The 112320-nt window shown below is 70.8% G+C and carries 109 protein-coding genes and 1 riboswitch (2 of these 110 running past the window's edge); of the genes, 50 read left to right on the top strand and 59 right to left on the bottom strand.

Going from position 1 to position 112320, the window contains the following annotated elements:
• Positions 1-2451: the 3' portion of a bifunctional glycosyltransferase/CDP-glycerol:glycerophosphate glycerophosphotransferase gene (locus tag J4573_RS34220; RefSeq protein ID WP_208260071.1), read on the top strand. The gene continues 1041 nt to the left of window position 1, outside the view; only the last 2451 of its 3492 coding nucleotides appear in the window; its start codon lies beyond the left edge, outside the window; it ends in the stop codon at positions 2449-2451.
• On the opposite strand, the gene J4573_RS34215 is transcribed toward J4573_RS34220, so the two are convergent.
• Both J4573_RS34215 and J4573_RS34210 read right to left on the bottom strand, forming a co-directional pair.
• On the bottom strand, positions 2437-3495 hold the full coding sequence (locus J4573_RS34215) for a PseG/SpsG family protein (RefSeq protein WP_208260070.1): 1059 nt from the start codon (positions 3493-3495) through the stop codon (positions 2437-2439). The two genes, J4573_RS34220 and J4573_RS34215, sit on opposite strands and share 15 nt — an antisense overlap.
• A complete protein-coding gene (locus J4573_RS34210) occupies positions 3492-4229 on the bottom strand; it encodes a cytidylyltransferase domain-containing protein (RefSeq protein ID WP_307797117.1) in 738 nt (245 codons plus the stop codon). The genes J4573_RS34215 and J4573_RS34210 overlap by 4 nt, the downstream gene beginning before the upstream one ends.
• 96 nt (positions 4230-4325) lie before the next feature.
• On the opposite strand from J4573_RS34210, the gene pseB reads away from it, so the two are divergent.
• Together pseB and J4573_RS34200 are read left to right on the top strand one after the other, a co-directional pair.
• Positions 4326-5306 carry a UDP-N-acetylglucosamine 4,6-dehydratase (inverting) gene (gene pseB / locus J4573_RS34205; protein ID WP_307797116.1) on the top strand — a complete coding sequence of 327 codons (981 nt, stop codon included), beginning with the start codon at positions 4326-4328 and terminating at the stop codon, positions 5304-5306.
• Positions 5303-6436, top strand: coding sequence for a DegT/DnrJ/EryC1/StrS family aminotransferase (locus tag J4573_RS34200; protein ID WP_307797115.1), 1134 nt, complete (start codon positions 5303-5305; stop codon positions 6434-6436). The genes pseB and J4573_RS34200 overlap by 4 nt, the downstream gene beginning before the upstream one ends.
• Positions 6437-6507: 71 nt before the next feature.
• Here J4573_RS34200 and J4573_RS34195 read toward each other — a convergent pair whose 3' ends face one another.
• The 7 genes from J4573_RS34195 to J4573_RS34165 all read right to left on the bottom strand — a co-directional run bounded on the left by J4573_RS34195 (position 6508) and on the right by J4573_RS34165 (position 14144).
• Complete coding sequence (locus J4573_RS34195) at positions 6508-7611, bottom strand: hypothetical protein (protein WP_208260069.1); 1104 nt, start codon at positions 7609-7611, stop codon at positions 6508-6510.
• On the bottom strand, positions 7601-9343 hold the full coding sequence (locus J4573_RS34190) for a hypothetical protein (protein WP_208260068.1): 1743 nt from the start codon (positions 9341-9343) through the stop codon (positions 7601-7603). Before J4573_RS34190 ends, J4573_RS34195 begins: the two co-directional genes overlap by 11 nt.
• A 13-nt stretch (positions 9344-9356) precedes the next feature.
• Positions 9357-10664: an acyl-CoA reductase gene (locus J4573_RS34185; RefSeq protein ID WP_208260067.1), complete on the bottom strand. Its 1308-nt coding sequence runs from the start codon at positions 10662-10664 to the stop codon at positions 9357-9359.
• Positions 10661-11701 carry a LuxE/PaaK family acyltransferase gene (locus J4573_RS34180; protein ID WP_208260066.1) on the bottom strand — a complete coding sequence of 347 codons (1041 nt, stop codon included), beginning with the start codon at positions 11699-11701 and terminating at the stop codon, positions 10661-10663. The genes J4573_RS34185 and J4573_RS34180 overlap by 4 nt, the downstream gene beginning before the upstream one ends.
• 91 nt (positions 11702-11792) lie before the next feature.
• Entirely contained in the window at positions 11793-13154 is a 1362-nt protein-coding gene (locus J4573_RS34175) for an AMP-binding protein (protein ID WP_307797114.1), read from the bottom strand.
• Positions 13151-13918 (bottom strand): SDR family NAD(P)-dependent oxidoreductase, encoded by a 768-nt coding sequence (locus tag J4573_RS34170; RefSeq protein ID WP_208260065.1) that lies wholly within the window; start codon positions 13916-13918, stop codon positions 13151-13153. Before J4573_RS34170 ends, J4573_RS34175 begins: the two co-directional genes overlap by 4 nt.
• Positions 13911-14144: an acyl carrier protein gene (locus tag J4573_RS34165; protein ID WP_208260064.1), complete on the bottom strand. Its 234-nt coding sequence runs from the start codon at positions 14142-14144 to the stop codon at positions 13911-13913. Before J4573_RS34165 ends, J4573_RS34170 begins: the two co-directional genes overlap by 8 nt.
• A 90-nt stretch (positions 14145-14234) precedes the next feature.
• Between J4573_RS34165 and J4573_RS34160 the strand changes: the two genes are divergently transcribed.
• Both J4573_RS34160 and pseI read left to right on the top strand, forming a co-directional pair.
• Entirely contained in the window at positions 14235-14711 is a 477-nt protein-coding gene (locus tag J4573_RS34160; RefSeq protein ID WP_307797112.1) for a GNAT family N-acetyltransferase, read from the top strand.
• On the top strand, positions 14708-15760 hold the full coding sequence (gene pseI / locus J4573_RS34155) for a pseudaminic acid synthase (RefSeq protein ID WP_208260062.1): 1053 nt from the start codon (positions 14708-14710) through the stop codon (positions 15758-15760). The genes J4573_RS34160 and pseI overlap by 4 nt, the downstream gene beginning before the upstream one ends.
• Before the next feature lie 21 nt (positions 15761-15781).
• Here the strand turns inward: pseI and J4573_RS34150 are convergent, their stop codons facing one another.
• From J4573_RS34150 to J4573_RS34130, 5 genes are all read right to left on the bottom strand, one after another.
• Positions 15782-17203: an ArnT family glycosyltransferase gene (locus J4573_RS34150; protein ID WP_208260061.1), complete on the bottom strand. Its 1422-nt coding sequence runs from the start codon at positions 17201-17203 to the stop codon at positions 15782-15784.
• Positions 17204-17319: 116 nt separating this feature from the next.
• On the bottom strand, positions 17320-18387 hold the full coding sequence (locus J4573_RS34145; RefSeq protein ID WP_208260060.1) for an NAD-dependent epimerase/dehydratase family protein: 1068 nt from the start codon (positions 18385-18387) through the stop codon (positions 17320-17322).
• A 40-nt stretch (positions 18388-18427) separates the two neighbouring features.
• Entirely contained in the window at positions 18428-19480 is a 1053-nt protein-coding gene (locus tag J4573_RS34140; RefSeq protein ID WP_208260059.1) for an NAD-dependent epimerase/dehydratase family protein, read from the bottom strand.
• Between the two features lie 11 nt (positions 19481-19491).
• A complete protein-coding gene (locus tag J4573_RS34135; protein WP_208260058.1) occupies positions 19492-20913 on the bottom strand; it encodes a GMC family oxidoreductase N-terminal domain-containing protein in 1422 nt (473 codons plus the stop codon).
• Positions 20910-21326, bottom strand: a complete 417-nt coding sequence (locus tag J4573_RS34130) for a hypothetical protein (RefSeq protein WP_208260057.1) — start codon at positions 21324-21326, stop codon at positions 20910-20912. The genes J4573_RS34135 and J4573_RS34130 overlap by 4 nt, the downstream gene beginning before the upstream one ends.
• Before the next feature lie 387 nt (positions 21327-21713).
• On the opposite strand from J4573_RS34130, the gene J4573_RS34125 reads away from it, so the two are divergent.
• The 6 genes from J4573_RS34125 (at position 21714) to J4573_RS56770 (ending at position 28727) form a co-directional block, all read left to right on the top strand.
• Positions 21714-23954: a hypothetical protein gene (locus J4573_RS34125; RefSeq protein WP_208260056.1), complete on the top strand. Its 2241-nt coding sequence runs from the start codon at positions 21714-21716 to the stop codon at positions 23952-23954.
• Positions 23951-24382: a GtrA family protein gene (locus J4573_RS34120; RefSeq protein WP_208260055.1), complete on the top strand. Its 432-nt coding sequence runs from the start codon at positions 23951-23953 to the stop codon at positions 24380-24382. The genes J4573_RS34125 and J4573_RS34120 overlap by 4 nt, the downstream gene beginning before the upstream one ends.
• A 93-nt stretch (positions 24383-24475) precedes the next feature.
• Positions 24476-24994 carry a phosphatase PAP2 family protein gene (locus J4573_RS34115; RefSeq protein WP_208260054.1) on the top strand — a complete coding sequence of 173 codons (519 nt, stop codon included), beginning with the start codon at positions 24476-24478 and terminating at the stop codon, positions 24992-24994.
• Positions 24991-25902 (top strand): decaprenyl-phosphate phosphoribosyltransferase, encoded by a 912-nt coding sequence (locus tag J4573_RS34110; RefSeq protein ID WP_243773991.1) that lies wholly within the window; start codon positions 24991-24993, stop codon positions 25900-25902. Before J4573_RS34115 ends, J4573_RS34110 begins: the two co-directional genes overlap by 4 nt.
• A gap of 156 nt (positions 25903-26058) precedes the next feature.
• Positions 26059-28302: a hypothetical protein gene (locus J4573_RS34105; RefSeq protein ID WP_208260053.1), complete on the top strand. Its 2244-nt coding sequence runs from the start codon at positions 26059-26061 to the stop codon at positions 28300-28302.
• Between the two features lie 128 nt (positions 28303-28430).
• Positions 28431-28727, top strand: coding sequence for a peptidoglycan-binding protein (locus J4573_RS56770; RefSeq protein ID WP_208260052.1), 297 nt, complete (start codon positions 28431-28433; stop codon positions 28725-28727).
• On the opposite strand, the gene J4573_RS34095 is transcribed toward J4573_RS56770, so the two are convergent.
• Genes J4573_RS34095 through J4573_RS34085 form a run of 3 tightly spaced genes read right to left on the bottom strand, consistent with a single transcriptional unit; the run spans position 28684 to position 30526 of the window.
• Positions 28684-29130 carry a nitroreductase family deazaflavin-dependent oxidoreductase gene (locus J4573_RS34095; protein WP_208260051.1) on the bottom strand — a complete coding sequence of 149 codons (447 nt, stop codon included), beginning with the start codon at positions 29128-29130 and terminating at the stop codon, positions 28684-28686. The genes J4573_RS56770 and J4573_RS34095 overlap by 44 nt on opposite strands.
• Before the next feature lie 7 nt (positions 29131-29137).
• Entirely contained in the window at positions 29138-29668 is a 531-nt protein-coding gene (locus tag J4573_RS34090) for a TetR/AcrR family transcriptional regulator (protein WP_208260050.1), read from the bottom strand.
• A 15-nt stretch (positions 29669-29683) separates the two neighbouring features.
• Positions 29684-30526 carry an SDR family NAD(P)-dependent oxidoreductase gene (locus J4573_RS34085; RefSeq protein WP_208260049.1) on the bottom strand — a complete coding sequence of 281 codons (843 nt, stop codon included), beginning with the start codon at positions 30524-30526 and terminating at the stop codon, positions 29684-29686.
• A gap of 169 nt (positions 30527-30695) precedes the next feature.
• Here J4573_RS34085 and J4573_RS34080 point away from each other — a divergent pair, with 169 nt between their 5' ends.
• Positions 30696-31208, top strand: coding sequence for a hypothetical protein (locus J4573_RS34080; RefSeq protein ID WP_208260048.1), 513 nt, complete (start codon positions 30696-30698; stop codon positions 31206-31208).
• Positions 31209-31250: 42 nt separating this feature from the next.
• On the opposite strand, the gene J4573_RS34075 is transcribed toward J4573_RS34080, so the two are convergent.
• The 10 genes from J4573_RS34075 to J4573_RS34030 all read right to left on the bottom strand — a co-directional run bounded on the left by J4573_RS34075 (position 31251) and on the right by J4573_RS34030 (position 43956).
• Entirely contained in the window at positions 31251-32333 is a 1083-nt protein-coding gene (locus tag J4573_RS34075; RefSeq protein ID WP_208260047.1) for an ATP-binding protein, read from the bottom strand.
• 91 nt (positions 32334-32424) lie between these two features.
• A complete protein-coding gene (locus tag J4573_RS34070; protein ID WP_208260046.1) occupies positions 32425-34773 on the bottom strand; it encodes an ATP-binding protein in 2349 nt (782 codons plus the stop codon).
• 143 nt (positions 34774-34916) lie between these two features.
• The gene (locus tag J4573_RS34065) at positions 34917-35744 is read right to left on the bottom strand and encodes an exodeoxyribonuclease III (protein ID WP_208260045.1); all 828 of its coding nucleotides are present in this window, start codon (positions 35742-35744) and stop codon (positions 34917-34919) included.
• A gap of 141 nt (positions 35745-35885) precedes the next feature.
• Entirely contained in the window at positions 35886-36242 is a 357-nt protein-coding gene (locus tag J4573_RS34060; RefSeq protein WP_208260044.1) for a DUF488 domain-containing protein, read from the bottom strand.
• Between the two features lie 40 nt (positions 36243-36282).
• Positions 36283-36987: a class I SAM-dependent methyltransferase gene (locus J4573_RS34055; protein WP_208260043.1), complete on the bottom strand. Its 705-nt coding sequence runs from the start codon at positions 36985-36987 to the stop codon at positions 36283-36285.
• Between the two features lie 139 nt (positions 36988-37126).
• Entirely contained in the window at positions 37127-37966 is an 840-nt protein-coding gene (locus tag J4573_RS34050; RefSeq protein ID WP_208260042.1) for an SRPBCC family protein, read from the bottom strand.
• Between the two features lie 174 nt (positions 37967-38140).
• Complete coding sequence (locus tag J4573_RS34045; RefSeq protein WP_208260041.1) at positions 38141-39001, bottom strand: FAD binding domain-containing protein; 861 nt, start codon at positions 38999-39001, stop codon at positions 38141-38143.
• A complete protein-coding gene (locus J4573_RS34040) occupies positions 38998-41445 on the bottom strand; it encodes a xanthine dehydrogenase family protein molybdopterin-binding subunit (protein WP_208260040.1) in 2448 nt (815 codons plus the stop codon). The genes J4573_RS34045 and J4573_RS34040 overlap by 4 nt, the downstream gene beginning before the upstream one ends.
• A complete protein-coding gene (locus J4573_RS34035; protein ID WP_208260039.1) occupies positions 41442-41966 on the bottom strand; it encodes a (2Fe-2S)-binding protein in 525 nt (174 codons plus the stop codon). The genes J4573_RS34040 and J4573_RS34035 overlap by 4 nt, the downstream gene beginning before the upstream one ends.
• A gap of 412 nt (positions 41967-42378) precedes the next feature.
• Complete coding sequence (locus J4573_RS34030; protein WP_208260038.1) at positions 42379-43956, bottom strand: alkaline phosphatase D family protein; 1578 nt, start codon at positions 43954-43956, stop codon at positions 42379-42381.
• A 413-nt stretch (positions 43957-44369) separates the two neighbouring features.
• Here J4573_RS34030 and J4573_RS34025 point away from each other — a divergent pair, with 413 nt between their 5' ends.
• Entirely contained in the window at positions 44370-44750 is a 381-nt protein-coding gene (locus J4573_RS34025; protein WP_307797108.1) for a cupin domain-containing protein, read from the top strand.
• A gap of 53 nt (positions 44751-44803) precedes the next feature.
• Here J4573_RS34025 and J4573_RS34020 read toward each other — a convergent pair whose 3' ends face one another.
• The 8 genes from J4573_RS34020 to J4573_RS33990 form a co-directional block, all read right to left on the bottom strand.
• Positions 44804-45442, bottom strand: coding sequence for a class F sortase (locus J4573_RS34020; protein WP_208260037.1), 639 nt, complete (start codon positions 45440-45442; stop codon positions 44804-44806).
• Positions 45439-46122, bottom strand: coding sequence for a hypothetical protein (locus J4573_RS34015; RefSeq protein WP_208260036.1), 684 nt, complete (start codon positions 46120-46122; stop codon positions 45439-45441). The genes J4573_RS34020 and J4573_RS34015 overlap by 4 nt, the downstream gene beginning before the upstream one ends.
• A 186-nt stretch (positions 46123-46308) precedes the next feature.
• Positions 46309-46689, bottom strand: a complete 381-nt coding sequence (locus J4573_RS34010; RefSeq protein WP_208260035.1) for an STAS domain-containing protein — start codon at positions 46687-46689, stop codon at positions 46309-46311.
• A gap of 13 nt (positions 46690-46702) precedes the next feature.
• Positions 46703-47089 carry a helix-turn-helix transcriptional regulator gene (locus J4573_RS34005; RefSeq protein ID WP_208260034.1) on the bottom strand — a complete coding sequence of 129 codons (387 nt, stop codon included), beginning with the start codon at positions 47087-47089 and terminating at the stop codon, positions 46703-46705.
• 182 nt (positions 47090-47271) lie between these two features.
• Positions 47272-48609 (bottom strand): dicarboxylate/amino acid:cation symporter, encoded by a 1338-nt coding sequence (locus J4573_RS34000; RefSeq protein ID WP_208260033.1) that lies wholly within the window; start codon positions 48607-48609, stop codon positions 47272-47274.
• 116 nt (positions 48610-48725) lie between these two features.
• Positions 48726-48818 (bottom strand): putative leader peptide, encoded by a 93-nt coding sequence (locus J4573_RS56765; RefSeq protein ID WP_372442939.1) that lies wholly within the window; start codon positions 48816-48818, stop codon positions 48726-48728.
• A gap of 191 nt (positions 48819-49009) precedes the next feature.
• Positions 49010-49249, bottom strand: a complete 240-nt coding sequence (locus tag J4573_RS33995; RefSeq protein WP_243774066.1) for a hypothetical protein — start codon at positions 49247-49249, stop codon at positions 49010-49012.
• A complete protein-coding gene (locus tag J4573_RS33990) occupies positions 49242-50621 on the bottom strand; it encodes a PspC domain-containing protein (RefSeq protein ID WP_208260032.1) in 1380 nt (459 codons plus the stop codon). Before J4573_RS33990 ends, J4573_RS33995 begins: the two co-directional genes overlap by 8 nt.
• Before the next feature lie 160 nt (positions 50622-50781).
• On the opposite strand from J4573_RS33990, the gene J4573_RS33985 reads away from it, so the two are divergent.
• From J4573_RS33985 to J4573_RS33975, 3 genes are all read left to right on the top strand, one after another.
• Positions 50782-51990, top strand: coding sequence for an ATP-binding protein (locus J4573_RS33985; protein ID WP_208260031.1), 1209 nt, complete (start codon positions 50782-50784; stop codon positions 51988-51990).
• Complete coding sequence (locus J4573_RS33980; RefSeq protein WP_279575670.1) at positions 51987-52712, top strand: LuxR C-terminal-related transcriptional regulator; 726 nt, start codon at positions 51987-51989, stop codon at positions 52710-52712. Before J4573_RS33985 ends, J4573_RS33980 begins: the two co-directional genes overlap by 4 nt.
• A 117-nt stretch (positions 52713-52829) precedes the next feature.
• On the top strand, positions 52830-53573 hold the full coding sequence (locus J4573_RS33975; protein ID WP_208260030.1) for a DUF4190 domain-containing protein: 744 nt from the start codon (positions 52830-52832) through the stop codon (positions 53571-53573).
• Between the two features lie 30 nt (positions 53574-53603).
• Here J4573_RS33975 and J4573_RS33970 read toward each other — a convergent pair whose 3' ends face one another.
• On the bottom strand, positions 53604-54041 hold the full coding sequence (locus tag J4573_RS33970) for a winged helix-turn-helix transcriptional regulator (protein WP_208260029.1): 438 nt from the start codon (positions 54039-54041) through the stop codon (positions 53604-53606).
• Positions 54042-54140: 99 nt separating this feature from the next.
• Here J4573_RS33970 and J4573_RS33965 point away from each other — a divergent pair, with 99 nt between their 5' ends.
• On the top strand, positions 54141-54764 hold the full coding sequence (locus tag J4573_RS33965) for an NAD(P)-dependent oxidoreductase (protein ID WP_208260028.1): 624 nt from the start codon (positions 54141-54143) through the stop codon (positions 54762-54764).
• Here J4573_RS33965 and J4573_RS33960 read toward each other — a convergent pair.
• Positions 54736-55650 (bottom strand): LysR substrate-binding domain-containing protein, encoded by a 915-nt coding sequence (locus tag J4573_RS33960; protein ID WP_208260027.1) that lies wholly within the window; start codon positions 55648-55650, stop codon positions 54736-54738. The two genes, J4573_RS33965 and J4573_RS33960, sit on opposite strands and share 29 nt — an antisense overlap.
• Positions 55651-55731: 81 nt before the next feature.
• Here J4573_RS33960 and J4573_RS33955 point away from each other — a divergent pair, with 81 nt between their 5' ends.
• Positions 55732-56331 carry a short chain dehydrogenase gene (locus tag J4573_RS33955; RefSeq protein ID WP_208260026.1) on the top strand — a complete coding sequence of 200 codons (600 nt, stop codon included), beginning with the start codon at positions 55732-55734 and terminating at the stop codon, positions 56329-56331.
• Positions 56332-56347: 16 nt separating this feature from the next.
• Here the strand turns inward: J4573_RS33955 and J4573_RS33950 are convergent, their stop codons facing one another.
• From J4573_RS33950 to J4573_RS33930, 5 genes are all read right to left on the bottom strand, one after another.
• Positions 56348-56905 (bottom strand): EF-hand domain-containing protein, encoded by a 558-nt coding sequence (locus J4573_RS33950; RefSeq protein WP_208260025.1) that lies wholly within the window; start codon positions 56903-56905, stop codon positions 56348-56350.
• Positions 56906-57066: 161 nt separating this feature from the next.
• Complete coding sequence (locus tag J4573_RS33945) at positions 57067-58032, bottom strand: serine hydrolase (RefSeq protein ID WP_208260024.1); 966 nt, start codon at positions 58030-58032, stop codon at positions 57067-57069.
• A 97-nt stretch (positions 58033-58129) separates the two neighbouring features.
• Positions 58130-58588: an SRPBCC family protein gene (locus tag J4573_RS33940; RefSeq protein ID WP_208260023.1), complete on the bottom strand. Its 459-nt coding sequence runs from the start codon at positions 58586-58588 to the stop codon at positions 58130-58132.
• Between the two features lie 106 nt (positions 58589-58694).
• Positions 58695-59639, bottom strand: a complete 945-nt coding sequence (locus tag J4573_RS33935) for a nucleoside hydrolase (RefSeq protein WP_208260022.1) — start codon at positions 59637-59639, stop codon at positions 58695-58697.
• Between the two features lie 66 nt (positions 59640-59705).
• Entirely contained in the window at positions 59706-60425 is a 720-nt protein-coding gene (locus J4573_RS33930) for a PIG-L deacetylase family protein (protein ID WP_208260204.1), read from the bottom strand.
• Between the two features lie 130 nt (positions 60426-60555).
• Between J4573_RS33930 and dhaK the strand changes: the two genes are divergently transcribed.
• The 3 genes from dhaK to dhaM are packed head-to-tail and all read left to right on the top strand — an operon-like array spanning position 60556 to position 62578.
• Positions 60556-61551: a dihydroxyacetone kinase subunit DhaK gene (gene dhaK / locus J4573_RS33925; protein ID WP_208260021.1), complete on the top strand. Its 996-nt coding sequence runs from the start codon at positions 60556-60558 to the stop codon at positions 61549-61551.
• Positions 61552-61559: 8 nt separating this feature from the next.
• The gene (dhaL, locus tag J4573_RS33920) at positions 61560-62192 is read left to right on the top strand and encodes a dihydroxyacetone kinase subunit DhaL (protein WP_208260020.1); all 633 of its coding nucleotides are present in this window, start codon (positions 61560-61562) and stop codon (positions 62190-62192) included.
• Between the two features lie 2 nt (positions 62193-62194).
• Entirely contained in the window at positions 62195-62578 is a 384-nt protein-coding gene (dhaM, locus tag J4573_RS33915) for a dihydroxyacetone kinase phosphoryl donor subunit DhaM (protein WP_208260019.1), read from the top strand.
• On the opposite strand, the gene J4573_RS33910 is transcribed toward dhaM, so the two are convergent.
• Both J4573_RS33910 and J4573_RS33905 read right to left on the bottom strand, forming a co-directional pair.
• Positions 62575-62865, bottom strand: coding sequence for a protealysin inhibitor emfourin (locus tag J4573_RS33910; RefSeq protein ID WP_208260018.1), 291 nt, complete (start codon positions 62863-62865; stop codon positions 62575-62577). The genes dhaM and J4573_RS33910 overlap by 4 nt on opposite strands.
• Positions 62866-62975: 110 nt before the next feature.
• On the bottom strand, positions 62976-64451 hold the full coding sequence (locus J4573_RS33905; protein WP_208260017.1) for a gluzincin family metallopeptidase: 1476 nt from the start codon (positions 64449-64451) through the stop codon (positions 62976-62978).
• A 385-nt stretch (positions 64452-64836) separates the two neighbouring features.
• Here J4573_RS33905 and pcrA point away from each other — a divergent pair, with 385 nt between their 5' ends.
• Complete coding sequence (gene pcrA, locus J4573_RS33900; RefSeq protein ID WP_208260016.1) at positions 64837-67146, top strand: DNA helicase PcrA; 2310 nt, start codon at positions 64837-64839, stop codon at positions 67144-67146.
• 10 nt (positions 67147-67156) lie between these two features.
• Here the strand turns inward: pcrA and J4573_RS33895 are convergent, their stop codons facing one another.
• The 5 genes from J4573_RS33895 to J4573_RS33875 form a co-directional block, all read right to left on the bottom strand.
• Complete coding sequence (locus tag J4573_RS33895) at positions 67157-67609, bottom strand: nuclear transport factor 2 family protein (protein ID WP_307797107.1); 453 nt, start codon at positions 67607-67609, stop codon at positions 67157-67159.
• Positions 67606-68538 carry a TIGR03619 family F420-dependent LLM class oxidoreductase gene (locus J4573_RS33890; RefSeq protein ID WP_279575682.1) on the bottom strand — a complete coding sequence of 311 codons (933 nt, stop codon included), beginning with the start codon at positions 68536-68538 and terminating at the stop codon, positions 67606-67608. The genes J4573_RS33895 and J4573_RS33890 overlap by 4 nt, the downstream gene beginning before the upstream one ends.
• 102 nt (positions 68539-68640) lie before the next feature.
• Positions 68641-69015, bottom strand: a complete 375-nt coding sequence (locus tag J4573_RS33885; protein WP_208260014.1) for a peptidase inhibitor family I36 protein — start codon at positions 69013-69015, stop codon at positions 68641-68643.
• Positions 69016-69066: 51 nt separating this feature from the next.
• On the bottom strand, positions 69067-69564 hold the full coding sequence (locus J4573_RS33880) for a hypothetical protein (protein ID WP_208260013.1): 498 nt from the start codon (positions 69562-69564) through the stop codon (positions 69067-69069).
• A gap of 223 nt (positions 69565-69787) precedes the next feature.
• On the bottom strand, positions 69788-70387 hold the full coding sequence (locus J4573_RS33875; RefSeq protein ID WP_208260012.1) for a TetR/AcrR family transcriptional regulator: 600 nt from the start codon (positions 70385-70387) through the stop codon (positions 69788-69790).
• A 48-nt stretch (positions 70388-70435) separates the two neighbouring features.
• Between J4573_RS33875 and J4573_RS33870 the strand changes: the two genes are divergently transcribed.
• Positions 70436-70981, top strand: coding sequence for a GNAT family N-acetyltransferase (locus J4573_RS33870; RefSeq protein WP_208260011.1), 546 nt, complete (start codon positions 70436-70438; stop codon positions 70979-70981).
• Here the strand turns inward: J4573_RS33870 and J4573_RS54515 are convergent.
• Positions 70970-71335 (bottom strand): DUF4180 domain-containing protein, encoded by a 366-nt coding sequence (locus tag J4573_RS54515; protein ID WP_307797106.1) that lies wholly within the window; start codon positions 71333-71335, stop codon positions 70970-70972. The two genes, J4573_RS33870 and J4573_RS54515, sit on opposite strands and share 12 nt — an antisense overlap.
• Positions 71336-71459: 124 nt before the next feature.
• On the opposite strand from J4573_RS54515, the gene J4573_RS33860 reads away from it, so the two are divergent.
• Entirely contained in the window at positions 71460-71870 is a 411-nt protein-coding gene (locus tag J4573_RS33860) for a nuclear transport factor 2 family protein (RefSeq protein ID WP_208260009.1), read from the top strand.
• A 6-nt stretch (positions 71871-71876) separates the two neighbouring features.
• Here the strand turns inward: J4573_RS33860 and J4573_RS33855 are convergent, their stop codons facing one another.
• The gene (locus tag J4573_RS33855) at positions 71877-73103 is read right to left on the bottom strand and encodes a Tm-1-like ATP-binding domain-containing protein (protein WP_208260008.1); all 1227 of its coding nucleotides are present in this window, start codon (positions 73101-73103) and stop codon (positions 71877-71879) included.
• Between the two features lie 172 nt (positions 73104-73275).
• Here J4573_RS33855 and J4573_RS33850 point away from each other — a divergent pair, with 172 nt between their 5' ends.
• Positions 73276-74046: a TSUP family transporter gene (locus tag J4573_RS33850; RefSeq protein ID WP_208260007.1), complete on the top strand. Its 771-nt coding sequence runs from the start codon at positions 73276-73278 to the stop codon at positions 74044-74046.
• Between the two features lie 14 nt (positions 74047-74060).
• Here the strand turns inward: J4573_RS33850 and J4573_RS33845 are convergent, their stop codons facing one another.
• Complete coding sequence (locus J4573_RS33845) at positions 74061-75620, bottom strand: glycoside hydrolase family 15 protein (RefSeq protein WP_307797105.1); 1560 nt, start codon at positions 75618-75620, stop codon at positions 74061-74063.
• A gap of 337 nt (positions 75621-75957) precedes the next feature.
• Here J4573_RS33845 and sucC point away from each other — a divergent pair, with 337 nt between their 5' ends.
• The 3 genes from sucC (at position 75958) to J4573_RS33830 (ending at position 80234) form a co-directional block, all read left to right on the top strand.
• The gene (sucC, locus tag J4573_RS33840) at positions 75958-77136 is read left to right on the top strand and encodes an ADP-forming succinate--CoA ligase subunit beta (protein WP_208260006.1); all 1179 of its coding nucleotides are present in this window, start codon (positions 75958-75960) and stop codon (positions 77134-77136) included.
• A gap of 2 nt (positions 77137-77138) precedes the next feature.
• Positions 77139-78044, top strand: a complete 906-nt coding sequence (gene sucD / locus J4573_RS33835; protein ID WP_208260005.1) for a succinate--CoA ligase subunit alpha — start codon at positions 77139-77141, stop codon at positions 78042-78044.
• Between the two features lie 381 nt (positions 78045-78425).
• Positions 78426-80234 (top strand): cell division protein PerM, encoded by a 1809-nt coding sequence (locus tag J4573_RS33830; protein WP_208260004.1) that lies wholly within the window; start codon positions 78426-78428, stop codon positions 80232-80234.
• Positions 80235-80287: 53 nt separating this feature from the next.
• Here J4573_RS33830 and J4573_RS33825 read toward each other — a convergent pair whose 3' ends face one another.
• Positions 80288-80836: an ABC transporter permease subunit gene (locus J4573_RS33825; protein ID WP_208260003.1), complete on the bottom strand. Its 549-nt coding sequence runs from the start codon at positions 80834-80836 to the stop codon at positions 80288-80290.
• Between the two features lie 125 nt (positions 80837-80961).
• Between J4573_RS33825 and purN the strand changes: the two genes are divergently transcribed.
• The 3 genes from purN (at position 80962) to J4573_RS33810 (ending at position 83494) form a co-directional block, all read left to right on the top strand.
• Complete coding sequence (purN, locus tag J4573_RS33820; protein WP_208260002.1) at positions 80962-81636, top strand: phosphoribosylglycinamide formyltransferase; 675 nt, start codon at positions 80962-80964, stop codon at positions 81634-81636.
• Positions 81617-83182 carry a bifunctional phosphoribosylaminoimidazolecarboxamide formyltransferase/IMP cyclohydrolase gene (gene purH, locus J4573_RS33815; RefSeq protein WP_208260001.1) on the top strand — a complete coding sequence of 522 codons (1566 nt, stop codon included), beginning with the start codon at positions 81617-81619 and terminating at the stop codon, positions 83180-83182. Before purN ends, purH begins: the two co-directional genes overlap by 20 nt.
• 132 nt (positions 83183-83314) lie before the next feature.
• Positions 83315-83494 (top strand): hypothetical protein, encoded by a 180-nt coding sequence (locus J4573_RS33810; RefSeq protein WP_208260000.1) that lies wholly within the window; start codon positions 83315-83317, stop codon positions 83492-83494.
• 17 nt (positions 83495-83511) lie between these two features.
• On the opposite strand, the gene J4573_RS33805 is transcribed toward J4573_RS33810, so the two are convergent.
• Entirely contained in the window at positions 83512-84108 is a 597-nt protein-coding gene (locus J4573_RS33805; protein ID WP_208259999.1) for a GNAT family N-acetyltransferase, read from the bottom strand.
• A 201-nt stretch (positions 84109-84309) separates the two neighbouring features.
• Positions 84310-84397: riboswitch (ZMP/ZTP riboswitch) on the top strand.
• A gap of 32 nt (positions 84398-84429) precedes the next feature.
• On the opposite strand from J4573_RS33805, the gene J4573_RS33800 reads away from it, so the two are divergent.
• The gene (locus J4573_RS33800) at positions 84430-85284 is read left to right on the top strand and encodes a bifunctional methylenetetrahydrofolate dehydrogenase/methenyltetrahydrofolate cyclohydrolase (RefSeq protein WP_208259998.1); all 855 of its coding nucleotides are present in this window, start codon (positions 84430-84432) and stop codon (positions 85282-85284) included.
• A 166-nt stretch (positions 85285-85450) separates the two neighbouring features.
• On the opposite strand, the gene J4573_RS33795 is transcribed toward J4573_RS33800, so the two are convergent.
• Positions 85451-86161: an FHA domain-containing protein gene (locus J4573_RS33795; RefSeq protein ID WP_208259997.1), complete on the bottom strand. Its 711-nt coding sequence runs from the start codon at positions 86159-86161 to the stop codon at positions 85451-85453.
• A 341-nt stretch (positions 86162-86502) separates the two neighbouring features.
• On the opposite strand from J4573_RS33795, the gene J4573_RS33790 reads away from it, so the two are divergent.
• From J4573_RS33790 to J4573_RS33775, 4 genes are all read left to right on the top strand, one after another.
• The gene (locus J4573_RS33790) at positions 86503-86817 is read left to right on the top strand and encodes a DUF3017 domain-containing protein (protein ID WP_208259996.1); all 315 of its coding nucleotides are present in this window, start codon (positions 86503-86505) and stop codon (positions 86815-86817) included.
• Between the two features lie 192 nt (positions 86818-87009).
• Positions 87010-89229: an NADP-dependent isocitrate dehydrogenase gene (locus tag J4573_RS33785; protein ID WP_208259995.1), complete on the top strand. Its 2220-nt coding sequence runs from the start codon at positions 87010-87012 to the stop codon at positions 89227-89229.
• 284 nt (positions 89230-89513) lie between these two features.
• Entirely contained in the window at positions 89514-90503 is a 990-nt protein-coding gene (locus tag J4573_RS33780; protein WP_208259994.1) for a malate dehydrogenase, read from the top strand.
• Positions 90504-90704: 201 nt separating this feature from the next.
• On the top strand, positions 90705-91535 hold the full coding sequence (locus J4573_RS33775; protein WP_208259993.1) for a DUF11 domain-containing protein: 831 nt from the start codon (positions 90705-90707) through the stop codon (positions 91533-91535).
• A gap of 147 nt (positions 91536-91682) precedes the next feature.
• Here J4573_RS33775 and galK read toward each other — a convergent pair whose 3' ends face one another.
• Together galK and galE are read right to left on the bottom strand one after the other, a co-directional pair.
• Positions 91683-92804, bottom strand: coding sequence for a galactokinase (galK, locus tag J4573_RS33770; RefSeq protein ID WP_208259992.1), 1122 nt, complete (start codon positions 92802-92804; stop codon positions 91683-91685).
• 7 nt (positions 92805-92811) lie between these two features.
• Positions 92812-93765 (bottom strand): UDP-glucose 4-epimerase GalE, encoded by a 954-nt coding sequence (gene galE / locus J4573_RS33765; protein ID WP_208259991.1) that lies wholly within the window; start codon positions 93763-93765, stop codon positions 92812-92814.
• Between the two features lie 83 nt (positions 93766-93848).
• Here galE and J4573_RS33760 point away from each other — a divergent pair, with 83 nt between their 5' ends.
• From J4573_RS33760 to J4573_RS33745, 4 genes are all read left to right on the top strand, one after another.
• On the top strand, positions 93849-94844 hold the full coding sequence (locus J4573_RS33760) for a hemolysin family protein (RefSeq protein WP_208259990.1): 996 nt from the start codon (positions 93849-93851) through the stop codon (positions 94842-94844).
• An 18-nt stretch (positions 94845-94862) separates the two neighbouring features.
• A complete protein-coding gene (gene trpS / locus J4573_RS33755) occupies positions 94863-95936 on the top strand; it encodes a tryptophan--tRNA ligase (protein WP_208260199.1) in 1074 nt (357 codons plus the stop codon).
• Between the two features lie 46 nt (positions 95937-95982).
• The gene (locus J4573_RS33750) at positions 95983-96498 is read left to right on the top strand and encodes a 2'-5' RNA ligase family protein (RefSeq protein WP_307797104.1); all 516 of its coding nucleotides are present in this window, start codon (positions 95983-95985) and stop codon (positions 96496-96498) included.
• 111 nt (positions 96499-96609) lie between these two features.
• On the top strand, positions 96610-97797 hold the full coding sequence (locus tag J4573_RS33745) for a YihY/virulence factor BrkB family protein (RefSeq protein WP_208259989.1): 1188 nt from the start codon (positions 96610-96612) through the stop codon (positions 97795-97797).
• On the opposite strand, the gene J4573_RS33740 is transcribed toward J4573_RS33745, so the two are convergent.
• Together J4573_RS33740 and J4573_RS33735 are read right to left on the bottom strand one after the other, a co-directional pair.
• Positions 97794-98216, bottom strand: coding sequence for a nuclear transport factor 2 family protein (locus tag J4573_RS33740; protein WP_208259988.1), 423 nt, complete (start codon positions 98214-98216; stop codon positions 97794-97796). The two genes, J4573_RS33745 and J4573_RS33740, sit on opposite strands and share 4 nt — an antisense overlap.
• Before the next feature lie 144 nt (positions 98217-98360).
• Positions 98361-99740 carry a D-alanyl-D-alanine carboxypeptidase family protein gene (locus J4573_RS33735; RefSeq protein ID WP_208259987.1) on the bottom strand — a complete coding sequence of 460 codons (1380 nt, stop codon included), beginning with the start codon at positions 99738-99740 and terminating at the stop codon, positions 98361-98363.
• Between the two features lie 396 nt (positions 99741-100136).
• Between J4573_RS33735 and J4573_RS33730 the strand changes: the two genes are divergently transcribed.
• The 10 genes from J4573_RS33730 to J4573_RS33685 form a co-directional block, all read left to right on the top strand.
• On the top strand, positions 100137-101303 hold the full coding sequence (locus J4573_RS33730) for a glutamate--cysteine ligase (RefSeq protein ID WP_208259986.1): 1167 nt from the start codon (positions 100137-100139) through the stop codon (positions 101301-101303).
• Between the two features lie 115 nt (positions 101304-101418).
• Positions 101419-102699 (top strand): M20 family metallopeptidase, encoded by a 1281-nt coding sequence (locus tag J4573_RS33725; RefSeq protein WP_372442947.1) that lies wholly within the window; start codon positions 101419-101421, stop codon positions 102697-102699.
• A gap of 195 nt (positions 102700-102894) precedes the next feature.
• Positions 102895-103953: a BMP family lipoprotein gene (locus J4573_RS33720; RefSeq protein WP_208259984.1), complete on the top strand. Its 1059-nt coding sequence runs from the start codon at positions 102895-102897 to the stop codon at positions 103951-103953.
• Between the two features lie 145 nt (positions 103954-104098).
• A complete protein-coding gene (locus J4573_RS33715) occupies positions 104099-105625 on the top strand; it encodes an ABC transporter ATP-binding protein (RefSeq protein WP_208259983.1) in 1527 nt (508 codons plus the stop codon).
• Entirely contained in the window at positions 105622-106938 is a 1317-nt protein-coding gene (locus tag J4573_RS33710) for an ABC transporter permease (RefSeq protein WP_243773986.1), read from the top strand. The genes J4573_RS33715 and J4573_RS33710 overlap by 4 nt, the downstream gene beginning before the upstream one ends.
• Positions 106935-108287: an ABC transporter permease gene (locus J4573_RS33705; RefSeq protein ID WP_208259982.1), complete on the top strand. Its 1353-nt coding sequence runs from the start codon at positions 106935-106937 to the stop codon at positions 108285-108287. Before J4573_RS33710 ends, J4573_RS33705 begins: the two co-directional genes overlap by 4 nt.
• A 21-nt stretch (positions 108288-108308) precedes the next feature.
• Positions 108309-108734: a cytidine deaminase gene (locus J4573_RS33700; RefSeq protein ID WP_208259981.1), complete on the top strand. Its 426-nt coding sequence runs from the start codon at positions 108309-108311 to the stop codon at positions 108732-108734.
• Positions 108735-108835: 101 nt separating this feature from the next.
• Entirely contained in the window at positions 108836-110113 is a 1278-nt protein-coding gene (locus J4573_RS33695; protein ID WP_208259980.1) for a thymidine phosphorylase, read from the top strand.
• Positions 110114-110233: 120 nt separating this feature from the next.
• The gene (locus tag J4573_RS33690) at positions 110234-112117 is read left to right on the top strand and encodes a Xaa-Pro dipeptidyl-peptidase (RefSeq protein WP_208259979.1); all 1884 of its coding nucleotides are present in this window, start codon (positions 110234-110236) and stop codon (positions 112115-112117) included.
• Between the two features lie 121 nt (positions 112118-112238).
• A protein-coding gene (locus tag J4573_RS33685; RefSeq protein ID WP_208259978.1) for an adenosine deaminase crosses the window boundary here: on the top strand, positions 112239-112320 show its beginning. 989 nt of this gene lie beyond the right edge of the window; the window shows 82 of its 1071 coding nt (coding positions 1-82); its start codon is at positions 112239-112241; its stop codon lies beyond the right edge, outside the window.

Raw genomic sequence — 112320 nt, 5'->3', positions numbered from 1 at the left:
GAGGACGGTTTTCGCGGGATTCCCCGGTCGGTCTACGAGGTCACCGAGGAGCTGGAGTTCCGGGGCAAGGTGGACTCGGTCGTCTGGCACGAGGGCAGGCTGCGGATCTCGGGCTATGCCTACATCGACCGCCTGGACATGGCGTCCACGGACGACGGCCGGATCACCTTGTGGCTGCAGGACACCCGCCGGGGCGTCCGCATCCCGCTGGAACCGCAGCGGTCGCGGCGTCCCGACGTGACGGCCGCCTCGAACCAGCCGACCGCCTGTTACGACGGGTCGGGCTTCGTCGTCGAGGTGGACCCGTCCGCGTTCGAAGGACACCGCCGCCGCACCGGCGAGTGGGAGCTCCACACCGAGGTGGTCGTCCAGGGCGCGAAGCGCGGCGGTTGCCTGAGCAGCTCGGCGGATCAGCAGAACGCCTGGCTGCCTGCGCTGCACGAGGCCGACGACATCTGGATTCAGCCGGTCGCGCGCGGGGACGGGTTCTCCTTGCGCGTCCGGCCCATCAAGGCGCTCGTGACCGCGCACCGGGTCGTCGACGGCACGATCGTCCTCGAAGGCAGGACGGTGGACGCGTCGGAAGCCCCGGTCGAGCTCGTCGCCGCCGCCCGGCAGGCCGACTTCAAGGTCACCGGACCCGTCGAGTGCTCTCCTCGTTCAGAGGGTGGCGGATCCTTCCGGGCCGAGCTCCCGCTCCAGGAACTGGTGGCGGCGCACGGCCACGCCGGCCCCGCCGCGCTCACCGAGTGGGAGATCAGGCTCCGTACGGCCTCCGGGACGATCAAGCCGCTGCTCGCCGCCGAAGCCGCCGAAGGGCGCTATCCCGCCGGTGCCCTTGAAGTGGCTCTGACCCGCACCCGGTACGGGAACCTCCTCGGGATGGTCCGGCCCTGCGCCCTGGTGGCGACCAGCGTGACCTGGGACGGCGACCGCATCACCGTGGCCGGTGACTATGCCGGTGAAGGCACGCCGCCTGCCGAGCTGATCCTGCGTCATGGCCGCGAGGCGGAGGAGTACGGCGTTCCCCTGACCTGGACCGGGGGGCATTTCAGGGCGAGCTTCAAGCCGGGGGAGATGCCCGCACTCGGCGCCCCCTTGCCGCTGGCCCCGGGGACCTGGGAGCTTCGTGCCGACACGGGAACCTCCGAGGGAAGCGACGCCGACGTCGCCGTCCTCCTTGAAAGGGCCGCCGTCCCCGACCTCCCGCCCACCAAGGTCGTCGGCGCTCACGAGGTGTCGGTCGTTCCCTCGGGAGGCGCGCTGCGTCTGCGCGTGCGGCTGGCGCTGGCCGACGACGAACGCGGGCTCTACGCCCAAGAAAGGCTGCGCAAGGACGTCTACCCGCGCCTGTGCTCAGAGCCGCTTCGCGACCTCGTCGTCTTCGACGCCTACATGGCGCGGCAGTACTCCTGCAATCCTCGCGCGATCTACGAAGAGCTCGTACGGCAGCGGACGGATCTCGACTGCGTCTGGGTGTCGCGGGACGGGCAGTTCCGGGCCCCGCACGGTGCGCGGACCGTCCTTGTGGGCAGCAAGGAGCACTACACGGCCCTCGCGCACGCGCGTTACATCGTCGGGAACGAGGCCCAGCAGCCCTGGTTCGACAAGAGGCCTGACCAGACGTATGTGCAGTGCTGGCACGGTACGCCGCTGAAGCGGCTGGCCCTGGACGTACCGGCGCTGCCGCACATGCGGAAGGCCACACTCGGGTGGGTGCGCCGGGAGGTTCCCCGATGGGACGTCCTGCTGTCGCCCAACCCGTTCACAAGCCCCATCATGCGCAAGGCGTACCAGTACGGCGGCGAGATCCTGGAGTCGGGCTATCCCCGTAACGACCTGCTGCAGCGACCGGAGGCCCCGCAGGTCGCCGCCGAGGTGCGCAGGCGACTGGGCATCCCCGAAGGCAAGCGCGTGGTGCTCTACGTACCGACGTGGCGCGACGACCTCTACTTCGCCAGGGGACGGCGCGCGTTCGAACTGGCGCTGGACCTGGACCGCGCACGCGCCGTGCTCGGCCCCGACCACGTGCTCCTGCTCCGCACGCACTACCTGGTGACCGACCGTTCGTGGTCGCAGGTGGACGACTTCGTCGTCGACGTGTCGCGGTATCCGGACATCGCCGAGCTGTACCTGGCCGCCGACGTCCTGGTGACGGACTACTCCTCGGCGATGTTCGACTTCGCCGTCACGGGCAAGCCGATGGTGTTCTTCACCTACGACCTGGAGAAGTACCGGGACAAGGTCAGGGGCTTCTACTTCGACTTCGAGGCCGAGGCTCCCGGTCCGCTGCTGCGGACCTCGGACGAGACGATCGCCGCCCTGCGGGACATGGACGGGGCGGCACAGCACCCCGCGTACGGGGCCTTCGTCGACAAGTTCTGCCCGTACGACGACGGGCACGCCGCCGAGCGGGTCATCCAGCGCATGTTCGAGCTAGGCGAGGCCTGAACCGAAGCCTGAACCGAGGCCTGAACCCGAGCCCAGCAAGACGTCCGCGACCCGTTCGCGGCCGCGCCCGTCGATGAGGCCGTGGCCGCGAACGGCGATCGCGTGACGTTCCGCCGGGTCCTCAAGGAGCCGCTTCAGGACCGCGGCGGCCTCCGTACGTGAGGCGGGGTCGTCGTAGTGCGCGGGGTTGCCCAGGCCTGCGGTGAGCCCTCGCGCGATCGTCGGCTCGTACCCCAGGAGCTGGTTGTCGGCGACCCAGACGAGGGCCGTCGGCAGGCCGAGGCACAGCAACTCCCACGTGGAGGTCCCGGCGGCGCTGATGACCAGATCCGAACCGGCGGCCAGCTCCGCGAACCGATCGGTCGGCGGGATCGCCGTCACCGACTGGCCCGCAAGGAGCGGAACGGCTTCGAGCGCGCGCACCGTCGACTCTCGCGGCGCGATGACCGTGGCCGCGAAGGGCGCCCCGGTCGAGGCTGCGAGCTCGACCACGCGTGGCGCCACGTCGGCCGCGTCCGTGCCGCCGAACACGCAGAGCAGCCTCGGGCACGCGGTCGTGGCCGTGCGGGGCTGTGAAGGACGCAGGCCACGCACCGAATCGCGGAGCAGGACGTAGCCGGTCCCCGCGAGCCGGGTGGCCGTCGCCGGGATCTCGATCGCCGTCGCCTCGGCTCCCAGGTTCTGGTCGACGTAGACGTCCGCCCGCTGGCCGCGCAGGTCGCCGTCGACGATGGCCATGACGCGTACCCCCGCGAGGGCCAGGGAGTGCCCGCACTCCGGATCCGTCACGTACGAATCGATGACCATCGCGTCCAGCCCGAGCCGTACGGCCAGCGCGGAGAGATCCGCGGGCGAGTCAGGGGCGGGCCGGAGCGGGAACCCGCGCAGGTCGAGCTGGGCGCGGATCCAGTCAGGCCCGTCGACCGCACCGAGGAACAGCACCTCGGCCCCCCGCTGAACGAGCTCCTCGGCCAGGGCCACGCAGCGGATGAGGTGACCGACGCCCATCCGCGTGCCGGCATCGCACCGGATACCGACCCTCACGCCTCCGCGAGCTCCTTCTGCCGGACGTGGGCGTTGAGTGCGCGCACGTCGGGGTTGATCTCCAGCCAGTCGATGAGCTCCTGGTACGGCACGGCGACGTCTCCGAACTTGTTCACCACGGCCTCGATCAGATCCCAGTCCTCCTTGGTGTCCAGTGTGACCCGCAGATGGGCGGTGGACGGCGCGAAGGTCAGGCCCATGAGGGAGAACGAACGGGGATGGGTGTAGGCGTATGACGTCACGTGCGTGCGGTGGTGACCGATCGCGACCTCGTCGATGCGCCGCAGGGCCTGCACGGTGATGATCTCGACGTCGAGGCCGCGCGGCAGCGTGTGCGGGATCCCGGTGCTGAGGTAGTGGAGGCCGGGGACGGCGCGGAACGTCGTCGCGGCGGTCCGTACGACGGCCGGGTCCAGCAGCGGGCAGTCGGCGGTGAAACGCATGACCGCCTCCGCCGAGGGACGGGCCTCCAGCGCACCGGTGAACCGCGTCAGCACGTCGTCGACCGGCCCGCGATGCCAGGCGACGCCCAGCCGCCGGCACTCCTCCACGACGACGTCGTCCTCATCGAGCTCCGTCGTGGCGACGACGAGGCCGTCCAGCACCCGGCTCTCCTGAGCCGCGCGGATCACCCAGCCGAGCACGCTGCGCCCGGCCAGCGGACGCAGCACCTTGCCGGGAAGACGGGACGACCCCATTCGAGCCTGAATGATCCCGACCATGTGGATGGACACGACATTTCTCCAGGTCAGCACGGTAATCGAAGCGAGGCGCTACGCTACCGCAGAATTCTTACTCACAGTCACCGATCGATACGGGGGGTATCGGCAGTGGAACTGAGTGGCGCGTCGATCCTGATCACGGGGGGCACCGGCTCCTTCGGTAAGGCGTTCCTGCGGCACGTTCTCGACCACCTCGATCCGCGCCGCATCGTGGTCTTCTCCCGGGACGAGCTGAAGCAGTACGAGATGCGGCAGCTCTTCGATGACGACCAGCGGATCCGCTGGTTCATCGGTGACATCCGCGACCGCGAGCGGCTGCGCCGCGCCATGCACGAGGTCGAGTACGTGGTGCACGCGGCGGCGCTCAAGCAGGTCGACACCGCCGAGTACAACCCGTTCGAGTACGTGCAGACCAACGTGCACGGCTCGCAGAACGTCATCGAGGCCGCCATCGACTGCGGCGTGCGGAAGGTCGTGGCGCTGTCGACCGACAAGGCCTCCAGCCCGATCAACCTCTACGGCGCGACGAAGCTGACCGCCGACAAGCTCTTCGTCTCGGGCAACCACTACGCCGCGCAGCACCAGACGCGCTTCTCGGTCGTCCGCTACGGCAACGTCATGGGCAGCCGCGGCTCGGTCATCCCGTTCTTCCGGCGGCTCGCCGACCGCGGCGAGAGCCTGCCGATCACCGACAAGCGGATGACCCGGTTCTGGATCACGCTGGACCAGGCGGTGCAGTTCGTCGTCGACTCGTTCGGCCTGATGCAGGGCGGCGAGCTGTACGTGCCGCGCATCCCGAGCATGCGGATCGTCGACCTCGCCCAGGCCGTCGCGCCCGACTGCGCGTTCCACGAGGTCGGGATCCGGCCCGGCGAGAAGCTGCACGAGGAGATGATCGCCGCCGACGACAGCCACCGCACGGTGCGCCTGGCCGACCGGTACGTGGTCATGCCGACGATCGCGACCTGGGGCTACATGCCGCCGCAGGGCGGCGAGGCGGTCAGCGAGGGCTTCTCCTTCCGCTCCGACTCCAACGACATGTGGCTGTCGACCGACGACCTGCAGGCGCTCCTCGCGTCCTGCGTGTGACCGGCGTGCTCGCCTACGGCCGCCAGTCCATCGATGAGAACGACATCGCCGCGGTCGCGGGCGTGCTCCGCGGCGACTGGCTGACGACCGGCCCCGAGGTCACCGCGTTCGAGGACGCGCTGGCCGGCTGGACGGGCGGCGTGCCGTGCGTCAGTGTCACCTCCGGGACGGCCGCGCTCCACGTCGCCTACGCGGCGGCGGGGGTCGGCCCCGGCAGCCAGGTGGTCACCTCGCCGATGACGTTCGTCGCGACCGCCGCCACCGCGATGCTGCTCGGGGCGTCGGTGGTGTTCGCCGACGTCTGTGAGGACACCGCCAACCTCGACCCCGAGGCGGCCGACGCCGCGACCTCCTCCCGCACCCACGTCGTCACCGCGGTGGACTATGCCGGGCAGCCCGCCGACTATGACGCGCTCGGCAAGGTCGCCGACCGGGCCGACGCGCTGCTGCTCGCCGACGCCGCCCACTCGATCGGCTCGACCTGGAACGACGTCCCGGTGGGCGCGCTCGCCGACATGACCACGTTCTCCTTCTTCCCGACGAAGAACGCGACGACGGGCGAGGGCGGAGCGGTCGCGGTCAAGGACGCGGGCCTGCTGGACCGGGCGAGGCGTTTCCGCTGCCACGGTCTGGTCCGGGAAGCCGACCGGCTGCGCTCGCCGGACGAGGGCGGCTGGCACCAGGAGGTCCACTCGCTCGGCCTCAACTACCGGCTGCCGGATGTGCTCTGCGCACTCGGTACGAGCCAGCTCGGCCGCCTCGCCTTCTTCAAGGAGCGGCGGGCCCAGCTGGTCGCCCGCTACAACGAACTGCTCGCGGATGTCCCCGGGGTGCGGCTGCCGGCGGTCCGTCCCGGCGCCGACCCCATGTGGCACCTGTACGCGGTGCGCGTTCTGGACGGCCGCAGGCGTGAGGTGTACGACCGCATGCGGGCGGCCGGCATCGGAGTACAGGTGAACTACATCCCCGCGTACCGGCACCCGGTCTTCGAGGACCTCGGCTACCGGCGCGGGATGTGCCCGGTGGCGGAGTCCTTCTACGAAGAGCAGCTGTCGCTGCCGCTCTTCCCCGACCTCACCGAGTCCGACCAGGACCGCGTCATCGACACGCTGCGCGCGATCCTGAGCTGACGGCATCACCGAATACCAGAAGGCCCCGGAGCATCAGATGCTCCGGGGCCTCTCCAGGTCTGGCTTCTGGGTCACAGCCGTACGAGGTTCACCAGCTTGAGAAGCCGCGGCTGTCCCGTTCCATCGGCCTGCCCGAACGTCAGCAGGAAGGGCTCCTCGCTGTGCGGGACGGTGACCTCGAACCCGCCCTCTTCGCGGTAGGTGGCCGACAGCGAGGTGACGCGGCCGTCCCCGAGGGTGATCATCCCGATCTGGAGCCTGTCGGGGGTTCGCCGCAGGGGAGCGGCGTCGATACCGCGCTGGGCCACCCGCCAGGCCTTGCGGCGGGCACGGTCCATGTGACGCTTCCACCGCGGATCGCCCGTCGAGGTCCGGCCGGCCGCGGCGGCGCGGGCCCAGTCGAACCGCAGCCGGACGGGTGCGTCAGTGCAGGGGTTCACGACCATCATGCCGCCGGTCAGGCGGGTGGCGCCCTGCTCGGTGAGCATCTTGGCGTTGAGGCCGCCGGTGCTGACGAGCCCGAGGCGTTCGGCCGTACGCGCGTCCACCTTGCGGCCCAGAGTGTGCGTGGTGGCGGTGTCCGAGCGGGCGATCGAGATCCCGTTGACGACCATCCCGATGGTCGCCGCGGGCGCCAGAACCTCGTCGAGGCTGTGGATCCCAAGGGCGGCGGGGGCGCCGGCCCATCCGTGGGTGCCGGACCATTCGTTCGAGCCCCACAGCTCGGTGAGGGCCAGGCCGTCGGGCGGGACCTCGCCCGGGGCCAGGTCGATGGCGACCTCACCGATCGAGCGGCCCTTGCCGCTGGGCTTGGGGACCAGGAGGGCGGCCCCGCGCAGGCTGCGCTGCGCGCAGACCAGGACGAGTCTCGGCTTCGAGGCCTCCTCCCGGGACACGCTCTCGTCGACGTACCGGTCCCAGTAGGACTCGGTGTGCCGGTCGAGGCTGAGCCGGAACGACACCCGGGTCCGCTCGTCGCCCTGGTCGGCGACCTTGAGCCCGAGGGCGGTCGGCGAATCGATGCAGCGGCCGACGTTGCCGGAACGGCGCAGGAAACCCTCGGTCACCCGCAGGACCGAGTGCCTGCCGCTGGTGAACTGGGCCGGTACCGAGATAGCGGGATCCTGGTCCAGGTCGTAGTGCGTGGCCAGGTACCCGTTCGCGTCAGTCGTCATCACGCGCACCGTCGTTTCTCATCACGGGCAACAGTTCCTTGAGCGTCTCGGGGTTCGTCAGGTCGAACCGGGTGAGGAAGGGCTCCCGCCTCGTCCACATCCTGCGGACGGAGGTGAAGACGGGGTCGGCGTCGCTCTCGACGGCCCTCATGTTGATCTCGAGCGTGCGCAGGTGCATCTCCTCGGGCATCACGTCCCAGTGCGGGACCAGCAGCGAGGAGACGTCCGCCGCGCTCCGGTAGAACCAGGACCACAGGCGCGCGCGTTCGACCTGCTCGGCGGTGATCAGCGGTTCCTTGCGCGTCAGAGCCTCGATCGACGCCGTGAGCGTCTTCCAGTAGGCGCCGGTGTCCTCGGCGACCGTCGAGACCCCGCACGCGCTCCACTCCGACCAGCCGGCCTGGATCACGGGCGTGCCGAACGCGGGCAGCTCGTTGCTCACACTGCCGCGGACGGTGACGCCGAGGTCGGTCAGGCTCCACATCGCGTTCTTGGACAGGTCGTTGCTCGGCATGAACGTGAGGTGGGGCGCGTTCGCGTAGGACGCGGCGAGCTTGTCGAAGAAGCCGGTCGCGTCGTACTTGTCCTGGTTGGGGTGGTCGAGGAACAGCCAGTTCGCCTGCGGCTGCGACGCCGCGAAGGCCGCCGTCTCCTCGAACCAGGCGGCCAGGTCGGGGAAGATCTCCCGGTTGGTGCCGAGCGCGTCGGACACCGCGTGGTTGAAGACCGTGATCACCGGCAGCTCGGGGTCCAGGCCGAGCCGGGCCATGCCGTACGCGCGGAACTGCGCGCGCTCGGTCGGGTTGGTCAGCTCGCACAGGGCGTTCGGGCCGAACCGCCACCAGCTGGGACGGCCGAGGTTGCCGCGGGTGCGCCAGGCGACCAGCTCCGCGGCGGAACGCACGATGTCGCGGTTGCCCCAGACGTGCTGGTCGAAGTAGTCGCCGATCTGCCGGGTCAGCTCGGCGCGGAAGGTCGCCTCGCCCGTCCGGTGCTCGGGAAAGAGCGTGTAGGCCTTCAGCGATCCGGTGGACTGCACGTGGACCACGGGCACGTCGAACCGCGTGGCCGCGTCGACCCCCAGGCCCCACGGGTCGTAGTCGACATGGCTCGTCACGAACGCGATCGGCTTCAGCGCCCGGATCAGCGTCTCGTAGACGGCCGCGAAGGCCGCCGAGCGCGGCCGCTGCGCCTGGAGTCTCGCGTTCTGCTCACGGTCGCCTTCGAGCCGGGGCAGCAGGTCCAACCGGCACGCGGAGGCGTAGGCGGAATCGTCGACGACCTCCGGGTCGACGGACGACCACCGTACGGACCGCGGCCCGTCTCCTTCGGGCACGTCCGCACCGGCCGTCAGGGGCTGCCCGCACACCTCGATGGTGGCAGGCTCCTCGTCGGAGGCGGCCATGAACCGGTCGACCAGTTCGTGCACGTCGAGGACCTCGGTCACGGCGAAGGCCTCGCAGAGCCGCCGCACCTTCTCGACGTTGAAGTCCTCCCAGATGGTGTCGTACCAGCTCTGGTCCGTGCCCGTCAGAACGAGCACGCGCGCGGGCTGCACGCGGCGCAGCGCGTTGGCCAGCACCAGGTTGCGCAGAACGTTGCGCGCCTGGTGGTGCAGGGCCTCCACGATGATCCAGTCCTCGCCGTCGGCCGCCGGCAGATTGTTGCGCCAGAAGACCGAGGCGACGGACAGGAACTTGTCGTAGTTCTCAGGCGTGGCTCTGAGTCTCAACGGGACCTCCGGGTCAGGACGAGAGCGTGGTGAGGCGCGTGAATTCGCGCATCAGGTCGTAGCCGTCCCAGGTGGCGGCGAAGGTCAGCGCCGACCCGAAGGGCACGATCCGGTCGATGCCGCGGCCGCCCGCGGCCGTCGCGAAGTCGCGCAGCGCCCCGGCCGGGAAGCCGAACGCGCTGAGCGTCTGGTCCTTGCGGCAGATCAGCGGGACCAGGTCGGCGAGCGAACCCAGGACCGAGCAGGCGAAGGTGCCGGTGCCGAGCCAGCGGCGCGGCATGCCGGTCGGGGCGGTGAGGTCGATCGTGGCGAGCGCGTTGCCGCGGAAGCGGACCGCGTTCGCGTCACCCTCGGCGGCCATGCCGTACGCGGCGACGTGCTTCTCCACGGCCATCGCCGGATCGACGCCGAAGCCCCGTGCCACGATGACCTCCGACAGCAGTTCTTCGAACTCCTCCCGGGCGGCCGCCGCCCCGGCCTCGTCGCCGATCCAGAAGAGCGTGCGCGGGGAGGAACAGGCCGCCTGGTCGAACCAGTACGAGTCGTTGGCGAAGCCGTCCGCCGCGTTGCGCCGCTCGTTCCGGCCCGCCTCCTGCCAGCCGCGCACCGAGATCGCCGCCAGCGACGAACGGTCGGGGAAGCTGAGGTCGCGCGCCGAGGGCCGCAGCGGATGCCGCCGGATCGCGTTCACCGACGCGTCGCCGCCCCAGATGACCCGCAGGTCGCACGCGGCCGACAGGGCGTCTGTGGTCGCGTCGCACCGTTCGTAACCGATGAGGCGCTGGGTCTGGCGTACCGCCGGGTGGGCCGTGCCGAGGGCCGCGTGGAGGGCGTCCAGGATCACCTCCGAGACGCCGCCTCCCCGGTCGGACAGGCGCACGATGTTGGCGTTGCCCGCCAGCGCCGACAGTGCCCAGGAATAGACGAAGACCGTGTCCACGTTCGCGGGCGGGATGTGGAAGACCAGCCCGCGCGGAAAGCGCAGCCGGTCGAGCCGCCGATCGTGCCGCCGGTCACCGGAGTCGTCGAGGGCGTCGAGGACGCGGGAGAGCTCGCTCTGGCGCAGGAAGAAGCCCAGCGCGCCGAGCTCCGGATGGCTCCGCATCACCTCGGGCTTGAGGAGCAGCCGTGACAGCGTGCCGAGGAACTCCTGGATACGTGGATCGCCCACGGCCAGCGCGCCGCCCCCGGGCACGGCCTCCACCTCGGAGAGCAGGCCGTGGACGTCGATGGACTCGCGTGCCGGAAAGTGCTGCCGCACGGTGGTCGCGTCCGTGGTCGCGTCCGTGGTCGCGTCCGTGGTCGAAGGAGTGGTCGTCATGCGGCCGCCTTGAAGGTGTCGCTGCATCCCCGGGCCTCGGCGCGCGGCAGCCGCCCGAGGACCGAGAAGCGCTTGCCCGGCCAGGCGCCGTCGTCGATGCCATGGATGACGCCCTGGTCCTCGGTGAGCAGGACGTGCCCGGGGTACGAGCGCGGCAGCGTGCTGACCACTTCGAGCAGGCCGGGCTGCCCGGGCTCGGCCTCCGCCCAGGTCTCCGGATCGCGGACGATGACGTCGGCGAAGTCCGGGCAGTAGAGCGAGCCGCCGTCGGGCCCCTCCACGAAGACGGTGCCGATCTGCTCGACCATCCCGTAGAAGTTGTGGATCCGGGTGAGCCCGGTGTGCTCGGCGAACCGGCCGCGGAACTCGGCGTTGCCGACGGCCTCGGCGGTGAGCTTCTTCCAGCCGCCGGAGTGGATCAGCACGCCCTGCGACAGGTCGAGACCGGCCTCGCGCGCGGGCTCGTAGAGGTAGCGCCACACCATGAAGGTGAAGCCGAAGATGAGGAACGGGGAGTCACCGTGCCGGGCGAGGAAGTCCTTGACCGTGTCCAGGTCGGGTTGGTCGTTCTCGTCCAGGACCCAGGTGTGGTCGCGGCCGAAGTTCGCCATGCCCAGCACGCCGGCGGCGCGGGCGGTGGACGACCGTGCCATCGCCCGGCTGTCGACCATGAGCATCGGGAGGCGGCGCGGCCCCAGCACCGTCTGCAGGGTGCGGGCCAGCATGCGGGCCTGGGTGGCGGCGGCGTCACGGTCCAAATGAATGCGGCTCACGGCGTCGCCGGTCGTTCCGCTGGAGGTCAGGACCCTGAAGACCTCATCGTCCGGGACGCTCTTGAGATCGTGGTTCTTGAACATCCGTACCGGCAGCCAGGGCAGGTCGGCCATCGAGGCGTGCGCGGTGCCCGCCGGGTGCCCGATCGCGTCGAGGATCCTGGCGTACGGCGCGCAGGCCGCACGGTGGTGCTCGGTCAGATCGGTCAGCTGGGGGAGCAGCCGGGCTTCCCTTTCCTGCTGAGAGAGGGCGAACACGCTCACGCGATCACCTCCCCTAGCGGCTCGGTGATGGCCTCGCCTAGCGGCTCGGCTGTGCGTGAGCTTCGCTGCTGTGTCATCTGGTTCGCTTCGCTCACTGGAGCACCTCCAGGGCCCGGTAGTCGACCTTGCCGTTCGGCAGGAGCGGGAGGCGGTCGATGCCGCGGACCTCGATCCCGGTGTGGTGCAGCCGGAGGCGTTCCGAGAGCGCGCCGGCGGTGTCGCTGCAGGCGGGTTCCGTCCCGCCCTCGGCCCACACGATCACGCGGTCGTCGGCGCCCACGGCCGCGACGGTGCCGAGGCCGCTCGCCAGGCGTTCGACGTCGTCGAGGTTGAGCCGGGTGCCGAAGACCTTGCCGATGCGCTTCAGCCGTCCGGTCAGGCAGAGGAAGCCCTCGTCGTCGAGGTGCCCCAGGTCGCCGGTGGCGAGCGTGCCGCCGAGGTCGTCGCCGCGGGCGAGGTCGCCCGCGTTCTCGGCGTACCCCATCATCACGTTGGGCCCGTGGTAGATCACCTGGCCGTCGGCGTCCACCGACAGCTCGCCGCCCGGGATCGCGGGTCCGACCGAAGCGGGCTTGTCGGCCATGCGGTCCGGGGGCAGTACGGTCATCCGGGCGGTCGCCTCGGTCTGCCCGTACATGACGAACATGCGCCCGCCGACGGCCGCCATGCGCGCCGCGAACTCCTCGACCAGCTCCGGGCGCAGCCGCCCGCCGGCCTGGGTGAGCGTCCGCAGCGTCGGATGGCGGCCGAAGTCCAGGCGCAGGCGACGCAGCATCTCGTACTGCGCGGGAACGCCCGCCAACGACGTGACGCCGTGATCGTTCACCGCGGCCCAGAACGACCGGTTGACGATGCCGGTGGCCTCGACCACGACGGTCGCACCGCAGATCAGATGGCTGTTCAGCACGGACAACCCGTAGCTGTAGAACAGCGGGAGGCTGGTCGGCGCGACCTCGTCGCCGTCGATCCCGAGCGCCGCCGCGATCGAACGGGCGTTGGCGACGACGGCGTCGCGGGACAGGCGCACGAGCTTCGGGCTGCCGGTGGAGCCGGACGTCGCGAGCAGCAGCCCGAGATCGTCGTGCGGAGCCGTGCCGCGTGACCGTTCGCGCAGCCAGGCCGGGCCCAGCGCGGGCAGGTCCGCGGGCCGATATCCGTCGGGCCCGGTGTCGCCCAGCAGGACGGCCGGTTCGTAGCGGGTCACGAGTTCGCTCATCGTGTCCGCGGGGAGACCGGGGTCGAGCAGCGCGATCGGACGACCGGCCGTCATCGCCCCCAGGTAGCGCACGATCCCGTCGACCGAGATCGGCGTCGGGGCCATGACGAGCCCCGCCGGAGCGCGCAGGAGGGCCGCGGCGGCCTCGTCGACCCGTGCGCGCAGGGCGGCCCCGGACAGCGCGGCGCCGGTGGCCGCGTCGATCAACGCGGCATCGGGATGCAGCAGGGGAGTCACACGACCAGCCCCCCGTCGACGCCGATCACCTGACCGGTGACGAAGCGGGCCCGGTCCGACAGCAGGAACGCCACCACGTCCGCGACGTCCTCGGGGCGGCCGAGCCTGCCCAGGGCGGTCGCGGCCACGCGCTCCGCGCGTCCCTCGGCGTCCAGGGTGTCGAGCATGTCGGTGTCGATGAAGCCGGGCGCCACCGCGTTCACCCGGATGCCGGACGGCCCGAGCTCCTTGGCGGCGGAGGTGGCGAGGCCGAGCACCGCGGCCTTGGTCGCGGCGTAGACCGCCTGACCGGCCGCGCCCTTGGTGCCCATCACCGAGGAGAGCAGGACGACGGCCGGGTCGGTGCCTCGGCGCAGCAGCTTCAGCCCGGCCTGCAGCGTGTGCGCGGCGCCCGCGGCGTTCACCGCGAAGAGGCGCTGGACGCTGTCGGCGCTCGTCATGCCGAGCATGCCGGCCTCGTGCACCCCGGCGTTGACGACCAGGGCGTCGAGCCTGCGATGCCGGCCGAAGACGTCGCGCATCATCTGCGCGACGTCCGCCGGGTCGCCGACGTCGCCCGCGACCACCAGCGGGTCGCCTTCCAGCTCTTTGGCGGCGGTACGCGCCGCGTCCTCGGTGCGCCCGTGCAGCACGACCTCGAAGCCGTCCTCGGCCAGGCGGCGCGCGGTGGCCAGCCCGATGCCGCGCGACGACCCGGTGACCAGCGCCACCCGGCCGTCGCCGGACGGCCGGGCATCGCCGGACGGCCGGGCCCGCTCAGACAAGGTGCTTCTCCAGCAGCTCGCGCGCCTTGCCGAACGAGCTCATGTCGATGACGTCGTCGGTGTCGATCATCACGTCGAACTCGTCCTCCAGCGCCGCCACCAGGGACATGTGCGCGAGCGAGTCCCACTTGTCGATGCCGCGGTACTCCAGCGAGTCGACCGGGAAGTCGTCGGGGAGGCTCAGCGCGCTCCGGAAGACCTTCCGCAGCCTGTCGTCATCAATCACGGGTCCCCCTTGCGATGGCGTATCGTGCTGACTCGCATACGGAGTGTAGTCAGTTCCGGAAGGTCATTTGGGGGCGTGATGCTCAGAGACGTGTCCGACGACGAGCTCGGCACTCTCAGGCGCTGGCGCAACCACCCCGAGGTGCGGCTGGCCAGCTTCACCACCCACGAGATCGGCGAGGACGAACACCGCCGCTGGTGGTCGTCGGTGCGCTCGGATCCGAGCCGCAGGGTGCTGGTGTACGAGCACCGCGCCACCGCCGCCGGCGTCGTCGCGTTCACCGGTCTCGGCGGACCCGAGGCCTGGTGGGGCTTCTACCTCGACGTCGAGGGCCTGGACGCGCGCGGGCAGCTGATGCCCGCCTGGATCGGCCTGGAGAAGGCCGCCATCGCCTACGCGTTCGGCTCGCTCGACCTGGACGTCCTGCGCGGCGAGGTGCTGGCCTCCAACGAGGCCGTGCTCCAGCTGCACCGGCGCTGCGGCTTCACCGAGACCGACCGCTACGCACGAGAGATCGACGGCGAAGACCAGGCGGTCGTCCGCCTGGCGCTCAGGAGGGACGCATGACCCGCTCGGTACGCATCGCACAGCACTCGATCGGCGCCGGCCACAGGCCGTTCATCGTGGCCGAGATGTCCGGCAACCACAACGGCGACCTGAAGCGCGCCCTGGACATCGTCGACGCGATGGCGGACGCCGGGGCGCACGCGATCAAGCTGCAGACCTACACCGCCGACACTTTGACCATCGACGTGGACTCGCCGCGCTTCCGCATCGGCGACGGCCACGACCTGTGGGGCGGCCGGAGCCTGTACGAGCTGTACGAGCAGGCGCACACCCCCTGGGACTGGCACGCGCCCATCTTCGAGCGGGCGCGCGAGCACGGCCTGGTGGCCTTCTCCAGCCCGTTCGACGCGACCGCGATCGAGCTGCTGGAGTCGCTCGACGTCCCCGCGTACAAGATCGCTTCCTCCGAGCTGGTCGACCTGCCGTTGATCCGCCTGGCGGCCGCGACGGGCAAGCCGTTGATCATCTCGACCGGCATGGCGAGCGTCGGCGAGATCGACGCCGCCGTGACCGCCGCCCGCCAGGCGGGCTGCGAGGACCTCATCGTGCTCGGCTGCACGGCCTCCTACCCGGCCGCGCCCGAGGACGGGAACCTGCGGGCGCTGCCGCTCCTGTCGAGCACCTTCGACGTGCCGGTCGGCTACTCCGACCACACGCCCGGCATCGGCGTCCCCATCGCGGCCGTCGCGCTCGGCGCCTGCCTCATCGAGAAGCACGTCACGCTTTCCCGCGCCGACGGGGGCGTCGACTCGGCGTTCTCCCTGGAGCCTGACGAGGTCCGCGGCCTGGTCGTGGAGAGCGAGCGCGCCTGGCAGTCGCTGGGCACCGCCCGCATCGGCCCGCGCCCCGGTGAACGCGAGGGACTGCGCTTCCGGCGTTCCCTCTTCGTCGTCGAGGACGTGCGCGCCGGGCAGGCCGTGACCGAGCACAACGTCCGCTCCATCCGGCCCGCCGGAGGGCTGTCCCCGGACGCCTTCGAGTCCGTGCAGGGACGTACCTTCGCCGAGGACGTCGCCCGGGGCACTCCCGTCACGTGGCAGCTGTTCTGACCTCGCTCGATCCCGGCTCGATCACTCATGAGCCGGTGGAGGCTCTGACCCCGGCGTCGAAAGGTAGGCGTAGAGGCCGGGGCATTGCATGATCTGGTAGCGCGTCCATCCGGGCGGCGCGTGCCGATCGGCGGCCGACGTCGACAGGACCACGACGTGCACTCCCGCGCGTGCCTTGCCGGAAAGGAACTGGCGGGTCTGCTCGGAGCCGGGGTTGACGCGCCGCAGCAGACGGTCGCCGAAGCTGTCGCACCCGGCGGCCACCGCGACCTGCCAGTTTCCGTAGCCGTAGATCAGGCACGGCCGGCGAATGCCCATGACCGTGAGCCGGTGAGCGATCCGCACGTACTGGGTGCGGCCCCAGCCCGCGTTGTGACCGTCCGCCTGTGCGGTGCTGAACTGCTCGATGCTGAAGAGCGCGATGACCGCGAAGGCCACCAGCCGCGTCGCCCTGTGCCGGGTCGCCATCCACCGAATGCCTTCGGCTGCGACGAGGGCGAGCATGGCGTAGGCGCCCAACAGGAAACGCGGATTGGCCAGCTCGGAGTAGAAGAGGTAGGGGGCGGCGGCAGCGATTCCGACGCTCACCGCCAGGACCGCCTGGCTGAGGTGCGCGGTGCCACGGACCGCCCAGACGCCGAGCCCGGTGAGGAACGGGATCGCCAGCCATACGAGCGTCGCGGGTAGGGTCACCTCCCCGCAGTTCGGCATGCCGCTGTCGCACAGCAACGTGGAGGTCCCGAAGGCCTCCAGATGCCGGACCACCGCGAAGTGCCAGCCCACGTCGTTGATCAGGCTGTTCTGCCCCAGCCGGGCCGTCAGCCCGCCGAACCTCAGGTACGCCTCGATCGTCCAGGGGATCCAGCCCACGGCGAGGCCGACGGCGATCGCGCCCAATGGTGCCGGACGCCGCCAGGGCTTCCAGAGGAGCGCCGCCAGGGTCAGCGTTCCGGCGACCGGCAGAGCTTCCGTCGGCCGGATGAGCGACATCGACGCGAACGCGACCGCGATGCCGGCCATCGGGCCCCAGGCTCTGGACGCCCTGGCCGCTTGCAGGAACAAGCCGACGGCAGCCACCGCGCACAGAGCGCTGGGCAGGTTGGGCATCAGCTCGGAGCCGTAGAAAAGGCTCGGCCACAAGGAACAGAACAGCAACGCCGCCAAGGGAACGCTGAAGGAAGGGTGCACCTTCAGCCACGTAAGGAAGGCGAGGAAGACGCCCAGCCCTGACAAGGTGCTCAAGTACAGGCGGAGCGCCAGCATCGAACCGTTGAGCATGGCCGCCGGCAAGGCCAGGATCGGAACCCCCCACGCCCGGGGAGCCCCCATGTATCCGCCGGGGACGCTCGGGGACGCCTGCCCGTAGTAAAGGCTCTCGTCGGGCCCCAGATAGGAGTGAGGCGGCGTGACGAGCAGTTGCGCGACCGTATATGCCACTGCCACCGCGGCCAGCATCCACAGCCACCGGCGGTCCGGTCCGCCGGACCCTCCGCGACGCCTGTGCAGTCCTTTCCTCGTGCTTGTTCGATATGGAGACACCAGGTCCGGGACGTTCACGGTCATGACGGTCGGCTGGCGGGCCTCATATGCGGCAGGCGGGCCGTGAGCTTGAGCGCCCGCAGGGCCCCCTGCTTGGCGAGCGAGCGGTGGTGCGAGGCGTTGGCTCCGCCGAGGGTGTCGCGGTTGCGCAGGAACCACTCGTAGGAGTCGCGGAACATGGAGTCGGTCGAGTGACCGGCCTTCCAGCCGAGTTCCTGTTCGGCGGCCGTGGTGTCGAACCAGAGCGACTTGGAGTACATGATCCAGTGGTAGGGGCCGAAGGGCGTGAGGCCGAGCTTGGAGGTCGCCTTCATCGCCGCCGCGGCGGGGCGCACCGGTAGGGAACGGACACGCGAGCCGGTCCCGGCGTGGGCGCACAGGTTCTCCAGGGCCTCCCGCATGGTGCCGAACTCCTGGGCGCCGATGTTGTAGGTCGCGGGACCCGGGCGCCGGCCGGCGAGGATGCAGGCGTCCGCGAGGTCGTTGGCGTGCACGAACTGGTAGACGTTGTCGCCCTTGCCGAACACGAACACGTCGGCGCCGTCGGCGATCCAGTCGAAGAGGATGCCGAAGATGCCGAGGCGCCCGTGCCCGAGGATCGTCCTCGGGCGGACGATCGACACGTCGACGCCCCGTTCTACGGCGAGACCGCAGAGCAGCTCGCCCTTGTACTTGGCCTGGCCGTACTCCTCGGCGGGCGTGGCAGGCGTGTCCGGGAAGACCGGGTTGGCCTTCGGGACGCCGAAGACCGCTGAGGACGAGGTGTAGACGACCTTCCCCACGCCCGTGTCGTCACAGGCTTCGAGCAGCTTGCGGGTGCCGCCCACGTTCACCGACTCGAAGAGCGCGCGGTCGCGGGCCAGCGGCACCTGAGCGACGTTGTGGTAGACGACGTCGACGCCGTCGCAGGCCTCGCGGACCGTCGACGCGTTCCTGATGTCGCCTCGGATGAACGCGACGTCGGCGGGGCGGTCGTCGGCGTCGTTCAGGTCGAGCACGCGGACCTGGGAGCCCTGCTCGCGCAGGCGGCTCACCAGGAGCGAGCCGAAGTATCCCGAACCGCCGGTGACCAGTGCGGTGTCAGCCATGATGAACCCTGCCTTTCGTCGATGGAGCGATCAGAGCTGATCAGAGGCTGATGCCGCGGGCACGGCACCAGCGAATGGACCGGCGCATGCCCTCTTCGAGCGCGACCGGGGGGCGGTAGCCGAGGTCGGCCGTGGTCCGGGAGATGTCGCAGGCGATGGTCTTGTTCATCTCGCCCAGGACGTGCAGCTCCTGGTTGTAGCGACCGCGGGACTGGAGGAAGCGGTCGGCCTGCTCGGCGACGGAGCCGATGATCTGCGGGACGCGCACGCCGCGGCCCGAGACCGGGTAGCCCTCCTCCCGCATCACGCGGCGGACGGTCTCGACGATCTCGCGGAGTGAGTACGGCTTCTCGTCGGCGACCCAGTAGGCGTTGCCCGCGGCGGCCGGGTGCAACTCGGCGCGGACGACACCCTCGACGAGATTGCCCGTGTAGACCATCGACCGGCGCATGCCGCCGTCGCCCATGACCGGGAATCGGCCGGTCCGGCAGAGCGTGAAGAACTTGGTCTGCCGTAGGGGCTGCCACTCGCCGTAGAACCACGGCGGCCGGACAACGACGGTTTCCATGCCACCCTCGCCGTGGGCGTCCCGGACGGCGATCTCGGCGTGCATCTTGGACTCGCCATAGCCCAGGTAGGGGCGGTACGGCTCGTCGTGGCGGAAGACGTCGCCGCGGTGCGGGTTGGTGCCGAACGGCGAGTTCGACGACACGTGGACGAGGCGCCGGGCCCCCACGGCTCGGGCGACGTCCAGCACGGCCTGGGCGCCGCGGACGTTGACTCGCTCGAACTCCGAAACACGCCTCGGGTGAATGACGCCCGCGGCATGGACGACGCTCGCGCCCTCGGCGTCCTTCATCAGCTCACGCAGGACGGCGGCGTCGGTCACGTCACCGACATGGATCTCGGCTTTGGGGTGCACGTCGGTGACGACCTCGGCGTCGGCGGCCCGCGGCACCAGCACGCGCACCGAGCCGGCGCGCGCGTGGTCCGGGTCGCTCGCCCCGGCCAGCGCGGCCAGGTAGGCGCGGCCGAACCAGCCGCTGCCTCCGGTCAGGATCGTCGTCTCGGCGGGAATGGCGAGCTCGGTCATCGCGTCCTCCGTTAGCGGGTGCTGAGGTAGTGGGCCACGTTGCGGGCGGCGACGGCCATGACGGTGCCCTGCGGGTTGATGCCGGGGGCCTCCGGGAGCATCGACGCGTCGTTCACGAAGACGTTGGGGGCGGTGTGCAGCCGTCCGAAGGAGTCGACGGCGCACTTGCGCCTGTCCTCGCCCATCGGAGCCGTCCCGCACAGATGCACCGTCATGAGGCTGGACTTGGACGGGGACATCGCGGCGGCGGCCCGTGCGATGCCCGCCGGCGCGGTCACCTTGGGGGCGTTGCGGAACGAGGGATAGAGCGCGGTGGCCCCTGCGGTGCGCAGTAGATGCATCAGCCGGGCAAGGCCGTTCTGCAACAGCCGGTGGTCGTCGCCGGTGATGCGGTAGGTCACCAGCGGGTCGCGGAAGCCGGGCACGGCTCGTACGCGGCCGCGGCCGGCGCTCTGGATCGCGGCGTAGTAGACGAACAGGTTGGGCCAGCGATTCATCGCCTCGCGGAACTCGTGCCAGTTCTCGCTCAGCGCGAGCGCGAGGAGGGCGGGCCGGGACGCCGAGCCGCCGAACGAGAGCCGCGACCCGAACTCCTTGACCTGGTAGACGGGCACGTCGGACGGGTCGTTGACGACGTGGTCGAACTCCGCCGTCACCTTCACGGTCGGATGGACCGAGAGGTTGCCGCCGACGTTACGGCCGAGGCCCGAGCGCTGCAGGAGGGCGGGCGTGTGGATGGCGCCCGCGCAGACGAACACGTCGTCGAAGGCGACCCGGCTGAGCGCTCCCGTGCCGACGTCCTCGAGGATCGCGGCGCGCGCTCGCCCGCGGGCGAGCTGCAGGCGGACCGCGCGGGTCCCCTCGCGCAGCTCGGCTCCGGCGGCGATGGCCTTGGGCCAGTACGCGACGGACATGGTCTGTTTCTCGACGATCCTCTGGCCGTCGACCTCGCGGCAGTCGGCCCAGCGGGGAACCTCGAAGCCGCGCCAGCCGAGCGCCTCGGCGCCGCGTGCCAGCACCTGGGACGACGCGGGCATCGGCCACGGCAGCGTCCGCACGCCGATCTCGTCCTCGATGGCCTCGCTCAGCGGCCGCAGGTCGCCGGTCGTCAGGCCGTCGATGCTCCAGTGCCGGCTCCAGCCGTCCAGCAGCGTGCGCGATGGCCGGTGATAGAGCCCTGAGTTCACCTCGGAGCCGCCGCCCACACCCATGCCCTCGGTGTAGGCCACCGACGGACGGCCGAAGGCGACGGTCAGCCCGGCGTTGCGGTACTGGCGGCGCATCTGATCCATGGAGAACGGGGCGACGGTCCCGGGCTCGGTCCAGTGGCCTTCTTCGACCGCGAGCACGCGCGCACCGGCCTCCGCCAGCGCCCGCGCGGTGACGGCGCCGCCCGGACCGGTGCCGATGACCAGGGCGTCGTAGCGGGTCATCGCAGGTCCTCCAGCATCGCGGGCGTGCGGTGCTCGTACACGCCCGCCAGCCCGAGGCCCCGCGAGAGGCGGGTGAACTCCGCCATCACCGGGAGCCCGGCGGTGGCGAGCCGCTGCGCGTAGGGGGAACGGTCCTTCGCGGCCATCCGGCCGAACCGGCCCATCGAGGCTCCCCACAGGCTGGTGCCGACGACCCTGGAGGCGATGCCGACCCCGGCTCTCAGGACGTCGGGCATGGCCGCGATGCTGCCGCGAAGGTTGGCGAGGGCGAACTCCACCTCGGCCGCGGTCGCGTCCGGAACATCGTCGATCAGCAGGGCCTCCGACACCGCCGAGGCGACGTTCGGGGCGGGGCGGCCGAGCAGCTGAGGTGCCGGCCGGTCCTGGCGAGGATCACGTTCGGTAGTGGACATCGGCGCGAACATTACACTGCGCAATCGCTCGCGCGGGTGAGGTCCGCATTTTATGGGCGGCCTTCACCGGCGATCGAAAAGGAGAGTGAAGGGGGGAGGTAAATCATGAACAAAGGGCTCGCCAATTGTGGGCCGCAGGGGGAGATCGCGACGGCGAACGCCGATCCAATCCAAGCCGAGGAGCCGCCGGAGTAGAGGACGGATGTTGTGATCACAGGCGAATCGCCGGTTGGACTGATTGAGCAGATTCCATCACCCCGTGGTCCGGCATTCCCGACTAAGTCCGGTGCGCGGCGGTCCGTGGCTCGTTCGGGCTGGTGGGCCGCGATCGTGGCTGTCGCGAGCGCCTGGTTCACCGTGTGCTCCTACGGAGTGCCCCTCCATGAGGTGGCGATCTTCTCCGGCTACGTACTGCTGGGCATCACGGGGCCCGGCCTGCTGTGGTGGCGGGTCCTGTGGCGCTCGGAACGGCGCTTCCTGGCGGAAGAGTTGGCGGCCGGCACAGCCCTGGGATACGTGATGGAGGTCTTTTCCTACATTCCGTCGCGAGCGCTCGGGTTGCCTCTCCTGGTGCTGGTTTGGCCGATCGGGTCTATAGCCGCCTTTCTTGTGATCCCCTCTCTTCGCCGCTGGTGGAGAGGTCCAGGGCCTGGTGGACGGATGCCTTTGTGGACGGCGTGGGCCCTTGCTGCTCTGTTCTGCTACGTTGCGGCCTTCAGCGCCGCCTCCCATTTTCGGTTCCACGGAATCGCCTGGCCGGGGATAGCGTCACCGACCCCCGACATCCCCTGGCAGCTGTCCATGGCCGGCGAGGTCAAGCACCACATTCCTGCGACGTTCCCCCAGGTTCTCGGGGAACCGCTGCTCTACCACTGGTTCGCCTACGCGGACATGGCGGCGACGAGCTGGGTGACGGGGATCGAACTGCAGACACTGCTGGTACGCCTTTCCCCCCTGCCGATGCTGGCGGTCTACACGGTGCTGATCGTGGCCCTCGCGCGCCGAGTGACCGGCAGGTGGTGGACGGGCCCGCTCGCCGCCGCACTCTGCTTCTTCACGATGACCCCGCAGTTGTCCGCGTTGCCGCAGGCCGCCGGGTGGACCGATGTGGTGAGCAGCGGGACGGTGCTCAACTACGTCTGGTGGAGTCCCACACAGACCTTCGGGGCAATGCTCTGCCTCCCGCTGGTCTTGGTGCTGACCCAAGTCCTGTGCGGACAGGCACGGTCAAGCCTGTGGCTTCTTCTCTGCCTGCTTCTGGCCGCGGAGACCGCGGCCAAGGGAACGTTCCTCCCGTTGTTGTTGGCGGGGCTGCTACTGACCGTCGGCGTGCACGGTGTCGTTCGTCGGCGCCTGCACCGTGCGGCGGCGGCCTCCGCCGGGCTCACCGCGGCGGCCCTGTGCTTCGCGCAGCTGGTCCTGTTCCGAGGCGAGACGCAGGGGATCCGATGGGCGCCGTTGCACACCGTCAAGCGGATGGAGGTGGCGGTACCGGAGGCGATCCGCATGCTCCCGCTGTCGCAGCACACACCGGTCTTCGCAGGCGCGGCGGCGGTGTTCATGCTCGTCGTCGGCTGGTTCTGCATGTGTGCCGGAGCGCTCGGCTTGCTGAGAGAACGCACGAGGCTTCTGGATCCGATGATCCTGCTGTTCGCCGGAATGGGCGCCGCGGCCATGGCCGTGATGCTCGTGAGCGGGCACCCGTTCCTCAGCCAGATCTATTTCCTGCAATCCGCTCGGCCTTATCTCGGCATACTCGCGGCGGCCGGATTCGCCGCCGTCGTCCCGCGGGCCACGTCCCGCCCCGCGCTGGGCGCCGTTCGGATCGGTCTTCCGCTGGTGGCCGCGGCACTCGCGGGCGTGGTGATCGTGTGCCTGGCCCGGTGGTGGGACGGTTCCGTCACCCCGTCCGGGGACGGCTGGGACGCCAGAGCGCTCGCCCGCCTCACGCCGTACGGCTTGCTCGGCATGGGGGTACTCGTGGTCGTGGTTCTGCTGTTGCTCGCCCGGCGCTGGGCCGTCCCCCTGAGGGGTCTCTCGACGGCGCTGACACTCGCGGTCCTCACAGGTATCGCACTGTCCTCGGTTAAGGACCAAGTGGTGGCTCCTTTCGAGGAGACCCTGGATCAGGGCTGGGGCGCCACCACCGGGTGGCCCACGACCACCGGTTCCGGCAGAGAAGCCCACGATGTTCCGGCCGGGGCGATGCGGGCCGGCCGATGGCTGCGCGGGCACTCCGATCCGTCAGAGGTCGTCGCCGCCAATGTGCATTGCCGGGCGAGCAAGGCACGGTACTGCGACCCTCGCCACTTTTGGATCTCTGCGTACACAGAGCGCCGGGTGCTCGTCGAAGGGTGGGGCTACCTGCCGTCGGCGAACGCCAGAGCCGCTCTGTACGGCGAGCCACAGGGCTTCCGCGTGCCCTTTGAGGATCAGGCGAGGCTGGCCGCCAACGACGCCGCGTTCAGCATGCCCTCAAAGAGGGCCCTCGACGGCCTTCGCTCGAAGTACGGCGTGCACTGGCTCTTCGTGGACGAACGTTTCAACCGGCCCGGGCGGGCCCTCGGCCTGTACGCCGTGCCGCGCTTCCGGGCCGGCGACTGCGCGGTGTACGAGGTGCCGGCGTGAACGCGCTCGTGCCGCAGGCGATGCGGTTCGCCGTGGTCGGAGCCGTGGCCGTTTCCATTGACTTCACGCTGTACCGCGTATTGACGATGCTCACCGGATTCACCGATGGATCCAAGGCCGTCAGCTTCATGGCGGCGACCACGCTCGCCTATGTGCTGAACCGCCGCTGGGCGTTCGGGGGGCCCGGGGGATCGGCCCGGCTGGCCGGGTTCGTCGCGCTCTACACCTCCACATTCGTGGTCAACGTGAGCGTGAACGCATGGATGCTCTGGGTCCTGCCAGGGGACCTCGTGGTGGCATTCCTGACCGCCCAGTCCGCCTCCACCACGATCAATTTCCTGATTCTCAGGGTGGTCATATTTCGGGTATCGCCGAAGCCTTTGGCGGCCGAAACAGAAAGAGATGTTCAAGTGAGCGTCTTGAGGTGAGCTGCTGCCCGCGTGCCCGGCGGCGCGGTGTTCATCATGGTCACGGTCCGCGTTCGAAGTCCCGGTCTTCTTCGCCCTGAGGTGAGCCCACTGATGGATTCCTGCCCGAGACGGTCGAGGGACGCCGACGCGGTGCGCGCCGTCCAGGCGACCCTGGGACTACCGCCCGTCATCAAGGCGGCGAACGCTCTGTCACTGTTCGGTGAGCACGCGGCGGGCTGGCTCGCGCTCGGGATGGTCGGCGCCGCCGTCGACAGGCCCCGGCGCCGCGAGTGGCTCTGGGCCACCGCACAGGTGGCGATGGCCCATGGCGCGTCCATCGCGGTCAAGCGGCTCGTGGGCAGGCCGAGGCCTGCGGGCGAGGGAATCCGTCCGCTCGCCACCACCCACAGCACGCTCAGTTTCCCGTCCGCCCACGCCGCGTCCACGACCGCCGCGGCGGTCGCCTTCGGACGGGTGACCGGGCAGGCTCTCGCGCCCGTCCTGGTCCCGCCGATGCTGATCAGCCGGCTGGTGCTGGGCGTGCACTATCCCACCGACGTCCTCGCCGGATCCGCGCTCGGCGCGTTGATCGGCGTGACCTCGGCCCCACGGAAGGACGCAGGCCGATGAGCATGATCACGCTGACGCCCACGGTCGAGGAGACGGGGAGCGGCGTCGCCGCCGGCCTGATCCGTGCCGTGCGGCCGCGGCAGTGGGTGAAGAACGTTCTGGTGCTGGCCGCGCCGTTCGCCAGCGGCGGCCTGACCGATCCGGTGGTCATCGCCCGGAGCGTGGTGGCCTTCGTGGTGTTCGCCATGGCCGCATCCGCGATCTACCTGGTGAACGACGCCAGAGACGTCGCCGAGGACCGGGTGCACCCGACCAAATGCCGGCGGCCGATCGCGGCGGGCATCGTCCCGGTGCCGCTCGCGATCGGCGTCGCGGTCGCGCTGGTCCTCGGCTCGCTCGGCATGGCCTTGGTCACCGACCCGAGGCTCGCGCTGGTCATCGGGGTGTATCTGGCCGTGCAGACCGGCTACTGCCTCGGGCTGAAGGACCAGCCCGTGATCGACATCGCCATCGTCAGCTCGGGCTTCCTGCTCCGGGCCATCGCCGGCGGCGCGGCGGCCGGCATCGCGCTGTCGCAGTGGTTCCTGCTCGCGACCGCGTTCGGCTCGCTGTTCATGGTGGCCGGCAAGCGCTACGCCGAGGTGCGGCTCTTCGAGTCGACGGGCGCCCAGATCCGTAAGGCGCTCACCTGCTACTCGGCCTCCTACCTGCGGTTCGTGTGGACGCTGGCGGCGACCGTGCTCGTCACGACCTACGGGCTGTGGGCGTTCGAGATGAACGCCCGCACCGAGTCGATCTGGCCGCTGATCTCGATGGTGCCGTTCGCGGTCGGCGTGCTGCGCTACGCCGTCGACGTAGACGGTACGGCGGCCGGCGAGCCCGAAGGAGTCGTGCTGGGCGACCGCATGCTGCTGGCCCTCGGCGTCAGCTGGGCATGCGCGCTGGCCCTGGCGGTCTACCTCCCCTGATCCCTTCCTGACCAGAAAGCAGGATCCGTGGCCGTCACCGAGTCGCCCGCCCCACCCCGCCAAGGCACCCCGGCCACGCGACCGCAGAGGCCTCGCGGGCTGTCGGCCGTGGCACGGTCGGGATGGATCCCGGCGGCTCTGACGGCGGTCTTCACGGTGGCGGTTCTGAGCCTGTACGAGGTTCCGCTACTGCAGACCGTCGTCTTCTTCGCCTACGTCGGCCTGGGCGTGACGCTGCCCGGGATGCTCTGGTGGCGGGCTCTGCGAGGCGGACCGCGATGCCTTGTCGAAGAGCTTGCGGCCGGGACGGCTCTGGGCTACGCGCTGGAGGTGCTGGCCTACATTCCAGCCCGCGCCTTGGGACTGCCGCTCGCCGTCCTTGCCATGCCGGCCGGAACGGTCGTCGCGTTCTTGGCCGTGCCGAGGTTGCGAGGCCTGTGGGCGGGGGCGGGCGTTCGCGTTCCGTTGTGGTGGGCGTGGACGATGTCCGGGCTGGTGACGTTCGCCGTGGCGCTCAGCGCGGTGACGTTCTTCCGGCTCCACGGGCTGACCTGGCCGGGGAACGCCGCTCCATACGTGGACATCCCGTGGCACCTGTCCATGGCCGCGGACGCCAAGCACCACATGCCCGCGCAGTTCCCCTACGTCGCGGGCGAGCCGCTGCTCTATCACTGGTTCGTCTACGCGGACATGGCGGCGACGAGCTGGGTGACCCGGATCGAGCTGCAGACGCTCCTCTTCCGGTTCTCGCTGCTCCCCATGATCGGCGCGTACACCGTCCTCCTCGGACTCGTCGCCCGCCGCCTCATCGGCCGCTGGTGGCCGGGAGCCGTCGCCGTCGGGACCATCTGGTTCGCGGCCGCGCCGAGGCTCGCGGGCTGGCCCGCGCCGCCCGCACCCAGTGGCCTGGGCGCGGGCCTGCCCTGGCTGAGCCCCACCCAGTCCTTCGGGATGCTGCTGTTCGCACCGCTCGTGCTCGTGTTGATCGACATGTTCCGCCGCCGGCGGCACGGTGCCGGTCGCTGGATTCTGGTGATCGTGCTGCTGGCCGCGTTGATGGGAGCCAAGGCGACGTTCCTGCCCCTGCTGCTCGCGGGGCTCGTGCTCGTGGTCCTGGTCCATGGCGTCACGCATCGCGCGGTGCACCGGACGGGCCTGGTGACGGCGGCGATGACCGCGTGCTTCCTCGTCTGCGCGCAGGTCTTCCTTTACCGCGGTGAGGACCAGGGGCTGCGACTGGCGCCGTTCCACCTCATGAAGCGGCTCGACAATGAGCAGTCCGGTGCGGCGTCGCTTCTGAGGCTGACGGCCGCGACCCCCTGGTTGCCCGTCGCCGTGGTGACGGTGATCTTCCTGTGCGGATGGGGCGTGATCTGGGCGGGGACGTTCGGCTTCTTCCGGCGGCCCGCCTGGCTCCTTGACCCCGCCGTTCTCCTGCTGGCCGGCATCGGCACGGCGGGCCTCGGGGCGGTCGTGGTGTTCGGACATCCCGGGCTCAGCGAGACCTACTTCCTGCGGTCGTCCGCGCCGTACCTGAGCATCCTCGCCGCCTGCGGGTTCGCGGTTGCCGTCCCGTCATGGGTGCGCCGCGGGCGAGCGCTTCCGGCGGCGCTGATCGCGCTCGGGGCCGGAGCGGCGACGGCCGCCTGGGTCGGCGGCCCGCTCGGGACCTGGGCGCGGCGCGCTATTCCCGGCGACGCCCTCGGGGCACGGATCGTTCTCCACCTGACGCCCTACGCGGTGCTCGGCCTCGTGGTCGCCTTGGTCGCGGGTCTGCTCCTGGCGCTGCGCCGCGTCCGGTGGCCGGCCGGGCTCATCCCGCTGATCACGCTGGCCTTGGTCTCGGGCTTCGGGCTCACCTCTCTCCAGACCACCGCGCTCGATCCGTTCGGACGAGCCGCGGAGGCCGGATGGCGGGTGAAACGTCTCGCGTCGACGGCTCGGGCGGACGTACCGCGTGGAGGAATCAAGGCCGCGCGATGGCTGCGCGCCCACTCGTCGCCCGACGACCTGCTCGCGACGAACGTGCACTGCCGGTGGTCGGTCGCGCGGCAATGCGACAACCGGCATTTCTGGATCTCCGCGTACGCGGAACGCCGGGTCCTCGTCGAGGGCTGGGGCTATGCCAACGGCGTCAATACCCGTGCCGAGCTCTATGGCTCTCCCAGCATGGCCTACGTCCCGTTCGACGATTCCGGGCGGCTGACCGACAACGACATGGCCTTCGAGACGCCTTCAGCCGCCACGATCGGGGCACTTCGGGAGCGGTACGGCGTGCGGTGGCTGTTCGTCGACGACCGACCGGCGGACATCTCGCCCGAGCTCGGCCTCCACGCGGCGCTTCGCTTCCGCTCCGGGCACTGCGCCGTCTACGAGATCGGGCCCCGGGGCGCGAGCTGAGCTCATCGGCTGGAACAGTTTCGGGCTCTCTCTTCGTTAATTCGGGTGAGGGGATTTTTCGATGCAAAGGGTAATAAAAATGCCGGTATGGGGGTGATGAATTACCCGGAGCGAGAGGGGGAGAGGGGATGCGTAGGGTTTTTGACGCGCTGGGTTCTGTGGCGCGTGTGGTCGTGGGGGCGGAAGAGTTGCCCGCGGCGGATCCGGTGGTGGTGCGGGAGATTCTGGTGGGGCTCGGGTACGTCGTGCCGATGGACGAGGTGAACGGCGTGCTGCGGGAGTTTCAGGCGAATGTGGGGCTGAAGGCGGATGGGGTCGCCGGGCCTCAGACCGTGCGGGCCCTGAGTGAGGCTCGGGCTGCGGTACGGGTGGCGCGGGCGGCTATGCCTCGGGAGAGGCGCCAGGCTGCGGGGGTTCGAGGATGAGGATGGGGATTTCGCGCGGGGCGGCGGCCGCTCTGTAAGCGGGGAAGTCGGGCCAGGAGGCGTCGGCTATGCGCCAGAGCGTTTGCTTCTCGGCGGCTGTTGCTTCGCGGGCGCGGAGGGTTCGTTTGGCTGGGCCGTCTTGGACCTGGGCCGTGGGGTCGGCCTTGAGGTTGCGGTACCAGTCGGGGTCGTTGGGGGCGCCTCCGTACGAGGCGACGACGATGTAGGCGTCCTGGTGCTTGAGCTTCAGGAGCGGGGTCTTGCGGAGCTTGCCGGTGCGGGCGCCGGTGGTGGTGAGGATGATGAGCGGGTGGCCGTTGAGGGAGCCGCCCTCGGCTCCGTCCGTCTTCTCGTAGAGGGCTACCTGGTCGCGAATCGCGGGGAAGACGCTGGGTTCGTACATGGCTCTCTCAGGTGAGTTCTGAAATGAGGAACTCCAGGAGGCGCAGACGTTCCTCGGGGGGTCTGGGCTGGACGAGCAGGCCCTCGAAGAAGACGACGATGGTCGTGGTGATCGGGGCCAGCTTTTCGGGTGGGACTTTGGACGCCAGGAGTGCGTGGAGGCGGGTCGTCAAGCCTTGGAGTAGGGCTGTCTCTAGTTCGGCTGCGGCGGGGGAGTGACGCGCTCGCTCGTGCAGGGCGTGGGTGAGGGGCTGGAGGGCGGTCAGGCGTTCCAGGGCCCAGGCGAGGCGGGGCATGATGTCGTCGGTCTCGGGGGGATCGCCCAGGTCCTCGGCGTAGGCGTCCGTGAGCGCGGCGACGAACAGGTCGTCCTTGGTGGGGAAGTACCAGTAGATCGCGGTGCGGGCCAGCCCCAGGTCCTTGGCCACGGCGCTGTGCGACAGGGCCGCTGGGCCGCCTTCGCGCAGGATGCGCAGGGCCGCCTCGCGGATCTCGGTGACCTTGGCCTCCCGGTCGACGTCCTGTCGGTTGCGCGGCATGCCCAGGACGGTACCTCAGCGGGTGTTCTCCCAGGTCGCCTTGGCTTCGGCCACCAGGGGATGGCCCGGGCCGACGACGAGGGTGTCCAGGACTTCGTCGGGGAGAGGCTCGGTCTGGCGGACCCAGTCGGTGACCAGGTTTCTGAGGTCGGTGGGGAGCTGGGCGGCCTGCTCGACCTTGGGCGGGTAGTAGATGCGGCTCTGGGCGGCTTGAACGGCGTGGAGGATCTGGGCGGCCAGCTCGGAGGCCGTGCCGGTGCCGAAGGTTTCGTCCAGGCGTTCAACGAAGCCTGTGAGGAGGCGGCTGGCGCCCAGGGCGGGGGTGTCCACCGGGCCGGGGATCACCTCGATGACGTTGATGCCGGTGTCCAGGAGTTCCAGGCGGAGGGTTTCCGTCAGCTGGGAGAGGGCCGCCTTGGCCGCGGCGCTGTGGCCCAGGGACGGCCAGGCGAGCACTTGGCGGATCGACGTCACGTTGACGACAGCGCCTTCGCCGCGTTCGCGCATGCCGGGGACCAGAGCGGACATGAGGGCCAGCGGCGTCCACCAGTCGACCTCGAACATGCGCCTGGCCTCGGGGCGGTCGCCCACGGCCCAGACCGATCCGGCGGCCTCGCTTCCGGCGTTGTTGACCAGGATGTCGATGTCGCCCGCCTGATCGGCGACGCGGGCGGCGGCGCCGGGTTCGCTCAGGTCGGCCGGGATGATCTCGGCGGCCCCTTCCAGCCGGGCCAGTCGTTCGGCTCGGCGGGCGACCGCGACCACCTCGGCACCGGCCTTGCCGAACGCGGTGGCCGTCTCCCAGCCGATGCCGCTGGAGGCGCCGGTCACCAGAACGCGCTTGCCTTCGATCTCCATGAGGCCTCATCTCTTGACGTTGTGACAAGAGGCTAGGCCTGCTCTTGTCATTGCGTCAAGAGGGTCGGGAGGGGCCCCAAAATTGGTCCTCTGGGGCGCGAACTTTCCGGCTCGGGTGGGGGTCATAGAGGGCGCAACGTGATCATCCACTTGATCGAGGGGACGGAAGATGACGCGTAAGACGGGCCTGATGATGGCGACGACGCTGATCGGTGGCGCGCTGGTGGCGGGGGCCACGGCGCCCGCGGCCTCGGCCGACACCACGGCGGTCGCCGCCAAGCGGGGGACGTTCGGTCCGTACGGGTACGGCGGCGTCAAGCTGGGCTGGTCCGCCAAGCGGGCGCAGGCCAGCCACAAGATCGTCCGCAAGTTCCGCGGGGGCGCGTGCAGCGGGTGGGACCTGAAGGCCCACCGGACCGGGCGCGACTCGGTGGGGCTGTACATCTCCAAGAAGCACGGGGTGGCGCTGATCAGCGCGCCGAAGGGGGTCAGCACGCCGCGGGGAATCCACATCGGCTCCACGCTCAAGCAGGTCAAGCGGGCTTACCCGGGGGTCAGGCTCGGCGACTACTACTACGTGACCGTGCCGGGCAACCGGAAGGCCACGTACAACTTCCTGGTGCGGCACGGCAAGGTCTACGAGCTGAACATCGCTCTGAAGAACCAGGACTGCACCAACTGAGGACGGACCCGCCACCGGTGTCGGGGGCCCGGTGGCGGGTTCTCAGCCGAGGTCGGCCGTTCCGCCGGTACCGCCGTTGGCGGTACCGGACCGCCATTGGACGTAGCGGTCGCGGAACTCGGCCTCCTCGCCGAGCAGCTGGAGCATGTGGGCGCCGTACGCGCTGACCACACGGGGCATGCGATAGGAGATCCCGCCTTCGGGGGCGTGGTCGACGCGCAGGAGCGCCGAGTCGGCCAGGTCGAGGAGCGTCTCCTCGATCTGGTCCTCGGGCAGGGCGTGGCCGGCGCAGACCGACGCGGCGTCCGACGTTCCAAAGGTGCCCGGGAAGACCGACAGGCGCGCCCAGAGGAGTCTCTGGGCCGGGGTGGCGATCTGGTGGCTCCAGCCGATCGCGTGAACGAGCGAGTCGTGCCGCTCGGGGCCTCCGTTGCCCAGGTCGTGCAGCGTGATGCGGTCGAGGTCGGCCGACAGCCGGGCGACGGTGCTGAACGCCAGGCGCTCGGCGGCCAGCTCGATGGCCAGCGGAATGCCGTCCAGCTTCCGGCACAGGACCGTCGCCTCCTTGAGGTCGGCGGAGGTGACGCGCAGGCCTGGCACGGCGGCGCGCGCCCGCGCGAAGAAGAGGTTCACGGCGTCGCCGTCCCGCAGCGGCTGCAACGTCATGACGTGCTCGCCGACCATGTTGAGCGGGCGCCGGCTGGTCGCGATGATGCGCAGGCCGGGGCAGCTCGCCAGCAGCGCGCCCGCCGCGTCCGCGCAGGGCAGCGTCAGGTGCTCGCAGTTGTCCAGGACCAGCAGCGCGCGCCGGTCGCGGAGCTGGTCGATCAGCGAGGCCAGCCGGGTGCGGTCGAGGCGTTCGGGCAGGTCGAGCGCCAGCCCGATCGCGTGCGGGACCAGGCCTGGATCCGCGAGCTCGCTGAGGGAGACCGGCCGCACGCAGTCCGGGAAGCTCGCCAGCGTGAACGCGGCGACGTCCAGCGCCATCGCGGTCTTGCCCACACCGGGAAAGCCCGTGATGGTGACGAGCGGCACGTCGGCCAGCAGGTTCGCGATCCTCTTGCGTTCGCCGGCCCGGCCGAAGAGCATGCCCGCCCTCGCCGGACCCCCTGCCTGCAACTGCATGGAGACAGATTCGTCCAGGCGGGGGGTGAACACATCGGCACGCGTACCTATGTGCCATACGTATAGAGCGCGGCGAGCGGAGGTGGCATCCCTACCCGGCCGATGGGGAGTCCCTAGGACCCTGGGTTTCGGTCTGTCGCTGCTCGGTCGTGGCGACCCAGGCGGCGATCTGGGCTCGGGAGATGAAGCCGAGCTTGGTGAGGATGTGCTCCAGATGCGAGTCGGCCGTCCGCTTGGAGATGACGAGCCTCTCGGCGATCTGCCGGTTCGACAGGCCCTCGGCGACCAGCTTGGCGACCTGCGTCTCGCGCCTGGTCAGCGGGCTCGGTCCGGTCAGCGGGCCCGGGCCCGCGGGCGCCTCGGGCAGCGCACGCTTGCCCTTCATGACCAGGAGCGCGTCGGCGGCGGACAGGGCCGTGCCTCGCGCGCGGTCGTCGGCCAGGCGGGCCTCGCCCATCTTCGCGGTCAGCTTGTCCACGCACCGCTGGCGCAGGGCGTCCCACGCCGGTCCCGCCTCGCCCTTCATCCGGATCCAGAGCGCGTCGCCCGCGCCGAGCAGCAGCGCCGCCGTGCCCACCTCACCCAGGTCGGTCAGGCAGAACGCGTAGAGGTCGAAGGCAAGCGCGACCTGGTAGATGTCGCCGACCGACTCCTTCATCTCCATGCTGCGTCGCAGATCGGAGACGGCGGCCGCGGGCTCGCCCGCGCGCCAGCGGGTGAGGGCGCGCATCCACCGCGCGAAGCCCTCGCTCCACAGGTCCTCGCGTTCGGCGCACAGCGGCAGGCAGCGCGTCAGCAGCGCGAGCGCCTCGCCGGTCTCGCCGCGCAGCGTGTGGGCGCCGGCCTGAACGACCATCGTGCACAGCGCGTGCGGGTCGTCGAAGCCGCGCTCCTCGAAGACGCTCATCGCCTTCTTGAACGAGTCCAGGCCGTCGGCGACCTTCCCCGACAGCACCAGTGCGGTGCCCCGGGTGTGCAGAACGTGCCCGAGCAGCGTCGAGCCGGGCTCGGTCTCGGCGATCAGCATCGCCTCGGCGAGGCTGGCCTGGGAACGTTCGAAGTCGCCGCGCAGCATCTCCACGTTGGCGAGGGCGCGCAGCCCCCAGCCGCGTTCGAGGCAGGCCTCGGGAACGAGGTCGAGCGCCTGCTCGAGCCACTCGCCGCCCGTTCCGAGCTCCAGGCCCTCGAACCAGAAGAAGCTCAGCGCGGAGATCATCTCCAGGCCGGTGCGTTCCTCACCGGCCGTGCTGAGGCAGTAGTCGAACGCGGCCCGCAGGTTGGGCATGGCCTGCCGGATCGCGTCGAACAGCCCGACCTGCCCGCCCCCGCACCAGCGCTCGACGGCGCGTTCGACGAAGGCGCGGTAGGAGTCGCGGTGGCGGCGCCGCAGCTCCTGGCGTTCGCCCAGCCCGTCCAGCAGATCGCCCGCGTACTCGCGGATCGAGTCCAGCATGCGGTAGCGGCCGGTGTGCGGGTCGTAGGTGACGATCGACTTCTCCACGAGCCCGGCCAGCGTGTCCAGGATCTCGTCGTCGGGCTCCTTCGCGCCGCACACCGACTCGGCGGCGGCCAGGTCGAACGAGCCGGGGAACACCGCGAGCCGCGCCCACAGCAGCCGTTCGGCCTCCTCACACAGCTCGTAGCTCCAGCGCACCGTCGTGAGCAGCGTCTGCTGGCGCCCGCCGCCGATGCGCACCCCGCCGAGCACGCGGAACCGGTCGTCGAGCCGCTCGACCAGCTGCGACAGCGCCATCACGCGCAGCCGCATCGCGGCCAGCTCCAGCGCGAGCGGGATGCCGTCCAGCCGCCGGCACAGCTCGATCACCTCGGGCAGGTTGGCGCCGGAGACCTCGAAGTCGGGCAGGACGGCGCGCACCCGCTCCACGAACAGCTCGACGGCCTCGCCCGAGTCCGCCTCGTTCTCGCCGACCGGGAACGGGTGGACCTGGTAGGTGTGCTCGCCCAGGATCGTCAGCGGCCGCCGCGACGTGGCGATGATCTGCAGGCCGGGCGCGGCGCGCAGCAGCACCTCGACGAGCATCGCGCACGCGTCGGCGACGTGCTCGCACGTGTCGAGCACGAGCAGGACCCGCTTGCCGGACAGGTACGCGGCGAGCAGGTCGACCGGGTCGGCGCCGCTGCGGTCGGGGATCTCCAGGGCTGCGACCACCGCGCGCGGGATCGCCTGCACGCCCGTCTCCGACGACAGCTCGACCAGCCAGCAGCCGTCCGCGAAGTGGCGGCGGATCTCCTCGGCCACCTTCACCGCGAGCCGTGTCTTGCCGACGCCGCCCGCGCCGCACAGGGTCACCAGGCGGGCGCGTTCCAACTCCTGCCGCACCTCGGCGAGCTCCCGCCTGCGCCCGATGAACCGGGTCAGCTCGGCAGGCAGGTTGCCGCCCCGCGTGGAGACCGAGGGAGAGGTCGCTGAAGAAGCCACAGACACCTCGCGGAGTCGGGTCGCGGCGCGGCGGAGTTCGGACCAGCCGATTCTACCGATCGTGACACCATGATCGCGGTGCGAACCCGGACGGCATCGGCCAATGTCAGCACACCCGTACCAGGAGAGACACGGAAGGCGTCCTAAGAAAGATCGACGACCACCGGGGCGTGATCGGACGGGCCCTTGCCCTTGCGTGCCTCGCGATCGATGTAGGCGGACTCGACGCGTTCGGCCACGGGGGTGCTGGCGTAGAACAGATCGATGCGCATGCCCTGGTCCTTGTGGAACATTCCGGCGCGATAGTCCCAGTAGGTGAACGGATTGGGGCCCTTCATCGGCTTGGGGACCACGTCGTGGAAACCGACGCTGAGCAGGTCGGTCAGGGCCTTGCGTTCGGCGGGCGTCACGTGCGTGGAGCCGACGAAGACGGCCGGGTCCCACACGTCGGAGTCGGTCGGGGCGACGTTGAAGTCGCCGGTCGCCACGAGGGACGGATGCTCGGCGAGCTCGTCGGTGAGGGCCGTCCTCAGCGCGGCGAACCAGTCGAGCTTGTACGCGTAGTGCGCCGAGTCGGGCGTACGGCCGTTCGGCACGTAAAGCGACCAGATCCGGACACCGCCGCATGTCGCACCGATCGCGCGCGGCTCCGGCGGCGGAGGCGGCAGCGCGCCGGCGTCGTCCAGAAGCGTCGGCTCCTCGGACTCACCGCGATAGCCGGGCTCGCCGGGGAAGCCGCGGGTGACGTCCTCCAGGCCGACCTTGGACAGGATCGCGACGCCGTTCCAGCGGCCGTCGCCGTGGGCGGCGGTCTCGTAGCCGAGCTCGCCCACCTCGGCCGCCGGGAAGCCGTCGGCCGGGCACTTGGTCTCCTGCAGGCAGAGCACGTCCGGCCCTGCCTCGGCCAGCCACTCCAGCAGCCGAGGCAGGCGTGCCTTCACCGAATTGACGTTCCAGGTCGCGAGGCGCATTCCCCTAGCTTGCCGCACTCAGTGCTGGTGGTCGTGCTCCTGCTCCAGCCCGGCCTCGTGAACGTGGGTGTGGGCGTGGTCGTGCCCCTCGGGCCCGTGCTCGTGCGCGTGCACGCCGGCGCGAGGCGTCCCGCCGCCGGGCTAGCCGGCGGTCTGGGTCAGGTAGTCGCGCAGCACGACGGCCTGGTTGTGCTCGGTGTCCTTGGCCGCGTACAGCAGCGTCACCGGGCCCTTCTCCATCGCCTCGCGGATCGGCTGGACGGCCTCCGGATGGGCCTTCAGCTGGGCGCGGTAGCGCTGGGAGAATTCGCCGAAACGCTCGGGAATGTGCCCGAACCAGACGCGCAGTTCGTTGGACGGCGCGGCGTCCTGAAGCCAGCCGTCGAGCTTGAGGTCCTCCTTGCGAACGCCGCGCGGCCAGATCCGATCGACCAGGAACACCGCCCCCTCGGGGGCCGCCTCGTGGTCGTATACGCGCTGCAGGTGGATGCTCTCCATCACTCCTCAATACCCACTGTGGGACGAGGATCACCAGCGGTCACTCGGCCGGTTGGTACGCCCGGGCGAAAAGGGACACACCCGGCCACGACTTCAGCGGCAGGCGGCGCTCCAGCGAGGCGAGCAGGCTCAGCGACTCGTTCAGCGCCGGATGCAGGTGGGCCATGTCCTCGCAGTGCGCGATGCGATGGCGCCGGAGCCTGACGAACGGGCGGACCAGCACGTTCCAGCTCCAGATCCGGTCGACGACCAGGCCCGCGTCCGTCAGCGTCTCGGCCAGCGAGGCGCGCGTGTAGCGGCGGACGCGGCCGAGCGCGACGTCGTGGGTGGACCACAGCCGCATGTCGCACGGGACCGAGACCAGCACGGCGCCGCCGGGCCGGAGCACGCGCGCGATCTCGGCCGCGGCGGCCGCGTCGTCCTCGATGTGTTCCAAGACGTTCAGCGCCAGCGCGAGATCGAACTCGGCGGACGGCAGCGGCAGGAAGCGCGCGTCGGCGTAGCAGGCGTCCAGGCCCTGGGAGAGGCACAGGTCGACCGCTGCCTCGGTGTTGTCGACCGCGGTGGCCTTCCAGCCGTGGTCGAGCAGGACGCGGGTGTTGCCGCCGCCCGCCGCGCCGATGTCGACGGCCCGGCCGGTGGCCCCGGTGCGGCGGAGTTCGCGCGCGACGATCTCGCGGCGCTCGCGGTACCACCAGTTGTCGTCCTCGATCTCGACGACGCGCTGGATCTCGATGGTGTCCACGGCACCAGCCGACGCGATCCTCGCGGACGGCGCCATCACCGGCGCGGTCAATTGGGAGGATCGTTGATCAGTTCTTGGGTGCGTCAGTACCGCCCGAGTGGGGACGACCCCCCACACCCCCCGGCCGGCTTCGTCGGGATCAGGAACGGCGGCCGCGCCGCCACTTCACCAGGAAGCGAACGCTCAGCAGGAACGCGAAGACCGCGGCCATCGCCGGGATCGCCCGCTTGGCCAGCGACGGGCCCGCGACCTCCAGCAGGTCGATCGCCTCGGCCTCGCGCCGTTCCGGAACGGCCTTGAGCGGCCGTACGGCGGCGTCCGCCGACTCGGCCTCGCTCGCCGGTCGCTGCGCCGGAACGGCCGGAGCCTCGGCGGGCTGGACCTCCTCCGACACCACCGGAATGTCGGGCCGGGTGTCGGTCGAGTCCTCGTCCGCCTCGTGCACCTCGGGCCTGATGGGCGTGACGACCGCTTTCGGCTCAGGGGCCTCGGGCTCGGCCGGGGCCACGGCCTTCGCCTCGGCCTCGGCCTCGGCGGGGGACTCCAGTTCCTTGGCGAGCGCCTTGGCGAAACGGGCGATGAGCTTGGCGCCGACCTCGGCGAGGATGTTGCGGCCGAACTGGGCCGGGCGGCCGGTCACGTTCAGCTTGGTGTGCACGGTGACGCGGGTCGTGTCGCCCTCGTCGACCAGCCGCGCCTGAACGGTCGCGTTGGCGGTGCCCGAGCCGCGGGCCTCCTTGCCGGAGGCCTCGATCGAGACCGTACGGGAGGACTCGTCGGCCACGGCGATGCGGGCCGTGCCGCGGTAGGTGATGGTCATCGCGCCGACCTTCACCTTGAGGCGGCCCGTGTACTCCTCGCCGTCGGCCGCGTCCAGCGTCGCACCCGGCACGCACAGCGCGACGCGCTCCACGTCGAGCAGCACCGACCAGGCTTGATCCACCGGTACCGGGACGGTGAAATCGTGGTCGAGCTCCATGGTGGGGGTCCTCTTCCTCGGAGGGGGCTTGCCGAGACCCTACGACCGTCACCGGCCCGGCCGCCAGACCGCCTGGTGAGGATCACATCCGGCGGTGGCGGGGCGGGCCGCGCGAAAAGATCGGGCGGCCGGAACCCCCGGGGGCTTGTGGGTCCGGCCGCCCGATCCCGTTCGTCACACCGTGGCGGCCGTGGTGAGCGCCCGCGCGGTGAGCACCCGGGCCAGGTGGCGCCGGTACTCCGCGGACCCGTTCAGGTCGTCGGGCGGCGAGGCTCCCTCGGCGGCGCGTTCGGCCGCCGCCGTGAAGGAGTTCTCCGAGACCGTGCGCCCCTCGATGAAGCGCTCGACCTCGGTGGCGCGGTACGGCGTCGGGCCCATGTTGGTGAGCGCGACCCGCGCGTCCTCGATGGCGCCGCGTTCACGCCGCACCGCGCACGCGACGCCGACGATCGCCCAGGCCTGCGCCGTCCGGTGGAACTTCTCGTAGTGCACGCCCCAGGCCGGGCCGAGCTTGGGCACCCGCACCCCGATGAGCAGCTCGTCGGGCTCCATCGCCGAGGTCATCCAGTCGACGAAGAACTCCGCCGCCGGGATCTCCCGGTCGCCGCGTTCGGCCGAGCGCACGACGAACACCGCGTCCAGCGCGAGCGCCACCGCGGGCAGGTCGCCGGCCGGGTCGGCGTGCGCGAGCGACCCGCCGAACGTGCCGCGATGCCGTACGGCCGGGTCGGCCACGGTCGCCGTCGCCTTGGCGATCAGCGGCACGTGCTCCAGCACGAGCGGGTCGCGCATCACCTGGTGGTGCGTGGCCATCGCGCCGATGAACAGGTCGCCGTTCTCCGAACGGATCTGCCGCAGCGAGTCGACCCGGTCGAGGTCGATCAGCGCGTCGGGGTAGGCCAGCCGGAGCCGCAGCAGCGGCATCAGGCTCTGCCCGCCCGCCAGCACCTTGGCGTCCTCGCCCGCCTCGGCCAGCGCGGTGACCGCCTCCTCGATCGAGGTCGGCCGGACGTAGTCGAATGCCGCCGGGATCATCGGTCTCCTCCTTCGGCCGCGCCGCCCTGGACGGAGCCGAGGCCGCCGCCCGCGCCGGGTTCGGTGCCGGGCCGCTGCGGCGCCTCGCCCGCCGCCTCGCGCAGCGCACGCCAGACGCGTTCGGGGGTGCAGGGCATCTGCACGTCCTTCACGCCGAACTGGCGGAGCGCGTCGACGACCGCGTTCACGACCGCCGGGGTGGAGGCGATCGTGCCGGCCTCACCGACGCCCTTCACGCCGAGCGGGTTGGAGGTCGCCGGGGTCTCGGTCCGGTCGGTGACGAACGTCGGCAGGTCGGCCGCCGACGGGACCGTGTAGTCGGCCATCGTCGAGGTCGTGAGGTTGCCGTCGGCGTCGTAGACCGCCTCCTCGTACAGCGCCTGCGCGATGCCCTGCGCCAGCCCGCCGTGCACCTGGCCCTCCACGATCAGCGGGTTGACCACCGAGCCGATGTCGTCGACCGCCACGTACGAGCGGATCTTCACGAAGCCGGTCTCGGTGTCCACCTCGACCGCGCACAGGTGGGTGCCGTGCGGGAAGGAGAAGTTCTCCGGGTCGAAAGTCGCGTCGGAGTCCAGCGAGGGCTCCAGGCCGTCGGGCAGGTCGTGCGCGGCCAGCGTCGCGCCCGCCACCTCGGCGAGCGACACCGACGAACCCTCACCGCTCACGCCGCGGACGCTGAACGAGCCGCCCGCGTAGTCCAGGTCGGCCTCGGCCGCCTCCAGCATGTGCGCCGCGACCTTGCGCGCCTTGTCCACGACCTTCTGGCACGCGTTGTGGATCGCGATGCCGCCGATCGTGAGCGAACGCGAGCCGTAGGTGTCCCAGCCGCGCGGCGCGATCAGGGTGTCGCCGGCCAGCACCTTCACGTGCTCGAACGGCACACCGAGCGCGTCCGCGGTGATCTGCGCCCACGCGGTCGCGTGGCCCTGGCCGTGCGGCGAGGTCCCGGTGACGACCTCGACCTTGCCGGTGCCGAGCACCCGTACGGTCGCGTGCTCCCAGCCGCCCGCCGCCGACCGCACCTGCGCGAGCGCGCGGGACGGCGCCAGGCCGCACATCTCGGTGAACGTCGAGACGCCGAGGCCCAGCTGGACGGTGTCACGCCGGTCGCGGCGGTCGTTCTGCTCGGCCCGCAGCTTGTCGTACTCGAACAGCGCGAGGGCCTTGTCGGTCGCGGCCTCGTAGTTGCCCGAGTCGTAGGTCATCCCCGTGATCGTGGTGAACGGGAACTCCTCGTGCCTGATCCAGTTGCGCCGCCGTACCTCCAGCGGGTCCAGGTTCAGCTCGGCGGCCAGCTCGTCCATCATCCGCTCGATGCCGAACGTGGCCTCCGGCCGGCCCGCGCCGCGGTAGGCGTCGGTCGACATCTTGGTGGTGAAGACGCCCGTGCAGGTGAACGAGTAGGCGTCCATCTTGTAGATGCTGTTGAACATCCCCGCGCCGAGCGTGGCGATGCCCGGCGTGAGCAGCATCAGGTAGGCGCCCATGTCGGACAGGAGGTCCACCTTGAACCCGCGGATCTTCCCGTCCTGCTCCGCCGCCATCGTCAGGCGCTGGATCTGGTCGCGGCCGTGGTGGACGGTCATGTTGCCCTCGCTGCGCGACTCGGTCCACTTGACCGGGCGGCCCAGCCGCCGCGCCAGCAGCAGGAGGAGCACCTCCTCGCCGTACACCTGCAGCTTGGAGCCGAAGCCGCCGCCGACGTCGGGGGCGATGACCCGGATCCGGTGCTCGTCGACGCCGGTGACGGCCGACAGCATGAGCCGCAGGATGTGCGGCACCTGCGTGGCCGACCACATCGTGAACTCGTCGCCGTCGGGCCGGCACACGACCGCCCGCGGCTCCATGGCCGTCGGGATCAGCCGCTGCTGGATGAAGCGCCGTTCGATCGTGACCGGCGCGTCGCGGAACGCCGCGTCCACGTCCCCGGACTCGACGACCATCCGGTAGCACTGGTTGGTGCCGAGCTCCTCGTGCACGACGTCGCTGGACTGCCGCAGCGCCTGCTCCATGTCGGTGACGGCGGGCAGCGGCGTGTAGTCGACGTCGATGTCCTCCAGCGCGTCCATCGCCGCGTACCGGTCCCTGGCCACCACGCACGCCACCGGCTCGCCCGCGTACCGCACCTCCGAGACCGCCATCGGCGGGTGGTCGGGGATGAGGATGTCCTCGGTGACCGGCCACGCGCACGGCAGGCTGCCCTGCTCCTCGGCGAAGTCCTGGCCGCTGAACACGGCGACCACGCCCGGCCGTCCGCGTGCGGCCGAGGTGTCCACGCGGGTGATGCGCGCGTGCGCGTGCGGGCTGCGCAGGAACGCCACGTGCAGCATCCCGGCGAGCTGGATGTTGTCGGTCCACTGGGTGCGCCCGGTGATCAGCCGCGCGTCCTCGCTGCGCCGCCGCGCCTTGCCGATCTCCCGTTCCTCTTGCTGGGCGGTCATGGCGTCACCTCGGGGGTGGCGGGGCGTAGCCGTGGGGGCGAAACAGGGCGCTCGGCCTGCCGCATGTCGCTCGCCGCCTTGCGCACGGCGCGCACGATGTTCTGGTAGCCGGTGCACCGGCACAGGTTGCCTTCGAGCCCCTCGCGGACCTCGTCCTCGGAGGGGTCGGCGTTCTCGCGGAGCAGGTCGATCGAGGCCATGATCATGCCCGGGGTGCAGAACCCGCACTGCAGCGCGTGCTCCTCATGGAAGGCCTGCTGCATCGGATGGTTCTGGCCGTTGATGCCCAGCCCCTCGACGGTGGTGACGGCGCGTTCGTCGGCCTGGACGGCGAACACCGAGCAGCTCTTGACGCTCATCCCGTCGAGGAGAACGGTGCAGGCGCCGCAGTTGGTGGTGTCGCAGCCGATGGGGGTGCCGACCTTCCCCAGTCGGTCACGCAGATAGTGCACGAGAAGGAGGCGCGGTTCGACGTCGTCCTCATACGTCACACCGTCGACCTCGACGCGGATACGTGGCATTCGTTCTCCCAGGGACGTCTCGGGGTGGGTCTGGTGCTGGGGAGAGACGTCTCTGTGGGAGGAGCGCGCTGGGCGGGCCGCGGCATCGGGGCCACCTCCGGCCGAAGGAGGGCGACCTTCTGAACGTATGCCTAGGTTGAATCCTGTACTAGCCCTCGAAGCGGCCGTTTTCCTGCGAGTTCGCGCCTGGAACGCGGCCGTGGACGGCCCGTGCGCACGACTCATCGCCCGGTGGACGCGGGGACGTCCACGTCCGCGCCGTGGGGATGCACGGGGTGTGCAGTACGGCGCTGACGCGGACGCGAGTTCCCGCATTCCCCTCCGGGGTCCGCAAGGGGATGTTCTCCCACCGAACGTTGCAACCACGTTGCACGGGCCTGACCCCCCCGCGCACACCCCAGCCCCCCTCGCGCTACCTCGGGTCGAGGGACTGGGTGTAGAGCGTCTTGCCGTCCATGTCGTGGAGGCGGACGGTCAGGGACTCGTCGTGGGCGTCGATGGCCACCTCGCCGAAGAACTGGAAGCCCTCGGCGGGGGAGGTGTTGGCGTGCGGCGGCGCCTGCTGGAACTTCAGCTGCGGCCCGAACGTGCCGTCGAGGTTGTTGGGGCCGAAGGCGCCGGCGTTCAGGGGGCCGGAGACGAACTCCCAGAAGGGGTCGAAGTCCTTGAAGGCGGCCTTGGAGGGGTCGTAGTAGTGGGCCGCGGTGTAGTGGACGTCGGCGGTCAGCCAGACCATGTTCTTGACGTGGTTCTTCTTGGCGTACGAGAGCAGGTCGGCGATCTCGCGCTCGCGGCCGAGGGGGAGGCCGTTGTCGCCCTGGGAGGAGGACTCCTGGTTGGGCTTGCCCTCGGTGGTGTCGGGGACGACCAGGCCGATGGGCAGGTCGTTGGCGATGACCTTCCAGGTGGCCTTGGAACGGCGCAGTTCCTTCTTGAGCCACGCGAGCTGTTCGGAGCCCAGTAGGCCGTCGACCTGGTTGGGGTCGGTGCCCGCGTTGTTGGGGCTCTTGTAGGTGCGCATGTCGAGGACGAAGACGTCCAGGAGCGGGCCGTAGGAGATCTTGCGGTAGACGCGTCCGCCCTTGGCGGCCTGGACGGCGATGGGGGTGTACTCGAACATCGCGCGGCGGGCGCGGGCGGCGAGGACGTCGACGTTCTTCTCGGTGTAGCCGGGGCGGTCGATGACCTCGCCCGGGTACCAGTTGTTCAGCACCTCGTGGTCGTCCCACTGGTAGATCCAGGGGACCTTGGCGTTGAACGCCCGGAGGTTGACGTCCTGGAGGTTGTAACGGAACTGGCCGCGGTACTCGGCGAGGGTCTCGGCGACCTTGGTCTTCTCGGCCGTGACGAGGTTGCGGTACGTGCTGCCGTCGGGGAGCTTCACCGTTTCGGTGAGCGGGCCGTCGGAGTAGACCAGGTCGCCGCTGCACAGGAAGAAGTCCGGGTCGAGGGCCGCCATGGACGTGAAGATGCGGTAGCCGCCGATGTCGGGGTTGATGCCCCAGCCCTGCCCGGCCAGGTCGCCCGACCAGACGAAGCCGATGTCGGCGCGGTGCCGGGGCGCGGTGCGCAGGCGGCCCGTGGTGGGCGCGGAGACCACCGAGTGGCGGTCCAGGTCGGCGAGGCGCACGCGGTAGTGCAGCTCCTCGCCGGCGGGCAGGCCGCGGAGGAACGTCTTGCCGGTGAGGTCGGTGTCCGGGGTGAGGACCGGGCCGCGGACCTGGGCGGCGTGCTTGAAGTCCGGGCGGCGGCTCACGTCCACCAGCATCCGGGCGGGCCGGTCGGCGCGCGCCCAGATGACCGCCTCGTGGGCGGTCGCGTCGCCGCTCTGGACGCCGCTGGTGAATCCCGGGCGTCCCGTACGGATCAGGCCCGGCGCGCTCGTACGGGCGCTCGCCGATGCCGCGCCTCCTTCGCCGAAGAGGCCGAGCGCGGCGCCACCGCCCGCGATCAGCCCGCCGCGCAAGAGATTCCGACGGTCCAGCTCCATGGACGACTCCGATCACACGTTCCACACAGGTTCCGGCCGCATGCTCTCTCCGTGCGGCGTCCCTGGCCAGGCCCCAATGTGGCCGGGCCGTTAACGGGGGGCGTCCAGTGATCTTCAGTGTTCGACTTGACAACTCTGCGTAGCGGAGTGTCTCCTTGTGCTCGTGCCAGCGCGTATCTCTCTCAGCAGCCCCGTGGCCCTTCGCCGCGCGGCCAGCGCGCTGTGTCTTGCTTGTCCTTCGTGTCGTCGCTGAACTTTTCCCCTCAGCGCGCACTCTGACCGGGTGACGGCTTCCCCGGGTCTGCTCGACCTCTCTTTTGATCTCTGAGCTTTCGAAGGACCTCTCTGTGAACCTGGACATGGTTCCCGATATCACTATGCGTGGTCAGGACGCCCTTCACGGGGGTGCCGCCGTGCGCCGTCCGCCGACCGTGGGGCAGCTCGCCTCGCGCATCCACGCCCTGGCCGCGCGGCCGGGCGAGTGGTGGCACCTGGTGCGGTTCGAGCCCGGCGGCCCGGTGCGGGTGCCGCTGGACTCGGTGGACGGCATCCAGTTGTGGCTGACCACCTGGCCGCCCGGCCACCGCACCGACGTGCACGACCACGCCGGAACGGAGGTCAGCACGGTGATCGCGGGCGAGATGGCCGAGGTGCGGATCGCCGCCGACGGCGTCACCGAGTGGAGAGCGTCGCGGGCCAACCGGGTGCGCGTTCACGGGGGCGGGCACACGCACGAGCTCACCAATCCGGGCCCGGCGTACGCCATCACCCTGCACGCCAACCTGGCGGTCTGATCAGGCCGCTCAGGCCGCTCAGGCCCACCGGTCAGGCCCGTTCAGGGGCTTGATCAGGCCGAACGCCTCGCCCACACGATGATGTTGCGGGTGTAGGAGGCGCGGGCCCGGTCGAACGTTCCGCCGCACGTGATGAGCCGCAGGCCCGCGTGGTCGAGGTCGCCGTAGACGCGGGCGGTCGGGAAGCGCTGCTTCGGAACGTCCTCGACCGAGGTGACCTGGAAGCGCACGGCCGTACGGTCGGAACGGGTCACGCGGATGGGATCGCCGGGCTTGAGGGCGTGGAGCCGGAAGAAGACCCCGGGTCCGCCGCGCCCCGAGTCGACGTGGCCGAGCAGGACGGCGGGCCCGCGTTCGCCGGGGGCGGGGCCGTAGCGGTACCAGCCGACCCGGCCCAGGTGGGCGAGCGGCGGCACCTGGACGCTGCCGTCGCGCTGCAGGCCGACCGGCGACACCGGGGCGTCGACGCCGATCTTGCCGATGACCAGGCGGGCCGGTTCCGCCTTGGCGGCGGGCTTGGACGGGCTAGGAGCCGCGGACGCGGAGTGCTTCTGCTCCTGCTTCTGCTCCTGGGCCGGGGGTGGCGGGATGGACCCGGGGGAGTGCGCCATCGCCCAGCCGGTCATGCACAGGCCGGTGAACGTGGCCAGAACGGCGGCGCCGACGGCGATCCCGCGAGAGGTCGCCTTCATGCACGGCGCCGGGCGATCCCGAGCCCGGCGCCCGTGCCGAGGCCCGCCAGCGTCAGCGCCAGTCCGCCCAGGAGAAGCCCGCTGTGGTCGTCGACAGGGCCGCCGCCCGTCGCCGCCGCGCCCACCGGCACCTTGCTGGTCTGCGTCGCCTTGCCGGGCTTGGCGGCGTGCCTGCCGGCGGCCTTGCTCGCGAGGCCCGCGCGGGTCTGCGCCATGCCCGCCCGCTGTGCCGGCCCGGCCTTGGCCAGCGGCGGTCCGGAACGCCGCTTCGGCGCGGGCGGCGCCGGGGGCGCCTCGACGACGAAGGTGGCCAGGTCTGCGGCGGGGCTCTTGGCGACGTACGCGCCCTTCGTGCGGCACACGGCCCGCACGGTGTAGGTGCCGGGCTTGGCCGCCGGGTCGACCTGCGGCTTGAAGGCGCGCTGCTGCCCGCCGCCGGTCAGCGTGGGGAACGAGGGGGAGACGACCCGGATGGACGTCGTACCGCCGACGTGCGTCATGCAGCGGACCCGGAGCGCGAGCGGCGCCCCGGGCCTCACCCTCGCCGGGGAGATCGTGAGCGTGGTGCCCCGGGCGTTCGCCGGCAGCGTGGGACCGTCGGCGAACGCCGTGCCGCAGGTGCCGCACGTGGCGGCCAGACCGGCGCCGAGCATGACGACCATCAAAGACGCGCGTGGCAACGTTTCCTCCTCGATCCAGGGGACGATCTTGAGAAAACGATCTTGAGGGGGTCGCCGCCCAACCGACACTCCGCGCGCCGCCCAGCGCTTGATCACCTGTTTGCGCCCCCCAGACGGTGACGCCCGGCGCATGGGCGGTTCCTATCTTTGAGGTCTGGCCGGCGCGCGCCGCTTAGGAGACGCCGGTCAGGAGACGCCGGGGTTCTGGCTGCCGTCCTCCAGCCACCGGACCGCGTCCTCCAGCGTGGGGTGCGCGAACAGGGCACGGTCCAGATGCGTGACGGCGAAGAGGCGTTCGACACGGCCCTGGAGCCCGACCGCCACCAGGGTCAGGCCGCGGGCCCTGGCCTGGCTCGCGCCGCGCGCCAGCGAGTTCAGCCCGCTGGAGTCGCAGAAGTCGACGCCGCTGAGATCCACGATCACGGCCACCCTGGTCATGTCCAGGGCATCGTGAAGCCGATCCGACATCGTCCTGTGGCTCCCGAAGTCGATCGATCCGACCGCCGTCACCAGCGCGTACACCGCGAGCTTGGTCACCTGTACGGTCAGCCCGTCCTGAACGGACATCCGCGGACCCTCCCTAGTCTGCGTCCTCATCCATGGGCCCGGCCGCGGCCGGGGTCTGTGATCCGTCGTCCACACCGGTCACCGTGGGAGCGCGGTGCCGGTGGTCATGGTCGACGAAAAGGTCGATCAGCACCTCGATGTCGAGGTCGCTGCCCGCTTCGGCGGGATGCCGGAACGGGCGGCCGAGATCGATCTCGTAGGTGTTGCGGCGGCCGATCCTGGTCCTGGTGAGGTACTTGGCCTCTTCGAGATCGGCGATGATGAGCTGGGCCGCGCGCTCGGTGATGCCGATCTCCTCGGCGATGTCGCGCATCCGGATCTCCGGGTCCCTGGCGATGCTGATGAGGACCCGGGCGTGGTTGGTGAGGAACGTCCACGGCTTGCCGTCGTCGGACTCCACCGGGAACACCCCCTCCGTGTCACGCGGCTCATACGGGCTTGGCGGTAGCCCGCGAAGTAATATTAGCGAATACTATTTCGCGTAACAATCCTCGTATGCCAGGAAGTGGCGGAGAACGACGGTGACCCCGCCGGTGCGGCGGGGCCACCCTCGTTCTGGAACGGGTGCGTCGGGCGGACGCGTCAGGCGGGAGCGGGGGCCGTGACGGTGTCCGGCTTCGGCTCGGGCTTGGACTCCACCTCGGGCCGGTCGGCCGGCTCGCTGGTGATGTCGGGCGGGGTGCCGTTGAAGACGTCCTCGTCCAGCAGGCCCTCCGAGCGGGCGACCAGCACCGGGATGGTGAGCTGGCCGGCCACGTTCAGCGTGGTGCGGGCCATGTCGATGATCTTGTCGATCGCGATCAGGTAGCCGATCGCCGACAGCGGCAGGCCGATCGTGGTGAGCGTCAGCGTGAGCGCCACCAGCGCCGGTCCCGGCGTGCCGCCGGTGCCGAGCTGGCCGATGATCGCGGCGAGCGCGATCAGGGCGTACTCGCCGATGCCCAGGTGCGCGCCGGTGTACTGCGCGACGAAGACCGCGGCGACCGCCGGGTAGATCGCGCCGCAGCCGTCGAACTTGATGGTCGCGCCGAGCGGCTGGGCGAAGCTGGCGTACTCGCGCTGCACGCCGTTCCGCTCGATCGACACCTTCTGCGCGATCGGCAGGGTGGCGAGCGAGGACGAGGAGACGAACGCGAACTCCAGCGCCGGCCAGGAGTTGCGGAAGAACTTCAGCGGCGAGACACGGCCGACGAAGCGCAGCAGGACCGGGTAGCCGACGAACAGCATCACCGCGACGGCCAGGTAGATGGCGCCGGTGAACTTGGCCAGCGGCTCCAGCGAGCTCGGGCCGTAGGTGGCGACGACCGAGGCGATCAGGAAGAACGAGCCGATCGGGGTGAGCCGCACGACCCACCAGACGACCTTCTGCATGACCTGGTAGAGGTCGTCGATGATCGAGGTGAGGCGCTCGCCGCGCTCGCCGATCGCGACCAGGGCCGCGCCGAACAGGACGGCGAACGTGACGACGCCGAGCACGTTGCCGTCGGCCATCGCCTTGACGATGTTGGACGGGAACAGGTTCTTCAGGATCTGCGTCCAGGTGACCGGGTCGGTCGGGGTGCTCTCGTTGGAGAGCTTGCCGAGACCCTCGCCCGGGTTGATGATCAGCGCCACGACCAGGCCGACCGCGGTGGCGATCGCCGAGGTGGCGACGAACCAGCCGAGCGTCTTGCCGGTGAGGCGCGCGACGTTGCCGACGTTGCGGAGCCGCCCGATGCTCACCACGATCGCGGCGAAGACCAGCGGGACGACGACGACCTTGAGCAGGCTGGTGTAGACGGTGCCGAATGGATCGGTCCAGTCCTCGGCCAGCTTCTCGCCGTCGCCGGCGTTGTTCATCACCGCGCCGACGGCCACGCCCAGGACGAGGGCGAGCACGATCTGCTGCCAGAACTGCCATTTCCAGACACGAAGGTTCACGGAAGGTTCTCCAGGGGTGGGAGCGCCCTGCGGGCATGCGCGCAAGGCAGGGCGCGGCCCGGGGCTGAGTCAGTGAAGAGAGGAAGAAGGAAGAGAAGAGGGGGTGAGGGAGCGGCTCAGGCGTGACACAGCACGCTGGCCAGGCGGCACAGATCCACGTGCAGCCGGGCGACGAGCAGAATGCTCTTCTCGGAGAACCTCACGGGCATAGTTAACCCCAATGTCCGGATTGGTTGTTCCCGTACCATTGTGTGTTTTCTATCACGTTGGTAGGAAATCAAACCGGACGGTAATGATCATCTAACCCTAAGGCCAGCAGGTCAGCGGCTCAGCAGGTCAGCGCCTCAGCAGGCCGATGGCTCAGCAGGCCGATGGCTCAGCAGGCCGGCAAGCCGGCGGGTCAGTGGCGGTCGCGGCGGCGCGAACGGGTGAGCACCCGGATCATGCCCACCACGCCGAGGCCGATCAGCAGTGCCGGGATGAGCACCTCGGGACCGGCGACCGTGTCGTCCGACATCCCGTTCACCAGGAACAGCAGGGCGACGCCGACGAAGAACACCCCGGCGATCAGCGCGCCCGGGTCGAAGCGCCGCCGCGGGCGCCGATCCCCGGCTCGTTCGGGCGTCAGCGGCTCAGACACGGTTCACCTGCACATCGCCGACCTTGCCCCGTATCTGCAGCTCTATCACCGGTGGGTTCTTGGGCATGCCGTCGGGCTGCAGCACCTCGACCATCTTGGCGCGCGGGCCGCTCTGCGTGCGCAGGTCCACCGACACGTCGCCGAGCGCGACCTGCGCGTCCAGCTCGATGCGCGCCGTACGCGGCACCTTGACCCTGATCCCGCCCAGGATGACCGAGGCGTTGATCGTGACGCGCTGCCCGGCGGCCAGCGGGAGCGCGGTGAGGTCGAGCGTGGCCGAGCCGACGCCGAGCTTGTAGTCCTGCTCGGTGCCGACGGCGTCGGTCGGACGCCACTCGACGTCGCCGTACTTGGCGTCGCGGGGCGCCTCGGCGACCACCGAGGTGGTGAGCAGCGCCAGCGTGAGCAGCGCGCCGACCGTCGCCAGGCCGCGCGCACGGAACCAGCTGCCCATGATCAGCCCGGCGCCGACCACGGCGAGCGCGACCGACAGAGCGATCATCGTGGTCTGCGGGCCGGTGTAGCCGTGCAGCACGGGGACCGTCGCGACCCCGGCCACCAGCGCCGCCAGCAGCGTGAACTGGGTGAGCGGGCTGGCCTGGCGGGCGGCGCGCACCGGCGTGTCCACCCCGTACGGCCTGGGGGGCGCGCCCCAGCAGGAGGAGCGGGGCGCGGTCGGCAGGTCGGCGCGGCCGGGCACGTCGGTCGAGACGGGCTCGTCGTCCGAGGGAGGCGTGTCGGCCGCGGGGGGCGAGTCGGTCGGGGGAGGCGCGGAGCCCAGCTTGGCCAGGTCGACCATCCCCTCGCGCAGCCCGCCCGGGCCGGTGCCGAGGCCGGGCTCGTCGAGGGAGACGGGGCCGGCCGCCGGCGGTCGCGCCGCGGTGCCGTAGGAGTCGGGCGAGTGACCTTGCAGCCGTTCGGGGAACGTGCGGGCGGCGGCGACCAGGTCCACGCCGCGGGCGTGCGCGATCAGCATCACCAGCCCGAACATGGTCAGCACGGCCAGCGAGTCGGTGGAGACCCCGCCGCCGACCATGCTCAGCAGCACGCCGACGCACAGCAGCGCGCCCATGATCGACATCACCGCGGCGGCGTCGAACCGGCGCCGGAACAGCCGCTCCAGCTGGGACATCGAGTACGGGTCGGCGGGCATGAACAGCGCCGCCGCGATGTAGAGGAAGATCCCCTGCCCGTGCGCGAGCGTGAGGAGGGCGAACCCGACGCGGAACACGACCGTGTCGATGCCGGTGTAGCGGGACATGCCCGTGCACACCCCGGCGATCACGCGCCCCTCGTGCACGCGGGCCATGCGTTCGTACGTCTCACCGGCCGCTGATGCGGGCGGGCTGCTTGCGGTGCGGTCCTCGACCATGGTCCCCATCGTGGCGAATGACCCGCGCGTAAGGAATCCGGGACACCCCTGAGCCGACCCTGAGGAAATCCTCGGCCGATCAGGGGCCTGCCCTGATGCGATCCGGGTCGCGGCGTGTGACGATCGTTGAAGTGGAAGAACACCGACCGGAGGACCCGACATGACCGACGACGCCGTGCCGACGGCGCCCGCCCTGCCACGGCGGCTGCAACGCCGCCGCGACGGGCGTCTGGTCGCGGGCGTGGCCCGGGGTCTGGCCTCCCATCTCGGTGTCGACGTCTTCATCGTGCGCGGGGCGTTCGTCCTGCTCACCGTGGCCAGCGGGCTCGGGGTGGCCGCCTACTTCGCGTTCTGGCTGCTGGTCCCGCGCGAGCAGCCGGAGGCGGCGCCGGACGGCACGGTTCCGCGCCGCGTGCAGGGCCGCCGCGACTGGACGCAGCTGCTGGCCTACGGCGCCGTCGGCGTCGGCCTGTCGCTGCTCACCTGGGGCGCCGGGCTCGCCGAGGCCGCGCTCTGGCCGTTCATCGCGGGCGGCATCGGCGCCGCGATCCTCTGGCAGCAGGCCGACCGCGACCAGCGGCAGCGCTGGGTCGGCATCACCACCCTGCCGCTCCGTCAGATGTGGTGGCGCAGCCTGCTCGGCCTGGTCCTGGTGGTCGGCGGCATCGGCGGGTTCGTCGCGCAGAAGGTCGACCCGACGCAGGCCCGTTCCGTCCTGATCGCCACGCTGGTCGTGCTGACCGGCGTCGCGGTGATCGTCACGCCCTGGGTGGTCCGGCTCTGGCAGGACCTGGAGGCCGAACGGCACGAGCGCATCCGTTCCCAGGAACGCGCCGAGCTCGCCGCGCACGTGCACGACTCGGTCCTGCACACGCTGACCCTGATCCAGCGGAACGCCGGCGACCAGTTCGAGGTCCAGCGGCTGGCCCGTTCCCAGGAGCGCACGCTGCGCAGCTGGCTCTACCAGCCGCGTTCGGACCCCGACCAGACGTTCGCGGCGGCCGTACGGGAGATCGCCGGCGAGGTGGAGGACGACCACGGCGTGCCGATCGAGGTCGTGTGCGTGGGCGACACCCCGCTCGACGAGCCGCTCGCCGCCGCGCTGCAGGCGGCCCGCGAGGCGATGGTGAACGCGGCCAAGTACGCGCAGGCACCGTCGGTCTCGGTCTACGCCGAGGTCGAGGGAGACGAAGTCGCGATCTTCGTGCGCGATCGTGGGAAGGGATTCGACATGGAGTCGATCCCGGAGGACCGTATGGGCGTTCGAGGGTCCATCATCGGACGTATGGAGCGCAACGGAGGCAAGGCCACCGTGCGCACGGCCCCGGGGGAGGGCACCGAGGTGCGTTTGGAGATCAAGAAGTCATGAGCGAGTCTCCGCAGGCAGGCGGGCCGGTCGGTGCCGGCGGGCCGGACGGGCCAGGTGTGCCAGGTGTGCCGGGTGTGCCGGGTGTGCCGGGTGCCCGGCGGGTCGTGCTGGTCGACGACCACCAGATGTTCCGTACGGGCGTGAAGGCCGAGCTGGGCCCGAGCATCGAGATCGTCGGGGAGGCCGGGGACGTCGACGAGGCGGTCACCGTGATCAAGGCGACCCAGCCCGACGTGGTCCTGCTCGACGTGCACCTGCCCGGGGGCGGCGGCATCGAGGTGCTGCGCCGGCTGCAGGGCGTCGTCCAGTCCCGCTTCCTCGCGCTCTCGGTCTCCGACGCCGCCGAGGACGTGATCGGGGTCGTCCGCGGCGGCGCGCGCGGCTACGTCACCAAGACCATCTCCGGGCCCGAGCTGACCGACGCGGTCGGCCGGGTGGCCGAGGGCGACGCGGTCTTCTCGCCGCGCCTGGCGGGCTTCGTGCTGGACGCGTTCGCGGCGACCGACGTGCCCGCGGTGGACCCCGAGCTCGACCAGCTCACCCAGCGCGAACGCGAGGTGCTGCGGCTGATCGCCCGCGGGTACGCCTACAAGGAGATCGCCAAGGAGCTTTTCATCTCGGTGAAGACCGTCGAGACTCACGTGAGCTCGGTGCTCCGCAAGCTCCAGCTGTCCAACCGCCACGAGCTGTCCCGATGGGCCGCGGCCAGGCGCCTCGTCTGAAGAATTCAACGATCCGAATGACACTTCAAGCGATCCGAATGACATTTCGAATTGTAATGTCCGTTTTCCCTGGTTCGTGATCGGCGGACCCCATGTGCTGTGGAATCGTCGTCGGCCATGACGTACCCACCCAATCCCGGCAACGCGCCGCATGACATAGCGCCGGGGCCGCAGCAGCCCTACTCGGCCTATCCCGGCCCCGCCATGCCAGGCCCCTCCTCGCACCGCGGCGACGGCAGCGGCCGCACCAACCCGCTCGCCATCGCCGCCCTGGTCACCGGCCTGATCGGCTGCATCTCGCTGGTCGGCGCGGTGCTCGGCGTGATCGCCCTCCGCCAGATCAACGAGCGCGGCGAGAAGGGCAAGGGCATGGCCATCGCCGGCATCGTGCTCTTCGTCGTCTGGTCCGTTCTGTCCATCATCGGCGTCGTGATGTCCAAGGGCTCGGACTCGGGCTCCACCGGTGGCGCCAAGCCCACCCCCACCTCGACCAAGCCGAAGGACGTCGGCGTCACCAAGATGAAGGTCGGGGACTGCATCAACGACAGCGCGGCCGCCGACGAGGAGGTCGAGAGCGTCAAGGTCGTCCCGTGCACCGTGCCGCACGACGGCGAGGTGCTGGCCAACTTCAAGATCCGCGGGATGATCCTGCCGAGCGAGGCTCAGGTGCAGGCCCAGGCCAAGGCCGGCTGCCACAGGCTCGCCGACGCGCGCCTGAACCGCGACCCGGCGGCCAACGCCCTCGCGCTGTCCTGGTACTACCCCGACGCCGAGAACTGGCGCGCGGGCGACCACATGGTCACCTGCGTCGGCGTGAACGCCACCGACGGCAAGAAGCTCAGCCGGAAGATCCACGCATAGCCGTGCCCCTGGTCTGCTCGGCCGGTCCGGTCACCCGGCCGGCCTGGCCGACTCGGCCGTTCCGGCCGCGGACTCGCGCGCGTCGAGCAGTTCCTCCCAGTGCTCGTCAGCCCACGCGCACGCGACGGCCATCGGCCCGAGGAGGCTGCGTCCGAGCGGCGTCAGCGCGTACTCGATCCTTCCCGAGGGGGGACGACCCCCCGCTCCCCCCGGGCCGACTTCGTCGGTATGGGTCTGCGGCGCCTGAACGGTCCGCCGGACGAGCCCGTCACGTTCCAGCCCGCGCAGCGACTGGGTCAGCATCTTGGGAGTGACCCGGCGCAGCGGCACCCGAAGCTCGGAGAACCGCCGTGGCCCGTCCTCGAGGCAGCGGATGATCATCCCCGCCCACTTGTCGCCGAACCGGATCGGCGTCAGCGAGGACGGGCACAGCTCGTCGAACATGTCGGGGTCCAGGGGTTCCCTCATGGCGTCACGATAACCGGTACCCCTTCGGTAACCACCTCCACGGATAGCGTCCGGGCACCGGCCGGGAGGCAGTCCCGGCCCCGGTGAGAGGTGGTCTCCATGGCCAAGATCGTGATCTTCGGCGCGGGCGGCAGGGCCGGCCGCCGCGCGGTGGCCGAGGCCGCCCGCCGCGGCCATCGGGTCACCGCCGTCGTCCGTGACCCCTCCGCCCATCCGGACCTGGCCGGGGCGGTGGCGGGGGACATCACGGACGCGGCGGCGGTCGGGGCGATCGTGGCGGGCCATGATGCCGTGATCCACGCCGCCGTCGACCTCACGAACGGGGAGTTCTTCACCGCCGCGAGCCGCGCCCTGGTCGAGGGCCTGGGCAAGGCGGGCGTACGGCGGGTCGTGGCGGTCGGGCTCGCCTCGGTCATGCCCGGTCCCTCGGGCGGGCTGATGATGGACGAGCCCGGCTACCCGAACGAGTACCGCTCGTTCTACCTGGCCCATGCCGCCGGGCTGGACGTGCTGAAGGAGTCCGGGCTGGACTGGACCTACGTCGCGCCCGCCGGGGACTTCGACCACGAGGGTGAACGCGGCGGGGCCTACGCCGTCGCCGCGCACGGCGACGCGGCCGACCGGATCACCTATCCCGACTTCGCGATCGCGCTGATCGACGAGGTGGAGAACGGCGCCCACACCAGGGCCGCGTTCATCGTCCGGGCCCATCGCCAGAGCTGACCGAGCGCGTCTCGGCCAGCACGTCCAGCGCGTGCAGGGCGGCGCCGATGGCCGGGTCGTTCTCGGCACCGGCGCGCGCCACGGCTTCGATGGTCCGCTTCTTGCCGGGCAGCGCGAGCAGTGCCACGCCGGGCGGGGGATCGGTGCAGAGCACGTCCGGCAGGATCGTCACGGCGTGACCCGTCGCCACCAGGGACAGCGACGCCCGCAGGTCGTTGTAGCCGTGCTCGATCGTCGGCGTGAACCCGGCGCTGTGGCAGGCGTGCAGCGTGACGTCGCGGCAGGCGCTCGGCGCGGGCGTGGTGATCCAGCGGGCCCGGCGGAACGCCCGCAGGCCCTCGCGTTCCGCCGCGTCCCGGTCCTTCTCGGGCACGGCCAGGATGAGCTGGTCGTCGAAGAGCCGGTGTGCGGTCAGGCCGTCCGGCAGGCGCATGCCGAGGTGCTGGTAGCGGTAGTGCAGGGCGATGTCGAGGTCGCGGCGCTTCAGCATCGGCATCGCCTCGCCGGGCTCGGCCTCGACGATCTGCGGCCGCAGTCTGGGATGCCGTTCGGCCAGGGCGGCGACCAGCGGCGCGGCGATCGTTCCGAGCACGCTGGGGAAACAGCCGATCCGCAGCTCGCCGGTGATCTGCGCGTCCAGGGCGCGCACGGCGCTCTGCGCTCGTTCCAGTGCCTCCAGCACGTCCTCGCTCTGCCGGGCGAGCGCCGCGCCGGCGGCGGTCAGCCGTACGGTCCGGCCCTCACGGACCAGCAGGTCGGCCTTGGCCTCCACCTCCAGCGCGCGCAGCTGCTGGGAGACGGCCGACGTGGTCACCCGATGGATTTCGGCGACGGCGGTGACGGTGCCGTATTCGGCGAGATCACGCAGCAGTACCAGCCTCTTCACGTCCAGCATTAGAGCAACTTAACACGTACTGAAGAACAGGTAGCTGGACTTAACAGCGGTGGGAAGGTGAGGCTTCCAGCCATGAAGACTCTGCTGACCGGAGCCACCGGGACCCTCGGCCGCGCCGTCCACGCCCTGCTGGCCGAGCGCGGGCACGAGGTCGTCACCGCGGCCCGCAAGAACGCCGACATCACAGTCGACATCACCGACCCCGAGTCGATCCGCGCGATGTACGAGAAGGCCGGCCGGTTCGACGCGCTCGCCAACGCGGCCGGGTGGGTGCCCTGGAAGCCGTTCGCCGAGCTGAGCCACGCGGACGTGCTGGCGGGGCTCGCGGGCAAGGCGGCCAGCCAGGTCGAGCTGGTCCGCCAGGGCAGCGCGTACGGCACCGACGAGGCGTCGTTCACCCTGATCACCGGCGTGACCACGCGCGACCCGATCCTGACCGGCTCGGTCGCCTCGCTCGCCAACGGCGCGGTGGAGGCGTTCGCGCGCGCCGCCGCGATCGAGCTGCCGCACCGCCAGCGTGTGAACGTGGTCAGCCCGACCGTCTTCACCGAGTCGATCGAGGCCTACGGCGATCTGTTCGCGGGCTTCGAGCCCGTGCCGGTGCGGCTGGCGGCGCTGGCGTACGTCCGTTCCATCGAGGGCCACCAGACCGGCCAGGTCTACCTCGTCTGACGGTCCGGCCGAGCGTTCAGTCGAGAGGCCCGAGGAGCCAGGCACCGGCCGAGCCGGGGCGCTCGTCGAAGTAGTACTCGCGGATGGCCTCGAGCATCTCGCGCGTGGTGATGTAGCCGTCCTTGTCCTGGTCGAGGCGGTGGAAGACCTCGCGCGCGTCGTCCTCGGGCAGGCGCATGAGCGAGCCGGTCCAGCGGATCTGCTCGCTCACCGTGAGCTTGCCGTCGTGGTCGGCGTCGGCGATCGCCATGATCGCCTCGAGGAACGGGACGTAGCTCGCGTCGAACGACTCGGGGGTCTCCAGCAGCCCGGCGGCGAAGGCGGCCTTGTACTCCTCCTCGGTGATCCGCCCGTCGCCGTTGCTGTCGGCGACGGAAACGAGGTGGTCCCACAGCGCGACCGACAGCTCCTCAAGCCGCCGCCTGGCCGCCGAGTCGCCGCCGTGCCCGAACTCCTCGCCCATGCGGGCGGCCGCCTCGACGAAGTCCGCCCGTTCCACGAATCCGTTGCCGTTGCTGTCGAAGGTCTTGAAACGCCGGGCCAGCTTGCGGTCGAGGAACGGGGTGATCTCCATGGCCTGCCTTCCGGGGGGACGAGGGCGGTGCCTGAATCATCCGCATTGTCACCCGGCTCGACCACGATGGGCGCGTGCGCGACCACTACTTGCCACCGTCTTCCGCGGCCGGTCACCACCGATTCACAGGGAAGACCTGATGCTCAGCGTGGGTCGCGTGGTCATGCGGGCAATCGTCGCAGGCCGCCGACGACCATGCTCGCCAGGTGCTCGACCGTCGCGACCCCGGTCTCCATGCTCGGATGGCCGACGCTGCACACCGCGACCAGGAAGTCGTGGCCGTGCCCGGTGACGCGGCCGATCGTGTTCACCGCCCAGCCGGTGCCCTGGTAGTGCAGCTGCACCCAGCCGTTCTTGACCGCGACCCGGTCGCCGGGGCGGGCGGCCGCGGGCACGCCCCAGTCCTGCCCGGCGCTGACCGAGCCCATCAGGCCGAGGATGTAGTGGCGGTTGGCCGCGTTCAGCGGCCCGTCGCCGGTGGCGATCTTGCGCAGCAGCCTGACCTGGTCGGCCGGGCTGGTGCTGGAGGCGCCCCAGCGGGTGGGGTACGGGACGGTCTGCCGGAGCCCGAGCAGCCGGTTGGTCCGGGAGATCCCCGCGCCGCGACCGGCCTTGGCGTAGAGCGCGTCGGCTGCGGAGTTGTCGCTGTAGCGGATCATGCGGGCGGCCAGGGCCCGTTCACCGGACGAGAGGCCGTCGTGCGCGCGCTGCCGTTGCAGCAGCAGGCCGGTCAGGATGTCCACCTTCATGATGCTCGCGGTGACGAACGTCGACCGTTCGCCCCAGCCGAACGAGGCGCCCGTCTTGGTGTCGAAGACCATCAGGCCCGCGCGCCCTGGACGGTGCGCCAGGTAGCCGCCCACCTTGCGGCGCAGGCTCGCGGCGTCGAACGCGACGGCCGAGTCGGCATCCCGGCTGGCCGGGGCGGCGCCCGACGCGACCTCGGCAGACGCGTCGGCCGGTGGGTCGGCCGGTGGGTCGGCCGGTGCGTTGGCGGCCGCCGGAGCCTGGTCCGCGGCGAAGGGCCGGGCCTTGCCGTCGTCGGGTCGCCGGTCAGAGTCGTTGAAGGCCACGATCCCCACGATGGCGGCTCCGGCCGCGGCGAGAAAGGCCACGCTGCGTCGCATTGATCCCCCGATTCATGCGACCGGCGGCCGTCCGGCCGCCATGATCATGATCGGGTGTACCCGCGCGCCGGGATCATGAACGCGTGCGGGCCCGTGCTCAGGGCTCGTCGGGGAGGCGGGCCGGGCAGCCGGGCTCGCAGCGCTCGGAGTGCCGCGCCACGCGCCGGGCGAACGAGGCGATCGCCCGGCCCAGGAAGAGCCGGATGAACGGGCCGGTGCCCGGGATCTTCGGCTCGAACTCGGCCCGCCAGCGGATCAGCGTGTTGTCGCCCTTGGGCTCCATGGTCACGTCCGCCCGGTAGTGCCGCACCGGAAGCCCGGCCACCGCGATGTAGGCGTAGTGCTTGGGCGGGTCGTACGCCACCACCTGCTCGCGCGCGGGCGGGATCTTGCGGATGGCGCCTACGCCGTTCGGCACCTCGTCGCCCGCGCGCTCGCGGGTCGCCTTGGTCGGGAACGCGCCCCACTGGCTCCAGGCCTCCGCCACCGCCAGATGCTTGAAGATCACTTCGGCCGGGGCGGTGGAGACGGCGGTCGCTTCGATCTCGTACGGCATGGCGGGGCCTCCCGTGAGGTGATCAGCGAACGGTAGTCAGGCCCGTACGCCGCCACAAGACGTGCGCGCGCGGGTGTGAGCGGCGTTACAGCCCCTGACGGCCGGGCTAGAGCCCCAGTACGGCGGCCAGGAGCGTCTCCTGGAAGGCCTTGATGTCGCTGCCGACGGCCACCTTGACCGGGCGGCGCTCGTCGTCGTCGGGATGGGCGCGGGCGTCCCAGACGGTCGTGCCGCGCGTGAACTCGCCGCGCAGCTCGACCCGTACGGGCCGCTCGACGTACCTCCCGATGGCCGGGTCCACCGCCAGCATCGCGGCGAGCGCGTCGTGGATGACGCAGCCGCGGCGCTTCAGCGTCGGGGCGTAGGCGGCGATGTAGAACTCCAGCATCCGGCTGGCGAACCGGGCGGTCTCGGAGTCGTGCGCGGCCAGCCGGTCCAGCCAGTCCCCGTCCACGGCGGTCGGGTGGGTGGCGTCCAGCGGCACCAGGACCACCGGCCAGTCCGAGCCGAAGACCAGCTCGGCGGCCTCGGGGTCGTGCCAGACGTTGGCCTCGGCGTGCGTGGTGACGTTGCCCGGGTGGTCGAACGCGCCGCCCATCACGACCACCTCGCGTACCAGCGTGGGCAGCTCGGGGTCGAGCAGCAGCGCTGTGCCCAGGTTGGTCAGCGGCCCGGTCGCCAGCAGTGTCAGCTCGCCGGGGTTCGCCCTGGCCAGCCGTACGATCTGGGCGGGCGCGAGCTCGTCGGAGAGATCACCCGTGGGCACGGGCAGGCCGGTCTCGCCGAGCCCGTCCGCGCCGTGGAACGAGTGCGCGTAGTGCACCGGCTGGGCCATCGGCTGCGCGGTCCCGACCGCCACCGGAACGCCGCTGATCCCCGCCATCTCCAGCACGCGCAGCGTGTTGAGCGCGCCGCTGCGCGGGTCGACGTTGCCGTGCACGGTGCCCACGCCGAGGAGCTCGGCCTCGCCCGCCTTGATCAGCGAGGCCAGGTAGAGCAGCGTCATCGCATCGTCGATGCCGGTGTCGCAGTCGAACAGGATCTTCGGCATGGCTCCTCTTCACCGAATCAGGACATGACCGGCAAAGAGTAGTTCGATCACAGGGGGGCCAGGACCTCAGGCCGTGTCGACGACCTGGAAGACCTCGGCGAGGCTGCCCTCGGGGAGGCCTCCGGAGGTGGCGCTGAAGCCCATCCAGCCGCGGAGCATCTCCTCCAGCCCGTCGCCCATGTGGGCGGTCTGGCTGGCGTGGGACTTGAGCGCGGCCAGCTTGCGGTCGAAGTTGGCCGTCACGTCCACATAGTGGTTGGGCGTGGGGCCGCCGACGATCCAGACCTCGCGGGCCGTCCAGGCCTCCAGGTCCTCGTCGGCGAGCAGTTCGGGGAAGGCGTAGGGGTTGCGCGCGTCCGGGTAGACCGCGTCCAGCGCCGCCGAGCCGACCGCGCGGTGGTCGGGGTGGCTGGGGTAGATCCGCTCGTAGTTGCGCTCGGGGCTCGGCATGACGACCCGGTCCGGCCGTACCTGCCTGATCACGCGGGCGATGTCGCGACGCAGGCCGAGCGTCGCCTCCACCCGGCCGTCGGAGTAGCCGAGGAACCGGACGTCCTCGACCCCGGCGCACTTGGCCGCCGCGCGCTGCTCCTCGCGGCGCAGCTCGGCCATCTCCTCGCGGGTGATGGCGTCGTCGAAGCCGCCCGCGTCACCGTCGGTGACCATCGCGTACACGACCTCGATGCCGCGCTCGGTCCACCCGATGACCGTCCCGGCGGCGCCGAAGTCGACGTCGTCGGGGTGCGCCATCACCACGAGGATCCGCTGTACGTCGCCGTCGTCCATCACCTTGGTAGTCACGATTTCAACTTTATGCGCTCCGGTATGCCGATTGGGGGTGCGGCGGGCGACGATCAGGGGGATTTGGTGGCCTTGAGGGCTTGGACGGGCACGCCGACGGGGGTAGAGCAGAGACATGCGCAAACTCATCAACGCCCCAGCTGACGTCGTCGCCGACGCGCTGCGCGGCCTGGCCGCGGCGCACCCGTCCCTGCGAGTCGATCCGGACGCCGGAATCGTGGTGCGCGCCGACGCGCCGCGCAGCGGGAAGGTGGGCCTGGTGTCGGGCGGCGGTTCCGGCCACGAACCCCTGCACGGCGGGTTCGTCGGCTACGGGATGCTCGACGCCGCCTGCCCCGGCGAGGTCTTCACCTCGCCGGTCCCCGATCAGATCCTCGCCGCCACCACCGCCGTGGACGGGGGCGCGGGCGTCCTGCACATCGTGAAGAACTACACCGGTGACGTCCTCAACTTCCGGATGGCCGCCGAACTGGCCGAGGACGAGGACATCGAGGTCGCCTCGGTCGTGGTGAACGACGACGTGGCGGTCGAGGACAGCACCTACACCGCGGGCCGGCGCGGCACCGGCGCGACGCTGTTCGTGGAGAAGATCGCCGGGGCGCTGGCCGAGGAGGGCGCAGAATTGGACGCTGTGGCCGCGGTCGCGCGCGAGGTGAACGAGCGGTCGCGCTCGTTCGGCGTGGCCCTGTCGCCCTGCACGGTGCCCGCCGCCGGGCAGCCGACCTTCGAGCTCGGCGAGGACGAGATCGAGCTCGGCATCGGCATCCACGGCGAGCCGGGGCGCGAGCGGGTCAAGACGATGCCCGCCAACGAGATCGTCGAGGCCTCGCTCACCGCCATCGACACCGACATGTCGCTGGCGGGCGGTGAGCTGCTCGTGCTGGTGAACGGGATGGGCGGCACGCCGCTGATCGAGCAGTACATCGCGTACGCGGCGGCGTCGGCCTGGCTGTCGGACCACGGCGCGACCGTCGTCCGCCCGGTCGTCGGGCCGTACGTGACGAGCCTGGAGATGGCCGGGGTCATGATCTCGGTCTGCCGCCTCACGCCCGAGCTGACCCGGCTGTGGGACGCGCCCGTCGAGACCCCGGCGCTGCGGTGGGGCCGGTGAGCGGGCCGATGAACGGTGAGGACGCCGCGGCATGGATCCGCCGCGCCGCCGAGCTGGTCGCCGCGGACGCGGAACGGCTGACCCGGCTGGACGCGGCGATCGGCGACGGCGACCACGGGCTGAACCTCGACCGCGGCTTCACGGCCGCGGTCGCGGCGCTGCCCGAGGGGGCGGTCCCGGGCAAGGTGCTGATCGCGGCCGGCCGGGCGATCGTGTCCAAGACCGGCGGCGCGTCCGGGCCGCTGTACGGCACGGCGTTGCGGCGTGCGGGCAAGGCGCTCGGGGACGCCGAGGACGTGGACGCCGCCGCGCTCGGCGCCGCACTGCGGGCCGCGCTGGAGGGCGTACAGGAGCTCGGGCAGGCGGTCGAGGGGGACAAGACGATGGTGGACGCGCTCGTGCCCGCCGTCGCCGCGTACGAGGCGGCGTGCGAGGGGGCACTGCCCGGCGGCGACCTCGCGGCCTGCGCGCGTGCGGCGGTCGAGGCGGCCGGGAAGGGGGCGGAGGCGACCGTGCCGATGCAGGCGCGCAAGGGCCGGGCCAGTTACCTGGGTGCGCGCAGCGTCGACCATCTCGATCCGGGAGCGGCCTCCACCGTGCTGATCCTGCGCGCGCTCGCCGACGTCGTCGAGGGGGACTGACCGTGGTCGGGATCGTGGTGGTCTCGCACAGCCGCACGCTGGCGGCGGGCGTGGCCGAGCTCGCCCGCACGCTCGGCGTCGGCAAGGCACGCGTGGAGCCCGCCGGCGGCGCCGCCGACGGCGGGCTCGGCACCAGCATCGAGCTCGTCGAGGAGGCCGTCGCGGCGGTGGACGAGGGCGACGGCGTCGTACTGCTCGCCGACCTGGGCAGCTCGGTGCTGACCGCGCGGCTGTTCATCGAGGACGACGAGAGCGGCAAGGTCGTGCTCGCCGACGCGCCGCTGGTCGAGGGCGCGGTCGCGGCCGCGTCGATGGCCGCGGCCGACATGGACCTGGCCACGGTCGTCAGCGCGGCCGAGGACGCCTACAACCACCGCAAGAGTTAGGGGCCCTGGAGGAGGGCGTTGAGAGGTGCGTTCAGAGCCTCGCCCGGGTCGCCCTTCACCTCGAAGACCCGCGCGTCCGGATCGTCCGGTCCGCCGACCGTGATCCGGTAGGCGGGCAGGTCGGCGCCGATCTCGTCGGGCTCGCCGCGCTCCTTGGAGCCGGCGAGCTCGTCCACGGCCCGGTGAATGCGGTCGGCCTGAGCGGCGGTCAGCTCGTCGGTGTCGTACTGCGCGACCATGACGTCGCGGCCGGCGAACCCGCCGGTGCTCTCGATCTTCACGCGCATGCGGAACCTCCTTCCGGTCGTCGTGCCCGCCATTGGACACGACGACCGGTCACCGAGGGAGGTCTTTCCTTCTCGTTGTCCGACTTCTTTGGCCTGCTTGCTTCTTCGGCCTACTTGTTGAAGGCCCGGCGGAGCTCGTCCAGCTCGTTCCGCAGGATGTCGTCGTTGTCGAGCGGGCCGCGCTTGCTCAGCTTCTCGCTGTCGATCACCGCGTACTCGGGCATCTGCATGGTGCCGCAGCAGCGCGACCGGTCCTGCTCGGCGCGCAGGCTCGCCGAGTGCTCGTCGTGCACGGCCACCTCGGTCACGTCGCCGCCCTCGCCGGTGTAGTCGGCGTCGGTCATGTTCAGCCGGCCGCTCATCAGGTCGGTCAGCGGCGTCGGCGAGGTCACGATCTCCCGCACCGCGAACCGGTTGCGGATGAACGTCCGGTAGTTGGCCGGGTCGCTCTGGCCGGCGGAGATCTGCAGCATCTTGTTGGCGATGTCGACATAGGTCGCCGCCGACGCCGGTGCCGCCACGATCGCGTCGAACAGCAGCTTGTGCAGCTTGTCGGCCACCTCGATGAGGACGATCGTCGGGTCCTTGGTGCGCCGCTGGCGGTTCCGCTCGAAGACGTAGATGTCGGCGAGCACGTCGTAGATCGCGCCGGTGAACACCTGCGAGATCGCGTGCACCTCGTTGCTGACCTCGCTCAGCTTGAGGTCGTTGTCGGCGTTCCGCAGGCCGAACTGCTGGCCGATCGCCTTGCCGAACTCCTCGGCGAGCGCGGGCAGGAACGACCTGTCGTGCAGGTTGGCCCGGGTCAGCGAGACCAGCGCCTCGGCCTGGTCGGGCTGCGCGAGCGCGAGGAAGACGGCGGTGAGGTCGCCGAACGCCTCGTGCAGGCCGCCGGTCTGCGGCGGCCCGGCCGCCGACAGCCAGCCGGGCTTCAGGCCGTCCAGGACCGAGTGCCCGCACTCGTGCGACACGATGTCGAGCGAGCGGCACGTGAAGACCTCGGCCGTCGGCGGCTGGCCCTGCGGCACGAAGCTCAGGAACTTCAGCGCCTTGGCGGTACGGCTGTAGAACGCGTTGGCGCCCGGCCCGGCGTGCGGGAACACCGTGATGCGGTCGGTGTTGCCGCCCACGTTCCAGGCGAACGGGATCGGGTTGCCGCCGTTCAGGCGCTCGTACATCGCCATGGTCTCGCGCACGACCGCGAAGGTGTGCGCGCAGTCGAACTGCGGCGTGTTCGGCGTGAAGATGAAGTCGCCGTTGGCGTTGCGCGCCACCGGCGTGGTCCCGGGCAGCTCGACCTGGACGCGCGCGTCCATCGGGCCGTTCAGGATGACCGTCGGGATGAAGGTCAGCCGGGCGCCGAGCTCGGTGACCGTCGGGTCCTGCTTGTAGATGAGCACGCGATGGCCGGTCACCACGGGGACGGGGATCGGGATCGGCCGGGGGATCGGCTGGGGCAGGGGAGGTGCTGCGCCCTCAACGCGCAGCTGGGGCGGAAGCTGTTCCACGCGCGCGAGAGGCACTCGCACGCCCGATTCCTGCTGTTGGAGTTCCTGCTGCTGTTGGAGGTCCTGCTGGTGGATCATCCTCGTTCCACCTTCCCGTCACCTGGCGTGGGCCCCTGCTGGCCCTGCGCGGCTGCGGGCGGGCATGACGGGACGCGGAAGCGCATAAGAGAGACATGGATGCGCGCGCCAGATCAATGACAGCGCGCGCCGGTCTTGCCCCCTCGGCCGGATCCGATGTCGGTCTGCGCCGCCCTGCCCGAACTACGCTCCGCTAGTCAGAAAGGTCAGTCAAGCGGGCCCGAGCACCCAAAACACCCCGTGGCCGGTTTCGGACTGTGGACCATGGATCCACCCAAAGTGATCGCCGGTCCGGTGCCGGACCGGCGCCGTTCGGTCCGGGCGCCGCCCCGGTGTCGGTCGCTCGCACCATGTTTGTCGGTCGCTGGCTTTAGACTCGCTCGTGATGTCGAAGACCGAAGCTCACCCCCTGCTCGAGGGCCTGAACCCGCAGCAGCGCGCCGCCGTCGTGCATTCCGGCGGCCCCCTGCTGATCGTCGCCGGCGCCGGCTCGGGCAAGACCCGGGTGCTCACGCACCGCATCGCCCACCTGCTGGGCGAACGCGACGTGCACCCCGGCCAGATCCTGGCGATCACCTTCACCAACAAGGCCGCCGCCGAGATGAAGGAACGCGTCGACGCGCTCGTCGGCCCGCGGTCCCGGGCGATGTGGGTGATGACCTTCCACTCGGCGTGCGTGCGCATCCTGCGCCGCGAGGCCAAGCGGCTGGGCTTCCCGACGAGCTTCTCGATCTACGACCAGGCCGACGCGCAGCGGCTGATGGCGCTGGTCTGCCGCGAGCTCGACCTGGACCCCAAGCGCTATCCGCCTAAGGCGTTCAGCAACCAGGTCAGCAACCTCAAGAACGAGCTCATCGACTACGAGACGTTCAAGGCGCGCGCGACCACGCACATGGAGCAGACGCTCGCCGAGGCCTACGAGATGTACCAGGCGCGGCTCCAGCAGGCCGGCGCGATGGACTTCGACGACCTCATCATGATGACGGTCAACCTGCTGCAGATCTTCCCGGAGGCCGCCGAGCACTACCGGCGCCGCTTCCGGCACGTGATGGTCGACGAGTACCAGGACACCAACCACGCGCAGTACGAGCTGGTCCGCGAGCTGACCGCTCCCATCGCGGTTCCCGGGGGGTCTGGGGGGTCGTCCTCCCAGGAGGGGCAGGTCGAGGGCATCGGCGCGGCCGAGCTGTGCGTCGTCGGTGACGCCGACCAGTCGATCTACGCGTTCCGTGGCGCGACGATCCGCAACATCCTGGAGTTCGAGCGCGACTACCCCGACGCCACCACGATCCTGCTGGAGCAGAACTACCGCTCCACCCAGACGATCCTGTCGGCGGCGAACGCGGTCATCGAGCGCAACGCCGACCGCAAGCCCAAGAAGCTCTGGTCCGACCAGGGCGAGGGCCACAAGATCACCGGTTATGTGGCCGACAACGAGCACGACGAGGCCGCGTTCGTCGCGCAGGAGGTCGACAAGCTCACCGACGCCGGCGACTTCCGGCCCGGCGACGTCGCGGTCTTCTACCGCACCAACGCTCAGTCCCGTGTCTTCGAAGAAGTGTTCATCCGTGTCGGCCTGCCCTACAAGGTCGTCGGCGGCGTGCGGTTCTACGAGCGCAAGGAGGTGCGCGACCTGCTCGCGTACCTGCGCGTGCTGGCCAACCCCGAGGACACCGTCTCGCTGCGCCGGATCCTGAACGTGCCGAAGCGTGGCATCGGCGACCGCGCCGAGGCCTGCGTGGAGGCCTACGCCTCGCGCGAGCGGATGACGTTCTGGCAGGCGCTGCGCGTGCCCGAGGACGTGCCGGGCATGGCGACGCGTTCGATCAACGCGGTCCGCGAGTTCGTCGCGCTGCTGGACGAGCTGGGCGCCGCCGCCGAGTCGGCGACGCCGGGCGAGCTGGTCGAGCAGGTGCTCATCAAGTCCGGCTACCTGGCCGAGCTGCAGGCCTCCAAGGACCCGCAGGACGAGACCCGCATCGAGAACCTCCAGGAGTTCGAGGCCGTCGCTCGCGAGTTCGAGGAACGGCTGGAGGGCGAGACCGCCGAGGGGCGGCTCGTCGACTTCCTGGAGCAGGTCTCGCTGGTCGCCGACGCCGACTCGATCCCGGGCGGCGCCAAGGGCAACCCCGTTCCGCCGGGGGAGCAGCCGGAGGAGACCGAGCAGGGCGTCGTCACCCTGATGACCCTGCACACGGCCAAGGGCCTGGAGTTCCCGGTGGTGTTCCTCACCGGCATGGAGGACGGGGTCTTCCCGCACCTGCGCGCCATGAGCAACCCCAAGGAGCTCGAAGAGGAGCGCCGCCTCGCCTACGTCGGCATCACGCGTGCCCGCCAGCGCCTCTACCTGAGCCGCGCGACCATGCGCAGCTCGTGGGGCGCGCCGCAGGTCAACCCGCCGTCGCGCTTCCTGGGCGAGGTGCCGTCGCACCTGGTCGACTGGGAACGCGAGGGCCCGCTGTCGTCCTCCCCGGCGATGTCGCGGATGGCGGCGCGGCCGGGCGTGCGTTCACCGGGCAACCGTGCCGTGCCGGCCCTGTCGCCGGGCGACAAGGTCACCCACGACTCGTTCGGGCTCGGCACGGTCGTCACGGTCGACGGCGCGGGCGACAAGGCCGCCGCCAGCGTCGACTTCGGCGGGGAGTACGGCGTCAAGCGCCTCGTCCTGCGCTACGCCCCGGTCGAGAAGCTCTAGCGGCTCGTTCTCACGGCTTGGTGACGGTGGCCATCGCGCGGTCGGGCTCCCAGTGGGCCCGCAGCGAGGTGATCAGCCCGTCGTCGTCGACGCTGTAGATGAGCACGCAGTCGACCGTCATCGTGGTGCCCGCGTCGTCCAGCGTCGTGGTGATCGTGGCGACGTTGGCGCAGCTCGGCCCGTTGGCGAACGAGTCGCGCACCTCGAAGCGGTAGGCCTTCACCGTGCCGACGAAGGTGTCCCAGAAGGTGCGGATGCCCTCGTGGCCACGGTGGCCCTTGCCCTCGGGGTCGAGCATCGACGGGCCGACCGGGTCCTCGACCAGTGCGTCCGGCCGGAACAGCTTGATCCAGTCGTCCTTGCGTCCCTCCGACACCGCGGCCATCGAGGCCTGCGCGGCGCGGCGGGCGGGGTGCTCGCCGTCCGGAGCGTCCCAGCTGACTGAAACGTGTTCTTGTTTCACGATCCGGCCTTCGCGATGACGTCCTCGGCGAAGCGCTCCAGGTTGTCGATCTTGGTCTGGAGCGGCTCGGTGTCGCTGCCCTTGATGTAGGGCCAGCGGAAGCCGACGATCGCGTCCGTGACGCCCTTGTCCTCAAGGCGCTTCACGCCGTCGGGGGTGTAGGCGTCCAGCGAGATCACGTGCACCTCGAACGGCTCGCCCGCCTTGCCCTCCTGCTCGCGGATGGCGGTCAGCTTGGCGAGCATCGCGTCGAGCTCCTCCGGGTCGCCGCCCGCGTGCATCCAGCCGTCCCCGCGTACGACCGAACGGCGCAGCGCCGCGTCGCTGTGCCCGCCGACCAGCAGCGGGATCGGCTCAGGCGGCGCCGGGCACATCTTGATCGCGGGCATGTCGTAGAACTCGCCGTGGTACTCGAAGTACTCGCCGGTGAACAGGCCGCGCAGGATGTCCATGGCCTCGTCCATCCGCTTGCCGCGCCGCGCCCACGGGACGCCCATCGTGGCGAAGTCCTCCGGCCACGGGCTGAGGCCGACGCCGAGACCCAGGCGGCCGCCGTTCAGCGCGGCGATCGACATCGCCTGCTTGGCGACCAGCGCCGGCGGCCGTACCGGGAGCTTCAGCACGAACGGCGTGAACCTGATCCGCTCGGTCACCGCGCCCAGCGCCGCGATCAGCGTGAAGATCTCGATGAACTCCTTGTCCTCGAGAAACTCGCGGTTGCCGTCGTCGGTGTAGGGATAGGTGGTGTCGGACTCCTTGGGATAGATCAGGGAGTCCGCGACCGAGAAGCTCGTGTACCCGGCCGCCTCGGCCGCCTTCGCGAGGGGCGCGTAGTACGACGGGTCGGTCATGGCCTCGGCGTAGGTGAACCTCATGGAACCGCTCCAGACGTCGGCGACGGACGGGGCAAATACTAGAACGTGTTCCAGTTGAAACGCCAGGGGTGAGAGCCGGGCGACCTGCGAGGGCCGGGCGACCTGCGATCCGGGCGACCTGCGAGCGCCGGACGGTCCTTACCCCCGCCGTGTTCGTCAGCAGCCCATGGTCCAGGTGTGGGAGTCGCCGTCGTCGTTCGCCGCCGCGTTGGCGTTGACCTCCTGGCCCGGGCCGAGGCAGATCGTCACGTGCCCGCCGAGCTCACCGCTGCTGAAGACCTGGACGTGGTCCTTGATGCCCGGGCCGGAGATCCCGTGGTTGGCCCACGACGAGTCCTTGTCGGAGATCCAGCTCTCCCACCAGTGGTCGTCGCCCGACCAGTTGGCGCGCTGGCCCCTGAAGCCGGCGTCCGTCCACACGCAGAACTCGCCGGACGGGCAGTCCGCCGCGCGGGCGGGCGTGGCGAGCGGGCTCCCGGCGGCCGCGATGAGGCCGACGAGAACGGCGGCGATGATTCCGTTCTTGTTCATGGGCAGTGTCCGTTCTGCCGACGCGCCGTCGGCCTAGGGGGAACGAGATCGTCAGCGTGGGGGCGCGTGGGCGAGAACCTCCGCCGAGCGCTCTGCCGCTCGGATGCGCAGCTCGCGGTAAAGGGCCAGGTCGCCGCGGTGCAGCGCGCGAACCTGCCGGAGCTGGCCCGCCTCCAGGAGGGCCCGAAGCACGACCAGGCCGCTCTGCTGATGGCAGCGTTCGGCGTCCGGGAGCCGGCCGGTGCCGCAGCGATCCCAGCGGTCCACGGCGGCGCGGTACGCCGGGTCCCGGCTCATCCGCGACTCGGCCTCGGCCCGCAGGTTGTTCGTGATCGTCTGCGCCCGGAACCAGGAGCGCAGGTCGCCGTACAGCTGCTGCTGCGCGGAGGCCAGGCAACCATCGGAGTTGGCCGTCACCGTGTAGCCCGTCGGCAGCGTCACCGACAGCTCCCGCGCCCCCGTCCCGAACAGCGCGTCGTCGGCCCGTGGATTCCGCGCGTCGGCAGCGCTCGGCATGGCGAGGCCGCGCTTGGACATGCACTTGGTCACCAAGACACGCTGGGCGGCCCTGATGAGATCGTCGGACGGAGGCTTCACCGCCGGCCGGGCACAACCGCAGGCCAGCAGCAGAACGGCGACCGCGAAACAGGCAGCACGCAGGGGGGACGGCACGTTCACCCAGATGCCCGCCGAACACGCTCAGTAGTCGCTCACGCAGACGGATGTCACTCCGCAGCCACTCTGCACGCTCCGCTAATCACTCAAAGTGACGTCAGTCCGCCGATCCTCCCGCCAGCGACCGCAGTAGATCGTCCAGTACGGCGACCTGCCGTTCGGCCGGGAAGCGATCCGGGTCGAACAGCGCCTGCACGACCAGCCCGTGCGTGAAAGCGGCGACGGTCACCGTCAGGCTCTCCACGTCGCCCCCGGCTGGCAGCTCACCTCGATCCAGTGCGTCCTGAACGTGCGGACGCAAGCGCGACCGCCACCGCTCATAGCGTTCCGTCTCCCGAACGCCCAGATCCTGATCGCCCAGGGACCCGTCCCACGAACTGACCCAGACCCGGTTCATGACCGCCGCCTCAGGCGTCAGCGGCAGGACGTCCATCAGTGCCGTCCGCAGCGCGGCCATGCCCGGCGCGGGCGCGACGGCACGGTCCCATGACGCAGTCCGTTCGTCCGCCACGTCCAAGGCATAAGCCACGAGTGCCTTCTTGCTCGGGAAGTAGTGCGTCAGGAGCCCGGTCGACGCGTTCATCTCCGCGGCCACCGCGCGCAGCGTCAGGCCGCCGAAGCCGCGCGCGGCCAGAACGCGCCAGACGGCCTCGGAGACATCGCGTCGGCGGGCCTCGTGGTCACCTCGTGCCGGCATGCGGCTAGGGTACGTAACAAACGTTGGGTACGCACCTGGAGGGTCGTCATGTTCGCTGTTTCACTGGGTGAGGGCGCCGAGCTCCGGCCGCTGGAGCCGTGGCAGGCCGAGGAGTTCGCCGCCCACGCCGACCGCGTGCGCGACGAGATCCTGCCGTGGATCCCCTGGGCGACCAAGGTCAAGGACACCGCCACGGCCAGGGACTTCGTCCAGGCCTACGCCGACAAGCAGGCCGCCGACTCGGGCCGCCTCTACGGCATCTGGCTGGACGGCGAGCTGATCGGCGGCACCCTCTTCCGGGTCTTCAACCCCACCATCGGCGTCTGCGAAGTGGGCGTCTGGCTCGCCTCCCAGGCCCGAGGCCGCGGCCTGATCACCCAGGCCGTGAACCACATGATCGACTGGGCCGTCCGCGACCGTGGCATGGCCCGCGTCGAGTGGCTGTGCGACCCCGAGAACGCCAACAGCCGCAAGGCCGCCACCCGGATCGGCTTCACCCACGAGGCCACCCACCGCTCCGCCTTCGTCCTGGAAGGCGACCGCCGCGACGTGGAGGTCTGGGCGATCCTCGCCGACGAGTGGCTAGACCGCTAGCCGCGCCTTAAGAGCATCCAGGTCGTCCACGAACCACGTCTGCGTCCCCCGGTTGCACTCCCGCACGAAGTCGCGAAGCGCCTTGCTCCCCTCGGCGTACCGCGAGATGTCGCCGACGATCGCCAGCCCCATGCGGTACGTCACGAACTTCTGCACGATCTCCCCGGCGACCCGGCTGCTCAACTGGAAGAACGCCTGGTCCAGCCGTTCGACCGGCACCGCCACCCACCGAGCCGGCTCCGGATAGGAGGCGTCCGCGATCAACTGCGTGGCGTCCCGTTCGCCAACGGTCTCCCCATCGGCCGAGCACACCAGCACCAACACCCCACCGAGCTCCTCGAACACATCCGCCACCCAGAGATCATCGCAGCTCCCCACCCCGTCCACGCGGGGGCCTGCGAATTTTTGTTGGTCAAGCCAATAAAACTCCCATACAGTTGGTCTTGCCAACGTTGGCGCCACTAACGAAAGGGATGCCATGACCGATGCTCTGATCGCCGACCGGATCGAGATCGCGGACCTGTTCACGCGCTTCGCCTTGCTGCTCGACGAGGGCCGGTGGGACGACGCGGACACCGTCTTCGCCGACGACGTCGCGGTGCACTCACCGCGGGGTGGCGAACTGCGCGGCATCGACAAGGTCGCCGCCTTCATGCGCCAAGGCGAGGTCGAGGGGCAGCGCACCCAGCACACGACCACCGACCTGCTGGTGGAGCTCGACGGCGACAAGGCCGCAGCCTCGTCGAACTCGCTCGTCTACTACTACCGCGACGGCCAGGCGCCCCACTTCACGGGCGGCCTGCGGCAGGCCTGCAGCGTGGTGCGGACGCCGGCGGGCTGGCGGCTCAGCGAGGTGCGGATCACCCCCGCCTGGACCCGCGAGAGCTGACAACTCTCAGGAGGCGGCTCGGGCAGGAACTAGGAGGGTGTGGAGGTGGTCGGCCATGGCTCGGCCGAAGACGGGGTCGTTGAAGTGGGTGTCCATCTCGACGATCTCTACGGAGGAGCCGGCCAGGCCGTTGCGGACGGAGTTGAAGAGGACGGCGTCCAGGGAGGGGTCGTGGTAGGGGCCGCCGGGGGCGCCGAGGGTGGAGAGGCCGCGGAGGGGGATGTAGAGGGCCGTCGGGCCGGTGGCCTTGCGGAGCTTGGTGGCCACTCGGCGGCCCAGCTCCGCGCATTCGCCGGCGTTGGTGCGGATGACCGTCACCGAGGGGTTGTGGACGTGGACGTGGCGGTGACGGAAGCGGTGCGGGATCTCGGGGCCGAACTTGGCCATGTCCAGGGCGCCCAGGCTCACTACTTGGGGGAGGCCCAGGCGGCCTGCTGTTTCCAGGCGGTCGGGGCCTGCTGTGCCTACTCCGCCGACGAGTTCGTTCGAGAGCTCCAGGAGGGTGGGGTCGAGGATGCCGGAGAGGAGGCCACTGGCGGCCATGGCCTCTACGGAACGGCCTCCTGAGCCTGTCGTGTGGAAGACGAGCACCTCGTAGCCGAGAACGTCGAGCAGCTGGCGGGCGGCGTCCACACCCGGGGTGGTGACGCCTGCCATGGTGGCGCCGATGAGGGGGCGGTCGGCGGGCAGGAGGGTGCCTGCGGCGTAGCCGGCGGCCATGCCCGCGATCGCGTCGGCGGCGTTCGCCAGGACGCGGATCGAGATGCGGTTCATGCCGGCGATGTCGACGACGCTGTACATCATGGTGAGGTCGGTGCCGCCGATGTAGGGCGAGACGTCGCCCGAGGTCATGCTGGACACCATCAGCTTGGGGACGCCGACCGGCAGCGCGCGCATGGCGGTGGTGGAGATCGCCGAGTTGCCGCTGCCGCCGACCGAGAGGATGCCGTGCAGCACGCCCTCGCGGTGCATGGCGCCCACGATCTCGGCGGCGCCGCGGGCCATCGCGGCCACCGCCACGCCCCGGTCGCCCTGGGAAACGAGCCAGGCCAGGTCGATCCCGGCCGCGCGGGCGACCTCCTCGCGTGGAACGTCAGGCGTCATCGGGGGCGGAGCAAGGATTCCGGTGTCCACGAGCACGACATCGATCCCGAGCGTCTGCAGACGCGCTCTCAACCATGAATATTCAACGCCTTTAGTGTCGAGAGTGCCAATAAGTACCACAACAGGCATATCCACACTTTTTGGTGTGGTTCTGGGCCCGACAAGCTTCGAGATCGCCCCATTTTTCTGACTCCCGGGGCTTTTCGGGCTGACTCCGGCGGACCAATGGACCGAGCGAGGATCCGCCCAAAGTAGGGTCATTCGCCTGAGCTCAGTGACTCCTTACCCCCTGGAGCCCCCTTTGCAGATCGAGCATGTCTGCTTGCTGCTGGTCGCCGCCCTCGGCGCCGGCTGGGTCGACGCGGTCGTGGGCGGCGGCGGGCTGATCCAGCTTCCGGCGCTCATGGTGCTGAATCCCGGCCAGCCCGTCGCCGCCGCCCTGGCCACCAACAAGCTCGCCTCGATCGCGGGCACCTCGTCGGCGGCCGTCGCGTACCTGCGGAAGGCCAAGCCCGATCTTCAGGTCGCCGTTCCGGCGGCCGGCCTGGCGATCTGCGCGGCGGCGGGCGGGGCGGTGTGCGCGGCGGCCATCTCGTCGAGCGTGCTCAAGCCCTTGATCATGGTCGTGCTGCTGTCGGTGGCCGCGATCGTCGTGCTGAAGCCCGACCTGGGACGGGTGCCGAGGCTCGTGCTGCGGACGCGCCGCAGGCTGGCCGCGGCGATCCTGATCCCGGGGCTGGCGATCGCGTTCTACGACGGCCTGGTCGGGCCCGGCACCGGAACGTTCCTGGTCGTGGCGTTCACCACGCTGCTCGGCACCGACTTCGTGAACGCCTCGGCCAACGCCAAGATCATCAACACCGGCACCAACCTCGGCGCACTGATCGTGTTCGCCGCCGAGGGCAAGGTGCTCTGGGCGATCGGGCTCGCCATGGCCGTCTGCAACATCGTCGGCGCCCAGCTCGGCGCCCGCATGGCCATCAACCGCGGCGCCGGGTTCGTCCGCGGCGTCCTGCTGTGCGTGGTCACCGCGCTGGTGATCAAGCTCGGCTACGAGCAGTTCTTCGCCTGAGCCCGAACGCGTCGTCAGCCGGGGGTGGGGACGGGGAGGGGGTGCTCCAGGGCGGCGAGGCTGAGGATGACGGCGGAGGCCGTCCAGCCGAGCGGAGCGACGCCGGCGGGGCGGCCGTGGTCGTCGATCTTCTCGGGCAGCGCGCCCAGCGAGGTGCGGTGCTCGGTCAGCCAGTCGAGGCGTTCGCGCGCCTGGACGCCCTGGCCGGACGCGGCCGCGGCCAGCGTGAACATCGCCATCTCGGGGGTCCACGCGGTGTGCTTGTCGCCCGCCCACTTCTCGCCCGGCAGCACGCCGCCGTTGGACAGGCGCTGGCGGGCGAACGCCTGGTCCACGGCCGCGTTCACGCCCGGGTCGGACGGCGCGAACGGCGGGGCCAGGAACGTCACCGAGGTGTCCATCCGGCCGCCCTGGATCGGCGAGCGCGGGTAGCCGTACGGCGTGAACTGGCGCGCCACCGCGTCCGACAGGCGGTGCGAGGCGACCTGCCAGCGGCCGGCCTGCCGGGTCTTGCCGAGATCGCGGGCCAGCTCGGCGGCCGAACGCAGCCCCGCGAGGACCGGCGCGACGACGCCCAGGGTGGGGCGGCGCGGGTCCTGCTCGCCGGCGTGACTGCGCTCCCAGTAGTCGGAGGAGGGCGGCGGGAGGCCCTCGGCGTCCAGCGAACGGGCCAGCCGGTCGGCGGCGCGCTGGACCATCGGCCACAGCTCGGGCAGCTCCTGCGCGGCGTCCGGGTTCTGCGTGCGGTAGAACCAGGCGGCCCACAGCACCCAGCCGAGCGAGTCCAGCTGCGGCGGCCGGCCGTCGGCGACCGCGCTGCCGTCGGGGTTGTAGCGCGCGGCCCACAGGCCGTTGTCGTTCTGCACGCGGGCCAGGAAGCGCAGCACGCGGCGGGCCTCGGCCGGATGGTCGGTGATGGTGAACGCGGCGATGGTGAACGCCGAGTCGCGTGGCCAGGTGTAGCGCCAGTCGCCGTACCAGGAGGCCAGCGAGGCGCCGTTCGGCCGGGTGAGCAGCCGCAGGTCGAGCAGGGCGCGGGCGGCCATGTCGCGGTAGGCCTTGCGCCGGTCCGACAGCGGGTTGGGCGAGTTCGACAGGTCCTGGCTGAGCGTGCCGGGGGAGGTGTCGCGGGGCGGGAGCGTGATCTTCTCGCCGGGGACCGTGCCGCGGGCCAGCCAGGCGCTGTCGGAACGGATCGCGGCCTTGGCGCGCGGGTCGTTCGCCGCCACCGTCATCGGGGTGTCGGAGCCGAACGGGATGAACCTGATCCGGCCGTCGCCGAGCCGTACGACCGAGCTGTCGGGCACGTAGGCGGCGCCGCGCGCGTCCGCCGGGCTGAGCGGCGAGCCGTTGAACGGCCAGCCGCCCCCGCCGACCAGCCCGGGGCTCGCCCAGCCAGGGCCGGCGGAGTTGGGGTCGAGGTTGGCTCCGCAGGTGGCCACGAGCGCGGCGACGAGGAGCAGGGCGACGGTACGTCGCACCTTGCTCCAAGCCCCTGCCCGCGGGATCCGTGCCGAACGCACCGACCCCGCCGGGCCGGCGGCCTCGATCGGCCGCGCCCGGTCAATGGTCACCGGTCTATCTCCCCCAGGTCACCGCGCATTTACGCGAGGCGGAAGATAAGTACATCAAACCCCGACAAGTGGAACATCCTCCTCAGGGTCCAAACGCGGCATCCTCCCCAGGAGGCATACCCCTTCACAACGGCGATCTATCGGTCTCGGAAGTCCCGGTGGAAGGGCATGCGAGCCATGGGAAGGTGGGTGACCGGACCCGGAGGCATGACCATGGACCCGGGTTGACTAGGCTGCATCGACGGAGCGGACCGCAGAGTGGCGGCCGTACGGCACATTCCCGTGCAACGCACACTCGAGTGGTCATTGGCTGTCGATCCGTATAAAGGACGCCCTCGTGGACCTGTTCGAACATCAGGCGAAGGAACTCTTCGCCGAGTACGGGGTACCGGTGCCCACCGGCAAGGTCGCCCATACTCCCCAGGAAGCCCGCACGCACGCGGAAGAGCTCTTCGCCGCGGGCAGCAAGAAGGTCGTGGTCAAGGCCCAGGTGAAGACCGGGGGCCGCGGGAAGGCGGGCGGCGTCAAGCTCGCCGACAACGCCGACGAGGCCCAGGCCCTGGCCGAGCAGATCCTCGGCATGGACATCAAGGGCCACACGGTCCACAAGGTCCTGGTCGAGGAGGGCTCCGCCATCGCGCAGGAGTTCTACTTCTCGTTCCTGCTCGACCGCGCCAACCGCACCTTCCTCTCCATCTGCACCGTCGAGGGCGGCGTGGAGATCGAAGACGTGCCGCACGACAAGCTGGCGCTCACCGAGATCTCGCCGCTCACCGGCGTCGACAAGGCCAGGGCCCGCGAGATCGCCGAGGCCGGCCGGCTGCCCGCCGCCGCGCTGGACGGCGCCACCGAGATCATCGAGCGGCTCTGGGCGGTCTTCACCGACGAGGACGCGACCCTCGTCGAGGTGAACCCGCTCATCCTGACCGCGAGCGGTGAGGTCAAGGCGCTCGACGGCAAGGTCTCCCTGGACGACAACGCCTCGTTCCGCCAGGAGCACGACAAGCTCGAGGACAAGGCCTCGGCCGACCCGCTGGAGGCGGCGGCCAAGGAGAAGGACCTCAACTACGTCAAGCTCGAGGGCAGCGTCGGCATCATCGGCAACGGTGCGGGCCTGGTCATGTCCACCCTGGACGTGGTCGCCTACGCGGGCGAGGAGTTCGGCGGGCAGAAGCCGGCCAACTTCCTCGACATCGGCGGCGGCGCCTCGGCCGAGGTCATGGCGAACGGCCTGGAGATCGTGCTCTCCGACGGCGCCGTGAAGTCGGTGTTCGTGAACGTCTTCGGCGGCATCACCGCCTGCGACGCGGTCGCCAACGGCATCGTGTCCGCCTACAAGCTGCTGTCGGACCGCGGCGAGGCCGTCGACCGGCCCCTGGTCGTCCGGCTGGACGGCAACAACGCCGAACTCGGGCGCAAGATCCTGACCGACGCGGCGCTGCCGGGTGTCGAGCAGGTCGAGACGATGGACGACGCGGCCAAGCGTGCCGCCGAACTCGCTGCGGCAGGTGCATGAGCATGGCCATCTGGCTCACTGAGAACAGCAAGATCATCGTGCAGGGCATCACCGGCTCCGAGGGCACCAAGCACGGCCGCCGGATGCTGAAGGCCGGCGCCAAGGTCGTCGGCGGCGTGAACGCCCGCAAGGCCGGCCAGAGCGTCGACTTCGACGGCACCGAGCTGAAGGTCTACGGCACCGTCGCCGAGGCGATGGCCGAGACCGGCGCCGACGTGTCGGTGGTCTTCGTGCCGCCGAAGTTCACCAAGGACGCCGTGGTCGAGGCGATCGACGCCGAGATCCCGCTCTGCGTGGTGATCACCGAGGGCATCCCGGTGCACGACAGCGCCTACTTCTGGGCGTACGCCGAGTCCAAGCGCGCTGCGTCTCCTGGAAGCACGGGGACCCGCATCGTCGGGCCGAACTGCCCCGGCATCGCCTCGCCCGGCGCGTCCAACGCCGGCATCATCCCGGCCGACATCACCACGCCCGGCCGCATCGGCCTGGTGTCCAAGTCGGGCACGCTGACCTACCAGATGATGTACGAGCTGCGCGACATCGGCTTCTCCACCTGCGTCGGCATCGGCGGTGACCCGATCATCGGCACCACCCACATCGACGCGCTGAAGGCGTTCCAGGACGACCCGAACACCGACGCGATCGTCATGATCGGCGAGATCGGCGGCGACGCCGAGGAGCGCGCGGCCGCGTTCATCGAGCAGAACGTGACCAAGCCGGTCGTCGGCTACGTCGCCGGGTTCACCGCTCCCGAGGGCAAGACCATGGGCCACGCAGGCGCCATCGTGTCCGGCTCCGCCGGCACCGCGCAGGCGAAGAAGGAGGCCCTGGAGAAGGTCGGCGTCCGCGTCGGCAAGACCCCGAGCGAGACCGCCCGCCTCATGCGCGACATCATGAAGAACCTCTGAGGTTCCACCCTCAGCAGGGATCCGACGAAAGACGCCCGGCCGCGTGGAGCGGCTCGGGCGTCTTTCGTTCCCCGCCCCTTCAGCCACCCCACCCCCACCACACGCCGATCTTGCTCTCAGCGCCCTTATTCGCCGCTCGAAAGGGCGCTGAGAGCAAGATCGGCGTGTGGTGCTTCGTTCGCAAAGGCGACACGCCGGACGAGCGGGCCACGGGCGGGTGCCCAGGGTGCCAGCATGGACGCCGTGAGCGAACCGACCCCTGGACAGCGCGTGCGACCTGAGCGACCCGAGGGGTCCAGGCCCGCGCAAGGCCGGGGCCGTGCGTCCGGGTCCGGGACCCCGCCGCGGACGGCACCCGCGAGCGCGGGCGGGGGCGGGGGTGTGGCGCCCCGGCCGCTGTACGTGGCGGGCCTGGTGGGCGCGCTCTGGTGCATCGGCATCGGGCTCGCGGTGTTCACGACCATCACGCTGATCGGCTGGATCGCGGCGCCGCGGACGGCGCTCGGGCACGGCCTGCCCGGGGTCTTCCGTACGGCGGTCAACTTCTGGCTGGTGGCGCACCACGCCGGGTTCTCGGTGGCGCACGGCCGGGTGGGCCTGCTGCCGCTGGGCGTGATCGTCCTGCCGGGCGCGCTGCTCTACCGCAGCGGCGGCTGGATGATGCGGGTGACCGGGGTGTCCAGCCTGCCGCGCAGGCAGCGGGTCGGCGTCGTGCACGTCGCGGTCGCGCTGGCCGCGCCGTACGCCATCCTGTCCTCGCTGCTGGCGCTCGCCGCCGCCTCCAAGGTAGTGAAGGCGTCGGTCTGGCAGGCGCTGATCGCCTGCTTCGTCGTCGCGGTCTTGGCCGGCGGGCTGGGCGCGGCGCGCGCCGTGGTCGCCTCCGGGCCGAACGGCCGGGTCCGCTCGGGACTCGGCGCGCTGCTGAAGCTGCTTCCCGACCGTGCCCGCTCGCTGGTGGTCGGCGTCGCGGGCTCGCTGGCCGTACTGCTGGCGGCCGGTGCGCTGCTGGTCGGCGGCTCGCTCGTGGTGCACATGTCGGAGGCCGGGCGGCTGTACGACGAGCTGGCCCCCGGGATCGTCGGCGGCGTGCTGCTGATCCTGGTCGAGCTGGCCTTCCTGCCGAACGCGATCATCTGGGGGATGGCGTACGCGATCGGCCCCGGCTTCTCGGTGGGCGCGCACACGAGCGTCTCGCCGACCGGGGTGTTCCTGGACATCGTGCCCGCGTTCCCGCCGCTCGCCGCGCTGCCCGAGCCCGGCCCGGCCCCGCTGATCTCGCTGTTCGCGATGGCGGCGCCGTTCGTCGCGGGCGCGGTCGGCGGGGTGCTGACCGTTCGCGCCATGCCGAGCCCGGTGTACGAGGCGGCGCCGCTGTGGGGCTTCGTCTCGGGGGCCATGACCGGCGCGGTTGCCGCTCTGCTGGCGGCGCTGTCGGGCGGCCCGCTCGGCGGCGGGCGGATGGCGACCATGGGCCCCTCGGCCTGGCAGGTCGGCCTCCTGGCGGCCCTGGAGGTCGGGATCTCCGCCGCGATCGCGGCCTGGGCGGCCAACTGGCTGATCCTGCGGCGTCCGGCCAAGCCCGCCAACCAGAAGGTCCCCGCACGCAAGCGGCGTTGGCGGCGTTCCAGCCCGTCGACCCCGCGCCCCGCGGCTCGTACGGCGACGACCGCAGCGGGCGCCGCGAGCGCAGCCGCCGCGACCGCCGCGACGAGCAGCCAGGCCGAGGCCGCGCCGCCGCCGAAGCCCGCTCCCGCCCCGCACAAGTCACCGGCGCACGGGGGAGACCCGCTGGAGTTCGAGGAGGCGGAGCCCGTACTGGCGCCGCGCAAGCCGAACCGGGCCAAGCTCAGGCCCGGCGAGCCGCTGCCCGACCTGGCCGAGGAGATCGCAGAGCCCACCCGGCGGCCCAAGGCCGAGTCCAGGCCCAAGCCGAAGCCCGAGCCAAGGCCGGAACCGGAGCCCGAACCCCAGCCGGACACCCGATGGGTCAAGCACGAGGACATCCTCATCGAGGATCCCGAGCCCGCACCGGCACCCGAGCCGGCACGCGAGACGCGGCCCGTCCGTGAGCCCGAGCCGCAGTCGGAACGCGACGATGAGGCCGTTCCGCCGCCGCGCGAGGACCCCGGCCGCACCGAGAACCGGGGCGGGGCGATCTACGTCCTGCGCGAGGATCCCCAGCAGGACTGAGAACGCGTTCAGCACGACGGAGGGACCTCAGTACGCCTGAGAACGCGTCAGGCTTATCCGGGGAGGAACTTCTCCAGGTCGTCCAGCTTGCCCTCGGGCATGTTGAACTTCTTCTCCAGCGACCTGACGAAGGCGTCCTTGCAGGCCTTCTCGTCCTGCTGGGTGTTCGCCTTGTCGGTGCACTTGGTGTAGTCGCTCTGCTCCGGCCAGATGAAGATCGTCATGGCCAGCACCATCAGCGCCAGCACCAGGCCGATCGTGCCGAAGACGATCCCCGGGACCGCGCCCGGCGCCGCCGTCAGCCCGGCCTTGGCCGCCTTGCGCGCCCTGATCCCGATCACCAGCGCCGGGATGCCGAGCAGCAGCCCCGCCGGGAAGAAGAACAGGCTGATCACGGTCGCGCCGAGCCCCAGCCACAGCGACCGGCGGCCGAGCCGCGCCACGGCCGCGTCGTCGGGCCGCGGCGGGGTCGGGCCGTCGCCGCGCGACGGCGGCCGCCAGGCGGGCCCGGCCCGGCGCGCGCCGGGCTCGGGGATGTTCGGCCGGCCGGGGGTCTCGGTGGAACCGTTCCCGCCGTCGCCCTGCCCCGGCTGCTCGCTCACGTTGCCCGTCCTCCTGGCCGCTGTGACCTGTGCTGTCTGACCTGTGGTGTCGAATGAAAAGCGCCGTCAAAGGGCCGGTAGGCTTCGTGTGTTCCTACCAACCCCACCGTCGTCCTCAGGGAGTCATGGTGTCCGCCCGGCTCGTCGTCCTCGTCTCCGGCGCGGGGACCAACCTACAGGCGCTTCTCGACGCGTGTTCGGATCCAGCTTATGGGGCGCACGTCGTGGCCGTCGGCGCGGACCGTCGGGGAACGGGAGGGGTGGAACGGGCGCAGGCCGCCGGGCTGCCCACGTTCACCGCGGCGATCCCCGACTTCCCCGACCGGGACGCGTGGGACTCGGCCCTCGCCGAGGCCGTCGCCGCGCACGAGCCCGACCTGGTGATCTCGGCCGGGTTCATGAAGATCCTCGGCAAGAGCTTCCTGGAGCGCTTCGGCGGCCGCACGGTGAACACCCACCCGGCGCTGCTGCCCTCGTTCCCCGGCGCGCACGCGGTGCGGGAAGCCCTGGCGTACGGCGTGAAGGTGACGGGCTGTACGGTGCACTTCGTCGACGAAGGCGTGGACACCGGACCCGTGATCGCCCAGGAGACCGTTCCCGTGGGCTGGCACGACGACGAAGACTCCCTGCACGAGCGCATCAAGCAGGTGGAGCGCCGGCTTCTGGTCGACGTCGTCGGGCGGCTGGCCCGCGATGGCTGGACCACGCGGGGCAGGCGGGTCTCCATGAAGTGCAGTACCTGCAACGACACGTCCGCAGACGATGAGGGGAGCTCGGCCGGTGAGTCGGGTCGCGATTAAGCGAGCGCTGATCAGCGTTTATGACAAGACGGGCCTGGAGGAACTGGCCCAGGGCCTGCACAAGGCCGGGGTCGAGATCGTCTCCACCGGCTCCACGGCGGCGAAGATCGCCGCCGCGGGCGTGCCGGTGATGAAGGTCGAGAAGCTCACCGGGTTCCCCGAGTGCCTGGACGGCCGGGTGAAGACGCTGCACCCGAAGGTGCACGCGGGCCTGCTGGCCGACCGGCGCAAGGACGACCACATCCAGCAGCTCGAGGACCTCGGCGTCGAGCCGTTCGACCTGGCCGTGGTCAACCTCTACCCGTTCGCCGACACGGTCGCCTCGGGCGCCAAGCCGGACGAGTGCGTGGAGCAGATCGACATCGGCGGCCCGACCATGGTCCGCGCCGCCGCCAAGAACCACGCCAGCGTCGCGGTCGTCGTCGACCCGTCCGGCTACGCGCAGGTGCTCGCCGCGGCGTCCGAGGGCGGCTTCACGCTGGAGCAGCGGCGCGCCCTCGCCGCCCAGGCGTTCGCGCACACCGCCGCCTACGACGTGGCGGTCGCGTCCTGGTTCGCCAGCTCGTACGCGCCGGACGAGACGGCCGCCGAGACGCAGTGGCCGGCGTTCCTCGGCGGGACCTGGGACCGTTCGAACGCCCTGCGCTACGGCGAGAACCCGCACCAGCGCGCCGCGCTCTACCTCACCCCGGACGGCGGCGGCCTGGCCCGCGCGGAGCAGCTGTACGGCAAGGAGATGTCCTACAACAACTACGTGGACACCGACGCCGCCCACCGCGCCGCCTACGACTTCGACGACGCCTGCGTCGCGATCATCAAGCACGCCAACCCGTGCGGCATCGCGGTCGGCGCCGACATCGCCGAGGCGCACCGCAAGGCGCACGAGTGCGACCCGGCGTCCGCCTACGGCGGCGTGATCGCGGCCAACCGCCCGGTCTCCGCCGCGATGGCCCGCCAGATCACCGAGAGTTTCGCCGAGGTGGTCGTCGCACCCGCGTTCGACGACGAGGCCGTGACCGTCCTCACCGAGCGCTTCAAGAACGTCCGCCTGCTGGTCTGCCCGGAGGGCCCGGCGGGTGCCGTCGAGTCCCGCCGCATCGACGGCGGCCTGCTCCTGCAGACCGTCGACAGGGTGGACGCCCCCGGCGACGACCCGGCGAACTGGGAGCTGAAGACCGGCACGGCCGCCGACGAGGCGACGCTGCGCGACCTGGCGTTCGCCTGGAAGGCCTGCCGCTCGGTCAAGTCGAACGCGATCCTGCTGGCCTCCGGCGGCGCCACCACCGGCGTCGGCATGGGCCAGGTCAACCGGGTCGACTCGGCCAAGCTGGCCGTGATGCGGGCGGGCGCCGAGCGCGCCGCCGCCTCCGTCGGCGCCTCCGACGCGTTCTTCCCGTTCCCCGACGGCCTCGAGGTGCTGGCCGAGGCGGGCGTGAAGGCCATCGTCGAGCCGGGCGGCTCGATCCGCGACGAGCAGGTGATCGAGGCCGCCGAGAAGGCCGGGATCGCCCTCTACTTCACCGGCGTCCGCCACTTCTTCCACTGATCTGAAGATCGTCTGACCCCCCGAGAGGACCTCTCGGGGGGTTTTACGTTTTCCGGAAGGTAGCCTCGACCAGGTCGCGCCCCCCGTTACCCCCACTTGACCTCGGCGCGAACGTTCGCTGGAGGAGGCGCGATGGACTGGCTGACCACTCTGATCATGGGCAACACGGTGCAGACGACGGGGCTGCTGCTCGAGTCGCGCCACCTGGTCGGATTCGTCGCCGCCATCCTGGCCGCCATGCTCGCCGCCCAGCTGGGCTGGCACGGCACCGACCGGATCATCGCCTGGCGCGGCCGTCCCGACGAGGACTGAGACCTCGCCGCCGGCGGCTAACGGTCGAGCCTGGCGCGCAGGGCCTCCCAGGCCGCCGGCCACTCGGAGTCGATCATCGAGAAGGTGGCGGTGTCCCGGAGGGAGCCGTCCTTCAGGATCCTGTGGTTGCGGTGGATCCCCTCGAACTCGGCGCCGAGCCGCTGGATCGCGCGGCGGGACCGCTCGTTGCGGCTGTGGGTGTGCCAGACGACCCGGACCGCGCCGAGGTCGCCGAAGGCGCGCTCCAGCAGCATCAGCTTGGACTCGGTGTTGATGCCGGTGCGGTGCCAGCGCGGGCCGATCCAGGTGTGGCCGATGGCCAGGCCGCGGTGGCCCGGGTCGATGTCGTAGAACGAGGTCGTCCCCGCCACCTCCCCGGTGACCGCGTCGATCTGCACCCAGGGCAGGCGTACGCGTTGTTCGCAGGCCTCCAGGGCCCGTTCGACGATCTCCTTCATTCCGTTGACGCCGGTGGGCTGGACGTCGCTGAGCCAGGTCCAGATGTCCGGGTCCTTGCCCGCCTCGAAGAGCCCCTCCACGTGGTCCAGGGACAGGGGCTCCAGCCGTACGTAACGGCCGGACAGGACGGGGCGTTCGAACCAGGCTCCACTCATGCCGTCCACGCTATGCGGCAAATGTGGACGTCTTTAATAGCCACTTAGAGGCGATTCCTGGGAACCAGTAGGCCCGCCGCCGCTCCGGGTGACACGCGGCTGCACCTACGTCCTGCCCGCCGCCGACGTCCTGCCCGCCGGCGACGGCCTGCGCGAGGCCGTCGCCCGCGTCGAGGCCGTCCGTTCCATCGGCCGATAACATGGAGTCAACGCGACTGGCGCAGTCAAGGTGGATTCGACCACCGGGGAGCGAAGGACAGTCCGCACACCGCGCGCCTGGGTGTACGGGGCGATGACCCCTAGCAGCGCGGAGGTAGTGCGTTGACCGCACAGATTCTGGACGGCAAGGCGACGGCGGCCGAGATCAGGACCGATCTGAAGAAGCGCGTCGAGGAGCTGCGCGGCCACGGCGTCGCCGTCGGCCTCGGCACGGTGCTGGTGGGCGACGACCCCGGCAGCCACTCCTACGTCAACATGAAGCACCGCGACTGCGCCGAGGTCGGCATCGAGAGCATCCGCCGCGACCTGCCGGCGACCGCCACGCAGGAGGAGGTCGAGCGGGTCGTCGCCGAGCTGAACGCCGACCCCGCCTGCACCGGCTACATCGTTCAGCTGCCCCTGCCGAAGGGCCTGAACGAGGAGCGCGTGCTGGAGATGATCGACCCGGTCAAGGACGCCGACGGCCTCCAGCCGGTCAACCTCGGGCGCCTGGTGCTGATGCAGGACGCCCCGCTCCCGTGCACCCCGAAGGGCATCGTCGCGCTGCTGCGCCGGTTCGACGTGCCGCTGCGCGGCGCCGAGGTCACCGTGATCGGCCGTGGCATCACCGTCGGCCGCCCGCTCGGGCTGCTGCTGACCCGCCGCAGCGAGAACGCGACCGTGACGCTCTGCCACACCGGCACCCGCGACCTGGCCGCGCACGTGCGCAACGCCGACATCGTCGTGGCGGCGGCCGGCGTCCCCGGCCTGATCACCGGCGACATGGTCAAGCCCGGCGCGGCCGTGCTGGACGTGGGCGTCTCGCGGGTGGACGGCAAGCTCGCCGGCGACGTCGCCGCGGACGTGCGCGAGGTGGCCGGCTGGGTGGCGCCGAACCCGGGCGGCGTCGGCCCGATGACCCGCGCGATGCTGCTCGCGAACGTGGTGGAAGCGGCGGAAGCCGCCGCTCGCGCCTGATCAGGCGTCTGATTCCGATCGGCTCTGTTCGGTCCCCGTCGTGATCGTGCGGCCGTGCAGGACGGCCGCACGATCACGACGGGACGGACCTGCGACCGCCCTCTGGTGCGCTGCCATATGAGGGCGGACGCAAGATCACATCGGTTGGTGCCTCCGGCCGGCGCTGCTAGCTCGCCCTACGGCCGGCCGCCGCGTGGCCTCGGGGAGCCGTCGCGTGGGTGGCTCCGGGCGTGCCTGGACGGCGGACACCGGGCGGTGCCTGGCCGTCCATCGGGCGGTTCTGTTGGGGCACATGGACAGGGGGAAGCGGCCTGACGAGGCCCATGGCGATGACCTCGTTGGCCAGGCGGGTACGGCGGTTGGCGCCCTCGGGGATCCGGAACTTCTGGTACAGCCTCAGCAGATGCTGCTTGACGGCCGCCTCGGTCACGACGAGATCGCCGGCGATCTCGCGTGCGGTGGCGGGCGCCACGAAGGCCTCGTCCGAGAGGGCGGGGCGACAGAGCGAGGTCAGTACGTCGACCTCGCGGCGGGTGAGCTCGGGTGCCACGGCGCGCCGCAGCTCGACGTCGGGATCGACCTCCTCGCGGGGGATGCCCCCCATGCGGACGCGTGCCGTGCCGAAGCTCACGACGTCGCCGTCCTCCAGTACCCGGCGGGCGATCGGCCTGCCGTTGACACGGGTGCCGTTACGCGACAGCCCCATGTCGACGACGTACACGTACGGGCCGCGCCGAACGATCTCTGCGTGCAATCGGGACACACTCGGGTCGTCGAGGCGAATGTCGACTCCTCGCCCTCTTCCGACCGTCGTGACGTCGGGGCGCAGCGGCACCACCAGCCCGCTGTCCTCGATCCGCATGAACGGCCCCTCCACGGCAGTCCTCCCAGCTAGTTAGCGACCCCTGTCTGCCGGGTTACCCGGGCGCGTGGCCCCCACACCCTCCTACTGGCGAGTAGGACCGACGACACAAGGCATTCTTCGCCCATCGAGGCTCGTTGCGCCCCACCCGTATCGCATTCTTCGTGAGTCTTTCCCGCCGGTGGCCTCGGAGTCGGGAGGAAATGCCGTCGCCGAGGCGCCGTTCCGGAGGGTCTCGCGACTCGCGAGATTGCCGGGATGCACCGTCTGTTTTGTCGAGATGCTCCGTCCGGTGTGTCGAGCCGGTCACCGGTTGCCGCTACCGTGGAGACCGGATCGAGCAGTCGGGAGCGATCATGAGCACGGAGCTGCGCCGGCGGAGGCGCAAGGCGCCCAAGGGCCGCGGCGCCACCCCGCACTGGCTGGGCCAGTTGCCGTACGTGCTCGTGCTGTGCGGCGTCGGGGGCGGGCTCGCGCTCTGCGCGCTCAACTACTTCCGCAAGGGCTCGGGCCTGATGGCCGCCGCGGTGCTGTTCGGCGCGCTGGCGCGGATGGTGCTACCGCCGAGTCAGGTCGGCATGCTCGAAACGCGCAAGAAATGGCTCGACGTGGTGACGATGACGGGGTTCGCGGTCGCGATCGCGGTCGTGGCCTGGGTCGTCCCGGACTGAGCGGGTCCGAGCGGGTCCGAGCGGCCCGGCTGCTCATCGGCGGACGGTTTTGTTACCAAAGCGTACGGTTTTTGGTGCGGTTTGTTACTTCCGCGTAGGGTGTCTTGGCCCACCCCTGGCTGTCATGAGCGGCTCTCACACCGGATATCTTGATGTCGAGCAATGACGCCGCCGTGAATTGAGGGAGCCCGGGTGACTGACTCGACGATCATCTATACCCACACCGACGAGGCCCCGGCCCTCGCCACATATTCGTTCCTTCCCGTGATCCAGGCCTACGCCTCCACGGCGGGGGTCGCGGTCGAGACCCGCGACATCTCCCTCGCCGGCCGGATCATCGCCGTCTTCCCCGAATACCTGGACGAGAGCCAGCGCATCGGCGACGCCCTCGCCGAGCTCGGCGAGCTGACCGAGTCGCCCGGCGCCAACATCATCAAGCTGCCGAACGTGTCGGCCTCGATGCCGCAGCTGAAGGCCGCCGTCGCCGAGCTCCAGGCGCAGGGCTACGCGCTGCCGGACTACCCCGACGACCCGAAGACCGACGAGGAGCGCGACGTTCAGGCGCGCTACGACAAGGTCAAGGGCAGCGCGGTCAACCCGGTGCTGCGCCAGGGCAACTCCGACCGCCGCGCCCCCGCCTCGGTCAAGGCCTACGCCCGTACGCACCCGCACCGCATGGGCGCCTGGACGCCGGAGTCCAAGACCAACGTGGCGACGATGGGCGTCGACGACTTCCGTTCCACCGAGAAGTCCGCCGTCGTGGCCGCCGACGGCTCGCTGCGCATCGAGCTCGCCGCCGACGACGGCGCGACCACCGTGCTGCGCGAGTCCGTACCGGTGCTCGCGGGCGAGGTGGTGGACGCCTCGGTGATGCGAGTAGCCCCGCTGCGCGAGTTCCTCACCGCGCAGGTCGCCCAGGCCAAGGCCGACGGCGTTCTCTTCTCCGTGCACCTCAAGGCCACCATGATGAAGGTCTCCGACCCGATCATCTTCGGCCACGTGGTCCGCGCGTTCTTCCCCAAGACCTTCGCCGCGTACGGCGAGACCCTCGCCGCCGCCGGCCTGTCCCCGAACGACGGCCTCGGCGGCATCCTGAACGGCCTGGCCGCGCTGCCCGACGGCGATGCGATCAAGGCGTCCTTCGAGGCCGAGATCGCGGGCGGCCCCGAGCTGGCGATGGTCGACTCCGACCGCGGCATCACCAACCTGCACGTGCCGAGCGACGTCATCGTCGACGCCTCCATGCCGGCGATGATCCGTACCTCCGGCCACATGTGGGGCCCGGACGGCGAGGAGGCCGACACCCTGGCCGTCCTGCCCGACTCCAGCTACTCCGGCGTCTACCAGGCCGTCATCGACGACTGCCGCGCGCACGGCGCGTTCGACCCGGCCACCATGGGCTCGGTCCCGAACGTCGGCCTGATGGCGCAGAAGGCCGAGGAGTACGGCAGCCACGACAAGACCTTCGAGGTCGCCGCCGCGGGCACCGTGCGCGTCGTGGACGGTGCCGGGAACGTCGTCCTGGAGCAGCAGGTCGCGGCGGGCGACATCTTCCGGATGTGCCAGACCAAGGACCTGCCGATCCGTGACTGGGTGAAGCTCGCCGTCACCCGCGGCCGCGCCACCGGCGACCCGATCGTGTTCTGGCTCGACGAGACCCGCGCGCACGACGCGCAGCTGATCGAGAAGATCAAGGCGTACCTGCCCGAGCACGACACCGAGGGCCTGCAGATCGAGATCCTGGCGCCGGTCGAGGCGACGAAGTTCTCCCTGGAGCGCATCCGCCGCGGCGAGAACGCCATCTCGGTCACCGGCAACGTGCTGCGCGACTACCTGACCGACCTGTTCCCGATCCTCGAGCTCGGCACCAGCGCCAAGATGCTGTCGATCGTCCCGCTGATGGCGGGCGGCGGCCTGTTCGAGACCGGCGCCGGCGGCTCGGCGCCCAAGCACGTCCAGCAGCTGGTCAAGGAGGACTACCTCCGCTGGGACAGCCTGGGCGAGTTCTTCGCGCTCGCCGCGAGCTTCGAGCACCTGGCCACCTCGACGGGCAACGCGCGCGCCCAGATCCTGGCGGACACCCTGGATCGTGCCACCGCGACGTTCCTGAACGAGAACAAGTCGCCGACGCGCCGCCTCGGCGGCATCGACAACCGCGGCAGCCACTTCTTCCTCGCCCTCTACTGGGCGCAGGAGCTGGCCGCGCAGACCGAGGACGCCGAGCTGGCCGCCGCCCTGGCGCCGCTGGCCAAGACCCTGGCCGAGCAGGAGCAGACCATCGTGGACGAGCTCCTGGCCGTCCAGGGCAACCCGGTCGACCTCGGCGGCTACTACCAGCCGGACCCGGCCAAGGCGGCCGCGGTCATGCGCCCCTCGGCGACCTTCAACAAGGCCCTCGAGATCCTCGGCTGATCCTCGTGGCCACGGGCTGAACCACGGGCTGAACCACGGGCTGAACCACGGGCTGAACCACAGGCTGCGCCTGACAGCCGCGCGCTGAAGGCCGTCCCCGGCGACCGGGGGCGGCCTTCGCTGTGTTCTGGGACACGTTCATGCCGATCGGCGCACCTGGCGGATGCGGCACGCGGACCGCGCGATAGCCTGACCTTGGATTATCTCGATGACGAGAGACCTACCATGCGCCGTCGAGATCTCACCCGCCCCGACCGGTCGTTCCGCAGGAGATGAAGAAGGCCATGACCAGCACCCCAGTCAACGTCACCGTCACCGGCGCGGCAGGCCAGATCGGCTACGCGCTGCTGTTCCGCATCGCCTCGGGGCAGCTGCTCGGGGCGGACGTACCCGTACGCCTGCGGCTGCTGGAGATTCCGCAGGCGGTGAAGGCCGCCGAAGGAACGGCGATGGAGCTGGACGACTGCGCGTTCCCCCTGCTGGACGGCGTCGACATCTTCGACGACGCCACCAAGGCCTTCGCGGGCACCAACGTCGCGCTGCTGGTCGGCGCCCGTCCCCGCACCAAGGGCATGGAGCGCGGCGACCTGCTGGAGGCCAACGGCGGCATCTTCAAGCCGCAGGGCGAGGCCATCAACGCCGGCGCCGCCGACGACATCAAGGTCCTGGTGGTCGGCAACCCGGCCAACACCAACGCCCTCATCGCCCAGCAGCACGCGCCGGACGTCCCGGCCGAGCGCTTCACCGCGATGACCCGCCTCGACCACAACCGCGCCCTCGCGCAGCTGTCGAAGAAGGCCGGCGTCTCGGTCTCCGACATCAAGAAGATGACGATCTGGGGCAACCACTCCGCCACCCAGTACCCCGACATCTTCCACGCCGAGATCGCCGGCAAGAACGCCGCCGAGACGGTGAACGACCAGTCCTGGCTGGAGAACGACTTCATCCCGACCGTGGCCAAGCGCGGCGCCGCGATCATCGAGGCCCGGGGCGCGTCCTCGGCCGCGTCCGCCGCGTCCGCCGCCATCGACCACGTGCACACCTGGGTGAACGGCACCGCGGCCGGCGACTGGACCTCCATGGCGGTCGTCTCCGACGGCTCCTACGGCGTTCCCGAGGGCATCATCTCCTCGTTCCCGGTCACCACCTCGGGCGGCAAGTGGGAGATCGTCCAGGGCCTGGAGATCGACGACTTCTCGCGCGCCCGCATCGACGCCTCCGTCGGCGAGCTCGCCGAGGAGCGCGAGGCCGTTCGCGGCCTGGGCCTCATCTGAGCCCTCCCCGTACCGAGGACGAGCCCCGCGCCGGAAACGGCCCGGGGCTCGTTCCATGCCGGGGGCGTTCCGTGAGAGGCCTCGTTCCATGAAATGACCTTGACCTGCGGATCTCTGCGTGTCAGGGCACGCCGGTCACACGGTGTGTCCAATAGGATCGCTCCGCGTACACGGGTTGCTCGTCCGGGGTGAAGGTCTTCCATGCGTCGCGTTCTGGTCGCGCACGGCTCAGCCGTCGCCGTCCTGTTGATCACCATCGGCCCGGCGCGGGCCGCGAGCCGGCCGATGAACGGCGCCGACCTGCGGGTGCGGGTCACCGGCCCGTCCGCCCGGGTCAAGACCGGCGACGTCCTGGACTACGCCGTCCAGGTCCACAACGCCGGGCCCGCCGCCGTCGGCTCCGCCACCGCTGTGGCCTGGCTGCCCGCCCAGATCGCCGTCATCTCCTACGACGACGGCCGCTGCCATGAACGTGCCGCGACCCTGCGCTGTCCCGTCTCCCTGGCCTCGGGTGAGACCCGGACCGTCCACATCCTGGGGATAGTGAAGCCGGCCGCGACCGGCGCGTTCCGCGTCCGCGCCAAGGCCCTGTGGGCGCGCGACCCCATCCCGGGCAACAACCACGCCGCGCTGGCCGCCCGGGTCGCGCCGAGCACCGACGTGGCGGTACGCCTGTCCGCGCCGCGTCACATGCCGCGCATGGGATGGGCCGCACTCGCCGTCACCGTCGTCAACCGGGGCCCGAACCCGTCACGCCGCGTGACCCTCCACGTGGGCGCCCACGGCGCCCGCCTCGCCGCCCCCGCAGGCCACCACTGCAAGATCACCGGCGATGGCGCCGGGGGCCGCTTCCTGCACTGCGCGCTGGGCTGGATGGCTTCCGGGGCCGGCCACACGCTGTACGTGCGGGTGCGTCCGTCGTCGGGCGGCCGCGTCCTGGTGCAGGACTTCGCGGCGTCCGCGTCGCCCGAGCTCGGCGACCGCCGTCCAGGCAACAACACCGCCACCGCCCGAGTCCGCCCAGCCCGCTAACCCGCCCGCTAGCCCGCCCGCTAGCCCGCCCGCACGCCCGGACCTGACCGCCGCGCTGTCAGAAACTTGGAAACGTTTCCATGCGCCGATCTTGCTCTCAGCGCCCTTGGCGGTGGGCTGAAAGGGCGCTGAGAGCAAGATCGGCGTTTAGGTGAGGCGGTTGGCGCCGGGGGCGGGGCGGGCCTCGATGATGCTCGGCTCGGTCCAGCCTCGGGTGGCGTAGGCGCTGGTGATCGCGTCGCGGACGCGGTCGACGCGGTCGGTGGCGGTGAGAACGATCACCGAGCCGCCGAAGCCGCCGCCGACCATCCGGCCGCCGCGCGCACCGGCGCGCAGGGCCTCCTCGACGGCCACGTCGGCCTCCGGCCAGGAGATCTCGAACTGATCCCGCAGCGAAAGGTGCGAGGCCGTCAGCATGGCTCCCAGCTCGGCCACGGCCCCGGCGCGCAGCAGGCCGACGGCCGCCTCGACACGGTGGTTCTCGGTGACGACGTGCTGAACGCGGCGGCGCAGCACGGGGTCGGAGAGCGCGGCCAGGGCGCCGGGCAGGTCCTTGACGTCGCGGAGTGCCGGGACGTTGAGGAGTTCGGCGGCGCGCTCGCATTCGGCGCGGCGGTTGCCGTAGTCGCCGCCGGTGAGGGCGTGGTGGGCGCGGGTGTCGACGGACAGGAGGGTGAGCCCGGCCGCGGCGGGGTCGAACGGGACCTGCGACGACAGGCCGCTGCGGCAGTCGAGCATGAGCGCGTGGCCCTCGGTGCACAGCAGCGAGGCCGACTGGTCCATGATCCCGCAGGGCACGCCGACGTAGTCGTTCTCCGCCTTCTGGCACAGCAGCGCCAGCTCGCGCCGGTCGATCTCCACCCCGTACAGCTCGCACAGGGCCAGCGCGGTCGCGCACTCCAGCGCGGCCGACGACGACAGCCCGGCGCCCTGAGGCAGGTCGGCGTCGAACAGCAGGGACGCGCCGCGGATCGGATACTCCGAGAGCGCCCAGGCCACGCCCGCCGGGTAGGCGGCCCAGCCCTCGGGCTTGCCCTCGCCGGGCCGTACGGTCACCACGGCGTCCGGGGCCTGAAGCGAACGCAGCTCCAGCACGCCGTCGTCGCGGCGCGCGGCGGCCGCCGAGACGCCCTGGGCCAGGGCGAACGGCAGGACGAAGCCGTCGTTGTAGTCGGTGTGCTCGCCGATCAGGTTGATCCGGCCGGGGGCGCGCCACACGCCCTCCGGTGGACGCCCGTAGGCCTCGGCGAAGGCCGTCTCCAGGGTCACCGGCGCGTCACCGGGACTGGATGAACGCCCAGGCGTCCGCCACCTGGGAGCGCAGGTCGCGCTCGGGCTTCCAGCCCAGCGCCGACTGGATCTTGTCCGAGGAGGCCACCAGGACGGCGGGGTCGCCGGGGCGGCGCGGGCTGACCACGGCCGGGATCGGGTGGCCGGTGACCGCGCGGCAGGCGTCGATCACCTCGCGGACCGAGAAGCCCGAGCCGCTGCCCAGGTTGAAGATCTGGTGGGTGCCGGGGGAGCAGGCGTCCAGCGCCAGCAGGTGCGCCGCGCCCAGGTCGACCACGTGCACATAGTCGCGGACGCACGTCCCGTCGGCGGTCGGGTAGTCCTCGCCGAACACGTTGACCGACTCGCGCTCGCCCAGCGCGACCTTGAGCACGTTGGGGATCAGGTGGGTCTCGACCGTGTGCCGCTCGCCGTACTTCCCGTACGCCCCGGCCACGTTGAAGTAGCGCAGCGAGACGCCGCCGAGCCCGAACAGCCGCGCGTACTCGGCGAGCGAGGTGTCGATCGCCAGCTTGGACGCGCCGTAGGGGTTGGTCGGCCGGGTCGGGCCGGTCTCCAGGATCGGCGTGGACTCCGGCTCGCCGTACGTCGCCGCCGTCGAGGAGAACACGATCTTGGCCACCCCGGCCTGCCGCATGGCGTCCAGCAGCGCCAGCGACTCGCCCAGGTTCTTGTCCCAGTAGAGGCCCGGCTTCTCCACCGACTCGCCGACCAGCGACTTGGCGGCGAAGTGCAGCACGGCCTCGAAGCCACCGCCCGACAGGACCTCCAGGGCCTTGTCCCGCAGCGTGCCCCGCACCAGCACGGCACCCTCGGGCACCGCGTTCTCGTGGCCGGTCGACAGGTCGTCGAGCACGACGACCTCGTGCCCGGCTTCGAGCAGCAGCGCGGTGACCACGCTGCCGATGTAACCGGCGCCTCCGGTGACGAGCAGCTTCACGGAAAGACCTCCTGGACGGGACTGGCGGGGCGGCTGGACTTTGCTCAGGCTATCCGGAAGGGGAACCCGGAAAGGTTGAACGAATGGACCGGTTCACGGGTGGCGGAACGCGAGGGGCCGTCCAGGCGCATCATCATCCGCAGCCGCCGCGGCGGCTGGTGCGCCCGCTGGTCTGGCTGCTGACCAGGTGCACGAACGTCCTGGTCCGCGTGGCGGGCGGCGATCCCGAGACGCTCCGCGAGGAGATCACCGCCGATCGGATGCGGGCGCTGATCGCCGAGAACACCCAGCTCACGGCCGAGGAACGGGAGCTGATCGAGGAGGTCTTCGCGGCGGGGGAACGGCCCGTGCGCGAGGTGCTGCTCCCGCGTACCGAGGTGGAGTTCCTGGACGCCGCGCTGGAGCTGGCCACCGCCGCGCGGATCGCCGCCGGGAGCCCGCACAGCCGGTTCCCGGTCTGCCGGGACTCCCACGACGAGGTGATCGGCTTCGTGCACATCCGTGATCTTCTGGTGCCCGAGGTGGCCGACCGGTCCGTGCCGGTCGGTGACCTGGTCCGGCCGGTGAAGTACCTCCTGGCGTCCCAGCGGGTCCTGCCGGTCCTGTCGGAGATGCGCCGCGAGGGCTGCCACCTGGCCATCGTCGTGGACGAGTACGGCGGAACGGCGGGGATCGTCACACTCGAAGACCTGGTCGAGGAGCTCATCGGCGACATTCGCGATGAATATGATGTGAAGGACGCGCAAGCGCGCCGCCTGCACGACGGGGTGGTCGAGGTCGACGGGCTCCTCAACCTGGACGACTTCGCCGCCGAGACCGGCATCCGGCTGCCCGCGGGCCCGTACGAGACGGTCGCCGGGCACATCATGGCGGCCCTCGGCCGGGTGCCCGCCGAGGGCGACCGGGTGGAGGTCGCCGGCCGCCGTCTCGCGGTCGCCCGGATGGACGGCCGGCGGGTGGAACGCGTGCGCGTCAGTCCGAACACCCCTGCCCGCGGGGGCGTCTCATCGGAGGGAGGACGGACAGGGCCGGGTGAGGCCGCTCCGTCCACCGATGACACCGCCTCGAGCGAGGCCTGAGAGAATCGGTCCGTGCAGATGTCCGAAGCGCCACAGCAGACCTCCGGCGGCACCGCGGCACCGCGCGTGCTGTCGGGAATCCAGCCCACCGCCGACTCGTTCCACCTCGGCAACTACCTGGGCGCGGTCCGCCAGTGGGTCGCGATGCAGGACACCTTCGACGCGTTCTACATGGTCGTCGACATGCACGCGATCACCGTCCAGACCGACCCGGCGGCGCTGCGCCGCCGCACCAAGGTCGCCGCCGCCCAGCTGCTGGCCGTCGGCCTGGACCCCGAGCGCTGCACGCTGTTCGTGCAGAGCCAGGTGCACGAGCACGCCGAGCTGGCCTGGGTCCTCGGCTGCATCACCGGCTTCGGCGAGGCCGGCCGGATGACGCAGTTCAAGGACAAGTCGGCCAAGCAGGGCAGCGACTCGACCTCGGTCGGCCTGTTCACCTACCCGGTGCTGATGGCCGCCGACATCCTGCTCTACACGCCCGACCCGGTCGCGGGCGGCCAGGACCTGCAGGTCCCGGTCGGCGAGGACCAGCGGCAGCACCTGGAGCTCACCAGGACGCTCGCGCAGCGCTTCAACCACCGGTTCGGCGAGACGTTCGTGATCCCCGAGGCCTACATCCCGGAGGCCTCCGCCAAGATCACCGACCTGCAGGAGCCGACCGTCAAGATGAGCAAGTCGGCCTCGTCGCCGCAGGGCATCATCGACGTGCTGGAGGAGTCCGGCCCGATGCGCAAGAAGATCATGCGCGCGGTCACCGACACCGGCAGCGAGGTGCTCTTCGACCCCGAGAACAAGGCCGGCGTCTCCAACCTGCTGCGGATCTACGCCGCGCTCGGCGGCGGCGTCACGATCAAGGACCTCGAGAAGCGGTACGAGGGCCAGGGCTACGGCCAGTTCAAGAAGGACCTGGCCCAGGTCGTCCTGGACACCTTCGAGCCGATCCGCGAGCGCACCCAGAAGCTGCTGGCCGACGAGGCCGAGCTGGACCGCATCCTCGCGCGCGGCGCCGAGCGGGCGGGGGCGGTCGCCTCCGTGACGATGGACGTCGTGCGCGACCGGGTGGGATTCGTGGGACGTGGTCGCGCAGAGTAGGCCGCGCTCAGAGCTGCCCCGCCCGACCCCGGGGGGTCCGAGCGGGGTGCGCACCATCGGGGTGGCGATCCCCATCCCCGAACCGTTCGGCGGCGACCTGCAGCGCAGGCGCGCCTCGTTCGGCGACCCGCTCGCCCTGGCCATCCCGACGCACATCACGCTGCTGCCGCCGACCGAGATGGACATCAGGTCCATCCCGGCGGTGGAGGAGCACCTGCGCGCCGTCGCCGCGACCGAGGAGCCGTTCCGCATCCTGCTGCGGGGCACGGGAACGTTCCGCCCGGTATCTCCCGTGGTGTTCGTGGCCGTGGCCGACGGGATCGCGGGCTGCGAACGGCTCCAGCGGCGCGTGCAGTCGGGGCCGCTGGACCGGGAGCTGCTCTTCCCGTACCACCCGCACGTGACCGTGGCCCACCACCTCCCGGAGGAGGCCATGGACCGCGCGTTCAAGGAGCTGACCGGCTACGAGGCGGCGTTCGGCGTGCGCGGCTTCGCGCTGTACGAGCACGGCGACGATGCGGTATGGCGGCCGAGGCGCGAATTCGCCTTCGGTGCGGGCTGAACCGCGGATCCGGTGCGCGACGGGTGAGGCCCCGGGTGACCTCGCGGGTGATCCACGGCACGTGATCACGTGGTCGCGCATCGAATCGATCCCGCTGGGTACCTCCCGTACATGCGGCAGGTGATCGCGCGGGCCCAGCGCCGATTCGGGGCGTTGCAGGACACCGGAATGGACCTGCTGCGGGGTTTCCGGGCCCGCTGGCCCTGGTTCGACCATCTCGTCCGGGCGTACCGGCGCTACCAGGACCGGCGCGGAGACCGGCTCGCCGCGGCGCTGACCTGCTACGGCTTCCTGTCGTTCTTCCCGCTGCTGGCGTTGGCGTACGCGCTGCTCGGCTATCTGGTGAAGTTCAGCGGCAAGGCGCGTGACTATTTCGTCGACGCGATCAACCAGCTGCTGCCGGGCCTCGCGGACCAGTTGAACGTGCAGCAGATCGTGGAGTCCAAGACCGCCGTCGGGCTGGTCGGCCTGGTCGGCCTGATGTTCACCGGCCTCGGCTGGGTGAACGTCCTCCGCGAGTCCCTGCGCGACATCTGGGGGTACGAGCCGACCGGCGGCGCCAACTTCTTCCTCAAGAAGGTCCTGGACGCGGGGCTGCTGGCCTTCCTGGGCGTCGTCCTGATCGTGTCCGTGGCGGTCTCCACGGTCACCTCGCAGGCCACCCACACCGTGCTGACGACGCTGGGCCTGGACGAGGTGGCGGGCGCGGGCACGGCGCTGCGGCTGCTGTCGCTGGCCGTCGCGATCTCGTTCGACACCCTGATCTTCCTGGTGCTGTTCTCGCGGCTGTCGGGCACCAGGGCGCCGTGGCGCAAGATCATCAGGGGTGCGGTCTTCGGCGCGATCGGCTTCGAGATCCTCAAGCAGATCGCGACCCTGCTGCTGTCCCGCACGACCTCCAACCCGGTGTACGCCTCGTTCGCCGTCCTCGTCGGGCTGATGGTGTGGATCAACATCGTGTCCCGGTTCCTGCTCTTCACGGCGGCCTGGACCGCCACCCGCCGCGTCATCATGCGCGCCGACGAGAAGGCGCAGGAGAAGGAACAGGAGCAGCAGGAACAAGATGCGCAGGCACAGGCCCAGGAGGACGCGGACCTAAGGGCCGAGCACCAGTCAGACCAGCAGGCCGAGCAGCAGGCGGAGCGGCCTGCCGAGCAGCAGGCCGAGCAGCAGGCGGAGCGGCCTGCCGAGCAGCAGGCCGAGCAGCAGGCGGAGCGGCCTGCCGAGCAGCAGGCCGAGCAGCAGGCGGAGCGGCCCGCCGAGCGGCAGGAACAGGAGACCGAGGAAGCGCGGGGTTAGGACCAGAAGGCGTCGTCGGCGTACTGGTCCTCGGCGAGCGTGCGGATCTCGGTGATCCGGCCGCCGGAGAGCGCGAAGATGTCGACCGCGCGGCCGTCCAGCACCTTGCCGGGCCGTTCGGCGTAGGTCTGCACGAGCGCGACGCCGTGGTCGTCGTCGGCCAGGACCGCGTACGGCTCGGTTCGGAACGTCCCGCCGGACAGCTCGAAGAGCCGGACGTAGAAGCCGAGGACCTCCTCGGGAGTGCTGTAGTCGCCGCAGAGCGGCCCGTGGCCCGGGACGCGGTGCACGACGTGGTCGGCCAGCAGGGTGCGGATGAAGTCGATGTCGCCCTTGGCGAAGGCGGTGTACCCGTCGCGCAGCAGGGTCACGTTCGGGTGCTCGGAGGTCGGTGGCGCATAGGAACGGCGGTATGACACGGCGCTTCCTCCCATAGGCACGCCGGTCCGCCGTCCGTCCAGCCGCGGCGCTGCGGGCCGGCGTCATCGCGAGCGTAAGCCCGTCGCCTCGCCGAGACCAGAAGGAGACCCGCCGGAGACCGGCGGGGTAAGCCTTATCGGTCGTTACCGCTCGTGGCGCTGGTCGTCGTAGGACGGGTGCTCGTCGAGCCGCGGCGACGGGAGGTGCCCGGACGGGTCGATCGGGCCCGTGGAGTCGGGGGATCGGTAGGGGGCGGACGAGCCGTAGGAGTCGTCCGAGCCGAACGATCCGGGCGCGCCGTTCGCCGAGCTGGTGGCGGGGGTGCCGGGACGGTCGCCGCCACCGCCGCGGCGCCGCCGGATCATCCAGAACAGCACCCCGACGGCGAGCACCGCGCCCGCGGTGCCGCCGGCCAGCAGGCCCCAGTTGGCGCCGGAGTCGTCGCCGGTCAGCGGGTTCGGCGGCAGCAGGGTGTTGGAGTGGGTGTTGGTCTTCTTGGGCTGGTCGTCGTCGCCGGGCGAGACCAGCGAGCCCACCGGCTTGACCTTGCCGCGCGCCTGGAACCCCCAGTTCAGCAGCTGGGTCGCGTACTTGGACGGCGGGATGTCGGCCTTCATCAGCGAGATGAGGATCGTGTGGCCGTCGCGCCGCGCGGCGGCGACGAACGTCTGCTCGGCCGCGATGGTGTAGCCGTTCTTGCCGCCGATCATCCCGCGGTACGCCGACGGCTGGCCCGGCAGCATCCGGTTGTGGGTGTGGATCGGGTAGCCGCCGGTCTTCTTGTGCTTCTTGCGCTCGGCCTTGGTGAGCGGCGCGGGGAAGTGGTGGTCGATCGTCTCGACGTACCGGCGGTAGTCGGTGTTCTTCAGCCCCTCGCGCAGGATGAGCGCCAGGTCGTACGACGAGGTGTGCTGGGTGTGGACGTTCAGGCCGTAGTCGACGTCCAGGCCGTTCGGGGACGCGGCGAGGGTGTCGCCGGCGTGGATGCGGCGGGCCTCGGTGTTCATGTCGGCGATGGTCTTCTTCATGCCGCCGTTGGCCTCGGCGAGCGTCACCGCCGAGTCGTTGGCCGACATCATCATCAGCGCGTAGAACAGGTCCGAGACCTTGTACTGCATCGAGTGCGTCATGCCGACCTTGGTGCCCTCGACGTCACAGGCGTGCTGGCTCGGCCTGATCAGGCGGTTGGCGTCGAGCTTGGGCACGAGCGTGAGCGCGGTGAGCGTCTTCAGCGTGCTGGCCGGGAGGTACTGGCCGTGCGGGTCCTTGGCGGCCAGCACGTCGCCGGTGTCCATGTCGGCGATGACCCACGACGCGGCGTTGATCTTCGGTGCGCCCGGCACGCCCGCCGCGGGGTTCAGCACCACGCCCCTGCTCGCCAGCTGCGCGCCACCGATCGGGTCGGTGCGCCCATGTGTCCCGGTATGCGTGCCGGCGCGCGCGGCGGCGCACGGGGCGACGGTCAGGGACGCCGCGACGAGCGGCAGGGCGAGGGCGGCGGCGGCGCGGCGTGTTCTCGTCATGACCCATCGAAGACTAGGCGACCACCCCGCGCGTTCGGTACCCGCCCGGGACGTGTCGGGCTACTGGGGCCAAAGTGACGGGTGTGACGTGCATCACCGGACCGAACAGTCACGCGGAGTGAACGGTGCGAATTTGGGGCAGGTGGACTAGTTCGTTCGGGTGGTGCCGTCCCGATGATCGATGACCGAAATGGGTGACGGACCGTGTTCACCGGTCGCCCGTACGAGTCAATTGATCTGCGAAGGGCATGGACCCCTGCAGGTGACGGGCACCGGGCGCCATCATGGGGTGAGACGGCGATCTGGTCCGGCGTTTGTCCAGGCTTAGTGACCCGCTGGCTGAATTGCGCCACGTGCCACGCATCGACCTGCAAGGATTGTGGACGGAGGTTGGCCGTGGCCATTGACTTCAACCCATCCCGTGGCGCGACGTTGGGCGTGGAGTGGGAGCTCCAGCTCATCGACACCGAGACCATGCACCTTCGGCAGGACGCACGCGAGGTGCTCGCCGCCCTGCCGTCGCTCAGCGAGGGCGGGGACAACCCCAAGATCCGGCATGAGCTCATGGAGTCCACGGTCGAGATAGTGACCGATATCAGTCACACCGTCGGGGAGGCCAAGGCCGACCTGGCGGCCACCGTCAAGGAGCTGCGCGCGGCGACCGCCGCCCGCGGACTGGCCCTGGCCTGCACCGGGACCCATCCGATCAGCGACTGGCGGGACGCGGTGATGGCGCCGATCCAGCGCTACGCCGAGCTGATCGAGCAGATGCAGTGGCTCGCGCGGCGGATCCAAACCTTCGGCGTGCACGTTCATGTAGGTGTGCGCAACGTCGACAAGGCGATCCCGATCGTGAACGCGCTCTCGGCCTACCTGCCGCACTTCCTGGCCCTGACGGCCTCCAGCCCGTTCTGGAGCGGCAGCGACACCGGGCTGGCCTCCAGCCGCGCCGTCGTGTTCGGCCAGCTCCCGACGGCCGGCCCGCCGCACCTGCTGGACGACTGGGCCGCCTTCGAGGACTACATGGACACCCTCCTGCGCGCCGGTACCATCCGGAGCATCAAGGAGGTCTGGTGGGACATCCGCCCGCATCCCGACTTCGGCACGATCGAGATCCGGATGTTCGACGGGATTCCCACCCTGCGTGAGGTGGGCATGGCGGCCGCACTCTGCCAGAGCCTGGTCACGCTCTTCGACCAGCAGCTGGACCGCGGCTACACGCTGCCGCGGCCGGCCGCCTGGGTGGTGCGCGACAACAAGTGGCGCGCTACCAGATACGGCCTCGACGCCATCGTCATTACCGATGACACTGGGAACACGGCGCCGCTCCGCGACGATCTCTACGAGCTGATCCGCGAGCTGGAGCCGGTCGCCGACCGGCTCGGCTGCGCGGAGGAGCTGAAGGTCGCCGGCGAGGTCCTGGAACACGGGGCGCCGTACGAACGCCAGCGCGCGATCCGCGCCGAGGGCGGAACCTTGGAGAACGTCGTACAGGCGGCGATCGCCGAGTTCGCAGAGGACAGATTCGTCACCCTGGGGGAGGTTGCCCATGTCGGAACGTGAGGACACCGACGGCGAATCGGCCAGCCCCTCCGGTTCGGAACAGACCACGGGGCGGACGCCTTTCGGCTCCGCCATGGCGCAGGGGGCGCACATGACCACACCGGGACCCGGGGTGATGCCCGGCCTTGAACCATCAGGCGGCGGACCTGTGGCCGCGCTCGGCGGCGAGCAGCTGCAACTGCAGCTCGACTCCTTCCTTGCGCGCCACGAGGACGCCCTCAAGCTCTTCCGGCGCGACCTCCACATGCACCCGGAACTGGGCTACGCCGAGCACCGCACCACCCAGCGGATCGTGGAACGGCTGACCGAGGCCGGGCTGCGGCCGCAGGTGCTGCCCCGCGGCACCGGGCTGTTCTGCGACATCGGCCCTGAGGACGGCCCCACGGTGGCGCTGCGCGCGGACATCGACGCGCTGCCGCTGCAGGACGAGAAGGACGTGCCGTACAAGTCGACGGTCCCCGGCGTCGCGCACGCCTGCGGCCACGACGTGCACACCACCATGGTGCTGGGCGCCGGGCTCTTCCTGGCCCAGCAGGCCGCGGCGGGGCTGCTCCCGGGCCGCGTCCGGCTGCTGTTCCAGCCCGCCGAGGAGACCCCGGGCGGGGCGCTGGACGTGATGGCCGCCGGCGGCATCTGCGGCGTGGACCGCGCGTTCGCGCTGCACTGCGACCCGCGCATCGAGGTCGGCCAGCTGGGCCTGCGCACCGGGCCGATCACCGCGGCCTGCGACAAGGTCTACGTCAAGGTCACCGGCCCCGGCGGGCACACCGCCCGGCCGCACCTGACCGCCGACCTGGTGTACGCCCTGGCCAAGATCGTCACCGAGCTCCCCGCCGCGCTGTCGCGCCGGGTCGACCCGCGCTCCAGCCTGTCGCTGGTGTGGGGCCGCGTCTCGGCCGGCTCGGTCGCCAACGCGATCCCCGACGACGGGATCGCCGAGGGCACCGTGCGCTGCCTGGACGACGAGGCCTGGCACCGCGCGCCGGAGATGATGAAGTCGCTGCTCCAGTCGGTCGCCGCCGCCTACGACGTGGAGGCCTCGCTGGAGTACGTCCGCGGCGTGCCGCCCACCGTGAACGAGGCGACCAGCGTGCAGATGTTCCGGGACGCCTCGGCGCAGGTGCTCGGCGAGGAGGCCGCCGTGCCGACCCCGCAGAGCCTGGGCGGCGAGGACTTCGGCTGGTACCTGGAGTCGATCCCCGGCGCCCTCGCCCGCCTCGGCGTGCGCGAGCCCGGCTCGTCCGGCGAGTACGACCTTCACCGCGGCGACTTCGACGTCGACGAGAGCTGCATCGCGGCCGGCGTCCGGGTGCTCGCGGCCACGGCGCTCACCGCCCTGTGGGACGGCAACCGTCCCGGTGATCAAGAGCCCATGGAGGGCGCCGCGATCGCCTGAGACCACCGCATCCCTTCCACATCTCACGCCCCGTCCGGGCTTTGACCTGTGGCGATATGCGTACGCGTTGGTAACGGACGCGTTGCGAAACGGTGCACGGCGGGCGTTTCGCGTTCGGCGCGAGGTAGTTTCCTCACGATTTCGGTGGCCTGTTTTGGCCGCTATGACTGGGTGGGGAATGGAAGGAGCGCTACCTTGCGCCGTGGATACAAGATCTCGCTCGTCAGCGTGACGGGCGCAGCGCTCGCGCTGAGCGCCTCCGCGTGCGGTGGCAAGAAGGCCGACACTGGGGGCTCCAGCGGCGGGGACAGCAAGAAGGTCGTCAAGGTCGGCCTGGCGTTCGACATCGGCGGGCGCGGCGACCAGTCGTTCAACGACTCGGCCGCGGCCGGTCTCGACAAGGCCAAGCAGGACCTCGACATCAAGACCGAGGAGATCTCCGCCAAGCCGGACGAGCCCGACGCCGACAAGGAGGCCCGGCTGAAGCTGCTGGCCGGCAAGGGCTACAACCCGGTCATCGGCGTCGGCTTCGCCTACACCGCCTCGGTGATCAAGGTGGCGAAGGCTTACCCGAACACCAAGTTCCTGGTCGTCGACGCCGACCAGTGCAAGGTCGAGGGCGCCAACGTCGAGGGCGCCTGCTTCTCCGAGGAGCAGGGCTCCTTCCTGGTCGGCGCGGCCGCCGCGCTGAAGTCCAAGTCCGGCACGATCGGCTTCATCGGCGGCGTCAACGTGCCGCTGATCCACAAGTTCCAGGCCGGGTACGAGGCGGGCGCCAAGGCGGCCAAGCCGTCGATCAAGATCCTGCCGGCCAAGTACCTCACCGAGCCGCCGAACTTCGACGGGTTCAAGAACCCGGCGCTCGGCAACGAGGCCGCCAAGGGCCAGCTCGACAAGGGCGCGGACGTGATCTACCACGCGGCCGGCGGCGCCGGCATCGGCGTGATCAAGACCGTCGGCGCGGCCAAGAAGATGGTCATCGGCGTCGACTCCGACCAGTACAACCTGCCCGCCGTCTCCACGGTGAAGGACTACATCCTCACCTCGATGGTGAAGCACGTGGACGTGTCGGTGTACGACTTCGTCGAGGCCGTCTCCAAGGGCACCTTCCAGGCCGGCACCAAGAAGTACGACCTGGCCAACGACGGCGTGGGCTACTCCGCCTCCGGCGGCAAGGTCGACGACATCAAGGCCAAGCTGGACGCGTACAAGGCCGACATCATCAGCGGCAAGATCCAGGTGCCCACCAAGTGATCCACGTTCGTTCCCGGGCATAGGGGACGGACCATCCGCCGCGCGCACCCCGCCGACCACCGGCGGGAGGCGCGCGGCGCGGGTCGTTGACCCGCAGGATCCGCACGCAGTTGATCTGGACGCACTCTGAGTCAGGGGGGCACTCGTGCCTGACGAGGTGCCGGCCGTACGGCTGACATCGATCACCAAGCGCTTTCCCGGCGTGGTGGCCAACCGCGACATCGACCTCACCATCAACCGCGGTGAGGTCCACGCGCTGTGCGGCGAGAACGGGGCCGGCAAGTCGACCCTGATGAAGATCCTCTACGGCATGCAGAAGCCGGACGAGGGGACCATCGAGATCGACGGCGAGCAGGTCTCCTTCCGTACCCCGGCCGACGCGATCGCGCGCGGCATCGGCATGGTCCACCAGCACTTCAAGCTGGCCGACAACCTGACCGTGCTGGAGAACGTGATCCTCGGCGCCGAGCCGAAGCGCCGCGGCGGGATCGACTTCGCCGCAGCGCGCAAGAAGATCACCGAGATGGGCAAGGCGTACGGGCTGCGGGTGGACCCCGACTCGCTCGTCGAGAAGCTCGGCGTCGGCGACCGGCAGCGGGTGGAGATCCTCAAGGTCCTCTACCGGGGCGCGCGGGTGCTCATCCTGGATGAGCCCACCGCGGTGCTGGTCCCGCAGGAGGTCGACGAGCTGTTCGCCAACCTGCGGGAGCTGAAGGCCGAGGGCCTCACCGTGCTGTTCATCTCGCACAAGCTCGACGAGGTGCTCGCGGTCGCCGACACCATCACGGTGATCCGGCGCGGCACCACCGTCGCCGACTGCGTCGACCCGCGCGAGACCACGTCCCGGCAGCTCGCCGAGATGATGGTCGGCTCGGAGCTGCCGACGCCCGAGCTGCGCGAGTCCACGGTCACCGACGAGGTGCAGCTGGACGTGGCGGGCCTCACCGTGGTGACCGAGGACGGGCGCCCGGTCGTGAACGACCTGTCGCTGCGCATCCGCCGCGGTGAGATCGTCGGGCTGGCCGGGGTCGAGGGCAACGGCCAGAGCGAGCTGATCGAGGCCCTGATGGGCATCCGCCCGGCGGGCACCGGCGTCATCACCTACGGCGGCGACGACATCACCCACTGGCCGACCCGGCGCCGCCGCGAGGCGGGCATCTCCTACATCCCCGAGGACCGGCACCGGCACGGGCTGATCCTGGAGGGGACGCTCTGGGAGAACCGGATGCTCGGCCACCAGACCCAGAAGCCCAACGTGCGCGGCCCCTGGATCGCCCGCCGCGGCGCGCGCCGCGACACCACCCGGATCGTGCGGGCCTACGACGTCCGTACGCCGGGCATCGAGGTGCCGGCGGCGGCGCTGTCGGGCGGCAACCAGCAGAAGCTGATCGTCGGCCGTGAGATGTCGGGCGAGCCGCGGCTGCTGATCGCCGCGCATCCGACCCGCGGCATCGACGTCGGCGCGCAGGCCGCGATCTGGGAGTACCTGCGGCAGGCCCGCGCCGCGGGCCTCGCCGTGCTGCTGATCAGCGCCGATCTCGAGGAACTCATCGGAATGTCCGACACGCTGCACGTGATCCTGCGCGGCCGCCTGGTCGCGGAGGTCGATCCGGGGACCGTCACCCCCGAGGAGCTCGGCTCCGCCATGACCGGGGCCGGGGACGCCGCATGAGCGAGCGAAGCGACAACGAGCCCGGCTCCAGGGACAACGAGCCCAAGGACACTCCGCCCAAGGACATTCCGCCCGAGGAGACTCCGCCCGAGGAGACTCCGGCGGAGGCCGAGGCCAGGGCCAAGGCCGCCACGGCGGCTCCGGCGGGCGACACGCCGGAGACCATCCCGGCGTGGAAGGCGATGCTGCAGGGCCTCGGGCCGCGCGGGCTGGCGTTCAAGATCGGCGCGCCGCTGCTGGCGTTGCTGATCTCGGTGCTGATCGCGGCGCTGCTGATGCGGCTGTCGGGCGCCGACCCGGTCAGCTCGATCCAGAGCATGATCGACTACGGCACGCAGCAGTCGTCGCTGGTCGACATCGTCAACCGGGCGACCCGCTACTACCTGTCGGCGGTCGCGGTGGCGATCGGCTTCCGGATGGCGCTGCTGAACATCGGCGTGGACGGCCAGTACCGGCTCGCCGCGATGCTGTCGGCGGCGCTCGGCGGCGCGCTCACCCTGCCCGCCCCGTTCGGGCAGCTACTGGTGATCGTGGCGGCGATGCTGATCGGCGGCCTGTGGGCCGCGATCGCGGGCATCCTCAAGGTCACCCGCGGCGTCAGCGAGGTGCTGTCGACGATCATGCTGAACGCGATCGCGACCGGCGTGATCGCCTACCTGCTGAACGACAAGCGCCTCGCCGAGGTGCGGCCGGGCAGCAACAACGTGGCGACCCCGAAGATCCCCGGCGAGGGCAGGGTCGGCCCGCTGAACGGCTTCCTGTCCTCGATCGGGATCAACCTGCCGGGCGACGTCTACGGCCTGCTGCCGCTGGCGATCGTGGTCGGCATCGTCTTCTGGGTGGTCATCAACTTCACCCGGTTCGGCTTCGACCTGAAGGTGTCGGGCCTGTCGGCCTCGGCCGCGCAGGCGAGCGGCGTCAGCGCCAAGCGCATGATCGTCATCACGATGGTCCTGTCCGGCGCGGTGGCCGGCCTGATCGGCATGCCCGAGCTGCTCGGCGCCTCGTACGAATACTCGCTGAACTTCCCGGCGGGGCTCGGCTTCACCGGCATCACGGTCGCGCTGCTCGGCCGCAACCATCCGCTCGGCATCGCGCTCGCCGCGCTGCTGTTCGCCTTCCTCGACCAGAGCTCGGACGTCCTCCAGGACGTCGGGGTGCCGAAGGAGATCGTCGGCGTGATGCAGGGCGTCGTGGTCCTGACCGTCGCGATCGTCTACGAGCTCGTCCGGCGCTGGGAGATCAGGCTGCAGCAGCGGTCGGTGGCGACCGAGCTGGCCACCGGGCACGACCTGGCCAAGGAGACGGCATGAGCACGGCGACCGTGGCGGAGAAGGTCAAGTCCGTGAACGGCAGGCTCAACCTGCGCTGGCCGCACTACCTGCTGATCATCGGCGGGCTGCTCCTGCTGCTGTCGCTGGTCCGGGTGGTCGACGACGCCAACGACGTCACCTCCAGCGGCACCGTCGGCGCGATGCTGCGCCTGGCCGTGCCGATCCTGCTGGCGGGCCTCGGCGGCCTCTGGTCCGAACGCTCCGGCGTGATCAACATCGGCCTCGAGGGCATGATGATCCTCGGGACCTGGACCGGCGCCTGGGCGGGCTACCAGTGGGGTCCGTGGGTGGGCGTGCTCGCCGGGATCATCGGCGGCATGCTCGGCGGCCTGCTGCACGCGATCGCCACCGTCACGTTCGGCGTGGACCACATCATCTCCGGTGTCGCGATCAACATCCTGGGCCTGGGGCTCACCCAGTTCCTGGCCGGGCTGATCTTCGACACCGGCAAGGCCAAGGCCCTCGGCGGCGGCCCGCGCCAGTCGCCGCCGATCGATCCGATCAAGACGCTGACGCTGCCGGTGCTGTCCGGCGGCAAGATCGGGAGCTGGCAGAGCCCCGACTGGCTGGGCTCGCTGGAGAAGCACCACTGGTTCCTGGTGTCGGACCTGGCGGGGATCGTGCGCGGCGTGACGGCCGGGATGTCGCTGCTCACGCTGGTCGCGATCCTGCTGATCCCGGCGACGTACGTGGTGCTGTGGAAGACCGCGTTCGGCCTGCGGATCCGTTCCTGCGGCGAGGACCCGTACGCGGCCGAGTCGCTCGGCGTCTCGGTCTACCGGATGAAGTACGTCGCCGTGATGATCTCGGGCGGGTTCGCCGGGCTGGCGGGCGCGTTCCTGGTCACCGTGGCCGCGCCGCTCTACCAGGACGGGCAGACCGGCGGCCGCGGCTACATCGGCCTGGCCGCGATGATCTTCGGTAACTGGCGTCCCGTCGGGCTCGCCGCGGGCTCGCTGCTGTTCGGCTACACCGACGCGATGAACGCGCGCGGCGGCGGCGACTCGGTGCACGCGCTGCTGCTGTTCGTCACGGTCATCCTGATCGCGGTGGCCGGCTACCAGCTGTCGCGCACCCCGCGGATGCGCTCGTCCATCGAGACCGACCTGGACCGCCGCGTCCTGCGCAACACCTACATCGGCGTCGTGCTGGCGGTCGTCGCGGCCGGCGGCCTGCTGGTCTGGTACCTGACCACCGACGCCGTGCCCGGCGAGCTCGTCTCGTTCTTCCCGCACGTCACCACGCTGCTGGTGCTGGCGCTGGCGAGCCAGCGGCTGCGGATGCCCGCCGCCGACGGCCTGCGCTACCGGCGCGGCGAGGCACGTTAGCGCGTGGGTGACAATCGGGGGATGAACGAGATCGATTGGAAGGCCCTGCGGTCGGCCGCCCAGGAGGCGATGCGGCGCGCGTACGCGCCGTACTCCCGCTTCCCGGTCGGCGCCGCGGGCCTCACCGCCGACGGCAGGGTGCTGACCGGCTGCAACGTCGAGAACGCCTCGTACGGCCTCGGGCTGTGCGCCGAGTGCAGCCTGGTCTGCGCGCTGCACGGCCCCGGCAAGCCGGTGACGTCCGACGGAGACCGCCCGCGCCTGCTGGCCGTCGCCGTGGTCGACGGCCACGGCGAGCCGCTGATGCCCTGCGGGCGCTGCCGCCAGCTGCTCTGGGAGCACGGCGGCCCGGCGATGCTGCTGGAGACCACCCGAGGCGTCCTCCCCATGTCCGAAGTCCTCCCCGACGCCTTCGGCCCAGAAGACCTGATCGAACGAGCAACCTGACGACCAAGTACGCCGATCTTGCTCTGAGCGCCCTTTGAGCCCCCTCATAAGGGCGCTCAGAGCAAGATCGGCGAGTTTGTGATCCCTGCGAGGAGTGAGTAGTGGACGCCATTGATGTGATCCGGGCCAAGCGGGACGGCGGGGAGCTCACGCCGGAGCAGATCGACTGGGCAGTGGACGCCTACACGCGCGGCGCCATCGCCGAGGAGCAGATGTCGGCGCTGGCGATGGCGATCCTGCTGAACGGGATGAACCGGGCCGAGGTGGCCCGCTGGACCGAGGCGATGATCGCCTCGGGCGAGCGGATGGAGTGGTCGGCGCTGGACCGGCCGACCACCGACAAGCACTCGACCGGCGGCGTCGGCGACAAGATCACGCTGCCGCTGGCCCCGCTGGTGGCGGCGTGCGGCGCGGCCGTTCCGCAGCTGTCGGGGCGCGGCCTCGGCCACACCGGCGGCACGCTGGACAAGCTGGAGTCGATCCCCGGCTGGCGCGCCTCGCTGAGCAACGACGAGATGATGGACGTGCTGCGTTCGGCGGGCGCGGTGATCTGCGCGGCCGGGACCGGGCTGGCCCCGGCCGACCGCAAGCTCTACGCGCTGCGCGACGTCACCGGCACCGTCGAGTCGATCCCGCTGATCGCCTCCTCGATCATGTCCAAGAAGATCGCCGAGGGCACCGGCGCGCTGGTGCTGGACGTCAAGGTCGGCTCCGGCGCGTTCATGAAGACCGTCGAGAACGCCCGCGAGCTCGCCGAGACCATGGTCGGGATCGGCACCGACAACGGGCTGCGCACGGTCGCGCTGCTCACCGCCATGGACCGGCCGCTCGGCCGCGCCGTCGGCAACGCCGTCGAGGTCGCCGAGTCGGTCGAGGTGCTGGCCGGGGGAGGCCCCGGGGACATCGTCGAGCTCACCGTGCGGCTCGCGCGGGAGATGCTGGACGCGGCGGGCCTGGCGGGCGGCAAGGACCCGGCGGAGGCGCTCCGCGACGGTTCGGCGATGGACGTCTGGCGCACGATGATCTCCGCGCAGGGCGGCGACCCGGACGCCAAGCTGCCGGTCGCGAGCGAGTCGCACGAGGTCGTCGCGCCGTCCAGCGGCGTGCTGACCCGGCTGGACGCGTTCGGCGTCGGCGTCGCGGCCTGGCGGCTCGGCGCGGGCCGCGCCCGCAAGGAGGACCCGGTCTCGTTCGGCGCGGGCGTCATCTGCCACGCCAAGCCGGGCGACACGGTCACCGCCGGGCAGCCGCTGCTGACCCTGTACGCCGACGACGCGGACCGTTTCGAACGCGGTCTGGAGTCTCTTGAGGGCGCCTACGAGGTCGTTCCGGACGGCGTTCCCGACCAGCTTCCGCTGATCATCGACCGCATCTCCTGAGCCGGCGGCGAGTCGGGTGAGCCGGGGCCGGACCGGGCCAACAGGTGCGAACGGTCTTGACGCGCATGATCAACGCTCGGCAGGCTGATCAACGATCTTTATCAGCCTCAAGGAGCGACGGTGCTTCTCTCACGACTTCTGCCCGTGGTGGCGGCGGCGGGGATGGCCGGCCTGACGGTCGGCGCCCTGCCCGCCAGCGCCGCCCCGGCGGCCCCTCAGGTCGTCATCAAGGACGGTAAGACCCAGCCGGCCTTCTCCTACAAGGACGCCGTCCGGGAGAAGGTCTACGTCGAGACCACGGTCGACAGCGACCACGACGGCAAGCGCGACCGCGTGTCCGTCTACGTCACGCGGCCCAAGGAGACCGACGGGAGCCTGAAGGTCGCCTCGATCATCGAGGCCAGCCCGTACTTCTCCGGTACGCAGGACCCCAAGTACCACCCCGCCGACGTGACCGACTACCCGCGCCTGGCCCCCTGGGACCCGCCGACCGGCGCCTGGGTCCCGCCGGACTACGGCTTCTCCTACTACGACAACTACTTCGTCTCGCGGGGTTACGCCGTGCTGGCCGCCGACACGCTCGGCACCGGCGACTCCGACGGCTGCCCGACCGCCGTCGGCCGCAACGAGGCGTCCGGCATGAAGTCGGTCATCGAGTGGCTGACCGGCAAGGCCAAGGCCTACGACGCCAAGGGCAACAAGGTCGAGGCGAACTGGTCGACCAAGAAGGTCGGCATGGCCGGCAAGTCGTACGACGGCACGCTGCCCCTCGCCACCGCCGGCACCCGCGTGGACGGCCTGAAGACGGTCGTGTCCATCTCCGGCGTCTCCAACTGGTACGACGAGTACCGCGCCAACGGCGGCGTCGTCGCCCCCGACGGCTGGGAGGGCGAGGACCTCGACCTGCACGCCAAGGCGGTGCTGACCCGCAAGAACCTCGCGGTCTGCGCGCCGGTGATGCACGACCTCGAGAAGAAGATGGACCGGGTCACCGGCGACTACAACGCAACCTGGGACGAGCGGAACTTCGCCAAGCAGGCCGCGCACTTCAAGGCCAGCGTCCTGGAGGTCGGCGGCCTGCACGACTGGAACGTCAAGCCGATCCAGTTCGCCGGGCTGTGGAACGGCCTGAAGAAGGCCGGCGTCAACCGCAAGCTGTGGATTCACCAGGCCCGCCACGACGAGCCGATCGACATCCGCAAGCAGGTCTGGCTCGACACCCTCGACCAGTGGTTCGCGCACGAGTTGTACGGCGTGAACAACGACATCATGAAGCAGCCCAAGGTCGACATCGAGCGGACCCCCGGCACCTGGGAGACCCACGGCGACTGGCCCGAGCCGTCCGCCCACCCGGTCACCTTCGGGCTGGGTGGAGGCGCCGCCGCCCAGCAGCCCGGCGTCCTCGCCACCGCTCGTGGCAAGGGCACCCAGGGCCTGGTCGACGCCCCGGCCCGTACGGCCGAGGAGCTCACGGCCAAGCCCGACTCGGCCGACCCGAACCGGCTGATCTACCTCACGCCCGCGCTGAAGAAGAACGTCCGCCTGTCGGGCACCACCAAGGTCAAGGTGCGCGCCTCGGTCGACGGCAAGTCCCCGTACCTGACGGGCCTGCTGGTCGACTACGGCACCGACACCCGCTTCGCCGACTTCAAGCCCGACGGCAAGCCCCAGTGGTGCTACGGCGACAGCATCCCCGGCAACGAGGGCTGCCGCACGTCCCGCTCGTACGTCACGCAGAGCACCCCGTACGAGATCGTGACGCGGGGCTGGACCGACATCCGCAACCGGAACTCCATCTGGTCGCAGACGCCGGTCAAGCCGGGCAAGGACTACACCTTCAGCTGGCCGATGCAGCCGTACGACCACGTGTTCAAGGCCGGCCACCGGATCGGCCTGCTGATCCTGGCCACCGACCACGCGTACACGCTGCGCTACCCGGCCGGGACCAAGGTCCAGGTGCAGCTCGGCGGCAGCAGCCTCACGCTGCCCATCACCAACGGCTGACCTGACCTCCACCCCAGGTCAGCAGGGGGCCCGCCGTTCATCTCACTGATGAACGGCGGGCCCTCGCCGTTGGCAGATGTTGACGGCGATAGGGGCACCTTTCCGGCGGTAAGGTCCAGAGATGAGCGATCGCCCGACCCTTGACGCCATCCGGCGTGCGCCGAAGGTCCTGCTGCACGACCACCTCGACGGCGGGCTGCGGC

The sequence above is a fragment of the Actinomadura barringtoniae genome, assembly GCF_017573505.1.
GTDB lineage: Bacteria > Actinomycetota > Actinomycetes > Streptosporangiales > Streptosporangiaceae > Spirillospora > Spirillospora barringtoniae.
The sequence above is the reverse complement of the archived record's forward strand: the minus strand, read 5'-3'. Positions and strand labels throughout refer to the sequence as shown.

What these genes read in the sequence shown, in the direction of transcription:
- J4573_RS34195 (WP_208260069.1), bottom strand. Translation starts at nt 7,611, where the DNA reads ATGACGACTGACGCGAACGGGTACCTGGCCACGCACTACGACCTGGAC.
- J4573_RS34185 (WP_208260067.1), bottom strand. Translation starts at nt 10,664, where the DNA reads ATGACGACCACTCCTTCGACCACGGACGCGACCACGGACGCGACCACG.
- pseI (WP_208260062.1), top strand. Translation starts at nt 14,708, where the DNA reads ATGACCCGCTCGGTACGCATCGCACAGCACTCGATCGGCGCCGGCCAC.
- J4573_RS34145 (WP_208260060.1), bottom strand. Translation starts at nt 18,387, where the DNA reads ATGGCTGACACCGCACTGGTCACCGGCGGTTCGGGATACTTCGGCTCG.
- J4573_RS34140 (WP_208260059.1), bottom strand. Translation starts at nt 19,480, where the DNA reads ATGACCGAGCTCGCCATTCCCGCCGAGACGACGATCCTGACCGGAGGC.
- J4573_RS34135 (WP_208260058.1), bottom strand. Translation starts at nt 20,913, where the DNA reads ATGACCCGCTACGACGCCCTGGTCATCGGCACCGGTCCGGGCGGCGCC.
- J4573_RS34130 (WP_208260057.1), bottom strand. Translation starts at nt 21,326, where the DNA reads ATGTCCACTACCGAACGTGATCCTCGCCAGGACCGGCCGGCACCTCAG.
- J4573_RS34115 (WP_208260054.1), top strand. Translation starts at nt 24,476, where the DNA reads ATGGATTCCTGCCCGAGACGGTCGAGGGACGCCGACGCGGTGCGCGCC.
- J4573_RS34110 (WP_243773991.1), top strand. Translation starts at nt 24,991, where the DNA reads ATGAGCATGATCACGCTGACGCCCACGGTCGAGGAGACGGGGAGCGGC.
- J4573_RS56770 (WP_208260052.1), top strand. Translation starts at nt 28,431, where the DNA reads ATGCGTAGGGTTTTTGACGCGCTGGGTTCTGTGGCGCGTGTGGTCGTG.
- J4573_RS34095 (WP_208260051.1), bottom strand. Translation starts at nt 29,130, where the DNA reads ATGTACGAACCCAGCGTCTTCCCCGCGATTCGCGACCAGGTAGCCCTC.
- J4573_RS34090 (WP_208260050.1), bottom strand. Translation starts at nt 29,668, where the DNA reads ATGCCGCGCAACCGACAGGACGTCGACCGGGAGGCCAAGGTCACCGAG.
- J4573_RS34085 (WP_208260049.1), bottom strand. Translation starts at nt 30,526, where the DNA reads ATGGAGATCGAAGGCAAGCGCGTTCTGGTGACCGGCGCCTCCAGCGGC.
- J4573_RS34080 (WP_208260048.1), top strand. Translation starts at nt 30,696, where the DNA reads ATGACGCGTAAGACGGGCCTGATGATGGCGACGACGCTGATCGGTGGC.
- J4573_RS34075 (WP_208260047.1), bottom strand. Translation starts at nt 32,333, where the DNA reads ATGCAGTTGCAGGCAGGGGGTCCGGCGAGGGCGGGCATGCTCTTCGGC.
- J4573_RS34065 (WP_208260045.1), bottom strand. Translation starts at nt 35,744, where the DNA reads ATGCGCCTCGCGACCTGGAACGTCAATTCGGTGAAGGCACGCCTGCCT.
- J4573_RS34060 (WP_208260044.1), bottom strand. Translation starts at nt 36,242, where the DNA reads ATGGAGAGCATCCACCTGCAGCGCGTATACGACCACGAGGCGGCCCCC.
- J4573_RS34050 (WP_208260042.1), bottom strand. Translation starts at nt 37,966, where the DNA reads ATGGAGCTCGACCACGATTTCACCGTCCCGGTACCGGTGGATCAAGCC.
- J4573_RS34045 (WP_208260041.1), bottom strand. Translation starts at nt 39,001, where the DNA reads ATGATCCCGGCGGCATTCGACTACGTCCGGCCGACCTCGATCGAGGAG.
- J4573_RS34040 (WP_208260040.1), bottom strand. Translation starts at nt 41,445, where the DNA reads ATGACCGCCCAGCAAGAGGAACGGGAGATCGGCAAGGCGCGGCGGCGC.
- J4573_RS34035 (WP_208260039.1), bottom strand. Translation starts at nt 41,966, where the DNA reads ATGCCACGTATCCGCGTCGAGGTCGACGGTGTGACGTATGAGGACGAC.
- J4573_RS34030 (WP_208260038.1), bottom strand. Translation starts at nt 43,956, where the DNA reads ATGGAGCTGGACCGTCGGAATCTCTTGCGCGGCGGGCTGATCGCGGGC.
- J4573_RS34020 (WP_208260037.1), bottom strand. Translation starts at nt 45,442, where the DNA reads ATGAAGGCGACCTCTCGCGGGATCGCCGTCGGCGCCGCCGTTCTGGCC.
- J4573_RS34010 (WP_208260035.1), bottom strand. Translation starts at nt 46,689, where the DNA reads ATGTCCGTTCAGGACGGGCTGACCGTACAGGTGACCAAGCTCGCGGTG.
- J4573_RS56765 (WP_372442939.1), bottom strand. Translation starts at nt 48,818, where the DNA reads ATGCCCGTGAGGTTCTCCGAGAAGAGCATTCTGCTCGTCGCCCGGCTG.
- J4573_RS33990 (WP_208260032.1), bottom strand. Translation starts at nt 50,621, where the DNA reads ATGGTCGAGGACCGCACCGCAAGCAGCCCGCCCGCATCAGCGGCCGGT.
- J4573_RS33985 (WP_208260031.1), top strand. Translation starts at nt 50,782, where the DNA reads ATGACCGACGACGCCGTGCCGACGGCGCCCGCCCTGCCACGGCGGCTG.
- J4573_RS33980 (WP_279575670.1), top strand. Translation starts at nt 51,987, where the DNA reads ATGAGCGAGTCTCCGCAGGCAGGCGGGCCGGTCGGTGCCGGCGGGCCG.
- J4573_RS33975 (WP_208260030.1), top strand. Translation starts at nt 52,830, where the DNA reads ATGACGTACCCACCCAATCCCGGCAACGCGCCGCATGACATAGCGCCG.
- J4573_RS33970 (WP_208260029.1), bottom strand. Translation starts at nt 54,041, where the DNA reads ATGAGGGAACCCCTGGACCCCGACATGTTCGACGAGCTGTGCCCGTCC.
- J4573_RS33965 (WP_208260028.1), top strand. Translation starts at nt 54,141, where the DNA reads ATGGCCAAGATCGTGATCTTCGGCGCGGGCGGCAGGGCCGGCCGCCGC.
- J4573_RS33955 (WP_208260026.1), top strand. Translation starts at nt 55,732, where the DNA reads ATGAAGACTCTGCTGACCGGAGCCACCGGGACCCTCGGCCGCGCCGTC.
- J4573_RS33950 (WP_208260025.1), bottom strand. Translation starts at nt 56,905, where the DNA reads ATGGAGATCACCCCGTTCCTCGACCGCAAGCTGGCCCGGCGTTTCAAG.
- J4573_RS33945 (WP_208260024.1), bottom strand. Translation starts at nt 58,032, where the DNA reads ATGCGACGCAGCGTGGCCTTTCTCGCCGCGGCCGGAGCCGCCATCGTG.
- J4573_RS33940 (WP_208260023.1), bottom strand. Translation starts at nt 58,588, where the DNA reads ATGCCGTACGAGATCGAAGCGACCGCCGTCTCCACCGCCCCGGCCGAA.
- J4573_RS33935 (WP_208260022.1), bottom strand. Translation starts at nt 59,639, where the DNA reads ATGCCGAAGATCCTGTTCGACTGCGACACCGGCATCGACGATGCGATG.
- J4573_RS33930 (WP_208260204.1), bottom strand. Translation starts at nt 60,425, where the DNA reads ATGGACGACGGCGACGTACAGCGGATCCTCGTGGTGATGGCGCACCCC.
- dhaK (WP_208260021.1), top strand. Translation starts at nt 60,556, where the DNA reads ATGCGCAAACTCATCAACGCCCCAGCTGACGTCGTCGCCGACGCGCTG.
- dhaL (WP_208260020.1), top strand. Translation starts at nt 61,560, where the DNA reads ATGAACGGTGAGGACGCCGCGGCATGGATCCGCCGCGCCGCCGAGCTG.
- J4573_RS33910 (WP_208260018.1), bottom strand. Translation starts at nt 62,865, where the DNA reads ATGCGCGTGAAGATCGAGAGCACCGGCGGGTTCGCCGGCCGCGACGTC.
- J4573_RS33905 (WP_208260017.1), bottom strand. Translation starts at nt 64,451, where the DNA reads ATGATCCACCAGCAGGACCTCCAACAGCAGCAGGAACTCCAACAGCAG.
- pcrA (WP_208260016.1), top strand. Translation starts at nt 64,837, where the DNA reads ATGTCGAAGACCGAAGCTCACCCCCTGCTCGAGGGCCTGAACCCGCAG.
- J4573_RS33885 (WP_208260014.1), bottom strand. Translation starts at nt 69,015, where the DNA reads ATGAACAAGAACGGAATCATCGCCGCCGTTCTCGTCGGCCTCATCGCG.
- J4573_RS33875 (WP_208260012.1), bottom strand. Translation starts at nt 70,387, where the DNA reads ATGCCGGCACGAGGTGACCACGAGGCCCGCCGACGCGATGTCTCCGAG.
- J4573_RS33870 (WP_208260011.1), top strand. Translation starts at nt 70,436, where the DNA reads ATGTTCGCTGTTTCACTGGGTGAGGGCGCCGAGCTCCGGCCGCTGGAG.
- J4573_RS33860 (WP_208260009.1), top strand. Translation starts at nt 71,460, where the DNA reads ATGACCGATGCTCTGATCGCCGACCGGATCGAGATCGCGGACCTGTTC.
- J4573_RS33855 (WP_208260008.1), bottom strand. Translation starts at nt 73,103, where the DNA reads ATGCCTGTTGTGGTACTTATTGGCACTCTCGACACTAAAGGCGTTGAA.
- sucD (WP_208260005.1), top strand. Translation starts at nt 77,139, where the DNA reads ATGGCCATCTGGCTCACTGAGAACAGCAAGATCATCGTGCAGGGCATC.
- purN (WP_208260002.1), top strand. Translation starts at nt 80,962, where the DNA reads ATGGTGTCCGCCCGGCTCGTCGTCCTCGTCTCCGGCGCGGGGACCAAC.
- J4573_RS33810 (WP_208260000.1), top strand. Translation starts at nt 83,315, where the DNA reads ATGGACTGGCTGACCACTCTGATCATGGGCAACACGGTGCAGACGACG.
- J4573_RS33805 (WP_208259999.1), bottom strand. Translation starts at nt 84,108, where the DNA reads ATGAGTGGAGCCTGGTTCGAACGCCCCGTCCTGTCCGGCCGTTACGTA.
- J4573_RS33790 (WP_208259996.1), top strand. Translation starts at nt 86,503, where the DNA reads ATGAGCACGGAGCTGCGCCGGCGGAGGCGCAAGGCGCCCAAGGGCCGC.
- J4573_RS33780 (WP_208259994.1), top strand. Translation starts at nt 89,514, where the DNA reads ATGACCAGCACCCCAGTCAACGTCACCGTCACCGGCGCGGCAGGCCAG.
- J4573_RS33775 (WP_208259993.1), top strand. Translation starts at nt 90,705, where the DNA reads ATGCGTCGCGTTCTGGTCGCGCACGGCTCAGCCGTCGCCGTCCTGTTG.
- J4573_RS33760 (WP_208259990.1), top strand. Translation starts at nt 93,849, where the DNA reads ATGGACCGGTTCACGGGTGGCGGAACGCGAGGGGCCGTCCAGGCGCAT.
- trpS (WP_208260199.1), top strand. Translation starts at nt 94,863, where the DNA reads ATGTCCGAAGCGCCACAGCAGACCTCCGGCGGCACCGCGGCACCGCGC.
- J4573_RS33745 (WP_208259989.1), top strand. Translation starts at nt 96,610, where the DNA reads ATGCGGCAGGTGATCGCGCGGGCCCAGCGCCGATTCGGGGCGTTGCAG.
- J4573_RS33735 (WP_208259987.1), bottom strand. Translation starts at nt 99,740, where the DNA reads ATGACGAGAACACGCCGCGCCGCCGCCGCCCTCGCCCTGCCGCTCGTC.
- J4573_RS33725 (WP_372442947.1), top strand. Translation starts at nt 101,419, where the DNA reads ATGCCCGGCCTTGAACCATCAGGCGGCGGACCTGTGGCCGCGCTCGGC.
- J4573_RS33710 (WP_243773986.1), top strand. Translation starts at nt 105,622, where the DNA reads ATGAGCGAGCGAAGCGACAACGAGCCCGGCTCCAGGGACAACGAGCCC.
- J4573_RS33705 (WP_208259982.1), top strand. Translation starts at nt 106,935, where the DNA reads ATGAGCACGGCGACCGTGGCGGAGAAGGTCAAGTCCGTGAACGGCAGG.
- J4573_RS33700 (WP_208259981.1), top strand. Translation starts at nt 108,309, where the DNA reads ATGAACGAGATCGATTGGAAGGCCCTGCGGTCGGCCGCCCAGGAGGCG.